Origin of the sequence: Pseudomonas sp. F9001, assembly GCF_013385435.1 — a bacterium.
In the GTDB taxonomy this organism is placed as follows: Bacteria; Pseudomonadota; Gammaproteobacteria; order Pseudomonadales; family Pseudomonadaceae; genus Aquipseudomonas.
In genome coordinates, this window is the sequence record NZ_JACAPX010000010.1 from 108,975 (window position 1) to 203,731 (window position 94,757).

The following is a 94,757-nucleotide window of genomic DNA, read 5'->3' on the forward strand; positions in this document are numbered from 1 at the left end:
CAGCATGATGACGGCGGGCACGCCGTGGTGGATTTCGTACCCGTTGTTCATGGCCGCGATGGGACTCGGGGCGGGGTTGATGGTGCTGGGGTTGAAGCGGATTGCGGGGAGTGGTGACAAGGCAGTATGACTAAAATCCTGAATATCACTGAGGTCTAAATGTGGGAGCGGGCTTGCTCGCGAAAGCGGTGGATCAGTCACTGTAGATGGCGACTGTCACACCGCTTTCGCGAGCAAGCCCGCTCCCACAGGGGATGTGCGCCATTCAGACGTCCGGCTGCAACGTCAGCACCTCAAACCCATCCCGCGTCACCGCCACGGTATGTTCCCACTGCGCCGACAAGCTGTTGTCCCGCGTCACCACCGTCCAGCCATCCTTCAAGCTGCGCACCTTGGCGCTGCCCTGGTTGAGCATCGGCTCAATGGTAAACACCATGCCTTCACGCAGTTCGAGCCCGGTACCGGGGCGGCCGAAGTGCAGGACCTGCGGGTCTTCGTGCATCTCGCGGCCAATGCCATGCCCGCAATATTCACGCACCACGCTGTAGCCGTTGCTCTGGGCATGGTTCTGGATGGCGTAGCCGATATCCCCCAGGCGTGCGCCGGGCTTGACCTGGCGGATGCCGGCCCACATCGCTTCAAAGGTCATTTCCACCAGGCGCCGGGCCTTGGGCGAGACATTGCCGATCATGTACATCTTGCTGGAGTCGGCGATATAGCCGCCTTTCTCCAGGGTGATGTCGATGTTGACGATGTCGCCGTCCTTGAGCACGGCCTTGGCGCTTGGCATGCCATGGCACACCACCTCGTTGATCGAGGTATTGATGCAGAAGGGATAGTCGTACTGGCCCAGGCTCGCCGGTCGCGATTGCAGGTTATTGCGGATGAAGGCTTCCACCGCGCTGTCGATCTCCAGGGTCGACTGGCCGGCGGCGACAAAACCGTCGAGCATGGTAAACACCTGGGCCAACAGACGGCCGGATTCGCGCATCACGGCAAGTTGTTCGGTGGTCTTGATCATTCGCTGCGCCCCCGGATCAGGTCGGGCTTGTCCAGCAACAGTTTGTTGATCAGGTCGTTATAGGCCAGGTGTGGATTGAGTTCGGCGAGCAGGCCGATCTTGATCCAGAACTCGGCCTGGGCGTTGATGGAACGGTCCATGGTGGCGCTGGCCAGACGGAGTTGTTCGTGCAATTGGTCGGTGATCTTGACGATGCCCATGAGCTTCACTGTGCAGAGTTGATATACAAAGCGTATACGTTTCGTATGCTCCACGTAAAGCCTGGCGTTTCGCCATTGACTTGCCCGGTGGCGCCGGTTAATTTTGATTCATGACATTTCAAACCTTTCGTTGCCAGCCAAGCATTATTACCGCCATTCCTCATTTGGCGGGATAGCGCTCGGCTGTACCCAAACCCGCCCTAGAGGCGGGTTTTGTTTTTCCGTCTTCAGGGCCCTGCAAACACCCAGGAGACATCCATGAGTACCCGCCCCGCGAGCCAGCCCCAGGATTCGGGATTGCTTGAGCACTATGTGAAGAAGATCCTGGCCGCCCCGGTCTACGACCTGGCGGTGCGTACGCCGTTGCAGGTGGCGCCGGCGCTGTCGGCATTGCTGGGCAATCAGATCCTGCTCAAGCGCGAAGACCTGCAACCGACCTTTTCCTTCAAGATTCGTGGCGCCTACAACAAACTGATGCAGCTCAGTGCCGAGCAAAAGGCGCGAGGCGTGATCACTGCTTCTGCGGGTAATCATGCCCAGGGCGTGGCATTGGCGGCGCGGGAGTTGGGGATCAAGGCGACGATTGTCATGCCGTGCAGCACCCCGGAGTTGAAAGTGTTGGGCGTGCGCTCCCGAGGCGGCGAGGCAGTGTTGCACGGGGTTAGCTTTCCATTTGCCCTGGCCCACGCGTTGCAACTGGCCGAGGCCACCGGCAGTACCTTTGTCTCGCCATTCGACGACCCGGACGTGATTGCCGGGCAGGGCACCGTGGGCATGGAAGTGCTGCGCCAACAGCAGGGCCCGCTGGACGCGATCTTTGTCCCCGTGGGCGGCGGCGGATTGATCGCCGGTATCGCGGCCTACGTCAAATACCTGCGCCCCGAAGTGCGCATCGTCGGCGTCGAGCCCGAAGGCTCCAGTTGCCTGCTGGCAGCCTTGCGCGCAGGGAGCCGGGTGGTGCTGCCGAGCGTCGACAGCTTTGCCGACGGGACTGCCGTGGCCCAGATAGGCGCCCATGGTTTTGAAATCTGCCGACACCACGTGGATGAGGTGATCACCGTCAGCAATGACGAACTGTGCAGCGCCATCAAGCTGATTTACGACGATACGCGATCAATTACCGAACCTTCGGGGGCGCTGGCGGTGGCGGGTATCCGCAAGCATGTCGCGAAGACCGGGATCCAGGGACAAACATGGGTGGCGATCAACTCGGGGGCCAATATTAACTTTGATAGTTTGCGACATGTTGCCGAACGAGTGGCGGCTCAAACAGATTAAACGTTTAATCTAATGAAAATTTAATGTTAGTCGCAGCCACCCGTTTGGAGGGTGTTTATTTCCGCTGGAGATAGTTTCGGGAAGGCGCTTGTTTTTACAGTCTTTCAATTTGCATGACGCCAACCGGTGCTTATTGCAGGATGCATGAGTCGGTGGCCGGTATTTCGTTCGAATATGCCGATTTTCCTGGGCCTTGGCAGGCCATGCCCGGCGGCATGTTTAATGCTTCATAAGATCCTGTTACAACTCTGAATGAGCAACAAATACCGCTGCTGATCCCCCAAACGAACGGGTTAATGGCCGTCTGCCACGTAACTTATATAAGTAACGTTGTCGCTTATGAGGAAAGGATCCAACGCAACTCTGAACGGCCTAGTAGGCTGGGTACGTGAAGCCGTCTGCCAGGGCTGGCAAGGCGCAAAAAGGTGAACGTCTCATCACGGTCGCCAGCAATAAGAATATTGATAACAATCGATTGGCAATCTCATAAAAGGAGAGGTCGGCCATGCTTTCGGATCTGGAACTACGCGGCATCATTGAAGGAAGTTTTCTGCCCAAGCGCTGTGAAGTCACCAAGGCGTCGGACGCCTCGCTGACGGTCAAGGTCTATCACGAGATCGATCATGACCGGGTCGACCTGGTGGTCACCGGCATATGCGCCAACAAGCTCGACAGCAGTCGGGCGATCTGCAACTTGATTACCGAGTTGCGTGAAGACCTCAAGCATACCCACACCCAGGCCCCGGCCCTCAAACGAGCCGGCGCGCGTCCTTTCTATTAAACGGACGGTTGAGCTTCAGTCAGTGAAGACTTGCGGGCCTGGATAAATGCCAGGCCCAACGCCGTTTCCTTGATCCTTTCGGCCGTGAAGCGGCCGGCAAGGGTAACGCCTGGCGACCGCAGGAGCGAGCTCGCTCACCCCTGCAACGGCGCTGCAATCACATCAGTTCTGGAAATCACACGCCTCGGACATTTTGCGATAACCCACGTCCTGGACTTTCCCTTGGCTGTCCACGAACTTGATATCGGCGTTGATCACTTTGCAGACATTGGTGTCGGGTTCGTGCATCGCAAGTACCTTCTGCACATCCATCTTCTCGCCGTAGTGGTAAGGCGTGATCACGGGTGCGGTGTCAGCCTGCGCCATCCCCGTTACAGCCGTCAGGGCCAGTGCAGCGCCGAGCATTAACGTACGCAGTTTCATGGTGTTTCTCCGCAAGTCGTTCGCAGGCTCAACAACGTGATGAGCCGCGGCCGCCCTGGGCAACGGCTGGAGCCGTGCGAGTGCGGTCGATTCAACTGTCGTCCCGGGGGATTAACCATCGATTAAGTGAGGCTTTACTGACAAAAGCTTCATCTTCAGCACCGTCGATATCTCGCGCGCTTTAACCGGAAAAGTCTGATACGAGCCGGTTAACCCCGCTTGCTACCGTCGCCGCCGGGTCCATCAATCGGATGGCGTTGGCATTGGGTGGAGTTGGTTTGCAAAAGAAAATCGCAGCAGAATTTCTTGGGACGTTCTGGTTGACCTTCGGCGGGTGCGGCAGCGCGATACTGGCCGCGGCGTTTCCGGAGCTTGGGATCGGCTTTGCCGGTGTCGCCCTGGCCTTTGGCTTGACGGTGCTGACCATGGCCTACGCGGTGGGCAGTATTTCCGGTGCGCACTTCAACCCGGCGGTGACTATCGGCTTGTGGGTGGGACGCCGGATGCCGGGGGGGGACGTGGTGCCGTACATCATTGCCCAGGTGGCCGGTGCGATAGTCGCCGCCGCCGTGTTGGCGCTGATCGCCAGTGGCCGCCCGGGGTTTGAAGTGGGCGCTTTCGCCGCCAACGGCTATGGCCAATTGAGCCCCGGGCAGTACAGCCTGCTGGCCGCGTTGGTGGTCGAGGCGGTGGCGACGTTCTTTTTTGTGTTCATCATCATGCGTGTCACCGGCCCGGGTGCGGCTGTCGGATTTGCGCCGATTGCCATTGGCCTGACCCTGACGCTGATTCACCTGGTGGCCATCCCCGTCACCAACACCTCGGTCAACCCGGCGCGCAGCACCGGGCCGGCATTGTTTGCCGGCGGGGAATACCTGATGCAGTTGTGGCTATTCTGGGCGGCACCGATAGCGGGTGCGGTGGTGGGCGCCATCGTTGCCCGCGCGGTTAACTGCCCCCGGGAGGCGTAAGCCTACCAGCTCATGCGTACCCCGGCGTTACCGCTGAAACCCTCCAGCGTGTTGCTGTCCAGTTGGGTGTTGTAGTCCGCCGCCAGGTACACGCTGACGGTGGACGACAACTTGGCGACAACGCCCACACCGAGGTCGGCAGTGGATGACTTGTGATCGGTTTTAATCCGGTCCACGTCGTCGTAGGTCACCGTGTCACTGCCACCGAAGGTGCGCCAGGCGTTGGCTCGTACATACGGTTCGATCGGGGTGTTCTGCACCAGGTAACGCCCCTTCAGGCGTGCACCGAGGCGGCCGGTCCAGTAGTCCTGGGAATCGAATGAAACCTTGGAGATGCCGTCATTCTGGTGGTCCATGTCAATCTGCTGGTTGATCACCTGCACCTGGGGTTCCACCACCCAGTGTTCGGAGACGGTAATCGGGTAGCCGGCTTCCGCCGAGAGGGCCAGGGCGTGGCCCTTGTTGTCGATCTTCACGTCACGGTCGGACTTGCTGTCACCGTCGAAGCGCGTGCCCATGGCCACCAGGTCAACGTACCAGCCCTTGGGATCGGTGAGGGTCCAGTAGGCGCCGAAGTTATCGCCATCCAGCTTGACCCGCCCGGAGCGGTTGTCCTGGAAGCCCATTGAAAAGCCCTTGATGTCACCTTGCAGGCGGCTTTGGCCGATGAACAGGCCGAAACGCTGGAGCTGTCCGCCGCTGGTCTCGGAGGCGTAGAGGTCATGGCCCACTTGATAGCCCTTGATGGAACCGTCGAAGCTCGGCGATACCGTACCCGACCAGCTCTTGTTGAAGTCACTGCCATAGGCACGGCCCCAGCCCGCCGGAACCGGTCCGGTCTCGCTGAGCAGGCTTTGTTCGCCCTGGCGGTCGTGGAAGGTGCCCAGGGCTTGCAGGGTCATCAACTGCGCGGCCGGGACGACCACCGAGTACACCGGCACCTCCAGGCGATACAACGGAATCGGCTCGGCCCCGGCGATGGCGGCAGGCAACACCGGGTTGCTCGCTGCCGACTCCGGCGAGGTGGCAGCCGCGACCTGGCTGGGCGGTGGAGCAGGGGGCTCGACCGGGGCGACGGGTTGCGAGGTCGGTGGCTCCACGGGTGGTTCATCCGGCGCGACCACGGGGGGCACCGGCGGGATCGGCGGCACGGGAACCGCCACCGGTGGCGTCGGCGGGACAGGTGGCACCACCGGTGGCTGCACGGCGACCACCGACGAACGCAAGTACCAGTTATTTTCCGTGCCGGCGGTGACACCCCCTTTGAACAGCAGATACTCATAAGCTCCGGCGGATACCGAGCCTTTCAGGGCAAACGCATCGGTGCTGCTGGTGGCGCCGTTGAGGGCTTGCACCACTTCGATCCCGCTGTTTTGCGTGAGACCGCCCAGGCCGCCGAGATTGCTCACGGTCATTTGTGTGTGCCCGCTGATGGTCCCGTCAGACACTACCAGTTTGTCGGTGGCCGAGTTCTCGTCGCCCAGCACGGTTTGCAACCAAAGCTGCCCATTGTTGCCGACGTAGTTGCCGTACACCGTCAACGTATCGGTGGCGCTGTTGCTGCGGCTGGTCATGTCGATGGTGCCGGCATTATTCAGGGTGGCCAGTGCGCCTGCGGTGTAGGGGCGGATACTGCCTTGCGTCACGCCCAGGGTGCTGCTGCCATCGATGTTGAAGGTGCCGGTATTGCTGGCACTGTCGCCGAGGAAAAAGTCGCCGGCCAGGTCGAAACGCGAGTTGTTGTTGAGGTTGACCGTTTCCCAGCCGATATAGCGGGCGGCTGTGCTGGAAGTGGTGTTGTCGAAGGTCAGTTGGTCGTTGCCCAGGCCGCCGTCAATCGAAGGCGTCGTGCCGAGCAGGTTTTCGTTGAGGCCGCTGAGCAGCGCGGTGTCGTCGCCATCGCCCATCAGCACCGCAGACCTGATCTGGCCGCCATTGAGCCAGTTGAGTGTGTCGTTGCCGACACTGGCGCGGATCTCGCCGTTGATCACGCCGCCACTGACGGTAATGCTGTCGTTGCCGCCACTGGTGCTGATATTGCCGCCGATGCTGCCGCCGGAGACGATGATGGTATCCGTGCCGAAACCGGTCACCAGGTTGCCGAGGATCGACCCGCCGGACATGTCGTAGATGTTGTTGTCGAGCTTCATGTCGACCCGGCCGATGGTGCCTGCGGTTTGCCGGGCCACGTCGCCATCCTCGAAAGCGCCGACGATGGTGCCGCCGGTCATCAGGAACGTGTCGCGGCCATCGCCCTGGGCCAGGGACTGGATCTGCCCGCCGCTCATCACGAAATCATCAATGCCGTTGCCCTGGGAAACCGCACCCGTCACGGTGCCGGCGCTGATCTGGAAGCGATCGGCACCGTCGCCCTGGGTGATACTCCCGACAATGCGCCCGGAGTTCATGTCGACGAAATCAGTGCCGGCGCCGAAAGTGATATTGCCGTTGATGGTGCCCGTGCCGCCTGCGGGCAGGGTCAGGGTGTTATTGCCGGCAAGGTCCGTAAGCCCAGTCGGACTGCTCCCGCTGTCGCAGGTGTAGGCATCGTTGCCAGGACCCGGGGTGAGCACGCAAGCCGCCAGGGCTTGTTGGGGGGCCAGGTAATGCAGTGAGAGGATGCCGACAGCCAACACGGCGCGAGGCTGAAAAGTCCGTTTATTGCGCATGGATCTGCCCTGTTTTTGTTATAAAAACTGCACATGTTTCTTGGGTCTAGTACAGTTTTTTACACAATGCAGAATTTTCGGACAGATAACCGCAGGGCTGTAAGCCACGTGATACGTGGCTTACATAGTGGCATATTGATTTTTTTGCCGCGTATTTGTCAGTCCAGCTGACGACGATAGGGCAGGTCCGGACCGGTCTTGCTGCAGGTGAGTGCCGCGGCGCGGATAGCGAAGGTGAGCATGCTGCTGATCTGCTCCCGGGTCAGCTGTTGCAGGCCCTCCACCGAGTCCAGTTGCTGCTCGGTCAGCCAGGCAATCAACGCGGCCTGGAAGGTATCGCCAGCCCCTACCGTGTCCGCCATGACCACCTTGACCGCTGGCGCCGACCAGCTGCCGTGCTGGCGGCTGAACACCGTCGCGCCGTCGCCGCCGCGGGTCAGGAACACCAGTTGGCAACGGTGCTGCAACCAGCCCTGCAGGACGCTTTCCGGTGTTTGGCCGGGGTAGAGCAGGTGCAGGTCTTCGTCACTGACCTTGATCAGGTCGGCATGCTTGACCAGCTCGGCCACGCGGGCGCGCCACAGCTCGATGTTCGGCTCCGGGTTCAGGCGTACGTTGGGGTCGAGGCTGATCAGGCGCTTGCCGCTTTCCCGGCGTACCAGGGCCAGCAACGTGTCGGCAATCGGCTGCACCACCAGTGAGAACGAGCCGATGTGTACGCCACGCACTTCGTCGCCCAACGCCGGTAGATGCTCAAGTTGCAACTGGCGGTCGGCGCAGCCTTCACCGCGAAAGCTGTATTGCGGTGAGCCATTGGCGCCCACTGCGACCATTGCCAGGGTGGTGGGCGCTGAGAATTCCACGAGGTAATCCTCGCCCACGCCTTCGTCCTTGAGCACCTGCAACAGGCGTCGGCCCAGGTAGTCGTCGGAGATCCCGGCGAAAAAGCCCGCGTCGATTCCCAGTCGACGCAAGCCTACCGCGACGTTGAACGGCGAGCCGCCGGCAATCGCCTTGTAATTGACCCTGGATGCCTTGCCGCTGGCATCGTCCTCGCTGAAAAAATCAAACAGCGCTTCGCCACATACCAAATACATATTCGTTCGCTCTTAAAGGGATGCCACGTGCTGTTGATAACGCTCATAAGCCTGCTGGTAGGCGCTGACGCTGCCGGCATCCGGCAGTGTGCGGCTGGCTGCGTCGACGCTCACGCAGCGCTGGCACAACTGCGCCAGGCTTTCACCGGACTGGCACCACGCGGCCTGGATTGCCGCGCCCAGGGCTGCGGCTTCGCTTTGTTCGGTGCAGACCACTTCGGTGTTCATGATATCCGCGACCATCTGCCGCCACACCGGGCTTTTCGAGCCGCCACCGATCAGGCGGATGCTCTGGCTTTGCAGGCCGGTCTGGCGCAGCAGGTCCAGGCCATAGCGCAAGCCGAAGGTAGTGCCTTCGACCACGGCGCGGCACAGGTTGGCGCGGGTCAGATTGGTCATCGTCAGGCCGTGCAGGCTGCCGGTGGCGTGGGGCAGGGCGGGCACCCGCTCGCCATTGAGGAACGGCAGCATGCTCACGCCGTCGGCGCCGATCGGTGCCTGGGCCACCAACCCGTTGAACGCCGCCAGATCCAGGTCGAACAGCTCGCGGATGACCCCGGTGGCGTTGGTCAGGTTCATGGTGCAGATCAACGGCAGCCAGCCGCCGCTGGATGAACAGAAAGTCGCCACCGACGCCTGCGGGCTGACATTGGCCTGATCGGCAAAGGCATACACGGTACCGGATGAACCCAGGCTCATGGTGATCACGCCGGGGGCGATATTGCCGGTGCCGATGGCGCCCATCATGTTGTCGCCGCCGCCGCTGGACACCCGCGCATTCGGGTTGATGCCCAGGCGCTCGGCGATGGCTGGCAGGATGGTGCCCACTGGCTGGTTGGCCTCGATCAACTCGGGCAGCGCAGCTTCCAGGCGCCCGTCGGGATCGATGTGGCGCAACAGTGCCAGGTCCCATTCACGGGTGCGCACGTTGAAATAACCGGTGCCGGAGGCATCGCCGTATTCGGCGCAGGCGCGGCCGGTGAGCCAGTAGTTGAGGTAGTCGTGGGGCAGCAGGATATGCGCGATCCGTGCGAACACCTCCGGGTGCTGTTCGCGGGTCCACAGCAGCTTGGACACGGTGTAGCCCGGCGCGATGGCCACGCCGAGGCGTTCCAGGGAGCCGCTTTCACCGCCCAGGTGTTGCAGCAGGCGATCATTTTCGGGCGCGGTTTCGGTGTCACACCACAGCTTGGCGGGGCGCAGCACCTGGCCTTGGTCATCCAGCAACACCAGGCCGTGTTGCTGGCCGGAAACGCCGATGGCGAGGATGTCCTGGCCGTCCACCCCGGCCTGTTGCAAGGCGCGGTGAGTGGCTTCGGTAAACGCGTCCAGCCACTCCTGGGTGTGCTGTTCGCGGCGGCCATTGGCACCGCTGATCAGCGTGTGGCTGGCGGCGCCCAGGCCCAGGACTTTGCCGCTGCTGGCGTCCAGCACGATGGCCTTGGTGCCCTGGGTGCCGCAGTCGATGCCGAGGTAGAGGTTTTGCTGGGTCATGGTAGGTCGCTCAGCCTATTGTTATGGAGAACTCGGTCAATGTGGGAGCGGGCTTGCTCGCGAATAGGGTGTGTCAGTTATGCAAATATTGACTGATCCACCGCTTTCGCGAGCAAGCCCGCTCCCACATTTTTGATTCGGTTCCGTCAGTTGAGATTGGCGAGCAGCCGCTCCAGCGTTTTGCTCACACCCACATCCTGCAGGCTCTCGAAACACCGCTCAAACGCTGCCACAAACTCGGGCGAGTTGGGAATAGCCGTACCAAAAATCTCTTCCACCCCCAGCAGCCGCTTGCTGATCAACGCATCTTCCGTCACCAGCCCCTGGCAAAACTCGGCGCGAGGGTCTGGAATGCGGTAGATCACCCCATTCTCATCCACGCCTTTCAAGTACAGCGCCCAGGCCGCCACCACCAGCGCAGCACGCTCGGTCTCGCGACCATCGGCAATCAGGCGGTTGATGGTGGGTACGGTGAACTTGGGAAACTTCGACGAACCATCGGAACACACGCGCTCCAGCTGGTCGGCAATCGCCTGGTTGGAAAAGCGGTCCACCAGGGTCTGCTTGTATTCGGTCAGGTCGATACCCGGAACCGGCGCCAGGTTGGGCGTGACGTCCAGGTCCATGTAGGCGCGCATGTAGGCCACGAACAACGGGTCGTTCATGGTCTCGTGGACGAAGCGATAGCCCTTCAGGAAGCCCAGGTACGTCAATGCCAGGTGGCTGCCGTTGAGCAGGCCGATCTTCATCTCTTCATACGGTGTCACGTCATCGGTGAACTGCACGCCCACCGTCTCCCACGCGGGGCGGCCGTTGACGAACTTGTCTTCCAGCACCCATTGCACAAACGGCTCGCAGACCACCGGCCAGGCGTCGTCGATGCCGTGATCGTCATGCAGTTGCAGGCGGTGCGCGGTACTGGTCATTGGCGTGATGCGGTCGACCATCGCATTCGGGAAGCTCACGTTGGCCTTGATCCACTCGTGCAGGTCAGCGTCATGCAGCGCGGCGAAGGCCAGCAACGCCTTGCGAGTCACGGCGCCGTTGTGGGGCAGGTTATCGCAGGACATCACGGTAAATGCCGGCACCCCGGCGGCCCGGCGCTGGGTCAACGCCGCGCAGATAAACCCGAACACGGTTTTCGGCGAGCCCGGGTTGGCCAGGTCATGCTGGATCTGCGGCAGGTGGGCCATGAACTCGCCGTTGCTGTCGTCGATGCAGTAGCCGCCTTCGGTGATGGTCAGCGAGACGATGCGAATCTGCGGGCTGGCCAGCTTGTCGATCAACGCCTGGGCGCCGTCTTCGGCCAGCAGCATGTCGCTGATGGAGCCGATCACGCGCACTTCGGTGTCGTCGGTGTCGCCCAGTTCATACAGGGTGAACAGGTAGTCCTGGCCGGCCAGGTCGTCCCGCGCCTTGCGGTCCTCGCTGCGCAGGCCCACACCACAAATGCTCCAGTCCAGGCCCACGCCGGTATTCATCAAGGCATCGGTGTAATACGCCTGGTGGGCGCGGTGAAACCCGCCAACGCCGATGTGCGCGATGCCCTGGCTGGTATTGGCAATCGCATAGGCCGGCAGTTGCACTTCGGGCGCCAGTTGCGTGAGGTTTTGCTTGTTCAGTTTCATCGGGAAATTCTCGCGAAATCAGGCGGCGGCGCGCAGTGGGCGGGCCACGGCAACACCCTCAGCGTCGAACAGATGGCATTGGGTCGGGTCCAGGTACAGCTGCAGGGTCTCGCCATATTGGCTGGCCATGTCGCCACGGATCCGCAGGGTCAACGGCTCCTTGCTGGCGGTAATCACGTGGCAGAAGGTGTCGCTGCCGAGGCGCTCGCCGACGTCGGCGGTGACGGTCAGGGTGGCTTGCCCCGGCGCGGCGATTTCCAGGTGCTCCGGGCGAATGCCCAGGGTCACGGCGCTGCCGACGCTCAAGGTCGCGCTGCTCAGGGGCAGGCTGATGCGGCCGCCGGCGTCCAGTTCGACTTCGCAGCTCTGTGGGTCAACGCGAGTGACCTTGCCCTTGAGGAAACCCATTTTCGGCGTGCCCAAAAAACCTGCGACAAACAGGTTGGCCGGCTGGTGATACAGCTCCAGCGGCGAGCCCACCTGTTCCACGCGGCCGCTGTTCAGTACCACCACCTTGTCGGCCAGGGTCATGGCTTCGACCTGGTCGTGGGTCACGTAGATCATCGTGGCTTGCAGCTCTTTATGCAGGCGCGACAGCTCCAGGCGCATCTGCACCCGCAGGGCGGCATCGAGGTTGGACAGGGGTTCGTCGAACAGGAAGATCTTCGGGTTACGCACAATCGCACGGCCAATGGCGACACGCTGGCGCTGGCCGCCGGACAACTGCTTTGGCTTGCGCTCAAGCAAAGGGCCCAGCTCCAGGATACGTGCTGCTTCGTTGACCTTGCTCTCGACAATCTTCTTGTCGACGCCGGCCAGGTCCAGGGCAAACGACATGTTCTTGCGCACGCTCATGTGCGGGTACAGGGCGTAGGTCTGGAACACCATCGCCAGGTCGCGCTTGGCCGGGGTGACTTCGGTGATGTCGCGACCATCCAGCTCGATGGTGCCTTCGGTGACTTCTTCCAGGCCGGCAATCAAGCGCAGCAGGGTGGATTTGCCGCAGCCCGACGGGCCGACGAACACCACGAACTCCTTGTCGTTCACTTCAAGGTCGATGCCCTTGATGATGGAGAAGCCTTCGAAGCCTTTTTGCAGATTCTTGATTTTCAGGTTGGCCATGATGGGCCTCCGCTTCTAAATATTTTTGAAGGAGCCGTTACTTCACGGCGCCGAAGGACAAACCGCGGACCAGCTGTTTCTGGCTGATCCAGCCAAAGATCAGGATCGGCGCACAGGCCAGGGTCGACACGGCAGACAATTTGGCCCAGAACAAGCCTTCGGGGCTGGAGTAGGAGGCGATCAGCGCGGTGAGCGGCGCGGCGTTGGACGAGGTCAGGTTCAGCGACCAGAACGCCTCGTTCCAGCACAGGATCAGCGACAGCAGCACCGTGGAAGCCAGGCCGCCCTTGGCGATCGGCAGCAGCACCCGGACCATTTCCTGCCACAGGGTGGCGCCGTCCAGGCGGGCGGCTTCGAGGATGTCCTTGGGGATGTCCTTGAAGTAGGTGTAAACCATCCAGACCACGATCGGCAGGTTGATCAGGGTGTAGATGATGATCAGCGCAATGCGTGTATCCAGCAGGCCGAAGCTCTTGGCCAGCAGGTAGATCGGCATCAGTACGCCCACCGGCGGCAACATCTTGGTGGAGAGCATCCACAGCAGCGTGCCCTTGGTGCGCTTGGTCTCGTAGAACGCCATGGAGTAGGCGGCCGGTACCGAGATCAGCAGGCACAGGGCGGTGGCGCTGAAGGAAATCAGCACCGAGTTCCAGGCGTAGCTGAAGTAGTTGCTGCGCTCGTTGATGTGCAGGTAGTTCTCCAGCGTCGGCGTGAAGATGAACTGCGGCGGCGTGGCGAACGCGTCGATTTCGGTCTTGAAGCTGGTCAGCACCATCCAGAAGATCGGGAAGAAAATCAGGATCGCGATGGCCCAGGCCAGGGTGCCGAGCAGTACGCTTTGCAGGCGGCGGGATTGTTGAAGCGTCATGGCGCGGCCCTCAAGGCTTGTCAGTCAGGTTTTTGCCGATCATCCGCACCAGGATGATCGCCGCGATATTGGCGATGACCACGGCAATCAAGCCGCCGGCCGAGGCCATGCCCACGTCGAACTGCACCAGCGCCTGGTTGTAGATCAGGTAGGCGAGGTTGGTCGAGGCGTAGCCGGGGCCACCGTTGGTGGTGGTGAAGATTTCGGCGAACACCGAGAGCAGGAAGATCGTTTCGATCATCACCACCACGGCAATCGGACGTGCCAGGTGCGGCAGGGTCAGGTGCCAGAAGATCGCGATGGCGCCGGCACCGTCGAGGCGGGCGGCTTCCTTCTGTTCCTGGTCGAGGGACTGCATGGCGGTCATCAGCAGCAGGATCGCGAAGGGCAGCCACTGCCAGGACACGATGATAATGATCGACAGCAACGGGTAATGGGCCAGCCAGTCCACCGGCTGGGCGCCGAACAGCTTCCACACGTAGGCGAGGATCCCCGACACCGGATGGAAAATCAGGTTCTTCCAGATCAGCGCACCGACGGTGGGCATGATGAAGAACGGTGAAATCAGCAACACCCGCACCAGGCCGCGACCGAAGAACTCGCTGGCTTCCAGCAGGGCGCTGATCAATACGCCAAACACCACGCTGATCAGCAACACGCTGCCCACCAGCAACAGGGTGTTGGTGGCGCCGGGCAGGAAGCCCGAGTCAGTGATGAAGTAGGTGAAGTTCTCCAGCCCCACGAATTGGTTTTCGCCGGGGTAGAGCAGGTTGTAGCGAATCAGCGAGAAGTACAGGGTCATGCCCAGCGGCACGATCATCCACAGCAGCAACAAGGCCACCGAGGGGCTGACGAGGAACCAGCCGGGGTTGATCAGGCGGCTTTTACGCGGCTTGTCCGGCGTAGCGGTTTGCACTTGGGCAGTGGTGGTATTCATGGTGATCAGGACCAGTCAGGTACATGCGGAATGCGGGTCGGAGTGCGGTCAAATGTGGGAGCTGGCTTGCCTGCGATGAGAGCGCCTCGGTGAAACTGACAGACCGAGTTGTCTGCATCGCGGGCAAGCCCGGCTCCTACATAAAGCGGGTTCCCACATTCAGTGTGGTGAGACCGCTTTACTTGGGATAACCGGCCCGCTTCATTTCGCGTTCGGTGAAGGTCTGTGCATCCGCCAGGGCTTTTTCGGCAGTGGAGCCACCGGTCAGTGCGCTGGAGAAGAACTTGCCGACCTGGGTACCAATCGCCTGGAATTCAGGAATGGTCACCAGCTGGATGCCCACATACGGCACCGGCTTGGCCGACGGGTCTTTCGGGTCGGCGACTTTCAGCGATTCCAGCGTGACCTTGGCAAACGGCGCGGCCTTCATGTATTCGTCGCTGTAGGTCGATTTGCGGGTACCTGGCGGTACGTTGGCAATCCCGTCGGTCTTGGCGACCAACTGGCTGTATTCCTTGGAAGTGGCCCAGGTGGTGAACACCTTGGCAGCGTCCTTGGCTTTGGAACTGGTTGGAATCCCCAGGGACCAGGAGTACAGCCACGAAGTACCTTTGTCGGTCTTCTCGTGGGGGGCAAAGGTGAAGCCGACGTGGTCAGCCACCTTGCTTTGGGTCTTGTCGGTGACGAACGATCCGGCGACGCTGGCGTCGACCCAGATCGCGCACTTGCCGCTGTTGAACAGCGCCAGGTTTTCGTTGAAACCGTTGCTGGAAGCGCCCGGCGGGCCGGATTTCTTCATGTTGTCGACGTAGAAGTTCAGTGCGTCTTTCCACTCTGGCCCGTTGAATTCCGGTTGCCACTTCTCATCGAACCAGCGTGCACCGTAGCCGTTGGCCAGGGTGGTGATCAGCGCCATGTTCTCGCCCCAACCAGCCTTGCCGCGCAGGCACAGGCCGTACTGCTCTTTGTCCTTGTTGGTGAGTTTGGCGGCGAATTCGCCGATCTGGGTCCAGGTCGGGTGCTCGGGCATGGTCAGCCCGGCGTCCTTGAACAGGTCGGTGCGGTAGTAGGTGATGGAGCTTTCGGCGTAGAACGGCAGGGCATACAGCGAGCCCTTGACGGAAAGACCGTCACGCACGGAAGGGAAAACGTCGTCCAGGTCGTAGGAAGCAGGCAGGTCCTTCATCGGTTCCAGCCAGCCTTTGGCGCCCCAGAGTGCAGCTTCGTACATGCCGATGGTCAACACGTCGAACTGTCCGCCCTGGGTGGCGATGTCGGTGGTGAGGCGTTGGCGCAGGACGTTTTCTTCGAGTACCACCCAGTTCAGCTTGATCTCCGGATGCTCGGTCTCGAAGGTTTTCGAGAGCTTTTGCATGCGGATCATGTCGCTGTTGTTGACGGTGGCAATGGTCAGGGTTTGCGCGCCAAGACTGACGGCGCTGAGGGTCATGCAGGTGCAGGCAAGCAGAGCTTTGGCTGTGAACTTCATCGCGCACTCCATTTCTGCGCCCAGGGGCTGCAGAAGGACAGTTATTGTTGTTGTGTCTTCCACGACAGCTGGAAGAGTGTGCGTTGATTACAGCCTTCAATTGACGTGCTGACAAATCCTTGGGAGCACTTTTACTGATACTTTTTTGCACTGAGGCGGAAAATTGCTGAAACGATTCGCTGGGAGCGATCGGCTTCCTGCGTGAGCGCGATGCAAATGTGGGAGCGGGCTTGCTCGCGAAGGCGGTGAATCAGCCGACATTTGCGCTGCCTGACACACTGCATTCGCGAGCAAGCCCGCTCCCACACAAGCGGGTTCCCACAGGAGCGCGCGTTTTCAGGCGAGGTTCTGCTCGGTCAGGCGCTGCACCGCCAGGCGCCGGTAGTGCGAGGGGGTCATGCCCTTGAGCTGCTGGAAGCGGCGGTTGAAATTGGAGATGTTGTTGAAGCCTGACTCGAAGCACACATCGGTCACGGCTTTGTCACCATCGGCCAGCAGCTCGCAGGACTTGCTGATGCGCAGGCGGTTGACGAATTCGATGAAGGTGCGGCCGGTGGCTTGTTTGAACACGCGGGAGAAATAGGTGGGTTTCATGCCGAGGTATTCGGCCACCTCTTCCAGGGACAGCTCCCGCGCGTAGTGGGCAAAAATGTAGTCCACCGCGCGGTTGGTGCGGTCGATGCTGTGTTCGTCCGCCAATTGCGGCGTGGTCACGCCGGAGAGCAGCTGGTAGTCCTCGCAGGCACTCAGCACTTCCATCAGGATGAAGAAGTGCCCCAGGCGCGCCATGCCCTGGGCGTCCTCGATGCGCTGCATCAGGGTCATGGCCTGGGCGATGGTCTTCTTGCAGCGAAATTCGATGCCGTATTGCGCCCGTTCCAGCAGTGGCGCCAGGGTCTTGAGCTCGGCAAAGACATGGCTGCCGCCGTCGAACAGCTCGTCGGTGAAGTTCACCAGCATGTCGCGCTTGGGCACCACTTCGTCCTCGGCCACCTGGCTGATCCAGTTGTGGGGCAGGTTGGGGCCGGTGAGGAAAAGGCTTTCCGGGTAGAAGTTGCCGATGTAGTCGCCGATAAACACCTTGCCGGAGCTGGCAACGATCAGGTGCAGCTCGTATTCCTTGTGGAAATGCCAGCGCACCAACGGGCACGGGAAGCCGTGTTGGCGATAGATGATGGACAGACCGTTGTGATCGTCCATCAGCTCGTAGGAAGGATCGGTGATTCTCGCTGCTCGGGTCATGCTGCAGTCGCTTTATTGTGGTTGCGAAAAGGATAATGCCCCCTTGCGCGCCACCTCGCCAGCGTCTGTGTCTACAGCGTACGGTTTTTCGCCTCGATCCACTGCGCCATGTACTGGGTACTTTTGTGCAGGTGGTGGCGCAGCATGCTGCCGGTGAAATTGTTCCGACGGTGCTCGGCCAACTGGCGGCGGCACTGCTCCAGGCGCTCCACCAGGGCCGGGCCGTGGAGGTCGTGGGCGTAACGGCGGGCCAGTAACTGCCGGCCATCTTCCTGGGCCTGGGTCCAGCGTGGCGGGTCTTGATACAACGCAACCGCCGCAGCCGCCAGTGCAATGGCGCTGTGTTCGACCACGCCGGGCCACGGTTCGCCCATGGCTTCGGCGCCAATCGGTGTGGTAACGCTGGGTGTGCCGCAGAGCATCGCGTCGGCCAGCTTGCCCTTGATCCCGGCACCAAAGCGCAGTGGCGCCAGGCAGATACGCGCAGCGCTCATGACCTGCAATGCATCCTCGGCCCAATTCATCACGTGGAAGCCCTGGGCCGGGTTGTGCAGCGCGGTGGCCTTGGGTGGCGTATAGGCGCCGTACACGTGGAGTTGAGCGCCGGGCAGTTGCTGGCGGATCAGCGGCCACACACTGTTCTTCATCCACAACACCGCATCCCAGTTCGGCGCATGGCGGAAATTGCCGATGCTCAGGAAGTGGGCACGGTCCTCAAAGGGGGCAAAGGCTTCGGTGGGCGGCGCCAGCATCAACGGGCACCAGTGGAGCAGGGCAGCGGGCACCTTGAAGTGTTCGGTCAGCAACTGGATTTCCACGTCGGAGATCATCAGGCTGATGTCGCAGCGGTAGATCGCGGCGATCTCGCGCTTGGCCAGGTCGGTGTCGGCCATGTCATCGAATTCGGCGGCCAGGTCCCGGCTGAACAGCGCGTCGAAGTCATCAGCTTCGGGGTGCGCCTTCAGGAAATCCTTGAGGCGCTGGTGGCGGGCGTCCCGCAGGCTTTGCAGGTCGGATGCTTCCAGCACCCGAAGAGCATTCGGGCAGGATTTTTCCACGCGCCAGCCGAACTGTTCTTCCATCATGAAGCGGTCGAACAGCACGATATCCGGAGCCAATTGCTGGATAAACGCGTCGAAACTGCTGTTATTCAACTCGATCGCGCATTCGCGAATGCCCAGGGCGGGCAGGTCGGCCTTGTGTTCGCCGGTGACCGCCGGGCTGCTGAAGGTGATGTCCCAGCCTTGGGCCAGGAAACTCTCCAGAATCTGCATCATGTGCCCGCTGGCCGCCGAGGAGCGAGGCTCTGGCCAGACGTAGCCAATGACCAGGACTTTGGTGGCGGGCTGATTCATCGACAACGGATTCCTTGAAGGGCTGGGCAAAGGCGCGCAATTAAACCACAGCCCCTCAAGTTCCGGCGCACTCAGCGGAAGATGTTGACCGGCGTCGGCAGCGTCACCAACCCTACATAACCGTCCCAGAACTGCTTCTGGTCCACCGCGAAGACCACCTTGGCCTTTTGCGTGCCGACCGGCGCGCCTTTCTTGTAGCCCAGTGCCCGGCCGTAGTCGGCGCCGAAGGTGGCATCCACGTCCACCCACAGCTCGCGGGATTCGGTGACGATCCCGGGGTTCACGAGAAACAGTGCCGGCAGGCTGTCCCAGGTGAAGCTGTGGTAAGCCGGGTCCTTGGCGAACAGTGGCCCGAACTCGTGCTTGTACAGGTCGGCAATCGGGCCTTTGTGTGCGATCACCCGCTCATACACCGACTTGTCGAAGGTGACTTTCTCACAGACATCGTTGGGAAAAATCACGTGTTCGATGGGCGAGCGCAACACGATCTTCGCCGCCTCCGGGTCGAACCACCAGTTGAACTCCGCCGCCGGCGTGGTGTTGCCCGGAATCTCCAGCGCGCCGCCCATGTACACGATGCGCTTGATCAGCGGCACGATGTCCGGCGCCGAGCGAATCGCCAGGGCAATGTTGGTCAGCGGGCCGACCGCCAGGATCGTTACCTCGTGGGGGTTGGCCCGTACGCTGTCGACGATGAACTGGGCGGCGGTTTCCTTGCGCAGCCTGGTGTGGGTCGCCAGGCCGTCCGGTGGCGCGACCAGTTGTGAGGCACTGGTTGGCCGCGGGTTCTTGAACGCACCCGGCCAGCCGGAACCGAACAGGGCTTTTTCCGCCTCATAGGTGGCGTAGTCATGCAGCAGCGGGTAGGCGGCGCCGGAATACACGCCGACTTCCTTCTCCACACCCATGCGTTCCACCGCCTTGAGGGCGTCGACCTGTTCCTGGTCGACCCAGGCGTTGCCGCTGACCAGGGTCATGCCCAGCAGGTCGATGCGTTTTTGCCCGTGCAGCTGGGCGAGCATGATAAAGGCCTGGCCGTCATCGTTGAGCACGTTGAAGTCGGTGTCGAAGATGACCTTTTCTGCGGCCTGCGCCGTACCGGCACACAGGCCCACGGCGACAAGCAGGGCACAGCGCTTGATGAAACCTTGCATGGAGACTCACCCGAAAAATTGTTGTTGTTAGCGGTTTACCAGCTTCGCCGGCAAGGCGATCACCAGGAAGCTGCTGAGAATCAGGCAGCCGGCAAAAAACCACAAGGCCCCTGCGCTGCTGCCGGTGACGTCAATCGCCACGCCCATCAACGAGTTGCTCACCAGGCCTGCGATGTTCGCCAGCGAGCAGGCCAGGGCAAAGCCGGTGGCCGCTGCGGTGCCTTTCAGGAAGGTCGCCGGCAGGCTGAAAAACACCGGCACCGCACCGATGATCGCCGCCGAGGCAATCGCAAACAGCGCCACGGTGGCGACCACGTTATGGGTGAAGAACGTGCTGGTAGCCATCGCCGCCGCGCCGATGAAGAACGGCACGATGATGTGCCAGCGGCGTTCGCGGTGTTTGTCGGAGCTGGCGCCGATCAGCAGCATGCCCAAGAGGGCCGCCACGCTGGGCAGGGCCGTGAGGATGCCGATGTGGAAAGTGTCGGTAATCCCGGCGTTGCGGATGAATGTGGGCATCCAGAACCCCATGGCATAGGCACTGAGCAGGATCGAGAAGTCGATACCGCCGAGCATCCACACCTTGAGGTTGAAGAAGCCGTCGCGGAAGCTGTGTTTGCTGCCGGCACCGTCGGCGTCGTCCTTGCGCAGCTCGCTTTCCAGCAGGGTTTTTTCTTCCGGCGACAGCCACTTGGCTTGCTGATAGGTATTGGGCAGCGCCCAGAAGGTCCACACACCGAGCAGCACGCTGGGCACCGCTTCGATCAGGAAAAGCCACTGCCAGCCGCGCAGGCCGGCCATGTTGTCGAAGTGGCCCATGATCCAGCCGGACAACGGGCCGCCGATCACGCTGGACAGCGGCAGGCCGATCATGAACAGGGCGATGATCCGCCCCCGGCGATGGGTGGGAAACCAGGTGGTCAGGTAATACAGCACGCCCGGCAGAAACCCGGCTTCGGCCGCACCCAGCAGGAACCGCAGGATGTAGAACTGGGTGGTGGAGGTGACCAGCATGGTGCAGGCCGACAGCAGGCCCCAGGTGATCATGATGCGGGCGATCCAGATCTTCGCCCCGACCTTTTCCAGGATCAGGTTGCTGGGGACTTCGAAGATGATATAGCCGACAAAGAACAGCCCGGCACCGAGGCCGAACGCGGTTTCGCTGAAGTGCAGCTGGTCGAGCATCTGCAGTTTGGCGAAGCCGATATTGATGCGGTCCAGGTAGGCCGCGAGGTAGCAGAAACACAGGAACGGAATCAGCTTCCAGGTGATCTTGTGGTAGAGCGTGTGGACCGGATCGGCGACCGTAGTCGCGGGCGCTGCATTCGCAATGGGCATTGAGGTGTCTCCTGGCGGTGACTTATGGTTTTTATACAGCCGCTTTTTCAGCACTTCGGAGTGCTGTGAAAGCGACTTCCAAAGGCAGTGACAGAAGACTGAGGTGGCCCTGTTGGAGGTGATCAAGTGTGGGAGCGGGCTTGCTCCCACATTCGACTGCACTCCAGCGTGGGCGCTCAGTTTTTTCCGGACCACGCTCTTTGTCGTGGTTCCTGTTGACGCGTTACTGCTCCTTGAACTTGCTCATCGCCTCCTGCTTGCTCACCACGTCGCCGTACTTGCTGTCGATATCGAACAAGTTGGCTTCATGGGGCGCCGGGTGGCGGTCGCCGACGCATTCGCGCACGACGATGGTACGAAACCCATGTTGCACCGCATCCACTGCGGTGGCCCGGATGCAGCCGCTGGTGGAACAGCCGGCGAGCACCACGGTGTCGATGCCCTGGGCGTGCAGCATCGGGGCCAGGCTGCTGCCGAAAAACGCGCTGGCGTATTGTTTGGTGATGACCACTTCATTGGCCAGGGGCAAGACCTCGGTGCAGAACGCGGCGAGGGGGTTGCCCTCGACCATGTCTTTCATCACCGGGGCCTTTTTTACCCAGATACCGCCGTCGGCGAAATGGCCCGGATGGTAGCGGATATTGGTGTGCACCACGCTGATCCCGTGACGTCTGGCGCAGGCCAGCAGCTCGACGCTTTCGGCCACGGCGATGCGCACTTCGGGGGCAAACAGTGGCGCGCCTTCGGTGGTATAGCCTTGCATGAAGTCGATCATCAGCAGGGCGGATTTTTTGCCGAAGCCGATTCGGTTACCCCAGACGCCCTGGTAGTTGGCGTCGGCGGATTGTTCGCTCATCTTTCAGTCCTCGGTAATGGACAGTGCACATAACCTTGTGGCGAGGGAGCTTGCTCCCGTTGGGCTGCGTAGCAGGCCTGTTTTTTTTGGGGGCGCTTCGCACCCCAGCGGGAGCAAGCTCCCTCGCCACAAAAGCGTTTTTAGTAGGCTCCCGACAGGAGGGCGCCGGCGCCGGGGACGATGGGTTCCAGGTCCAGGGCCTTGAGCATGGCGTAGGTGGTGGCGATGGCGGCGGTGAGTACCGGCAGGCCGGTCTGGGCTTCGACCTTCGCGACCACGGGCAGCGACTGCATTTGTACGCAGGCCGACAGTACGATTACGTCGACACCTTCCAGGTTCATCCCGGCAACAATCGCCGGCAGGTTGGCCGGGTCGTGGCGGGCCACTTCGAGGTTGTCGGGGATTTCCAGGGCGCGCCAGTCCACCACTTCAAAGCCTTCTTCGCGGATGTAGTTCACCACCAGTTCGGTCAGCGGTTTCATGTACGGCGCAACAATGGCGATGCGTTTGGCGCCCATGACTTTCAAGCCTTCGATCAGGGCGCCGGCGCTGGTGATCACCGGGGCGTTGGCGTGGTTGTCGGCGGTGGCCTTGCGCAGGCGTTGCTCGGACTTGCGGTGGTAACCCAGCCCCATGGCCATGATCGCTACCAGGCAGGCGTAGCCCAGCACGTCGACCTTGGCGTCGGACAGTTCGATGGCGCAACGGTCGGACTCACCGTCCATGGCCGCCAGTTCTTCCTTGCGCACTTGCTTCATGCGCATGCGGCTGGAGTGAAAGGTGAAACGTTCCGGGCGGATCGCCTGGCGCGCGTTAAGCATCGCCGGGATCTCGGTTTCCATGGTGGTGTTGGAGCTCGGCACAATCTGGCCGATGCGATAAGGCTTGAGCATGATGGTCTCCGTTATGCAGTCAGGGGCTGGCCGAGGAAGTCGCCGAAGGCAGCGAAAAAGCCTTCAAGGTCATCCCAGGGGATCATGTGTCCTGCATTTGGCACATGGGCGACCTGTAGGGTCGGCTGTAACTGTCGGACTTCCGCGACATCTTCGGCCTGAATTACACCGCCGCGTCCGGCAACAATCAGCAGGGCAGGAGCCCCCAGGTGCGGCAGGTCCTGATGAAAGTCGACGGTATGGAAGTCATTGAACGCACGCACGATCGCCGGCTCGTAGCAGGTGTGCAGCCATTCGGCGCGCAGTTGCAGTTGTTCGTCGGTCCAGGTGGCGCAGAAGGCGCGCATCGCCTCTGCATCCATGCCGACCTGGGATTGACGAATCGAATCGACGTACCACGGCAGTTTGCTTGGGTATTCGCGGCGACCCGGTCCGGACATCGGCGGGTCGATCAACACCACGCGGTTGACACCTTGTGGATGGCGCACCGCACTGCGTACGGCAAACCGCGCGCCCATGGAATGGCCGACCAGGTGATAGCTGTCGAGCTTCAGGGCGTCGGCAAACGCGCCAATGTCATCGGCGCAGGTGTCGGCGCTGTAGTCCAGCTCCGGGCCGGTGGACGACAGGCCGCGACCGCGCACGTCCAGCACGTAGGTGTCGAAGTGCAAACCCAGGCGTTCCGCGACAAAACCCCAGGTAATCGCCGGGCTGGTGATGCCGGGAATCAGGATCAGTGCCGGGCCCTTGCCGCCGTAACGCAGGTAATGCTGGCGGATACCATTGGCCTGGACGTTGCCGCCATAGAGAAAGCTGCTCACGCCGCCACCCCCGATTTCAGTTGCTGGGCGTAGAGGTCATAGCCGTAGACCCAGTCCGGATCTTCCTGGGTGCGCAGCCAGGTGTTGGCGTTGGACACGGCCTGCACCCGGGACGCGCGTTCCTTGCGGTTGGCTTCATACAGCTCGAACGCGGTGCGGTAGTCGCCGATCCCGGTTTCCTGCAGGCAGCGCGTCAGCATCGCGGCGTCTTCGATGGCCATGCCGGCGCCCTGAGCCATATGGGGTTTCATCGGGTGGCAGGCATCGCCCAGCAATACCAGGCGACCACGGCTCCACAACGGCAGCGGGTTGCGGTTGCGCAACGGCCATTTGGTCACGCTTTCGGTGGATTCGATCAGGGCCTGGACGGTCGGGTGGTAGCCCTTGAAGGCGTCGAACATCTCCTCCCGGCTGCTGTCGACGAAGGCGCCCTGGAAGTCCCATTCCGGGTGCGGCACGCCGGTGACGTAGTAGTACTCGTCGCGCTTGCCGGTGGTGTAGTAGACCATCATGTGCCGGTCCTCGGTCCACCACTTGATGCAGTCTTCGAACTTCAGGTCGTACTTGGCCAACTGGTCGCCACGGATCAGCGCACGGTGCGCGACCCAGCCGCTGTACAACGGTTTTTCGGCACCCAGCAGCTCTTCACGAATGCGCGAGTTGATGCCGTCGGCACCGATCACGATGTCGGCGTAGGTTACCTCGCCGTCGGCGAAAGTCAGGCGCACCTGGGTATCGGTTTCTTCAAGGGTTTCCAGGCGCTTGTTGAAGTGCAGGGTGCCGGGCTTGAGAGTGGACATCTGCAGCGCGTGCAGATCGCCGCGATGCACGGTGATGTAGGACGCGCCGTAGCCAGTCAGGGGAATGCGTGACAGGTAGTCGCCGGTTTCACCATCGCGGCTGAACCAGTGCTCGGGGTGCGACCCCATCAGGTCCAGCTGTTTTTCGATGCCCATGCGGCGGAAGATTTTCATGATGTTGGGGCCCATGTGGATCCCGGCACCCAGGCGGGAAAACTCCGGCGCCTGCTCGTAGATGTCCACGTCGAACCCTGCCTGTTGCAGCAGGGTGGCAGCGGCGGCACCGCCAAGGCCGGCGCCGACGATTGCGATTTTTTGTGTGCTTCCCATGGGGCGTGGTCCTCTTTTTCGAATAATGGCCGGCGGCGTCTGTCCGCAAGGTTTTTAAAGTGTATACGCTCATTTTTTCAAATGAAAAGCCCACGCCTGAAAAATTGTTTTTTTGGCCATATCGATCCCTTGTAACCGGTTATCTCCATATATAACTGGGCTTGTGTGGATTCGTAACGTTTTGGCGTGGTGCTTGCAGTCCATGATGAAATCAGTTCTTATCGTGATTAATTGGCGTATACGCTATAAAAACGCACTAGAGTGAAGCGCCCTGCAAGATCTTGGTGCAGCAGCTGAGGAGACAGGAAATGCCGGTAAGTGATTGCGAACTGACCCAGATGTTTGAGCACGTGTTGAAGCTCTCGAAGGTCGACCCGACCCAGAGCGTCGCCGTGCTCAAGAGCCATTACTCCGACCCGCGCACCGTGCGCGCCGCGATGGACGCGGCGCAGCGCCTGGGGGCCAAGGTGTATGCGGTGGAGTTGCCGTCGTTCAACCATCCCCGGGCGATGGGCAATGACATGACCGCCTACTGTGGCGACACCGCCCTGACCGGTAATATCGCGGCGCAGCGGGCGCTGGAAGCGGCAGACCTGATCGTCGACACCATGATGCTGTTGCACTCGCCGGAGCAGGAACAGATCCTAAAGACCGGCACGCGCATCCTGCTGGCGGTGGAACCCCCGGAAGTGCTGGCGCGCATGCTGCCGACCGAAGAGGACAAAGTGCGCGTGCTGGCCGCTGAAGAACTGCTGAAAAAAGCCCGCTCGATCCACGTCAAATCCCGCGCCGGCAGTGATTTCCGGGCGGCGCTGGGGCAATACCCGTCCGTCACCGAATACGGCTTTGCCGACGAACCGGGACGCTGGGACCACTGGCCGAGCGGCTTCCTGTTCTCCTGGCCCAATGAGGAAACTGCAGAGGGCGTGCTGGTGCTGGATATCGGCGACATCCTGCTGCCGTTCAAGACCTACACCCGGGAGAAAATCACCCTGGAGATCGAGAAGGGCTTCATCACCAGAATCCACGGTGGTTTCGAGGCCGAATACCTGCGCGACTACATGAAATACTTCAACGACCCCGAGGTATATGGCATCTCCCACATAGGCTGGGGCCTGCAGCCACGGGCGCAATGGACGGCCATGGGCCTGCACGACAAGAACGACGGCATGTGCATGGACGCCCGCGCGTTCTACGGCAACTTCCTGTTCTCCACCGGCCCGAACACCGAAGTCGGCGGCACCCGCAAGACGCCGTGCCACATGGACATCCCGCTGCGCAATTGCGACGTCTACCTCGATGATGAGGCCGTAGTCATCGCCGGCGACGTCGTAGCCCCCAAGGCCTCCCTGGCCCACTAAACATCCAATGTGGGAGCGGGCTTGCTCGCGAATGCGGTACGTCAGTCACACATGCGCCACCTGACACACCGCATTCGCGAGCAAGCCCGCTCCCACATTTCAACCGCGTTCCGGCAATGAGATCCTTGAGTCATTTCCACAACCCCGCCATCATGCCACCCCATCGACCACCGCCTTCCCGAGCCCGCCGTGCCTGATTCCTACGTTTTCTCCGAACAAGTCGGCCACCTGCTGCGCAAGGCCTACCAGCGTCACCTGGCGATCTTCCAGCAGAACGTCGGCGACTCGCAGCTCACCGCCGTGCAGTTCGTCACTCTGTGCGCCCTGCGCGATCACGGTGCAAGTTCGCTCACCGAACTGGTCAAGGCCACCGCCGTCGACCAGGCGACCATCCGTGGCATCGTCGAACGCCTCAAGGCCCGCGAACTGATCACCCTCGAACCCGACCCGCAGGACAAACGCAAAGTCGTGGTCAACCTATCCGACTCCGGCGCCGCCCTGGTGCAGCAAACCGTGCCCTGCGCCGCCACCATCACCGAACTGACCCTGAGCAACCTAAACCCCGCCGAACGCGTCGCCGTACTCTTCCTGCTCCGCAAAATGATCGAAGACCCCCAAACCTGACCCCGATCCCCTGTGGTGAGGAAGCTTGCTCCCGCCGGACTGCGCAGCAGGCCCATCTTTTGGGGTCGCTTCGCAACCCAGCGGGAGCAAGCTCCCTCGCCACAGCTATTCATCAATCTTCTGGCACCGTTTTTGCTCTACGTTGATGTAGTAACCACTTCACCCGTCAAGTGTGTCGCGAGACCCCAGGTACGCGACGCTTTTTTTTGACTGTTTGATGTAGTGGACACTTCACCAAATCCAACGGGCGAAGCGAATGACCAGCCAGAACATCACGGTAACGCTTGAGGTCAACGGCCACACCAGCGAAGTCAGCGCAATGGCCGACACCCCGCTGTTGTTGATTCTGCGCAATGACCTGCAACTCAACGGCCCCAAATACGGCTGCGGCCTGGGGGAGTGCGGCGCCTGCACGGTGATCATCGACGGCGTGGCTGCACGCTCCTGCGTCTTCCCCCTGTCGGGTGCCGTGGGCCGCAACATCGTCACCCTCGAAGGCCTCGGCACCCGCCAGACCCCGCACCCGGTGCAGCAGGCCTTCATCGATGAACAGGCCGCCCAGTGCGGCTACTGCCTCAACGGCATGATCATGACCGCCAAGGCCTTGCTCGACCGCAATCCCAACCCCAGCGAAGCCGAGGTGCGCAGCGAACTGTCTGGCAACCTCTGCCGCTGTGGCACCCATATCGAAATCCTCCGCGCGGTGCTGCGTGCCGCCCGCCAAATGCCTTGAACGTGGATCGATGACCATGACTGACGCAATCCCTTCCCGTGACCAATGGCTGGCCAAGGCCGGCGTCCTGCTGATCGTCGACGATGTGCTGCCACCTTCGGGGCCGGTAGCCAAAGGCGGCACACCGACGGTCAAGCCCAAGGAACTGGGGCTGTTTATCGCAGTGAACGATGACGGGCTGGTGTACGCCTTCAACGGGCACGTGGACCTGGGCACCGGCATTCGCACCTCCCTGGCGCAGATCGTCGCTGAAGAACTGGACCTGACCATGGACCAGGTGCGCATGGTGCTGGGCGACACCGAGCGTGCGCCGAACCAGGGCGCGACCATTGCCAGCGCAACCTTGCAGATCTCCGCGATTCCGCTGCGCAATGCCGCCGCCGAAGCCCGGCGTTTCCTGCTGGCGCGGGCGGCGCAACGCTGGTCCGTAAATGCTCAAAGTCTCAAGGTCGACGCAGGCGTTATCCGCGGCGAAGACGGGCGCACCATCACTTATGGCGAACTGGTGACGGGCGAGCATGACCAACTGCGCATCAGCGGCGATGCACCGCTCAAGGCCACCGCCGATTACCGCCTGGTGGGCAAGGGCGCAGCCCGGGTGGATATCCCGGGCAAGGCCACCGGCGAACTGACGTACGTGCACGACATGCGCGTGCCGGACATGCTCCACGGTCGGGTGATCCGCCCACCGTATGCGGGCCTGGATTGCGGTGACTTTGTCGGCAACAGCCTGCTGAAGGTCGACGAGTCTTCCATCGCCCATATCCCGGGCATTGTTGCGGTGGTGGTGATCCGTGATTTTGTCGGCGTGGTGGCCTTGCGCGAAGAGCAGGCAATCAAGGCCGCCCAGGAACTGCAGGTGCACTGGAAACCCTGGAACCACCCACTGCCGGACATGAGCGATGTGGAGCAGGCAATCCGCGACAACCCGCGGGTACGCCGCACCGTGCTCGACCAGGGCAACGTCGACGCAGCCCTGGCCGCCGCCAGCCAGCGCATGCCGCGCACCTACCTGTGGCCATACCAGATGCACGGCTCCATCGGCCCGTCCTGCGGCGTGGCGGATTATCAGCCCGGGGGCAGCCGGGTGTGGTCGGGCAGCCAGAACCCGCACCTGCTGCGGGCCGACCTGGCCTGGTTGCTGGAATGCCCGGAAGCGTCCATCGACGTGATTCGCATGGAGGCCGCCGGCTGCTACGGCCGCAACTGCGCCGATGATGTATGCGCCGACGCCTTGCTGCTGTCGCGTGCGGTGGGCAAGCCGGTGCGGGTGCAACTGACCCGCGAACAGGAGCACCTGTGGGAGCCCAAGGGCACCGCGCAATTGATGGATGTCGACGGCGGCCTGAACGCCGACGGCAGCATCGCCGCCTATGACTTTGAAACCAGCTACCCGTCCAACGGCGCGCCCACCCTGGCGCTGCTGTTGACCGGCCGGGTCGAGCCGGTGGCGGCGATGTTCGAGATGGGCGACCGCACCTCGATCCCGCCCTACGACATCGCGAACATGCGCGTCACCATCAACGACATGGCGCCGATCGTTCGCGCCTCGTGGATGCGCGGTGTGTCGGCGTTGCCCAACACCTTCGCCCATGAATCCTATATCGACGAACTGGCGTTTGCCGCCGGGGTCGACCCGGTGGAGTACCGCCTGCGTTACCTGAAGGACGAGCGCGCCATCGACCTGGTGAAATCCACCGCCGAACGCGCCAACTGGGCACCGCGTACCGCGCCGATGCAAACCGCGAATGAGGACCACCTGCTGCGTGGTCGGGGCTTTGCCTACGCGCGCTACATCCACAGCAAGTTTCCCGGCTTCGGCGCGGCGTGGGCGGCGTGGGTCGCGGACGTGGCCATCGACAAGCAGACCGGCGATGTCTCGGTGACGCGGGTGGTGATCGGGCATGACTCGGGGATGATGATCAACCCCGCAGGGGTGCAGCATCAGATCCACGGCAATGTGATCCAGTCCACCAGCCGTGTGCTCAAGGAACGCGTGACCTTTGAAGAGTCGACCGTGGCGAGCAAGGAGTGGGGCGGTTATCCGATCCTGACCTTCCCGGAAGTGCCGCAGATCGACGTACTGATGATGCCGCGCCAGGACCAGCCCCCGATGGGCGCCGGTGAGTCGGCCTCGGTGCCCAGCGCGGCGGCGATTGCCAATGCGATCTATGACGCCACCGGCATCCGTTTTCGCGAGCTGCCGATTACCCCCGAGCGGGTATTGGCGGCGCTGAATGCAGGCACCCTGGGCGAGCCGGCGAAGTCCCCGGAAAAGCGCCGCAAATGGTTGTTCGGCTCATTGTTCGCCGCCTTTGGCGCGGTGCTGGGCATGGCTGCTACCGCGTGGCCGTTTCACAGCGAAATTGCCCCGATTGCACCGCCCAGTGCAGGCACCTGGTCCAAGGCCACCCTGGAGCGCGGGCGCTTGCTGGCCGCCGTGGGGGATTGCGCGGTGTGCCACACGGCACCGGGCGGTGCCCCCAATGCCGGCGGGCTGGCGATGCATACGCCGTTCGGCACCCTTTACAGCAGCAACATCACCCCGGATGAGAAAACCGGGATTGGCAACTGGTCCTACCCGGCGTTCGAGCGAGCGATGCGCGACGGCATTGGCCGCGACGGGCGCAACCTGTACCCGGCGTTTCCCTATACGGCGTTTCGCAATATCAACGATGCCGACATGCAGGCACTGTATGCCTACCTGATGTCCCAGGCGGCGGTGAGCCAGGCACCGGTGCCGAATGCGATGAAGTTTCCGTTCAATATCCGGCCGTTGATGGCCGGCTGGAATGCGCTGTTCCTGCGCCGTGGGGAAATCAGCGTGCAGCCCCAGCGCAGCGAGCAATGGAATCGTGGCGCTTACCTGGTCAACGGTTTGGGGCACTGCGCGGCGTGCCATTCGCCGCGCAACCTGATGGGGGCGGAGAAGGGCGGCAAGGCGTTCCTCGCGGGCGGCAGGGTGGACGGTTGGGAAGCGCCGGCCTTGAATGGCTTGTCCAAGGCGCCGACGCCGTGGACCGAAGACCAATTGTTCAGCTACCTGAGCACTGGTTATTCCGATGCCCATGGCGTGGCAACGGGGCCGATGGGACCGGTCGTGACTGAACTGGCGAAACTGCCCAAGACCGACATCCGCGCGATGGCGGTGTACCTGGCTTCGCTGAACGACAGCGGCGCCGCCGAAGCGCAGGTGGTGGCAGCTGCGACGGTGCCCAATGCCAATGGGCGACGGGTATTCGAAGGTTCATGCAAGGCCTGCCATGCCGACGGACAGGGCCCGAAGCTGTTCGGCGTCAGCCCATCACTGGCGACCAATACCAATGTGCACAGCGATCAACCGGACAACCTGATCAAGGTGATTTTGCAAGGGATCAGCACTCCGGCGACCAAGGATCTGGGTTACATGCCGGCGTTCAAGGACAGTTTGTCGAACACCCAAGTGGCGGAGTTGGCCGCCTACCTGCGCGGGCGCTTCGCACCCCATGCACCGCAGTGGGAAGGCCTGGAGCAAACCGTGGCACACCTGCGAGCCAATCCCGGTACCCATTGATTCACACGGTCAAAAAATGTGGGAGCGGGCTTGCTCGCGAAAGCGGTTCGTCAGTCGCCAAATATATTGACTGATACATCGCATTCGCGAGCAAGCCCGCTCCCACATTTAGATCCAGGTTCTACCGTTGGATGGGCGGTGTCACGCATACCCCGCGCAACACCAGATCACTGATAAACCCCAGCCAATCCCGCTGCTGGGTCTTATCCGCCAAATCCTCCCCCAAAAACGAACTCAGCGTGTGCTGGTTGGAGTTATAGAAGTAGCACAACGAAGCAATCATCAAGTACACATGCTTGATGTCCACATCTTCACGAAACAGCCCTTGGGCCTGGCCCGCCTCAATGATCGGCCGCAACACCCCAACCGCCTCCCCGGACAACCGCCGCAGTTCACCCGACTGCTTCGCATGCTTGCCCTGGTGCAGGTTCTCGATGCTCAGGATCGCCACAAACTCGGGATGCTTGACGTAGTAATTCCAGATAAACCCCACCAGCGCCTGCAACGCTTGCACCGGTGCAGTCAGGTCGAGCTTGAGCTTGCTTTCGGCCTTGTTGAACTGTTCATAGGTGTGCTCCAGCACACACACAAACAGGTGCTCCTTGCTGCCGAAGTAGTAATACAGCATGCGGTCGTTGGAGTCGGCCTCGCGGGAAATGCTTTCCACACGCCCGCCGGAATAGCCGTCGCGGGTGAAGACCTTGACCGCCGCCTGGAGAATCCGCGCGCGGGTCTGGTCGGCTTGCTGGGCGCGGATACCGGTCTTCTTGATCACCATCGAAAAGCCTCTGCTGCGCGGCGTAAAGGCCCGGAATATAGCATGGGCATTATTCCGTTACCGACAGGCTCTGTCACAAACGCGGCATAACGCTGGGGCTTGGATCGGAAACGTATTACTTTCTAGTTCTTCTAATAAACAGAGTATGCAGGGATGAAATACCAACCGTTTACCCGAACTTTGATTGCCACCGCGCTGGTGCTGACTGTCAGCGGCGTGCAGGCGGCCTCCCAGGCCCCGGTGGCTGGCGAAAATGGCATGGTGGTCACCGCCCAGCATCTGGCGACCCATGTGGGCGTGGATGTGCTCAAGGCCGGCGGCAACGCCGTGGATGCGGCGGTGGCGGTGGGCTACGCCCTGGCCGTGGTGTACCCGGCAGCCGGCAACCTGGGCGGCGGTGGGTTCATGACCGTGCAACTGGCCGACGGCCGCAAGACCTTCCTCGATTTCCGCGAAAAAGCTCCGCTGGCCGCGACTGCCGACATGTACCTGGACAAGGACGGCAACGTGGTCCCGGACCTCAGCTCCAAGGGCCACCTGGCGGTCGGCGTTCCCGGCACTGTGTCGGGCATGGAACTGGCGCTGAGCAAATACGGCACCCTCAAGCGCGCCCAGGTCATCGCCCCGGCGATCAAGCTGGCCGAAGACGGTTTTGCCCTGGAGCAGGGCGATGTCGACCTGCTGCACACCGCTACTGACGAATTCAAGAAAGACAAAGACCTGCGCGGCATCTTCCTGCACGGCGGCGAGCCGATGCTGGTGGGCCAGAAGCTGGTGCAGAAAGACCTGGCGAAAACCCTGCGGGAAATCTCCGCCAAGGGCACCGATGGCTTTTACAAAGGCTGGGTAGCCAAGGCGATTGTGGATTCCAGCCAATCGGGCAAAGGCATCATCACCCAAGCCGACCTGGACAAATACAAGACCCGCGAACTGGCGCCCATCGAGTGTGACTACCGTGGCTACCACGTGGTGTCCGCGCCACCACCGAGCTCGGGCGGGGTGGTCATCTGCGAAATCATGAACATCCTCGAAGGCTACCCGATGGCCGACCTCGGCTATCACTCGGCCCAGGGCCTGCACTACCAGATCGAAGCGATGCGCCACGCGTACGTCGACCGCAACAGCTACCTCGGCGACCCGGACTTCGTGCAGAACCCGGTCGAGCACCTGCTGGACAAGGATTACGCCGCCAAACTGCGCGCTGCCATCGACCCGCAGAAAGCCGGGATCTCCCAGGACATCAAGCCGGGCGTTTCGCCCCACGAAGGCAATAACACCACCCACTACTCCATCGTCGACAAGTGGGGCAACGCGGTGTCGGTGACCTACACCCTCAACGACTGGTTCGGCGCGGGCGTGATGGCGAGCAAGACCGGGGTGATCCTCAACGACGAAATGGACGACTTCACCTCCAAGATCGGCGTGCCGAACATGTACGGCCTGGTGCAGGGCGAAGCCAACGCCATTGCTCCGGGCAAGACGCCGCTGTCGTCCATGAGCCCGACCATCGTCACCAAGGATGGCAAGGCGGTGATGGTGGTGGGTACGCCGGGTGGCAGCCGTATCATCACGGCCACCTTGCTGACTATCCTCAATGTGATCGACTACAAGATGAACATCCAGGAAGCCGTGGACGCCCCGCGTTTCCACCAGCAATGGCTGCCTGAGGCGACCAATATCGAGCGCTTTGCCCTGAGCCCCGACACCCAGAAAATCCTCGAAGGCTGGGGCCACAAGTTTGCCGGCCCGCAGGACGCCAACCACCTGGCGGCGATCCTGGTAGGCGCGCCGTCCCTGGACGGCAAGCCGGTCGGCAATAACCGTTTCTATGGGGCCAACGACCCTCGGCGCAATACCGGGTTGTCGCTGGGCTACTAAAGCCCGCGGATCAGCTCCAGCACCTCGGCCTTCTTCAGCGGGTGCTTCAGGCGTTGCGAGAGCAGCGCCATGGCCCGCTGATGTTCACAGGCAACTACCGCTTCCACTTCGTCGCCCTGGCAGAGCAGGGCGATGAAGTCGTGGCGCTGCAGGTCGCCTTCCACGTGGAGCTGATTCCAGTGGCGGGGGTGGCCCAGCAGTTCAAAGGTCTTGCCGAAGTGATACGTCCAGAAGAACGGCACATCGGCAAACACCTGTTGTGCGCCCAGCATATTGCGCGCCGCCAGCACCCCGAGTTGCTGCGCCACACGCCAGTGTTCGATGCGCACGGGTTGGCCGTTCCATGGAAAGGTCACCATATCGCCCGCCGCCCATAGTCCGGGCGCGAGGGACAAACCGGCATCGGCTTTCAGCGACTGGTCCTCGGCTTTTTCCAGCCCCTCGACAAACCCCGTGGCAGGCGTGACGCCGACGCCTATCAGTACCAGGTCTGCGGCCAATCTGTGGCCGTTTTTCAGCACCACCGTCGTCACGTCCATGTGGCCTTCCAGGCGTGCAGGCTCGCTGGCGGTGTGGAATATCACGCCGTTGGCTTCATGCAATTGGCGCAGTGAGGCACCGATGCGCTTGCCCAGTTGGGCCGCCAGCGGAATCTCGTGACGGCCCACCACCTGCACCGTCAACCCGCGCTTGCGTAAGGCGGACGCGGCTTCCAGGCCGATAAAACTGTCGCCGATGATCACTGCGCACGAGCCCGGTTGAGCCGCCTTGACGATACGCGCCGCATCGTCCCGGGAGCGCAACACGAACACGTTGTTGAGTACGGTGCCCGGAATATCCAGCGGCCTGGCTTCGCCGCCGGTGGCCAGCAGTGCGGCGTCGTAGTCGAAATGGCGACCGTCCGCAAGCTCGAGGCGCTTGGCTTGAGGGTCGAGGTGGCGCACTTCGCCGTGGATCCGCGACGCGTGGCAGGTGGCCTCGTCCAGCAAGGGCGGTGTTTCCTGCGGTGGCATCTCGCCGCAGATGACGAATTTGCTCAGGGCGGTGCGGTCGTAGGCGGGGTCCTGTTCCTGGTCGATCCACAACAACCGGCCGCTGAAACCCTTGCGGCGCAGCGTGGCCACGGCCGCCGAACCGGCTGCACCGGCGCCAATCACGATAAAGCAGCGCGAATCGTTGGTGTGCGGGGCAACGGGCGAGGGCAGTGCCTCGTCGCCCACACTGACCACGCCGTCGTGAATCTCCACCGGGTACTGCTTGAGCTGCACCATCGCGGGCGGCTCGCAGACCTGGCCGTCATCCACCCGGAAGGCCGCCTTGTGCCACGGGCAAATGATCCTCCCGTCACAGACCACGCCTTGCTCCAGGGGCGCCCCGGCGTGGGGGCAATCCGCCTGATAGGCACGGACCTCGCTACCCGAACGCACCAGCAGGATGTGATGGGCGGCGGTTTCAACACGAACGCCACGGTCTTCGGGCAAGTTGATCAAGCGGGCAACGATGCGCATGTTCATAGGCCAATCTCCTTTTAAGGATTGACCGGTGCCCCGGGTAGAGGACTGCGTTGACCCGATAACCGGTCTTCAGCCCTGCGCGCCAGAACGTTGAAAGTGGGCCATGCGTAACGAGCGGTGCATGAAAATCGTCCCCGCCGGTCAATCCAGCAGTTGTTCCACAGCTGAAAAGGCCTGGTCCTGGCGTGCTTGCCAATCCCCACGGATGACCCGTAGCGGTAGATGATGTTGCTCCAGCCAGTCACGACTGGCCTGGAAAAACGCCAGGCGATCGGCAAACTCCGGCTGGCAGCGCTGGCCATCGGCGGTCCACTCCACGTCTTCCGGAGACAGCAGCAGGTGCAGGTCGTAGTGGCGGGCGAGCAGTTCGCTGTCGAGCCACGCCGGGTAGTCGCCAAACAGGGTCTGGCTCCACAGCTTGTTGGTCAGCAGGTTGGTGTCGAGGATCAGCAACGCCGGCTGCGCGGCGCGGGCGGTATCTTCCCAGGCCAACTGGCCCCGGGCGATCTCCGGGATATCCGCCAGGGTGGTATCGCGCTGGTGGTGGTCGATGAAATGACGCACGTATTCGCCCACCATTACCCCGCCAAAATGTGCCTGCAACTGGGCGACCAGCCAGCTTTTACCGCTGGATTCCGGGCCGGCCAGTACCACCACCTTCATGCGTGCAACGCCGGGTCGGCGCGCCATTCACGCCAGCCCTGCACGGCGATCACGGTGAACAAGGCGTAGAGCGCGGCGGTGAGGTACAGGCCTTTGTAGAGGAACAGCCCGACGAAGATCACATCCACGGTGATCCACAACGGCCAGCACTGCACGCGTTTTTGCGCCATCCACATCTGCGCCACCAGGCTGAAGCCGGTCAGGGCCGCGTCCAGCCAGGGTTGGGCGGCGTCGGTCCAGTGGGCCATGGCTGCGCCCAGCAACAGGCTGCCCACAGCACCCACAGCCAGGCCTTGCAGGATCGGTTGCAGGCCCAGGCTGGTGACTTGCCGGCCCTGCTTGACCTCACCGGCGCGGGTCCACTGCCACCAGCCGTAGAGTTGCAGGGCGGCGTAGATCACTTGCAGGAGCATGTCGGAGTAGAGCTTCACATCGAAGAAGATCCAGGTGTACAGCAGCACCATCACCAGGCCGATGGGCCAGCACCACGGGTTCTGTTTAACCGTCAACCAGACAGCGATCACCCCCAGGGCGGCGGCAAACAGTTCAAGCCCGGACATGGCGGTTCCTTGGGGGAGTCGAAGAGGGCGCTGATTGTAACCAATGTGGGAGCGGCGGTGCGACGATAGATCGTTCCCACGCTCTGCGTGGGAATGCAGTTCCGGACGCTCCGCGTCCCGGCTCTGCGCAACGGTGACGCAGAGCGTCACAGGATGCGTTCCCACGCAGAGCGTGGGAACGATCATCGGCGTCAGACCTTGAACTGGCGCAGAAGGCTGTCGAGTTGTTCGCTCAGGCCTTTCAAGTGCGCACTCGCGACGCTGGACTGCTGCGCCGCCAGCGCGGTGCTGTGGGACAAGCCGGCTGCCTGGGTGACGTTCTGGTTGATGTCTTCCACCACATGCGCCTGCTGCAACGTGGCGCTGGCAATCGAGGCGTTCAGCCCGTTGAGATTACGCAGCGCCTGGCCGATGGCAGTCAGGCTCGCGCCCGCCTGGCCTGCTTGTTCGATAGTCAGTTGCGAGGCCTGGTGGCTGTCGCTGATGACCTTGACCGCTGCCTCCGAATGGCCTTGCAGGCGCTCGATCATCGCCTGGATCTCTGCCGTGGATTTTTGCGTGCGCTGGGCCAGCAGCCGTACTTCGTCGGCCACCACCGCAAAACCACGGCCTTGCTCCCCGGCGCGGGCCGCTTCGATGGCGGCGTTGAGGGCCAGCAAGTTGGTCTGGTCGGCAATCGAGCGGATCACTTCCAGCACGCCGCCAATCTGCGTGCTTTCAGTCGACAGCGTCCGGATCACCTCCACGGCCTGGCTGATGGTGCCGGAGAGCTGGTCGATCCGTTGCAGGCTGCCATCGATATTGAGCTGGCCCTGTTCGGCCTGCACCTGGGCATCGCGCATTTCGCTGGCGGCATGCTCGGCATTTTTGGCCACGTCCTGTACGCCATAGGTGACTTCATTGATCGCCGTCGCCACCAGTTCCATCTGCTGCGATTGCTGTTGGCTGCGGTCATGGGCATCGCTGGCGTTGCTGCCCAGCTCGGTGGACGAATGGCCCAAGGCGTTGGCGCAGGTCTGCAACTGGCCCACCACCTGCCGCAGCTTGGCGGTAAAGCTGTTGAAGTGCCGCGACAATTGAGTGACTTCATCCTGGCCATGGGTGTCGAGGGTGCGGGTCAGGTCGCTTTCGCCACTGGCGATATTGGCCATCGCATTCACTGCCTGCTGCAACGGGCGCACGATGCTGCGGGCGATCAGCACCACCAGCAGGGCCATGATCAGCGCGATCACCAGGCCAACCACCGAGGCTTTCCACACCTGGCCGCGGAACTCGCCTTGCACGTCATCGACATACACGCCGGAACCGATGATCCAGCCCCAGGGTTCGAACAGCTGTATATAGGAGGTCTTGGCCACCGGCGCATCGGCGCCGGGTTTGGGCCAGCGGTAATTCACCATCCCGGCGCCCTTGGCCTTGGCCAGGATCACGAACTCGTTGAACACTGCAAAGCCGTCCGGGTCACGGATGGCCGACAGGTTCTGGCCGTCGAGCTTGGGGTTGGCCGCGTGCATGATCATCACGGGCGTGAGGTCGTTGATCCAGAAGTAGTCGTCCTTTCCGTAGCGCAAGCCACGTACTGCGCTCAAGGCTTGCTTCTGCGCCGCTTCACGGGTCAGGACGCCGCTGGTTTCGAGGCTGTGATAATAAGTCAGGATCCCGCTGGCGGTTTGCACCACGCGCTGGGTCTGCTCACTCTTGGCCTGGTACAGGTCGTCATGAATCTGCTTGAGCATAAGCAGGCCGAGGGTTAGCAGCATCAGCACGGCGACGATCAGGATCAGCCAGAGGCGCCGGCTGATAGACATATTGCGCAAACTGTTCATGGTCCTGTCACTCCGTGTTCTTATAATTTTGGGTGCTGCATCGACATTTCCGGCTTGTCTGATAGGCTTTCGGCCCAGAATCAAAAAACCTGAGTCCTGCCTGATTTTTCACGGAATTTTCGCAGTTCGGCCTTGATTATTTGCGCTGTGCTTGCAGCGCACTCTTCGTTAGTGAACGTCTAAAAAATATCAACGAGGCATGCCGTGGGCATGACCTTTGGGGGAATCGATGGATCTTTGGACCGCCGTACAGGCACTGATACTCGGCGTTGTAGAGGGGCTGACGGAGTTTTTGCCGATCTCCAGTACCGGGCACCAGATTATCGTGGCCGACTTGATCAACTTCGGTGGCGAACGCTTTGAAGCGTTCAATATCATCATCCAGCTGGGCGCGATCCTGGCGGTGGTGTGGGAGTTTCGACGCAAGATCCTCGACGTGGTCATTGGCTTGCCGACCCAGCGCAATGCCCAGCGTTTCACCGTCAACCTGATCATTGCCGTATTGCCGGCGGTGGTACTGGGGGTGATTTTCGCCGACCTGATCAAACACTACCTGTTCAACCCGATCACCGTTGCGGCGGCGTTGGTGGTGGGCGGCGTCATCATGTTGTGGGCCGAGCGCCGCCAGCATGAAGTGCACGCCGAAACCGTCGACGACATCACCTGGAAGGACGCGATCAAAGTCGGCTTTGCCCAGTGCCTGGCCATGATCCCGGGCACCTCGCGCTCGGGCGCTACCATCATTGGCGGCCTGTTGTTCGGCCTGTCACGCAAGACCGCCACCGAGTTCTCGTTTTTCCTGGCGATGCCGACCATGGTCGGCGCAGCGGTGTATTCGGGCTACAAGTACCGTCACCTGTTCCAGCCGGATGACCTGCCGGTGTTTGCCATCGGCTTTGTCACCTCGTTCATCTTCGCGATGATCGCGGTCAAGGCGCTGCTCAAGTTCATCGCCAGCCACAGCTACGCGGCGTTCGCCTGGTACCGGATCGCCTTCGGCCTGGTGATCCTGGCCACCTGGCAGTTCGGCTGGATCGACTGGTCGGCCGTCAAGCCATGATCATCCAGCATCCGCGCTTCAAGGCGTTGGTGTTTGCACTGTTGTGCGCCGCGCCGCTGTTTGGTGCGGCGCTGCTGGGGTACCGAGGGGTTTCGCTGATCCCTCTGGTGGCCTATGGCGTGGTCAGCGTGGTGGCGTTCCTGCTGTACTGGAGCGACAAGCGCAAGGCTCGCGAAGACAGCTGGCGCACCCCGGAAAACGTCCTGCACGCGGTGGAGCTGGCAGGCGGTTGGCCGGGGGCGTTGATTGCCCAGCAGGTGTTCCGCCACAAGACGCGCAAGGTGTCTTATCAGGTGGTGTTCTGGCTGATCGTGTTGCTGCACCAGGTGTTCTGGATTGATCAGCTGTTCCTGGGTGGCACGCTACTCTCGATCTTCTAGCAACAAGCCGACCTGCGTGCGCTTGGGCAGCTTGCTCACCACCAACTGGTGGGAACGCTGCAACAGGCCACGCAGTTCCTCGGCGCCCAGCGGGTAGGGCGTTTCCATGATGATCCACTGCGCCCGCGCCAGGTACGGCGCCGGGTGGATGCCGGGGCGATCCACATGGCCCAGGAACAGCTCCTTGTCGACCTTGAACGCCAGCGAGTCACCCCGCAGGTTCTGCAAGGCAAACATCTTGTTGCCGGCAATCGAAAACACCCGCACGCCGCCCCATTTGTAATCTTCCCGCGCGCCGGGCAAGCCCAGGCAAAACGTGGCGACTTGTTCTTCGGTCATTCTCATAGCAAACGGTCTCCGCAACCTTTGAAGGCGTTATCCAGGTGGTCGATCCAGGCCCGCACGGCCGGCAACACACCGCGCCGATGTGGGTACACCGCCTGCAACCAGCCACCCGGCAATGACCATTGCGGCAAGAGCTGCACCAATTGGCCGTTGGCCAATTCCTCCTCGCAATACATCATCGGCAGCACGGTAAACCCCAGGCCGGCGAGGGCGCAGGCCTTGCGTACCAGGAAATCATCGATCCCCAGCCGCGCTTCCATCACCAGGTCGTGGCTGCTGCCTTCCGGGCTGAGCATGCGGAAGTGCACCATGCGGTCTGCTTCCAGGGCGCCCAGCACCGGCAGTTGCTTGAGGTCTTCCAGGGTGTCGATCTGCCGCTCATGCACAAAGTCGGGGCTGGCGACAATCGCGGTCTGGGCCTGGCGCAGGCGCTTGGTCACCAGCAGCGGGTCTTCATCCCCAAGCTCGCGCACGCGCAAGGCCACATCAATGCCTTCGGCCACCAGGTCGACGCGGCGGTTGACCAGGTTCATCTCCAACTGCACCAGCGGGTTGGCGGTGAGAAACTCCGCCACCACGGTCTGCAGGAATTGGTGAGCCAGGCCCACGGGGCTGCTGACCCGCAGCCGACCGCGGGGTTCGCTGGACATGCTGGCCACTGCCTCGTCGGCCATTTCCGCCTCCAGCAGCATTGCCTGGCAGTGGCGCAGGTAGCGTTCACCCACGGCAGTGAGGGTCAGTTGGCGGGTGGTACGTTGCAGCAAGCGGGCGCCGAGGCGTTCTTCCAGCTCGGCAATGCGCCGCGACAGCCGCGACTTGGGAATCCCCAGCAGCCGCCCGGCAGCGGCGAAACCGCCGGCTTCCACCACCTTGGCGAAGTAGTAGAGGTCATTCAGATCTTGCATGGTCGGCCTATTGTCCTGTCAGTGGGACGAATAATCGCATATTGCCTGACTAATCGCTGATTGGTTTCATCTGTAGGCTTATTTCCATTCCGTCGCCCTTGGCGATGCTTACTTGGAGATTAACCATGAAACTGTTGCATATCGATTCCAGCATCCTCGGCGACAACTCGGTTTCCCGTCAGTTGAGCGCAGGTGTCGTCAAGACTTGGCAGGCGGCCGAGCCAGGCGTTGAAGTGACCTACCGTGACCTGGCCAGCGAAGGCATCAACCACTTTACCGGCGTGACCCTGGGTGCACTGGGCACCGCTGCCGAGCTGCGTGATGCCGTACAGAAACATGAAGCCGAGCTGAGCGCCAACACCCTCGCCGAATTCCTCGCGGCCGACGCCATCGTCCTGGCTGCGCCGATGTACAACTTCACCATCCCGACCCAACTCAAGGCCTGGATCGACCGTATCGCCGTCGCCGGCCAGACATTCCGCTACACCGAAAACGGTCCTGAAGGCCTGGCCGGTGGCAAGAAAGTCATCATCGTGTCGACCTCCGGCGGCCTGCACGTTGGCCAGCCGACCGGTGTGGCTCACGAAGACTACCTGAAAGTGCTGCTGGGCTTCCTCGGCATCACCGACATCGAAATCGTCCGCGCCCACGGCCTGGGCTATGGCGATGAAGTGCGCAGCAAGGCGATCAGCGACGCCAACGCAGTGATCAACGAACAATTGTTCGCCGCAGCGTAAGACTTGTGTAAATTTTGCTGTTCCTCGATATCAATCTGATTCGAGGCGCCTAAACTCTGTATTCTGCTCGCCTGAAAAGCGATCGGAGTACGGAGTTTTTTCGTTTACCCGCTGTCACTACTTTGGCCCAGGTTATGCACGCATGGGTAAACCCTGCCAGTCCGAGCGCCTGAACCATGGATACTTCAACAGCTACGCGGGCTTACGCAACAAAGGTGGACATCCCCATGATGCGTCTTTGTGCAGTCTTGGTTCTCTCCCTGCTCGGCGGCCTGATTTCAGTGCAAGCCGCGCCCGCGCCGCACCCCCATTGGAGTGTGGGCTTCCACCGCATGACTTTTCTCGACCCGCTGGATCTGCAGCCGATGAAAGCCGTCGCGTTCTACCCGTCCACCGGCCTGGAACACACCACCCAGGTGGGCGCTTATCACATCGCCGCCACTGAAGACTCGAAAATCGCCATCGGCCGCTTTCCAATGCTGATGCTGTCCCACGGCAATACCGGCACGCCCCTGGCCCTGCACGACCTCGCCACCTCCCTGGCGCGCAAGGGGTTTGTGGTGGTGGCGGTGCTGCACCCTGGCGACAACTACAAGGATCACAGCCGGCTGGGCACCTTGAGCAACCTGTACGGGCGCCCGATCCAGATTTCCGAAGCGATCACCGCCACCCTCGGCGACCCGATGCTGTCGCCATTCGTCAACGTCGACCAGGTAGGCGTCATCGGTTATTCGGCCGGTGGCGAAACCGCGCTGATCCTCGCCGGCGCCAAGCCGGACCTCGACCGCCTGCGCCGCTACTGCCAGCAGCGCCCGGAAGATCGCGACGCCTGCACCACCAAGGGCGAGTTGATCGTCGACCGCGACGACCTGCAACCGCAGGCCGACCCGCGTATCCATGCCTTGATGTTGATGGCGCCGTTGAGCCTGATGTTTGGCCGCCACACCCTGGCGGACGTGCATGTACCGGTGCTGCTCTACAGCGGCGACGGCGACAAGCTGGTGGCCGTGGACAAGAACGCCGAGGCCCTGGCGCGCAAACTGCCGGAGCCGCCGGACTTCAAGCTGCTGGCCGGGGCAGGGCACTTTGTGTTCATGGCGCCTTGCGACGAGAGCCAACTGGCCGCGATGCCCGCCATGTGCACCGATGCCGACGGAGTTGACCGTGAAAGCATCCACCGCGACCTGATTTCCGAGGCCGGGCGGTTCTTTAATCACACCCTCGGGCAATCCACCCGGGCGGGCTTGCAGACGGCTGATCAGTAAGCGCGGCGCTTGAGCAGCAACGTCAGGCCCAGGCCGGTGACCGAGAGCAGGGCGGCGCAGAAGAAGATCCACGAGTAGCCCAGGTTCAGCGCCACCGCACCCATCACCGGCCCGGCAATGGCCAGCGCCAGGTCAAAAAACACCGCATATGCACTCAACCCGGCGCCCCGGCTGCTGTTGGGCACCTGCTTGATCGCCTCCACGCCCAGCGCCGGGTACACCAGCGACAGACCAAAGCCCGTCAGCCCGGCGCCGATCAAGGCCACGCCGGTGGACGGTGCCAGCCACAGCAGCGTCAGGCCCAGGGTTTCGATGGTCATGCAGGCAATCGCCGCGGTGAAGCCGCCGAAGCGGTTGATGGCGGAGATAAACACCAGCCGTGACAGGATGAAACACACGCCAAATACCGTCAGGCACCAGGCTGCGCCCGTCCAGCCACGGCTCAAGTAGTAGAGGGTGATAAACGTGGTGAGGGTGCCGTAGCCAATCGATGCCAGACACAGGCTGGCGCCGAACGGCGCGATACGCCCGAATACCGCCCAGAAGGGCAGCCGCTCGCCGCGCACCACGGGCACCGAAGGTTTGTTGCGAATCAGCAGCAGGCCCAGGGCGGAAAGTGCCGTGAGGGCGATTCCGAGGCTGGTGTAGCCGTAGTCGGCAACCATCACCACCCCAAGCGGTGCACCAATGGCAATCGCGCCGTAGGAGGCGATGCCGTTCCACGAGATCGATCGTGCCGTATGTTCGGCACCGACCGCGCCCATGCACCAACTGATGGTGCCGACGCCGATCAGGCCCTGCGCGACGCCGAGTAACAGCCGGCCGACAATCAATATGCCGAGGCTCAGCAACGGCAGGCTTTGCACCAGCGTCGCGATGAACGTCAGCACCCCGCTCAGCAGAATCCCGCTCAGGCCCAGCACGATAGCGCGCTTGGTGCCCACGTTGTCCGACATGCGCCCCGCCATGGGGCGGCTGAGCAGCGTGGCCAGGTATTGCGAGCCGATGGTTATCCCGGCGACCACCGCGCTGAAACCCAGCTCACCGTGGACATAGCCGGGGATGACGGCAATCGGCAGGCCGATACAGATAAACGCGATAAACGTGTAGAAAACGATGGAAACGATCTGCAGGGTGATCGACAAGGAGCTGGGGGTGGCAGGCTGTGTGGCAGGCATGGGGACTCGTTCGCGGGCGGGCGGTGAGGGCATCATGGCAAGGGCTTGGGGTAAAAGGAAGCAGGCTAACTATATTTGATGATATTGCGGCCCGTGCCTATCCGGCTTTGGATCCATGGGGCCTCCCTGGCCCGGGACGACTAAAGCGGACGCGGTAAAGTGTGGGAGCTGTCGAGCTTTAGCGAGGCTGCGAAGGCGGCGGCATGGTCAATAAAGATGTTGCCTGGCACACCGCTATCGCGGCCTCGCTAAAGCTCGACGGCTCCCACAGAAAAGCAGAGCCATATCCCAAAAAAAAGCCCCATCACACTGGACGGGGCTTTCGCATTTCAAACTACCGGCGGCTCTTAAAAAACCACACCCTGACTACGCAGGTAATCGTCATAAGTCCCGCTGAAGTCGATCACCCCACTCGGGCTCAGCTCGATGATGCGGGTGGCCAGGGACGACACAAACTCCCGGTCATGGCTGACAAAGATCAGCGTACCCGGGTAGTTCTCCAACGCCAGGTTCAGCGCCTCGATGGACTCCATGTCCAAGTGGTTGGTCGGCTCGTCCATGATCAGCACGTTCGGCTTTTGCAGGATCAGCTTGCCGAACAGCATGCGACCTTGCTCGCCACCGGAAATCACCTTCACCGACTTCAGGATCTCGTCGTTGGAGAACAGCATGCGGCCCAGGGTACCGCGAACCACTTGCTCGCCTTCCTTGGTCCAGCGGCCCATCCAGTCGAACAGGTTGGACTCGTCTTCGAAGTCCGAAGCATGGTCCTGGGCGTAATAGCCCAGTTCAGCCGCGTCGGTCCACTTGACCGTACCGGCATCCGGGGTCAGTTCGTTGACCAGGGTACGCAGCAGGGTGGTCTTGCCGATACCGTTCGGGCCAATGATCGCCACGCGCTCGCCGGCTTCAACCTGGAAGCTGAAGTCCTTGAACAGCGTCTTGCCGTCGAAGCCCTTGGCCATGCGATCGACGATGACCGCCTGGCGGTGCAGCTTCTTGGTCTGGTCGAAGCGGATGAACGGGCTGACGCGGCTCGATGGCTTGACTTCGGCCAGCTGGATCTTGTCGATCGCCTTGGCACGGGAAGTGGCCTGCTTGGCTTTCGAGGCGTTGGCCGAGAAGCGGCTGACGAAGGATTGCAGCTCGGAGATCTGCGCTTTCTTCTTGGCGTTGTCCGATAGCAACTGCTCGCGGGACTGGGTCGCCACGGTCATGTATTCGTCGTAGTTGCCCGGGAACAGGCGCAGCTCGCCGTAGTCCAGGTCGGCCATGTGGGTGCAGACGCTGTTCAGGAAGTGACGGTCGTGAGAGATGATGATCATCAGGCTGTTACGCTGGGTCAGGATGTTTTCCAGCCAGCGGATGGTGTTGATGTCCAGGTGGTTGGTTGGCTCGTCGAGCAGCAACACTTCCGGATCGGAAAACAGCGCCTGGGCCAGCAATACACGCAGCTTCCAGCCTGGTGACACTTCACTCATCGGGCCGTTGTGCTGCTCGATGCCGATACCCAGGCCCAGCAGCAACTCACCGGCGCGGGATTCGGCGGTGTAGCCGTCCATCTCGGCGAAGTCGGTTTCCAGCTCGGCCACGGCCATGCCGTCGTCTTCGGTCATTTCCGGCAGCGAGTAGATGCGGTCGCGCTCGGCCTTGACCTTCCACAGCTCTTCGTGACCCATGATCACGGTGTCGAGTACGGTGAATTCTTCGTAGGCGAACTGGTCCTGGCGCAGTTTACCCAGGCGCACGTTCGGCTCCAGCATGACCTGGCCGCCCGACGGGTCGAGGTCGCCACCGAGGATTTTCATGAAAGTCGACTTGCCGCAACCGTTGGCACCGATCAGGCCATAACGGTTGCCTGCGCCGAACTTGACCGAAACGTTCTCAAATAGCGGCTTGGCGCCGAACTGCATGGTGATGTTAGCTGTGGAGATCAATTACTTTACCTATCAATAGCTTGGAGTGCGCTAATTTGAGCCGGGCCCATTTTGTGGCCCAGGCCAACGGGCATACGTCGGCAGCGACATCAAGGCTTGGGGCCCAGTCGCTGAGCAGAAAAATGGGTGCATGTTGGAATTTGGCGCGCATTGTCGCATATGTCAGGCGGGAGTTGTATGGCGCTGCACGGATGGATTCGCCCGAGTCTCCGGCATTGCCACCCACACCAGCCCCAATGCGACGGCCGCCACGCCGGCCAGGGTCAGGAACGCGGCGTTGTAACCCGCCCACTGCACGACAAAACCTGCCAGGCTGCTGCTCAAGGCCGCGCCGAGGCCGAATGCCGTGGACAGCGCGCCCAGGCTGACATTGAAGCGTCCGGTGCCCTGGGTGAGGTCTTTGACGATCACCGGAAACAGCGCGCCGAACACCCCGGCGCCGACCCCGTCAAGCATCTGCACCGCCACCAGCCAATAAGGATCACTGGACAGCGTATACAACACGCCCCGCAGAGGCAGGATCATGAAACCGGCGAGCAGCAACGGCTTGCGCCCCCACACGTCGGCCTTCACGCCCACCAGCCAGGCCACCGGCACCATCACCAACTGGGCCGCGACGATGCAGGCCGAGGTCAGCGGCGTGGCCATCTGCAGGTTGATCTGCGACAGCTTCTGGCTGACCAGCGGCAGCATGGCCGCATTGGCCAGGTGAAACAGCGCGCAGCAGATGGCAAACAGCATCAAGGGCCTGTTCGCCAGAAGCACGGCCAATCCCGACGGTTGTTCATGGCCGGTGCCATGCGCAGGGTCGAAACCCCGTGCGACTTCGTGGTCGATTGCCTGGGCTGACACGCAGCTGACCGCGATGACACTCGCCGCAGCCATGACTGCCATCAGATAGAACACCGCCACCGGGCCGAACAGGTAGGCGAACCCACCAGCGAGCAGGGCCGCCACCGCGTTGCCGGCGTGGTTGAAGGTTTCATTGCGGCCGGTGCGCCGGGTAAAAGCGCGCGGCCCGGTGATCCCGAGGGAAATCGCCGAGATGGCCGGCGCAAACACCGAGGCCGCCGCTGCACTGGCCGCCTGGGTCAGCGCCACCAGGCTGAAGGAGCTGACGAAGGGCAGGAGCAGGCAACTGGCAGTCACCAGCAGCGCGGCGATCACGATCACTGCCCGTTTGCTGCGGGTTCGGTCAATCAATGCGCCGGCCGGCGTCTGGGTCAGAAGGGCCGCGATGCCGGCCAGGGTCATGACTACGCCGATGCTGGCGGGGTCCCAGTGGTGCACGGCCAGCAGATAAATCGCCAGGTACGGCCCCAGTCCGTCACGCACGTCCGCCAGGAAGAAGTTCAGGCTGTCCAGGGACAGGGTGTTGCGCAGGTCAGAGCGAGTGGCCATGGCACGGTCTTCAGGCAAGAGGTCGGTAGCAGTAGTGACCCATGGCGTGAAGGTATAGTTTCTGAAGGCGGCGTTGCACTCGTATGGCAATACAAGCAAAAACATTTACAGAGTGGAGCCATTTGCATCGAAAAATAGCGCTGATCGAGGCTTTTTCAGGGCTTTTTATTGTTAACAGTTGAACATCCAATAAGCCTGGCTTATTTTCCGTCCGTTCGCCCTACAGTGAAGGCTCTTTACCGGTTCAAGGATGGCGAGGCTTTCGGTGTAGGGCGGACTTCTTTTGTCGCAATGACCGGAACATATTGGAGATGCAATGGACATGCTGTCAGCCCAGGTAAAACCAGCCCGCTCAGCTGCCCCGTGCTACACCCTCACCGCCATCAAGCGCCCGTGCTGAATGGCTGCCGTGCAGGCAAAAAAAGGCCCGTGGGGTAGACGGGCCAAGGTGTTCACTGGAGTAGGTAGCCTTCACCCTATAGGTCAACACGTGAAGGCCATGTGAAAACCATGTCGCAGGAACGGATGTATCTCCGTGTCAGGGTTTGCGCACGAACGTGCGCATGGTTTGCCCTGGGCCGGTACTGAAGCGGGTAGGGCGGGGCATGCCTTCATCTGCCGCAATAAACACGAAGTGATCACCTTCCAGCCGGTAACTCGCGGGTAACTGCTTGCCGGCATCCGCTCCCATCGAGTCAACCCAGGTAATGCTTTTGGGTGCCGTGCTGGCATCGAGCGTGAAGCTGCCTGCCAGTAAAACCTCGCCGTCGACCGTCACCACCTGGAATTGATCGCCCGAGATTGTCGTGATCGCGCCTGGCGCGCTGTGTTCATCCGTGGGATTGAGCACACCATTGTCTTCCAGCGCCGTTTGTTCCCATGCCCCCTGGAGCGCATGGAAATCCGCATTTGAAGCACGTGTCATACAAATTCCTTTTTGGTTAAAAAACGAGCAGTCAATACCTTGGTGCGTAGATGCCTGACGGATAAGCTGAATCGATTTTGTGAGAATTGTCTGGTTTCTCTTTGTTGCGTACGAATTTTCCCAGTATTCACGGGTATTTAGCGCCATTTTGTGCGTTGATTCGGAAACGGTTCTTTACAAGTTCGTCTACGCTCAGCACCAGGGTAGGGGCTCCTGCGTAATCTGAACGAAAACAATCTACGGTGATGTGGGATTTTTCCATGATCGAGGTGGTCCGATGACCATCGGTAGACCGTTCGTGTCTTGTGTACAGGGCGTTGTCCCTGATTTTCAAGCGGCCATTCAGTATTTGATGAATATGTGTGACCGCTGACTGTCGACTTTTTAAGGTGCATCAGTTTTGAATAAAACTCCTCGGCTCCACGCTCATGCGGCATCGGACGAAATTGATCTGTTTGAACTGTGTCATGGTATCTGGCGGCAAAAGAAGTTGGTGCTGGGGTGTACGATTCTGGCAGGGGTGCTGGGGGCGGGCTACGCTTTTCTGGCCCCGCGGGAGTATCAGGTCAGCAGTGTGCTGCGCCCGGCTGCCATCAATGAGCTGGATGCTCTGAACCGCTCCGAAGTCTATAAGTTGCCGCCGGCCGACGCCCTGAACAAAGTGGGGGCGCAACTGGACTCATACGAAGCGCGCCTGGGGTTTTTCAAGTCCCATGAGGACCTGTTCAAGGCGTTCCAGAAAACCGGGCAAAGCCTCGAGCAGAGTTTCGAAGAATTCAATCGAAACTCCATCAACCTGAGCCTGCCCGATCCCAAGAAGTCCGACTCCCTGAGCAGCTATATCAAGCTTGAGCTGGAATACCCGGCAGACATCGACGGGGTAGCGATTCTCAACGGCTTTGTAGACTACGCAATTGATTCGGAACGTGCCCAAGTCGGTGCTGACCTTAAAGTGATCGTCAATAACCGCTTGAACGAACTCAAGGGCAAAATCGACGCGGCGCGCTCCAATTACGAAACCGACAAGGAATCGAAGATTGCCAAGCTGCTTGAAGCCGACAGGCTCAAACGGGCCAAGCTGGAGGACGAACTGGGTGCCCTGCGCTTACAGATGAAAATGGAGCGCACGGACCGGCTGGCAGAGCTGGCGGAGGCCATTTCCATCGCCAAGTCGATGGGCATCAAGACCCCGACCACTCCTTCGTCCATGGCAGATGCCTCGCGTAGCGGCTCGAATCAAGTAATGCGCACCGAGGTCAACAACCAGAAAATCCCGCTGTACTTCCTCGGTACAGAGGCGCTTGAGGCGGAACGTGCCGCGTTGCAGGCGCGTACCAGCGACGACTTTACCAACAGCCGCATTGCACAGATTGGCAAAGAGTTGCAGATGCTGGAGGTCAACCGTGAAGTGGAGGTGCTGAAAAATCGCGGGAATGAAGACATTTTCTTGCAGGATGTTGAACCGTTACGAGCGGAAGTCGCGCGTTTGCGAGGCCTGAATATCGACATGAGTGGCCTCAAGCTGGTAACCATTGACCGTCGTGCCCAAGAGCCGCTGAGCCCGATCAAGCCCAAGAAAGCCCTGGTTATGATACTGAGCCTGCTGGCAGGGTTGACCGTGGGGGTACTGATTGCGCTGGGCCGCCATCTGCTGGCACGACGCGAAGCCGTACCCTACTCGGAGTTGGATGAATATCGGCTTTCTCTGCGTACACGCAAGGATGATGAACCGAAAAGCTGACGCCTTCAGCAGCGGGCAGGCCGCCCGGCAAGCCCGCTGCTGCTGTTCCTGGCACACTCACTGGACACCTTTTCACAAATCTTGATTAACCTTTGGTTACAAAGTGTGGCTAAAATAGCTGCCAATGGCCACGACCGGATTGTCACCCAGCCGTTCGTGTTGCCGGTTTTGTGAATTGTGATTTCAGGTGCTGCATCTTCAATCCTCGGCCGTTGTGGGCACGCGGGAGCAGCCTGTTCTCTTCTGACTTGTGACGAATACCTTGAAACTCATCATTGTTGCTCTCTACGTTGCCTCTATTGCGTATGTCCACCTGCGTGGCCGGGTGCGCCACAAGCTGGGGCGCCAGCTCAGCGATCACTCGACCTTCCTGGCTCCGGTGAACTGCTTTCTCTACCTCTTTTCCAAACTGCCCAGCCGACCGTACCTGTCCCCCAGCGACTTTCCCGACCTGAGCCCGCTTCAGGAGCATTGGCAAGAGATCCGCGAGGAAGGCCAGAACCTGCTGCGCGCAGGCGAGATCAAGCGCTCCGACCAGTACAATGACGTGGGTTTCAATTCGTTCTTCAAGTCGGGCTGGAAGCGTTTCTATTTGAAGTGGTACGGCGACAGCCATCCTTCGGCGATGAAGCTGTGCCCGCGCACCACCGAGCTGGTGCAAAGCATCGGCTCGATCAAGGCCGCGATGTTTGCCGAGCTGCCACCGGGCTCAAAGCTGGTACGCCATCGTGACCCGTATGCCGGTTCCTACCGTTACCACCTGGGCCTGGACACGCCCAACTCCCCGGGCTGCTACATCAACGTGGACGGTGAAAACTACTACTGGCGCGACGGTGAACCGGTGATGTTTGACGAGACCTTCATCCACTACGCCGAAAACACCACCGAGCAGAACCGGATCATTCTATTCTGCGATATCGAACGCCCGATGAAGTACCGCTGGGCGGCCGCGTTCAACCGTTGGTTCAGCCGCAACGTGATGGCTGCGGCCGGTTCGCCCAACGATGCCGGTGACAAGACCGGCGGCCTGAACCGTGCGTTTACCCGCCTGTACAAGATTCGCCTGCGGGGCAAGGAGTTGAAGAAACGCAACCGCACCCGTTACTACCTGGAAAAGTGGGCGATCTTTGCCGGCCTGGCCGCGATCTTCATCCTCATCTGAACCGGGCAGCGGAGCGCATCAGCCTGGCGGATGCGCCCCCAGCTTCTCCCACATCTTCTTGCTGATCTTCTGCCGATTGGCGTAACCCGCCCACGGGTCCTTCTTCAAACCCTGCAAACGCTCGTGCAGGTTAGCCACCGTCCATTGTTGGGCGCTGTGCAAACTCTTCAACTCATCACGACTCACCGGTACCGATACCGGCAGGCCGGGCCGCGCCCGCACCGAGTAGGCGGCTACCGTGCTGGCGCCCCGGGCGTTGCGCAGGTAGTCGATGAAGATCTTGCCCACGCGATTCTTCGGGCCCGAAGTCGCGGTAAAGCGTTCAGGCAACTGCAGCGTCATGAACTGGGCGATGGCCTTGGCGAAGGCTTTTACCGAGTCCCAGCCATCGCGGCGCGCCAGCGGCACCACCAGGTGCAGGCCTTTGCCGCCGCTGGTCTTGACGAACGCTTCAAGCCCCAGTTCATCGAGTACCGACAAGGTCAGTTGCGCCGCTTCAAGCATGCTTTTCCACGGCAGTGCCGGGTCTGGGTCGAGGTCGAGCACAAAGAGGTCCGGGGTTTCAATCTTTTCAGCGGTAGCGCCCCAGGTATGCAACTCGACGGTACCCATCTGCACGGCACCGATGAGCGCGGCCGGGCTGTCGATTTCCATCAGCCGCGCATGGCCCGGGTCCAGGGCCTGGTCCAGTTGCTTGATATTCGGGATCGCCAGGCGCTCGGAGTGCTTCTGGAAAAACTGTTCGCCGGCAATGCCTTCCGGTGCCCTGAGCAAGGACACCGGCCGGTTGCGCAGAAAGGGCAGGAGCCATTCGCTGATGCCCTCATAGAACTGTGCCAGTTGCAGTTTCTGTGTAGCGCTCTGGGCATCGATGACTCGGTCCGGATGGGTAATCCTGACCCCAGCCACGGCGCCGGTGCCCGCCGTCTTTTTGCGGGGTTTTTCCTTCAGCGATTTGGCCGTCCGCGGCTGCTCATGCACAATCTGCTCCGCCGGCTTGTCGGTGCGCAGCCCGACAAACGCCGCCTGGCGCACCACACCTTCGCGGGTCCATTCGGCAAATTGCACTTCGCCCACCAGCTGCGGCTCGACCCAGTGCACGCCGCGTGCCTGGGCACTGGTCAGGGGCTTGGCCAGCGGTGAAGTCTGGCGTTCCAGCGCCTTCAACTGTGCACTGATCTTTTTCAGCGCGGCCTGATCGAATCCGGTACCTACGCGCCCGGCATACACCAGGTCGCTGTCATCATTGACCGCCAGCAACAGCGCGCCAAACCCGCTGCGCGAACCTTGCGGGCGGGTGAACCCTACGATCACGAATTCCTGGCGCAGCCGGCACTTGAGCTTGATCCAGTCCGGGCTGCGCCTGGAAACGTAGGGGCTGCCGGCACGTTTGCCGATCACGCCCTCCAGCGCCAGGTCGCAGGCACTTTCGAAGATATCCCGCTGGTTGGCAGCAAAGGACTCGGAGAAGCGCAGCAGCTTGCTCTTGCTGCGGCTAACCGCGTCCTTCAGTGCGGTGCGGCGCTCTTCGACAGCGGCTTCGCGCTGGTCGCGGCCGTCCAGGAACGGCGCATCGAACAGGTAATAGACAATGTCCAGGCTGCGGCCGATATCAAAGGCGTTTTGCAGCGCCTGGAAATCCGGCAGCCCGTCGGCGTTCAGGCTGACCACCTCACCGTCAAGCCAACTGTCCTTGAGCTTCAGGGCTTCCAGGGCCTTGGCCTGGCGTGGCAGGCGATCGGTCCAGTCATGGCCATTGCGGGTGAACAGCCGAACTTCGCCATCGCGAATCCGCGCGAGGATGCGATAGCCGTCGAATTTGATCTCGTACACCCAATCGCCTTCCGGTGCACGGTCCACCAGTGTCGCCAGCTGTGGCGCGAGTTGATCGGGCAGGTCGGTTGAGGGCTTGCGCCTGGCTTTCTTCGGCGCTGCGGGCTTTTTCGCAGCCCCCACCGTTGCGTCGCTCAGCACGCTTTTCGGTTCAGCCTGGACCACATCGTAGTCAGCCACCGGGCGTGCCTGCTGATCGTTCTCCTTGATCAACAACCACTGCTCCTTGTCGCCGCTGCCCTTGAGTCGGGTGCGCACCAGCGTCCAGTCGCCTGCCAGTTTTTCGCCGATCAGGCTGAACTTCAGCTTGCCGGCCGCGTAGGCCTTGTGCGGGTCATCGTGGGGCTGCCATACACCGCGATCCCACACGATCACATCGCCAGCGCCGTATTGGCCTGCCGGAATGCTGCCCTCGAAACTGCCGTAGCCCAATGGATGATCTTCCACATGCACCGCGAGGCGCTTCTGGCTCGGGTCGAGGCTTGGGCCCTTGGGCACCGCCCAGCTTTTGAGGACGCCGTCGAGCTCCAGGCGAAAGTCATAATGCAGGTTGCGCGCATCGTGCTTTTGAATCACGAACGACAGGGCATGCGCCCGGTTCCTGGCGCGAGGCGCACTGCCGGCGGGTTCGGCGGTCACGTCGAAGTCGCGCTTGGCGTTGTATTCACTCAGGGGCTTGGCCATGGCTGTCTACCTCATGAAGCCTTGCTGGTCTTTTTCGCGGCAGGTTTCTTGGCTGCAGCCTTGGTCGCGGGCTTGCCGGCCAGGCTGCGCTTGAGCAACTCCGTCAGGTCTATCACGTCCGCAGATTTGCGCTCGTCGACACCTTCGCTGGATTCCACGTCTTCGATCTTGCCGGCCTTGGCCTTCTTCGCCACCAACGCCATGATCTTTTCCTGGAAGCTGTCGCGGTATTCGTCCGGCTGCCAGTCGGCGCTCATGTCTTCCACCAGACGCTTGGCCATGTCGAGTTCGCCCTTGGCCAATGTCGGTTTGGTCACGTCGCTGCCCAATTCCAATTCGTCCAGGCCACGCACTTCGGCAGGCCAGCGCAGCATCACCAGCACCAGCGCCGACTCCAGCGGCATCAGTGCCGCCAGGTGCTGCTTGGTGTGCAGCACCACGTTGGCCAGGGCGACCTTGCGGGTTTTCTTCAGGGTTTCGCGCAGCAGGGCATACACCTTGCCGCCGCGCTTGTCGGGGGCCAGGAAGTAGGGCGTGTCGATGTTCTGCAACGGGATCTGGTCGCTGGCCACAAACGCGATGATTTCGATGGTCTGGGTGGACTTGGGGTGGGCCGAGCGGATTTCGTCTTCGCTGAGGATCACGTAGCGACCTTTCTCGTAGGCCACGCCCTTGACGATATTCTCCTTGGTGACTTCCTTGCCGGTGGTCTTGTTGATGCGCTTGTAACCCACCGGGTCCATGCTGCGTTTGTCCAGCCAGTCGAAGTCGACGCCCTGGGAGGACGTGGCCGAGACCAGTGACACGGGGATGTGCACCAAGCCAAAACTGATTGCGCCTTTCCAGATAGCCCGTGGCATGTCGGTATTCCTGAAGTGTGTGGTCTTCAGGTGACAGGGCGGATTCGGCAAAAGTTTCCCTGGCCAGCCGGCTGGCACCAGGGTTTCAGACAGATCGTGTTACACCTGATGAGAAACTATTTAGTTACCAAAGCCGAACCCAAGGCGTAGCGTGTTATCGAAAGCACGTATTACTTGCGCCCAGAGAGGCTTTGTCATGAACACCCGTTTGCGCAACCTTGCCGTATTGGCGTTGGGCCTGGCCTTGAGTTCGTTGGCACAGGCGCAAAACCTGCCCGGCAGCAGCAACAACCCCTACAACGGCCCCATCCACCAGGCCAACCCCAACAGCATGCAGGGCACCCAGCCCAACGCGCCGGCAGCGCGAGGCAGCTATATTCCGCCGGCACAGCGGCCGCCGACCCTGCAAAACGGCGGTATCGGCAACAGCGTCCAGCGCCGTGACGGCGCGCAGACCCCGCCGGCTATCCAGCCCAAGACTCCCACCCGTGACGCCAATGGCAATCGCGGCGATTGAGTGTGTAAAGACGACAAGGAAACCCACCGTATGCTGTTACGCAAAACCCTTCTAGCGACCTTCTGCGCCGCTGCCTTGCTGCCCCTGGCGCTGCCTGTCTCGGCGGCCGCCACCCAACAGTTTCCCAGCGAGCAAGGGAGTATCACCGTCACCCCGATTGCCAAGGGCCTCGATCACCCGTGGGCGGTGGCGTTCCTGCCGGACAAGCAAGGCTTCCTGGTCACCGAACGTCCCGGCAACCTGCGGTTTGTCAGCCCGGACGGCAAACTGTCCGCGCCCCTGAGTGGCGTGCCGAAGGTGTTTGCCAAAGGGCAGGGCGGCCTGCTGGACGTGGTGCTGTCGCCGGACTTCAAGGAGGACCGCCTGGTGTACCTGTCCTACGCCGAGGGCGGCGGCACGAATGGCACTGCAGGCACCGCAGTCGGGCGTGGGCGCTTGAGCGATGACCTGAGCGGCCTGCAAGACTTCAAGGTGATCCTGCGTCAGGAGCCCAAGCTGTCCACGGGCAACCACTTCGGCTCGCGGCTGGTGTTTGACCGCGATGGTTACCTGTTTGTGACCCTCGGGGAAAACAACGACCGGCCCACCGCCCAGGACCTCGACAAGCTGCAAGGCAAAGTGGTGCGGATCTTCCCGGATGGTCGTATACCGGAAGACAACCCCTTTGTCGGCCAGGAAGGCGTGAGGCCGGAAATCTGGTCCTACGGCCAGCGTAACCCCCAGGGTGCGGCACTCAACCCGTGGAGCGGCACACTCTGGGAAAACGAACATGGCCCGCGCGGCGGGGATGAGATCAATATCATTGAACGAGGGAAAAACTACGGCTGGCCGCTGGCGACCCATGGCATCAACTATTCCCTGACGCCGATTCCCGAGGCCAAGGGCAAGACAGTCGAAGGCACCGTTGCACCGCACCACGTCTGGGAAAAATCCCCGGGTGTGAGCGGCATGGCGTTCTACGACGCTGACCGGTTCAAGGCCTGGCAGCACAACGTGTTTATCGGGGCATTGGTCAGCCAGGAGTTGATTCGCTTGCAGTTCGATGGGGACAAGGTCATCCACGAAGAGCGACTGCTGGGTGGCCTGAAAGCGCGAATCCGCGATGTGCGCCAGGGCCCGGATGGTTACCTGTATGTGCTCACGGATGAAGATAACGGCGTGTTGTATCGGGTGGGTTTGAACCAGGACTGACGGATACGGCAAATACCAATGTGGGAGCGGGCTTGCTCGCGAAAGCGGTGGGTCAGTCGCTGGAGATGTTGGCTGAGCCATTGCCTTCGCGAGCAAGCCCGCTCCCACAGTTGTGTAGCGTCGAGCCTACAACCCAAGCTCCGACAACCCCGGATGCTCATCCGGACGCCGCCCCAGCGGCCAGTGGAACTTGCGCTCGCTTTCCTTGATCGGCATGTCGTTGATGCAGGCAAACCGGTTCGCCATCAAGCCGTTCTCGTCAAACTCCCAGTTCTCGTTGCCGTAGGAGCGGAACCAGTTGCCGGAGTCGTCATGCCATTCATAGGCATAGCGCACCGCAATGCGGTTGCCGGTAAACGCCCACAACTCCTTGATCAACCGATAATCCAGCTCTTTGGCCCATTTGCGGGTCAGGAAGGCCTTGGCCTCTTCGCGGTTGTGGGCGAACTCGGCGCGGTTGCGCCATTGGGTATCCAGGGTATAGGCCAAGGACACCCGTTGCGGGTCCCGGGAGTTCCAGCCGTCTTCGGCCAGGCGAACTTTCTCAATCGCCGACTCACGGGTAAACGGCGGCAACGGCGGGCGTATTTCTGCGTTGGATGACATGGGACGGCTCCTTAACAGGTTTAAAAGTCAGGTCAAAGTTGCAATAGGGTTCGCGCCATGGATTGCGCATTATCGGCAGCGGTGGTGTCGCCCATCACCAGGGCAACGGTAATGGCGCCATCAATCAGGATCAGCAGGTGCGCGGCCTGGCGTTCCGGGTCGGGGGTGCCATGTGCTTGACACAGTTCGAGGGCGTACTCGAACAGTTTCTGTTTATGGGCCTTGGCCAGTTGGCGCACCGGGTTGTGCGGGTCGCCGGTCTCGCCGCTGGTGTTGATGAAGGCGCAGCCGCGAAAGTCATCGGAGCCGAACCAGGTTTTCAACGCGCTGAACACACCCAGCAGGCGCTCGCCCGTGGTGGAGTGGTGTTCAACTTCGCTGCGCAGCCACTGCATCCAGCGCTCGTCGCGGCGTTGCAGGGCGGCAATCACCAGTTCGTCCTTGTTGGCGAAGTAGCGGTAGACGCTCTTTCTGGAGACGCCGGCGGTTTTCACCAGAAGATCCATGCCGGTGGCAGCGATGCCATTTCGGTAGATCAACTTTTCGGTAACGTCGAGGATAATGTCGCGAGTGATATCGTTCATGGAGATTACAGTAGAACGATCGTTCTCCTTGGTCAATTAATTATTTTTAACCCTGGGCGGGAAGACCTGAGCCAGCCCATGGTGTAAGCTCTGGAGTCCTTCGGATTCGACCCATTGCGAGCCCTATGCCGTCGTTATTCAAACGCTCCCTGTTGCCCAAGCTGCGCGGTTTTCCCCTCACGCCCGACGCGATCGAGGTGCTGTCCGGCGCCGCCGAGTACCGCCGTTGCCTGCTGGAGAAAATTTCCCAGGCCACCCAGCGCATCTACATCGTGGCGTTATACCTGCAGCAGGATGAGGCGGGGCAAGAGATCTACGACGCGTTGCACGCTGCCAAGGCCGCCCGGCCCGGGCTGGATATCGTGGTGGTGGTCGACTCGCTGCGGGCCCAGCGTGGTTTGATCGGCGCCGGCAAGCAGCCGGGCAACAGCGCCTGGTACCAGGCCATGACCGAGTCCCACAGCACCGAAGTGCCGGTGTATGGGGTGCCGGTGCAAACCCGCGAACTGTTCGGCGTGCTGCACCTCAAGGGCTTCGTGATCGATGACAGCGTGCTGTACAGCGGCGCCAGCCTGAATAACGTGTACCTGCACAAGTTCGACAAGTACCGCTATGACCGTTATCACCTGATCCACAACAAGGCGCTGGCCGACTCGATGCAGCACCTGGTGGAGCACGGCCTGGTGGCCGCCAAGGCGGTGCATCGCCTGGACCTGCCCAACCCGCCGACCACTCGCAGCCTGCGCAACGACATCGGCGACCTGCGCAGCCGCCTGAAACACGCGGTGTATGACACCTCGGCGGGGCAGTTGCCCAACGGCAACCTGACGGTCAGTCCGTTGTTGGGCGTGTGCAAGAACAACCCCCTGAGCCGGGTGATCTGCGAGCTGATTGCCAGCGCCCAGCACCAGCTGACTATCTGTACGCCGTACTTCAACCTGCCGCTGCCGGTGACCCGGGAAATCAACCGCGCCCTGGCCCGCGGGGTGAAGATTGACATCATTGTTGGCGACAAGACTGCCAACGACTTCTACATCCCGCCGAGCGAACCGTTCAAGGTCATCGCCGCGCTGCCGTATCTCTACGAAATCAGCCTGCGTCGCTTCGCCAAGCGTCACCAGCGCATGATCGACAGCGGCCAGCTGAACCTGCACCTGTGGCGCGACGGCGACAACACCTACCACCTCAAGGGCATGTGGGTCGACCAGCGCTACACCTTGTTGACCGGCAACAACATCAACCCGCGAGCGTTTCGCCTCGACCTGGAAAACGCCTTGCTGATCGATGATCCGAAGGGGGAGTGGGTAGGGCCACGGCGCACCGAGCTTGCCGAGATTTTCCAGCACACCTCGCGTATTGAGCGCTACCAGCAGCTGGAAACCCTCGTGGAGTACCCGGCGGCCGTCGGCAAGTTCTTGCGCCGGGTCAGCCGGGTGCGGATCGAGCGTTTGCTGTATCGGATTTTGTAGGGCCCGTGACCTTGCAGGTTAATCCGGAATCGACCTGACAAGAATGTTGTCCAAGTCGTAGCGATGGGGTTCGCTGCCTGCACTTCTTGACCAGAGTCTGATTGAGATTGGGTGAGTGCCTCCGTCCTCTTTCACGTACGGAAGAGGGACAGTCAGGCGCGTCCAGCCGGGAGACGGTGGATGTGGCCCGTATGCTTGCTCCAAGCCTCCCGCCAACACGATGATGTCCGTTTCCGATAGGGTCCGGTATTCAAAGATCACTGTGTATTCAGTGCCCTTTATGAATGAGTAGGACTTGGAGATACCCATCTCATGAACCGCATCGGATGCATTGGTGAGGTAGAACTCGTGATCGTTCCCAGGCGTCCGTGGCTCAAGCTTTGCGGTGTCTGGGCGGTCCGGGTGCCAGCCATTCCAATTTCTGTCAGTAAATGTCGTCAAGTCATTCAGGTCGTCGCTCATGGTGCTTGTCTCCAGAAAAGGTAGGTGGCCTCAGCTAATGCTGTGGCCACGCGCTTTATCAGAGGCTTTTCAGGGATGGACGTCTACTGTCAGAAATAACAGGTAGCTCAACCTGGGGTGTTACCTGGTTGCCGTGCCGCCGGCCAGCACGCGATCAATAGCAGCAGCGCCGCCGCCACCAAGTAGGGCAGGCGAGGTTCGATCGCGTAGATCAAGGTCCCGGCCAACGGCCCGACCACCACGCCCAGGCCTTGGGCCGCACCCACCGAACCTGCCGTGGCGCCTTGCTCCGACGCATCCACCGCATTCGCCGCCAGCGCCGCGAAAGACGGGAAGATCCAGCCCATGCCGGCCGCGGACACAAAAAAGCACAGCCACAGGATCCAGGCCGTATCAGCGAACATGCTGCCGGCAAATCCCAGGGCTGACACCACCGCACCGATGCGAATCATCCGCAGCGGCGGCCACTCCAGTTTGCGCACTACCAGTTGCGAACAGATCAACGCCAGCCCGACCATGGTCAGGGCGATACCGGCAGTTTGTGCCGCATCGGCCGGGTTCATCTTCAAGCGATCCAACGCGAAAAAACCCACGGTTATCTGCGCGATCGACACACACAGCATCGCGACAAACGCCACCACCAACGGTCGACGCAGGCGTGGGTCCGAGAGGTTGACCGGCTTGGGCGGCTGCTTGAGGTGCAGCTCCTGGCGCGGCAATTTGGCCAGCAGCAACAAGAATCCCAACAGCGGTAACACCGCCATCGCATAAAACGGCAGGCTCAGGCTGTGACGCGCCAACAGCGCAGCAATCGCCGGGCCCAGCACCAGGCCGCAGGCGTTGGCGGCGCCCAGGGAAGCCATGGCCTTGGCGCGGTGCTCAGGCTCAATGTTGTCGGCCACCAGCGCATAGCCGCCCACCGGTATCGCAGCGTAGAACACGCCGATCAGGCCACGACCCAGAATCAGCCCGATAAACGCCAACATGGCCGATGGCAGCAGTTGCAGGGACGCATCGATAAACACGCACAGCGCCCAGTAGGCCAGGGTGAAACCACCGGTGCCCAGCAGCAGCACACGGCGCCGGCCCAGTCGGTCACTGGCCTGGCCCCATGGACGAGCCAGAAGCATCCAGATCACCCCGGACACGGTGACCGCCGCACCTGCCTGCCAGGTGGCCAGGCCAAGCACCCGAGCGATCGGGCCAATCAGCGAGACAAATGCCATCATCGCCATGGTGCAGGCCATGTTGGCCAACAGCAGCGGCCTCAGGTTGAATGGGCGGTCAGTGTGCAAAGTCGCGAGTGCAGCGTCTTGGGAGCTGTTCATCGGTTATCCAAGGGCAGGAGAAAAGGGCAGTCGTGCATCCACCATCACCAGCGGGCGGCCATGCACCTGTTCCAGGCGGCCACTCACACCATAGACGTTTTTCAGCAACGCCTGATTGATCACCACTTGCGGTGGCCCGGCAGCGGCCAACTGACCGTTGTGCAACACCACCACCTGATCACTGAAGCCCAGGGCGAGGTTGATGTCGTGCACCACCACCAGGGTGATCAGGTTGCGTTCGCGGGTGGCCTGGGTGATGGCTTCCACCACCTGGCACTGGTGATACAGGTCCAGGGCGCTGGTGGGTTCGTCCAGCAGCAACACCCGAGGCTGGCGCACCAGGGCCTGGGCCAGGCCCACCAGTTGGCGCTGGCCACCGGAAAGTGCATCGATCGGGCGGTCGGCGAGGGCGGTCAGGTCGAGGTCGGCGAGGATTTTTTCCACGCCCTTGAGCACCGTCGGGCTCGGCCGCCCAGGCGCAAAACCCGCGCCGCGATGGCCGGCCATGGCCGCACTCAGTACCGCTTCGAAGGCGCACAGGCGCGTACGCTCCGGCAGGCTCTGAGGCAGGTACACCACTTGTTGCGCGCGCTCGACTTGCGGCAGGCGATTGAGATCGACACCCTCCAGCCAGATCTGGCCGTGCGCCTTGTGCAGTCCGGCGATGCCACGCAACAAGGTCGACTTGCCGGCAGCGTTGGGGCCGATCAGCGCGGTGATGGTGCCGGGCAGCAACGCCGGCAGATGAATGTCCTGCAGCACGCTGCGACTGCCGTAGTGCATGCTCAATGCTTGTGTGCTTAATCCGGTCACAGAGCACCTCGGCGGTTACGCATCACAATCGCCATGAAAAACGGAATTCCCACCAGTGCGGTAACAATCCCCACCGGAATCAACACGCCGGGCATCAATGCCTTGCTGGCAATCGACGCCATCGACAGGATCAAGCCACCGCTGAGCACGCTCGCTGGCAGGAACAAGCGGTGATCTTCACCCACCAACAGCCGCGCGATATGCGGAGCAATCAGCCCGATAAAACCGATAGTGCCGACAAACGAAACCGCCAGCGCCGACAGCAGGCTGATGCGCAGCAACGACAGCACCCGCAGGCGGCCGACATCAATCCCGAAACTGCGGGCGCGTTCCTCGCCCAGGGTCAGGGCAGTCAACGCCCAACTCTGACGCAGGGAAAACGGCAGGCACAGCAGCAACGCCGCAGCGAGGATCGCGAGCTTTTCCCAGGACGCCCGGGCCAGGCTGCCCAGGGTCCAGAACACCAGTTGCTGAAGGCTGTCCTGGCTCGCCACAAACTGCAGCAGTGCCACCAGCGCATTGAACGCAAACACCAGGGCAATCCCGAACAGCACCAGGCTCTCCACACCAAACCCACGCCAGCGTGCCAACAGATACAGCAATGCCACCGATGCCAGTGCGAACAGAAAGGCGTTGGCCGAAATCAGGTACTGCGCCGGCACGCCAGGAATGCCCATCCCGAGCACAATGGCCAGGGCTGCACCGAAGGCGGCGGCGGCGGAAACGCCGAGGGTGAACGGGCTGGCCAGCGGGTTATCCAGCACCGTCTGCATTTCGGCGCCGGCCAGGGCCAGTGCCGCGCCCACCAGTACCGCCATCAACGCGTAAGGCAGGCGCACATTCCATACGATCACCGCCTCCACCCGCGGCATCGAAGCCGGGTCCCACAGCACTTGCAACAGGCGCGTCAGGCTCATGCCGGAAGGCCCGGTGGTGATGTCCACCGCCAGGGAAACCACCAATGCCAACGCCAGCGCCGACAACAGCAATACCCGTCGTCCATGGCGGTGGCGATAGCGCTCACCTGCGCCATCGGCGCTCGCACAGGCTTGCACCTGCGTCACGGCACAAGGCTCGTGGTGAATACGCCGCTGGCCGGAATTGGCATAAAGCGCCGGTACAATTCGGCTCGGGTCTGTTCCGGATCCAGGTCGGCGAACAACTCAGGATGCAGCCACTTGGCCAGGGCCTGCACTGCGATCAAGTGTTCCGGCGAGTCATAGAAAATATGCCAGAGGCCATGCACGTTGCCTTCACGTACCGCCCGCAGTTCATTCAGCGGCGCGCGCTGGGACACTTGCTTGAGGCTGTCGTTGGCCTGCTGCGGCGTGGCCGAATAGCCGAGGGTCACACCGCCCTGGCCGTGGCCGAATACGCCGGTGGCGACGTACACATCCGGATCGCTGGACAGAATGTATTCGACGTTCAATGTGCCGATCGGGCCGGGAATGCGCCCGTCGGCGATGTTCCGGCCACCCGCGAGCTTGATCATTTCCCCGAAGTTGCCGGTGCCCGGCGAACCACAGCAATCCTGCAGGCCGGCGAGCATGTCGATGAAGATCTTCGGCCGTTTTACCGTCCCGGCCTTGGCCAGGGTATCGGTGACCTTGGCCAGCGAGGCCTGGTAAAACGCGATGTAGTCCTCGGCTTGTTGATTACGGTCCAGAGCCTTGCCCAGCAGGCGCATGCTCGGCACCGTGTTGCTCAGCGGATGGTCGCTGAAGTCGACGAAAATCACCGCCACGCCGGCCGCTTCCAGCTGCTTGACCGCCTCGCTGTCGGGGCTCGGGCCATGGCCGCCGCTCAAGGCCATGATCGCCAGGTCCGGGTGTACCGCCAGGGCCTTTTCCACACTGAAGGTTTCGGCGGAGGTGCCGCCTACCAACGGTACGTTGTCGGCTTCGGGAAAGTGCTTCTGGAACGCGGCGTAACCCTGCACGTCCAGGCCGCGAAAATCCCCTTGCCAGCCGGCGATGCGGGTAAACGGGTTCTTGCCTTCAAGGAGCGACAGCGAGTAGATCATCCGGCCTTCACCCAGCAGGATATGCGAGACCTTGTCCGGTACGTCGACCTTGCGCCCCGCCAGGTCGGTGACGGTGTGGGCGCAGGCCAGGCCGCTCATTAACAGGCCAAGACCGAGCAGCAGGCCGCGTTGCAACAACAGAGGGTGTTTCATGAACAATTTCCTTGAACAGTTGGGCGCACGTGGCGGACGCGTTTGCGCCACCACAACAACAGCCCGGTGAGATAGAGCAGCGGCAATGCCAGGCCGCAAAGAAAGGCCAGGGCCGCGCCGGGCAACCCGAGCAACAGGTGGCCGTGGGCGGCGGAGAACAGCGGTTTGATCGCGGCGGGGTTGGCGAAGAACCAGTCGGGCCGGGCCAGCCAGGCGCCGCTGCCGGCAATCACCGCCAACGGCAGGCACAGCCAGGCGGCTGCGACGTTGTGCCATTCCCGCAGGCGGCGCAGGCCCTGGCTGCCCGGGCGCAAGCTGGCGGCTTTCCACCAGCTGCGCCGCCCCGGCCACCACAGGTACAGGCCGCTGCCCACCGAGCCCAGCAGCACCAGGCCACAGGCAAACAGGGCGACGGCGCCAATGGGCGGCGGCAACAGCAGTGCCCGGTGCAGCGCCACCAGCTTCGCCAGCCACAGGTCATCGAACACAAAAAATGCCCGTGGCTCGGCACTGTAGGGATCGATCATCGCAATGCCGATGCCGGGCCGATCCTCCAGGGCTCCGAAGACGATCGCGTTGTCCGATTCCAGGAAACCCTGGCGCGGTTTTGCGGCGCCAAAGACTTTCTGAAATTGCGGGTAGGCACCCAGTGCCGCGCTGATCCACTGCGCGTCATCCAGCAGTGCGCCGTGTTCAACCGGAGCCAGGTCCAAGGCCTGGCTGCCGACCTCCCAGCGCAGGATCGGCCCCTTGAGTTCCAGCAGCGCACCGCTCAAGCCAATCAGCGCCAGCAGCAGGCCGACGCTCAGCGCCAGCCATCGATGCACACGAAGCCACCACCCACGCATGGCAGTTACCAGCGATAGCGCAGGCTGGCGATGACACTGCGGTCATACCCGGCACTGCAGCTGGAGAGGGAGCAGCCTTCGTAATAGTGCTTGTCGGTCAGGTTGGTGGCATTCACCGCCAGGCGCAGGCCCTTGGCCGCCGGGATCAGCTTGTCGAAATCGTAGTGCACCGCCGCGTCGAGCAAGGTGTAGGAGGGCACGCTCACAGTGTTGGCAGCATCGGCCTCGGTGGAACCGATATAGCGTACGCCGACGCCAAATCCGAGCCCGGTGAGCGGGCCAAAGGGCAGGGTGTAGTCAGCCCACAACGACGCCATTTTTTCCGGGGTGTCGGTGGGGCGGTTGCCTTTTTCCAGCGGGTTGTTGCTCTTGCTGACTTCGGCGTCGTTGTAGGTCAGGGTTGCCAGCAGGTCCAGGCCCTTGGCGAGGCTGGCCTTGCCTTCCAGCTCCACGCCGCGCACGTTGACCTCACCGGTCTGCACGCTGTTCAGCGGGTTGCTCGGGTCGGTGGTCTTGACGTTCTGCTGGGTCAGGTCGAACAGCGACAGGGTGATGTAGCTGTCGATCCCGGGCGGCTGGTACTTGATGCCGACTTCCGACTGCTTGGCGGTGCTCGGTTTGAAGCTGGTGCCGTAGAAATCAGTGCCGAGCACCGGGTCGAACGAGGTGGCGTAGCTGATGTACGGCGACAGGCCGTTGTCGGCCAGGTAAACGAGGCCTGCACGGTAGGTGAACTTGTTGTCGTCCTGCTTCTGCCCGGTGTCGGTCAGGCGGTTGTCGGTGCGCGCACTCGAATGATCCTGGCGACCGCCGACGGTCAGTACCCAACGGTCGTTGAACGTCATCTGCTGCTGGGCGTAGAGCCCGGTCTGGTCGGCGCGCTGCAAGGTGCTGGCGAACGGGGTGTTCGGCGCGAACACACCCCCGTGCACCGGGTTGTAGATGTCGATCGACGATGCCGCGCCGCCGTTGAGGTAATAGTCTTCACGGGTGCGCCGGTAATCGACCCCCAGCAGCGACACCATCTGCACCTCGCCAAGGTTCCAGCGGGCCTGGGCATTGTTGTCCAGGGAGTACACGTCGCCGACGATGCGGAAGCGGTAGGCCGACCGGTTCAAGGTGCGCAGGTCCGGCGCCAGGGACATGCCGCTGGCGGTGTTGGTCAGCAGGTTGACGTGGCCATAACGTGCGCTGGAATTCAGGCTCCACACATCGTTGATCCGGTGCTCCAACAGGTAGCCCAGCGAGTATTGCGTGCGGCCGTTGTCCAGGCCGGGTTCGTCGAGAAAGACGTTGTGTTTGACCTTGCCATTCGGGTTCGGCTTGAGCGTGCCCACCGTCGGCAGGAACACCCGGGGCGCGCCGAATTCATCCTCCGAGTAATCGGCCAGTACGGTCAGGCTGGTGTCGTCGTTCGGCCGCCAGGTAAACGACGGCGCGATGAAGGTTTTGTCGTCCTTGATGTGATCGAACTGGGTGCCGCTGCTGCGCTCCAGGCCCACCAGCCGATAGAGGAATTGCCTCTGGTCATCCAGTGGCCCGCTGAAGTCGAACTGGCCCTGGGCGCGGTCGAAACTGCCGCCCTGGAGCTGCACTTCATGGAACGACTGGTCCAGTGGCCGCTTGCTGATCTGGTTGACCACACCGCCCGGTGCGTTCTGGCCGAACAACACCGAGGCCGGGCCCTTGAGCACGTCGATGCGTTCCAGGCCATAGGCTTCGGCTTTTGGCCAGGCCTGGGTGGTGGTGCCACGTAAGCCGTCGCGCAACATGCCGGTGCTGGTCACGTCGAAGCCGCGAATCGAGAGGTTGTCGAAGCGCTGGCTGGCGGCGGTAGTGTTGGCCTGCACGCCGGCCGTGTAGCGCAACGCTTCGCTCACCGATTGCACTTGCTGCGCGTCCATCTGGTCGCGGGTCACTACGGAGATCGACTGGGGGATTTCATTGAGCGCGGTGTCGGTCTTGGTCCCGCTGAGGCTACGCTTGGCCACGTAGCCGGCCTGTTGTCCGGTGGGGCTGTCGGCTTGGGTCCCGGTGACCACGCTGCTGTCGAGCACCAGGGCGTGATCGGTGTCCGCCTCGGCGGCCTGCACAAGGTTCATCTGGGTCAGCGACAGGCCCAGGGCAACGCCATGGATCAGGGTTGCCAAGGGCTTGCGACTGGTTTTCAAGTGCGGGACTGCGGTATCGATTGGCAAACCTGGGGTGTCTCGGTACAGAACGCGGGTGCCCATGCTTCACTCCATGATGAGGTGTTCAATGCGAATGCAAACGTATCTCATCCAGGCGTTGTGACGCAGGGCTATTGCTTTGGGTCGAGCGATCATTTCTTTCGTTTGCGGGGCAGGGCGGAACTTTCACAACCCGTCAGCGCAACGCCTTGGGCGAAACCCCGAAACGCTTGCGAAACGCCGTGGAGAAATGCGCCGGGCTGTAACCCACGCGGTACGCGGCGCTGGACACATTGGTCTCACCGCTGGCGAGCAGGCGATAGGCTTCGGCCAGGCGCTGTTCCTGCAAGTACACATAGACACTGGTGCCGAATACCTGACGAAAGCCCGCGGTCAATTTGCGCGGGTTGAGGCCGACTGCGCGAGACAGCTCGGCCAATGACGGCGAAGCCTGCAACGAACCGAGCAACAGGTCGCGGGCGGCATGAATGCGTTCGATGTCCGCTGAGTTGCAATGGGCGTCCTGCACCGGGCGCGACTCGGTTTGCGCGAGAATTCCCTCCACCCCCAGCGCTGTCAGCTCCAGGGCCTTGCCGCCCAGATAGAAGGAGCGGGCAGGGCCCTGCAACGGGCAGGTGAAAATCTGTTGGGCAAGGGCGAGCAACGGTTTGCTCGCGGGCTGGCAGAACATCATCGGCCCGCCGCCGCGTTTATCCAGCAGGCGCTCAGGCTCAAGGCCGACGCTGCGGATCGACGGGAAATCCAGCTGCACGGTGGTGTAGCGCACCGGCACACCACTGGCGAACAGGTGATCGCCACAATGTTCACCCTGGTTGGCCACGGCGCACAGGGTCGGCCCGCGAATCTCCACTTCCTGCTGGCCTTCGACCCGGCAATTGAGCTGGCCGCTGAGCACCAGGATGATCTTCAAACCTTGCCACAGCGGCTCTTGCATCCACATCTGGCTGTCCATCAACACAGTCCCGGCGGACAGGGTGATTTCCGGCACGACGGTGGCGGCACCCGTGTTCAAAGTGTTGGGAAAATTGAGGGTGAAATCCCTTTGGGTCGGTAGCGGCGCAGCGTGTGGGCTGAGCATGGCGGACTCCCTGTGAACCGGAAAAGAGGGGCATACGCTAGCAGGAAATTTCTTACCTGTAATTAAGAATGATTATCCTTTAGCCGAAAGCCCGGACCACGCCTCATCGCTGCAGGCCGCAGAAACTCACGCTGTAGCGCAATCAAAAGAAAAAGCCGCGCAAACGAATGTCCTGCCGGTTGCCGTGCTGCGGCTTTTGCCTATTAATAATCACTCTCATTTCCGCAGCCCTTGGCGACTCATGGATGAACCGCTCAATGACCCATTCTCCCTAGCCCTTTTCACCCTTGCCCCGCAGGCCTTTTGTTCACGGCATCGGCCCCTTATTGCCGAAAAAAACTCTGGAGACCCCATGACTATCATTGACGACTGCCCCGATTGGCCCGAAGCGTTTGCCCAACGCTATCGCGACGCAGGCTATTGGCGCGACGAGACCTTTGGCGACCTGCTGCGCAACGCCGCCCGCACCTTTGGCGAGCGTGAAGCGATCACCGATGGAACGCTGCGGGTGAGCTATCGCCAACTGGATCAACGGGTCGATCAACTGGCCGGCGGGTTCTCCCGGCTGGGGTTGGTGGCAGGGGACAACGTGGTGGTGCAACTGCCGAACTGCGTGGGTTTTGTCGAAGTGTGCTTCGCCCTGTATCGCCTCGGCGTACGGCCAATCTTTGCGTTACCGGCCCATCGTCATCTGGAAATCGGCCGCTTCTGCGAGTTTGCCCAGGCCAGGGCATACCTCTGCGCTGACGTCACGGCAGGTTTTGATTATCGGGGCATGGCCCGTGGCTTGAAGGCGGCCCATGGCGACCTTGCGTGGGTGATCGTGGCCGGTGAGGCTGAAGAATTCATCGCGCTCGAAGACCTTTATCTGGACGACCCGCAGCCAACCTTTTCTGCGCCGCCCGCGGATGCCGTCGCGTGTTTCCAGTTGTCCGGTGGCTCCACCGGCGTGCCGAAACTGATCCCGCGTCGCCACAATGAATACCTCTACAACGTGCGGACCAGCGCCGAACGTTGCGGCCTGACCGACGCCACGGTGTACCTCGCCGCGCTGCCCATGGCCCATAACTTTCCCATGTGCTGCCCGGGGTTCATGGGCACCTTGCTGATGGGCGGCCGTGTGGTGCTGAGCGGCTCGCCAAGCGCCGAAACCTGCTTCGCCCTGATCGAGCATGAACGCGTGACCCATACCGCGCTGGTGCCGCCACTGGTGCTGGTCTGGCTGGATGCCGCCCAGGCGCGCGGGCAGGGCCTGCCAGGATTGCAACTGCTGCAAGTCGGCGGCGCCAAACTGAGCTTCGAGGCTGCCCGCCGCGTGGAACCCACCCTCGGCTGCCGCTTGCAGCAAGTGTTCGGCATGGCCGAGGGGCTGATTTGCTATACCGACCCCAACGACCCACCGCAACGAGTCCTGCACACCCAGGGCAAACCCATGTCCCCGGGCGACGAAATCCGGGTGGTGGACGACAACGAACAGGACGTGATACAGGGCCAGGTCGGCCAATTGCTGACCCGTGGTCCGTACACGATTCGCGGTTACTACCGCCACCCTGCGCACAACGCCCAGGCGTTTACCACTGACGGTTTCTACCGCACCGGCGACCGGGTAATGCTCACCGACGACGGCTACCTGATGGTCGAAGGTCGCGACAAGGACGTGATCAACCGTGGCGGCGAAAAGATCGCCGCCGAAGAAGTCGAAAACCTCCTGCTCAGCCATCCTGCCGTCGCCGATGTGGCCTTGGTGGCGATGCCGGACGCCTACCTCGGCGAACGCACCTGCGCCTTCGTGATTCCCCGTGGCACGGCACCGCGCCCGCCGGAACTGCTGCGCCATCTGCGTGAGCAAGGGTTGGCGGCCTTCAAGCTGCCGGACCGCTTCGAATTTATCCCCGGTTTCCCGCAAACCGGCGTGGGCAAGGTCAGCCGCAAGCACCTGCGGGAGGCTATCCAGCAGCTGTATTTCGGGGCAAAACAACCTGAGGGAAGCGCCGCCCGTGGCTGATCAAGACTCGCTGCGTGAACTGCTCGCGCCTGTACGTGGCCGGTTGATCTGCGCCATGCTGCTGCAAGCCCTGGCGACCCTGATCGGCCTGCTGCCGTTGATCGCGGTGGCGGAGTTGGCGCCGTCGTTGCTGGACGGAAAACTCGATCTGCACGATGGGTTCTGGTGGTTGTTGGCCGGTGCGGGCGCTTTGCTGTTGCGCATGCTCGGGCTGGCTGCCGCCTTGCAGATGACCCACCTGGCCGACAGCGACCTGCAACGCCAGGTTCGCCAACGGCTGGCCGCGCATTTGGCGCGGGTTCCGCTGGCTTGGTTCAGCGCCCGTGGTGGGCAAAAAGTCGACCGTGTTTTGCTCGACGACGTAGGTGCGCTGCATCAACTGGTGGCGCACTTGCCAAACAACCTCGCCGCCGCATTGGTGGCGCCCCTGGCGTGCCTGTTGTACCTGCTGACGGTAAGTGTGCCGATGACCGTTGTGGTGCTGCTGCCTCCAGCGCTGGCGCTGTGGCGACTGCGAGCCTTGCGCTCCCAGGCTTATCGGGATGACCAGAAGGCACTGGGCGCCGCGCTGGGCAACCTGTCCCTGGCCACCCAGCAGTTTGTGCAGAGCATCGCCATGGTCAAGTCATTCGGCCGGGCCGATCGGGTGCAGTCAAAGTTCTTCGGTGCGGTGGAACGTTTCGCCAGTTTCTTTTCCTGCTGGGCCCAACGCTGGGCCGGGCTTGGGGCGAGTGTCGAGGTGCTGCTTTCGCCGTTGCTGGTGCTGGCCCTGGTGCTGTTGGGCGGTGCGTCGCTGGTGGCTGGCGGTTGGCTGATGCCGGTGCAACTGCTGCCGTTCCTGCTGCTGGGGCCGGCCCTGGCAGCGCCGGTCGCGGCCGTCGGGCATGGTGCGGATGCACTGGTGCAGGGCCGCATGGCCGCCAGCCGTATCGCCACCGTGCTCAACAGCGCGACGTTGACGCAACCTCGCGAATCCCGCGAGCCCAAGGGCCGCCAGGTGAGCTTTGAAGGCGTGGACTTTCGCTACCCCGACGGCACGCAGGTGCTGCATGACATTGACCTGGATCTACCGCCCGGCACGCTGACCGCATTGGTGGGCGACTCGGGCGCCGGCAAATCCACCCTGGCCACTTTGCTTGCGCGCTTTGCCGATGTGAGTGCCGGGGCGATCCGCATCGGCGACGTCGACCTGCGGGACATGCACAGCGCCACCTTGTATCGCCAGGTCGCCTTTGTGTTCCAGGATGTGCGCCTGCTGCGCACCAGCGTCCTCGACAACCTGCGCCTGGCGCGCCCCGACGCCACGCAAATCGAGGTGGAAGCCGCCGCCCGGGCCGCGCAGATTCACCAGCGCATCCTCGCGCTGCCCCAGGGGTATCACACCGTCCTCGGAGCCGGCGTGCAACTGTCCGGCGGTGAAGTGCAACGCCTGGGCATTGCCCGGGCGATGCTCAGTGAAGCGCCGATCCTGATTCTCGATGAAGCCACCGCCGCCAGTGATCCTGAATCCGAAGCCGCGATCCAGCAGGCGCTGTCTCGCCTGGCCCGTGCCCGCACGGTGCTGGTAATCGCCCACCGCTTGAGCAGCATCCAGGACGCCGACCAGATCGTCGTGCTGCAAGGCGGGCGGATTGTCGAGCGCGGTACGCATCACGGCTTGCTGGACCAGCAGGGCACTTACGCCGGGCTGTGGGCCGCTGAGCAGTTTTCGGCGGCCGCACTGAAGAGGGCACGGGCATGATTCGCGCGCTGTTACGCAGCCTGCAACCCCGTGAAGCCGGCTTGTTGCGGCGTGCGCTGATGGCGATGGCGTTGAGTGCGTTGGCCCAGGGCGCAGCGTTGGCGTTGTTGCCGATGGCCTTTGCCCAGTGGTTCGGCAACACCACGCCTTGGGCCTGGGCCATCGGTTTCACCGGCATGGCCTTGTTGTGCCTCTGGCTGCGCCGGTATGCCCAGCTGGCGGGCTATCGCGCCGGTGCCGAAGCAGCCCAGGCGTTGAACCGACGCATTGGTGACAAGCTGGTGCAACTGCCGCTGGAATGGTTTGTGGAGCGGCGCAGCGCTGAACTGAATCGCCTGGTGACTCACACCGTGCTGCAAATCATGAGCACCCCGGCGCACCTTTTGCAGCCAATGGCCAATGCGCTGTTGACGCCTTTGGCACTCCTGCTGGCGCTGTTTTTCTACGACCGCTCCATGGCGTTGGCGGCACTGGCCGCGTTGCCGTTGCTGGTGCTGGTGTACCACTGGGGCGTGCGCTGGGGCGGGCAAGCTGAAGCACTGAGCGAAGCCGCAGCCAATGAAGCGGCGGCCCGGGTGATGGAGTTTCTGCGCCAGCAACCGTTGCTGCGCTCCAGCGGGCGCACCGAGCAAGGTTTCGACCTGCTCACCGAGGCCCTGGCCCAGCAGCAACAGGCACAGCGTCACGCCCACTGGCGCACTTTTCCCGCCGCGCTGGGTTTGGCGGTGGTGTTGCAGGCCGGCTACAGCGCCATCCTGTTATGCGGCCTGTATGCCGTGTTGGGTGGCACCCTCGATGCGGCGAAGTTCCTGGCGCTGGCGATTCTCGCCACCTGCCTGGTGGAGCCAATGGGCGCGCTGGTCAACCTCGGTATCACGTTGCGCCAGACCCGCCACGGCTTGAATCGCCTGCGCCACCTGCTGCAGATGCCGGGGTTGCCTGAGCCTCTCGAACCCCAACCTGCCCTGGGTTACGACGTGCAAGTGCGGGACGTAGGACTGGTCCGCCAGGGCCAGGCGATCTTGCAAGGCATCGACTTCACGTTGCAGGAGCGTTCGCTGAACCTGGTGGTGGGGGCGTCCGGCTCCGGCAAGTCCAGCCTGTTGCGCCTGATGGCGCGCTTCAGCGATGTAAGCAGTGGCGCGATTCACCTCGGCGGTGTCGACCTGCGGCAACTGTCGGCCCTGGCCCGAGATACCCAGGTCGCCTTGATGTTCCAGGACAGCCCGCTGTTGCCGGGCAGCCTGCTGGACAACCTGCTGCTGGGCCGCCCCGACGCCAGCGAAGAGCAATGGCAGCACGCCGCCCGCGCCACCGGCCTCGACCGCCTCGCCGAGCGCCTGCCCCAGGGCTGGCACACCGTGCTGGGCGAGCAGGGCGTCAGCCTGTCCGGCGGCGAGCGCCAATGCCTGGCGTTGTCGCGGGTGTTGCTCAAGGACGCGTCGCTGATCCTGCTGGACGAGCCGACCGCCGCCCTCGATGCCATCAGCGAGGCGCGGGTCAATCGGACCCTGTTGCAACTGGCCCGCCGGCACACGGTGGTGCTGGTCACCCACAAACCGACCTTGGCGCCCCATGCCGACCAGATTCTGCTGCTCGACCACGGCCAGTTGGCCCAGGTCGGCCGCCATGACGCGTTGATGGCCACGCCCGGCCGTTACCGCGAGTTGTTCCACGAGCGCGAAGCGATCAATCGCTGGCGCTTGCGCCCAGACCCTACCGTTCCCCAAAGGACCGTCCCCCATGACCGATAACCCATCACTGGCATGCGTTCATCCTGCACCCGGCGGCCTCGCACACAGCCCCGAGGCGCTGTGCGCCGGTGTCGCGCAGTTGCTCGACTATGCCCCCCAGGACCTGGAGCCCGATGCCTCGCTGATCGAGCAGGGCCTGGACTCGGTGAGCATGATGCGCCTGCCGGCCTTGCTCGCCCGCGAAGGTGTGCAGGTGAGCTTTGCCGAACTGATTGAGCAGCCGACCCTTGAGGCCTGGTGGTTGCTGATCGACCGCCGTCGCGGGCAGGCGACGCACCTCAAGCCCGTCGCCGCCGACAACGATTTCGCCCTCACACCGTTGCAGCAGGCTTATTGGTTTGGTCGCGACCCGGCCATGCCGCTGGGGGGCGTTGGCTGTCACCTGTATCAGGAGCTGGACGGGTATCAGGTCGACGCTCAACGCCTGGAAAGCGCGGTGATGCGCCTGACTCACCGCCATCCCATGCTGCGCGCCTGTTTCCCGAACGCCACTTGCCAGCGCGTGCTGCCGACCAGCCCGTGGCCTGGGTTGACCGTGCATGAACGGCCGGATGAGTTGGCCTTGCGTGAGCGCCTGGCCCACCGCTGCCTGGATGTGCGCCAGGGCGAGGTGTTTGATGTGCAACTCAGCCGCTTGCCCGACGGCCGCAGCCGGGTGCACCTGAACATCGATTTGCTGGTGGCGGACGTCCTGAGTATCAGCGTACTGCTGCGGGATCTGGCGCTGATCTACAGCGGGCAAGAGGCGCAGCTGCCACGTCTGGAATGGGATTTTGCCCACTACCTGGGCGCCACCCGAACCAGCGATGCCGGCGCGCGGGACTACTGGCTGCAACGTCTGGATGACCTGCCCGACGGCCCGCAACTCCCCTTGGCACACGAGCCGCAATCCCTCGGCCCGCCGCGTTTTCGTCGCCTGGCGATGCGCCTCGGCCGCGCGCAGTTGCGAGCCCTGGAAGACCAGGCCCGCCAACACGGCCTGACCCTGGCCAGCGTGCTGTGCTGCGCCTATACCCAAGTGCTGGGCCGCTGGAGCGCCAGCCAGCATTTCCTGTTGAACGTGCCGCTGTTCAACCGCCAGGAGCTGCACCCCTGCGTCCCGCATCTGCTGGCGGATTTTTCCAACCTGGTGCTGCTGGAGATCGACCAGCGCCAGGCGGGTTCTTTCGCGCAGCAGGCGCAAGCCCTGCAACGCCAACTGCACCGCGACATCGCCCACAGCGCCTGGCCTGGTGTGGAAGTGCTGCGTGAGTTGTCCCGCACCCGGCAAGGCGGCGCCCCCGTAGTGTTTGCCTGCAACCTTGGCGAAGCGTTTGTCGACGCCACTTGCCGGCAGCACCTGGGCGAACCGGGCTGGGCCTTGTCGCAAACGCCCCAAGTGTGGCTTGACCACCAGAGCTATCCGCTGCCCGATGGCCTGTTGCTCAACTGGGACGGGGTAGATGCGCTGTTCCCCGAAGGCCTGCTGGACGAAATGTTCACCGCCTATGGCGACCTGCTGGCGTGGCTGTGTACCGGTGACTGGCGCCAACCCGCGCCGCTGCCGTTGCCCCAAGGCCAGCAAGAGGTCCGTGCAGCGGTCAACCACACGCCCTGGGCCTATGACAAAGGCTTGCTGCACGATGGCTTTTTCCAACAGGCGCAGGTGCACCCGCAGCGGGTGGCATTGATCACCGAGGACGCTGAGTTGAGTTACGCCGAGCTGGCGGCCCAGGCCCTGCAAGTGGCAGGTGCCCTGCGCCAGTGGGGGATTGAACCGGGTGATACGGTGGCGATCACCTTGCCCAAAGGCCAGGCGCAAATCGTTGCGGTGCTCGGCATATTGGCGGCGGGCGCGGTGTATGTGCCGGTGGGTATCGAACAGCCGGCAGCCCGTCGCGACATGATCTATCAACGCGCCGGAGCCAAGGTGGTGATCACCGATACGGCCCACCGTGATCGCGGTGTATGGCTGGCGGACTTGCAAGTGGTGGACCTGGCCCAGGCGCGTTCGGCCAGGGCCCTGAAACAACCGATCGAGGTGGCGCCGGACGCACTGGCCTATGTGATTTTTACCTCTGGCACTACCGGCGAACCCAAGGGCGTCGAGGTTTCCCACCAGGCGGCGCTGAACACCGTCGCCGCGATCAACCGGCGTTATCAGGTGGGCGCGGATGACCGTGTGCTCGGGGTTTCCGCCCTCGATTTCGACCTGTCGGTGTACGACCTGTTTGGCCTGCTGAGTGTCGGTGGCGCCGTGGTGCTGCCAGCGGATGCGCGGCGCAAGGAGCCGTCCGAATGGTTGCGGCTGATCCGCCAGCAGCGCGTGACCCTGTGGAACTCGGTACCGGCGTTGCTCGACATGCTGACCCTCAAGGCCCGCGAGCCGAATGCCCTGAGCGGATTACGCCTGGCGATGGTCTCGGGTGACTGGGTCGGGCTGGACCTGCCACGCCGCCTGCGATTGGCAGCCGGCGAAAGCGCCCGGTTCGCCGCTCTCGGCGGCGCCACTGAAGCGGCCATCTGGTCCAACGTCCAGGACGTCGACGAAGTGCCGGCTCACTGGCTCTCGATTCCCTACGGCAAACCCCTGGATAACCAAAGCTTTCGAGTCGTCGACAGCCAGGGCCGCGATTGCCCGGACTGGGTGGCGGGGGAGTTGTGGATCGGCGGCGCCGGGGTTGCCCAGGGCTATCGTGGCCTGCCGCATCTCAGCGCCCAACGCTTCGTCGAGCACGCCGGGCAACGCTGGTACCGCACCGGCGATCAGGGCCGTTATTGGCCCGACGGCAGCCTCGAATTTCTCGGGCGTATGGACCAGCAGGTCAAGGTCCGTGGCTTCCGCATCGAACTCAGTGAGATCGACGTGGCCCTGGAACGCCATCCGGCCGTCAGTCGTGCCGTCACCCTGGTGTTGCCCGGGGCCAACCCGCAGTTGGCAGCAACCCTGATGGGCGACGCGCTGCCGGATGCCGAAGCCATGCGCCAGTGGCTCTGCCAATGGTTGCCGGAACACATGTTGCCGGACCACTGGCTGAACCTCACCGAACTGCCCCTGAGCGCCAACGGCAAGGTCGACCGCGCCGCACTGCTGTGGCTGGTGCAGGAGCAACGCCAGGGCGCCAGACCCGAGCATGAAGACGCGCCTCAAGGCGAAGCCGAACAACTGTTGGCCGGGCTCTGGCGCGAATTGCTCGACATTCCCCTGGTGGGACGCAACCAGGGCTTTTTCGCCCTCGGCGGCAACAGTCTGTTGGCCGCTCGCCTGATCGAACGTATCGCCCGACAGTTCGACGTCGAACTGTCGCTGAAGGACTTTTTCAACGCGGCCACCGTCGCCCGCCAGGCCCAATGGCTTGTCGCCCGACGAGAACAGGACCACGTCAACCGGAACGCAATGGTGGAGGGTGCGCTATGACACTGCAGCAACTGCAACAGGACCTCGAAGCACTGGGTGTGGAACTCTGGGAAGAGCAGGGCCGCCTGCGCTACCGGGCGCCCGCCGGGGTGATGGATGAAGGCCGCCTGCAACAATTGCGCGAACACAAGGACGCGTTGTTGCAGCAATTGATGGAACCGGTGATGCCCACCGTCTCGGCCGACCTGGCTGCCCGCAGCGAACCGTTTCCGCTGACCGACGTGCAGGCCGCTTACCTGATGGGCCGCACCCAGGCATTCAGCTACGGCGGGGTGGCGTGCCACGGTTACCTGGAATTTGAACTCAGGGAACTGGACCCGGCGCGCCTGGAGCAGGCATGGAACCATCTGATTGCGCGTCACGACATGCTGCGGGCGGTGGTGCTGGAAGACGGCTACCAACAAATCCTGCCCCAGGTGCCGCATTACCTGATCGCCCGGCATGACCTGCGCGAAGACGACGGCCGTGCACTGGCCGCTCTGCGCGAACGCATGGAAATTCGCCTGGCGTCGCCCCAGCAGTGGCCGCTGATCGAGTTGTGCGTCAGCCAGGGCCGTGAACATGCGCGCCTGCATCTCTCAGTGGATCTGCTGGTGTGCGACTACCAGAGCGTGCGCATGCTGTTGGCCGAGTTGCAGCAGGTCTATCGTGGCGAAGCCTTGCCGCCGGCGGCGCCCATCAGTTTTCGCGACTACGTACTGGGCGAGCGCCGGTTGCGGGAACAGCCGCGTTACCAGCGTGACCGCCAGTACTGGTGGGCGCGGGTCGACAGCCTGCCCGGTGCTCCGGAATTGCCCATGCAGGGCGCTCCCAGCGGACCGCGTTTCGAGCGCCGCGCCCTGAACCTGGAGGCCCGGGATTTCAACGCCCTGCGCCTGAATGCAGCGGCGGCCGGCGTGGGTGCGTCGGCGGCGATTCTTTCCTGCTATGCCGAAACCCTGGGGCGCTGGAGCCGCAAGGGGCATTTCTGCTTGAGCCTGACCTTGCTCAATCGCCTGTCGCTGCACCCGCAGGTCGATCGGCTGGTGGGGGATTTCAGCTCGGTGGAATTGCTGGAAGTCCAGACCCTGCAAGGCGGCAGCTTTGGTGAACGCAGCCAGCAGTTGCAGGAGCGACTGTGGCAAGACATGGACCACCGCCTGTGTTCCGGCATTGAAGTACTGCGCGAACTGGCGCGGCGCAAAGGCCGTGATGCGGCCTTGATGCCCTATGCCTTCACCAGCACCCTGGGCGCCGGTGGCGAAAGTGGCGGCGGGGCATTTATGCCCGGCGCAGAACTGGTGCACGGCATCAGCCAGACCCCGCAAGTGTTGATTGATTGCCAGGTCAGCGAGCGCGACAACGGCCTGTTCATCAATTGGGACATTCGCCAGGGCGTGTTCAATGAGGCCATGCTGGAAGCGATGTTCGACACCTTCGAACGTCTGCTCAAGCGCTTGGCGCGGGAGCCTTCGGCCTGGACCCTGGACGATTGCCTTGAACTGCCGGCACCCCAGCGACTGGTGCGGGAGTTGATCAACCAGACGGCGCAGCCGATTCCCCCAGGCTTGCTGCATGAACCGTTCTTTCGCCAGGTCCGGGCGCAACCCCAACGTGTCGCCCTGATCCAGGGCGCGCGACAGCTCACTTACGCGCAACTCGCCGCCCGTGCCGAGGCGATTGCCGAGCAGTTACTGGATGGCGGTTGCCAGCCCGGCGAGCGGGTCGCGGTATGCATGGAAAAAGGCATCGACCAGGTGGTCGGTGTACTCGGGATCTTGCGGGCCGGCGCGGCGTACCTGCCGCTGGACACTAATCAGCCGATGGCGCGGCGCGCGTTGATTCTTGAGAACGCCGAGGTCAGCCGGGTGCTCAGCCAGTCGTGGTTGAGCGAGGACGTGGCCTGGCCCGCCCAGGTGACCCAGTGCATACCCGTTGATCAGGCCGCAGCCAGTGCCGGACGTGAACTGCCGGCGCCGCAGGTGACACCGCAACAACTTGCCTACGTGATCTACACCTCCGGCTCCACCGGGATTCCGAAGGGTGTGATGATCAGTCACCAGGCGGCCCTCAACACGGTGGTGGATATCAATCAGCGCTTCGCCATCGGCGCCGAAGACCGGGTACTCGCCTTGGCCAGCCTGGGCTTCGACCTCTCGGTGTACGACATCTTCGGCCTGCTGGCCGTAGGTGGCGCCCTGGTGTTGCCCGACGCCGGACGCCGCGCCGACCCGTCCCACTGGGCCGAATGCGCCCGCGAGCACGGTGTGACCCTGTGGAACTCGGTGCCCGCGCAGTTGCAGATGCTTGCCCATTACCTGCAAGCCGTGCCGGCCGCGGCACCTCAGAGCCTGCGCCTGGCCTTGCTGTCCGGCGACTGGATCCCGCTGAACCTGCCCGCCGAAATCGCTGCGTTGTTGCCTGAGCTCCAACTGATCAGCCTGGGCGGCGCCACAGAAGCGGCGATCTGGTCGATTGCCTATCCAATCACCGAGGTGGACGCACAATGGCGCAGCATTCCCTACGGCGCGCCGCTGGCCAATCAACGCTTCATGGTGCTCGACGAACAAGGCCGCGATCGCCCGCAAGGCGTTGCCGGTGAGCTGTTCATCGCCGGCACGGGGTTGGCGATGGGGTACCTGGGGGACGCGGAGAAAACCGCCGAGCGTTTTATCGAGCATGCCCACAGCGGCGAGCGGCTGTACCGCACCGGCGACCTGGGGCGCTACCTTGAAAGCGGGTTGATTGAGTTCCTTGGCCGTGAGGATTTCCAGGTCAAGGTTCGCGGGCATCGCATCGAGTTGGCGGAAGTCGAAAGTGCCTTGCTCAGTCATCCTCATGTCGAATCGGCCGTGGTGGTCGCTGCGGGCGAGGGCGCGTTCGAGCGGCGTTTGCAGGCCTGCGTGCGCGGGACTTTGCGTGATACTCCATTGCCTTGGCCGACCCGGTTGGCACCCAACGCCTTGGCGGCGGCCAACGGCGTGAAAGGCCAACTGACGGAAGCGCTGATTACGCAGATGTCCGATTGCGTCGAGCGTGCCGCGTTGCTCTCCATGGGCCTGGCCCTGCAACGCCCGGGGCTGTTTGATCAACCGGGCGTCGAGCACGACCTGGCCCAGATCATGAGCCTGTGCGAAGTGGCGCCACGCAACGAACGGCTGATCCGCCGCTGGCTGCAAGCGCTGCATCGCGAACAACTGGTAGACCGCAACCCAGGCACCGGCGCCTATTCGTCACTGCGGGTCTCGGGTGCTGAATACCGTCAGCTGTGGCAGCGCATCGAGGCGCTGGAACCGAGTGTGGGCTGGGGCGGTGAAGTGCTGCGCTACCTGCGGGAAAGCCAGGAGCAATTGCCTGCCCTGATGAGCGACCGGCTCGACCCGTTGCACTTGCTGTTTCCCGAAGGCCGTACCGACACCGCCGAAGGCGCCTATCGCAAGAACCTGATCAGCCAGTACCTGAACCAGGCGGTGTGTGCGGCGGTGCAGGAAATCGCCGCACTGCAACCGGCGGGCCGGCGTCTGCAGTTGCTGGAAATCGGCGCAGGCGTGGGCGGCACCAGTGCCGACCTGATTCCGGCCCTGGACGGCTTGGCGGTGGACTACCAGTTCACCGACCTGTCGCAGTTTTTCCTCAACGAAGCGCGGGAGCATTTCGTCGAGTTTCCGTGGGTCAGCTACGGGCTGTTTGACCTGAACCTCGACCACTGGGCCCAAGGCATCGCCGCCAACTCCCTGGATGTGATTCTGTGTGCCAACGTGCTGCACAACTCGCGGCATGCCAGCCAGGTACTCGCCCGGCTGCGGGAAATGCTCGCCCCCGGCGGCTGGCTGATCTTTATCGAAGCCACCCGCGACACCTACCAGATCATGGCGTCCATGGAGTTCAAGGAGGGCCTGACCGCGTTCGAGGATTTCCGCGCCGAGCAGGACACCACGTTCATCCGCCGCGAGCAGTGGCAGCAACTGTTGCAGGAAGCCGGCGCGCAGACGCCGCTGTGCATGCCGGCAGCTGACGATGCGATGTCACAGATCGGCCAGCACCTGTTCATCACGCGCTTCAAGACCGAGCGCCAGACCCTTGAGCCGGAGGCGTTGCGCGCGCATCTGGGCCAGCGCCTGCCGGATTACATGGTACCCACCGAGTGGCGGGTACTGGATGAAATGCCGCTGACGGTCAACGGCAAAGTCGACCGCCAGGCGTTGGCCAACCTCGGCATGGCCCAGGCCACGCAACAGGCCAACAGCGGGGCTGCACCGCTGGATGCGCTGGAGCGCAGTATCGCAGAGGTCTGGCAAACCCTGTTGCGGGTGCCCAGTGTGGGCCGTGAACAGGGCTTCTTTGAGTTGGGCGGTGATTCATTGCTGGTGGCGCAGGTGGTTGGTCGCCTGCGGGAAAGCCTGCCCCAGGCCCGTAACGTGCCCTGGGGGGATTTGCTGCGCCAGTTGATCAACCAGCCCACCGTTGCGGCCCTGGCGGATTACCTGCGGGGGCAGGGCAGCGAGAGCCTGTCGCCGCTGGTGCGGATTCGTGAGGAGGCGCAAGGCCCGGCGCGGATCTTTGTCCATGATGGCAGCGGCACCCTGGCACCGTATCGCGCGCTGTTTGCTGCACTAGGGGAAGAAGCGCCACTGGAGGGGCTGGTGCTCAATGATGTACCGGGTTACCTGGCTCTGGCACCGGCTACGGCGATTCGTGAACTGGCCGAGCGTTATGCCGACACCTTGCACGCCGAAGGCCGGCGCCAGGTGAGCATCGTCGGTTATTGCCTCGGCGGGTTGCTGGCGACGGAGCTGGCGTCATGCCTCGCGGCGAGGGACATCGAGGTGCTGCAACTGACAGTGATCAGCAGCTACCGCGTGCCGTTCATGATCGAGGATGACCTGCTGGCGGAGTACGTGTTCGCCCGCGTGATGCAGGCCGACCCGCACACCCTGGGTTACCCGGTGGATGAACAGGCGATGGAGCGGGCGATTGCCAAGGTGCTGCGCCAAACTCCGGGCCGCGTGCCCCAAGGTGCGTTGCTGGCGCTGCAGGATGAGCCCGACTGTGCCACGGCCCTGGCCTGCCTGCGGGCCCTGGCATCCAAGTCGGCAGATGAGCGCTTGCAGGCAATTGCAGACGCGATGCGCCACGCCGGCTCGCAACTGAGCGACCTGGACTGGCTGCGCGAGCAACTGCAGGTGCTGCGCCACAGCCTGGCCGCCGTCGCCTTGCATCAGGCCACGCCTTACGACGGTGACATGGTGTTTATCCGCCAGTGCGGTGAAGTCCAGGTACTGCCCGGCATGCACCGCGACATGAGCCAATACTGGCAGGCCCTGTGCCTTGGCGAATTGCAGGTGGTGGACGTGCCGGGCGACCACTTCAGCTGCATGCAGAGCCCCCAGGTCGAAGCCGTGGCCCGCGCGTTCGAACGGCTGGCGCAGGTGGCGGCGTGAGAGTCGGGATTGTAGGCGGCTATGGGCATGTCGGTCGGCAGGTTGCGCGGGTGCTGGTCGGTCATTGCCGCTTGCGCCTGGGCGGTCGCGACCCTGGGCAAGGGCAGCGTTTTAACGACGGCGAGTTGAACGGGCAGGCCGAGATCCGTGAAGTGGACCTGTGGGACGCCCAAAGCCTGGCGGCGTTTTGCAGCGGCTGCGACCTGCTGATCAATTGCGCGGGCCCCAGCTACCAGGTGCTCGACCGGGTGGCGCTGGCCGCTTTGGCCAGTGGCGCCGATTACATCGATGTCGGCGGCGATGATCCGCTGCATCAGCTGCTGCCCGCTCAGTTGCCGCCGGGTCGTCGTGTGGTGTTATCAGCCGGCATGTTGCCCGGGCTGTCGGGGTTGTTTCCCAAGGTGCTTGCGGCGTCGTTCGAGCGCGTCGATGCCGTGCATTGCTATGCCGTCGGACTTGGGCGGTTGTCGACAACGGCGGCCGAGGACTTTCTATTGAGCCTCGGCAACGGCTATGGCCAGGCCTCGATGGGCTGGTGCGATGGCCGTGCAATCAAGTCCGCCGTACTCGTCGATGAACACTTCGAGCGGCCCTGGCTGGTGGGCGGTCCCGTAACGGCCCACCCGTATCTAACCACTGAGCAACAGCGCTTGTTTACTGACTTGCGGGTGCGCGAAGCCCAGGCCTACAACCTGTTCGACGGCGGCCACCTGCGGGCCGCACTCGGGCGCATTCAGGGCTCGCCACCGGCTCTGCGACACACGGCAGAGAACATTGCCGCCCTGGTACAGGCCAGTGCGCTGGACCTGGCAGGGCGCACGCCTTACCAGTTGCTCGCAGTCGAAATGGCAGGCCTGCAACACGGCGAACCGCAGCAGGCCACCGCCTGGTTGCGTGCCGCCGACGGCTCGGCGTTGACCGGCACAGTGGCGGCAATCTGCGCCCTGCAACTGGCCAAACTGCCCGAAGGCACGCACTACGCTGCCCAGGTGATGGACGCCGATGACTGCTTGCGCCAGGTGCTGCGCTGGTTGCCGCAGACCCGGATCCACGTCACCACTGAACTGGAGGAGGGCGTGTTATGAAGAAAATCCCCAGCCCATGGCTGCGACGTTACCCGCAGCATCAAACGCCGCGTTGCCGATTGGTCTGCCTGCCCCACGCCGGCGGCAGCGCGGGATTTTTCAGCGGTTGGCAGGCACTGTTGCCGGCTGACATCGAACTGGTCAGCGTGCAATACCCCGGCCGCGAAGATCGCCTGAGTGAAACCTGGCCCGGCAGCCTGGAATGGATGGCGGGCACTATTACCCGGGCGCTGTGGGACCTGTCCGACCGGCCGCTGGTGCTGTTCGGCCACAGCATGGGTGCGGCGCTGGCCTATGAGGTGACGCGGCGCCTGAACCGCCAGGGCAAGGACCTGCAACGGCTGATCGTCTCCGCCCATCCGGCCCCTCACCGGCAACGTCACAGCCAATTGCACCAGGGCCCGGATGCCGGTCTGCTGGCGGATGTGCGGCGCCTGTCGGGTGGTGCGCCATCACCCCTGGACGAACCCGGGATGCAGGCACTTTACCTGCCCGCATTGCGCAATGATTACCGCCTGATCGAAAACTACTGCGGCGATATCAGCGAGCTGCTGGACGTGCCCGTGAGCGTATGCCTGGGCAGCACCGACCGCGAAGTCGATCGGGAGGAAGCCCATGCCTGGTCGGAAGTGACGCGCCAGGTCACCGACTTTCGAACCTTCAACGGCGGGCATTTTTACCTGCGCGACAGCCAGGCCGACCTGATCGAGCACCTGGAACTGTTGCTGGGCAGCCCCGCCGAACCGGCGTGGCAGTGCTGGCCGTCGACCCCATGACCGGAGAATCCTATGAAAACACCTGAGCAGTGCAGCGGGCTGGAAGACGTCCGCCTGGGTATCGACACGTTGGACGAACAGATCATCCGCGCTCTCGGCCAGCGGTTGGCCTATGTGAAAGCTGCGGCGCAGTTCAAGCCTGACGAAGCCAGCATCGCCGCCCCCGAGCGGGTGGCCGCCATGCTGCCCCATCGCCGCCGCTGGGCCGAGCGCGAAGGGTTGGACCCGATGTTCGTGGTCCCGCTGTTTGCGCAGATCATCCAATGGAATATCGACCAGCAAGTGCGCCACTGGCGCCAGCAGCATCAAGGAGCGGAGCATGAGTGAACGTCTGCCGGGATTGCTTCAGGCGCTGACCGAGGGCGAACGCCTGGCGCGCGAGAAGGGCGGCGCAGTGCTGGTGGTGTTCAGCCTGGCCTCGGAGCGCCTGGACCCGCTGCGGTTATTTGCCGCCAACCGCCAGGTACTCGGGCAAAGCCTGTTCTGGTCAAGTGACCGGGGCGCACTGGCCATGGCCGGCTTTGGTTGTACCGAGGAAATCAGCCCCGGGGCCGATGACCGCTTCAACGCCAGTGCCCTGGCGTGGCAGGCGTTGCTCAGCCAGGCCCATCAGGTGGGGCCGCGCCAGCCGTTGCTGTGTGGCGGCTTTGCGTTTGACCCGAAGGGCCCACGCTCGCTCAAATGGCAGTCATTCGCCGCCACCTCCCTGGTGCTGCCGCGCATCCTGCTGCTGCGGGAAGCCGAGCAACATCATGTGATCTTCAGCCAGTGGCTGGAGCCCGGGGCGGACGCGGTGCGTTGCGCCCAGAGCCTGGAAACCCAGTGGACGTTGCTTCTGTCCCGCTACGCCAGTGCGCCACGCCAGGAGATTCCCCTCGGCACACCGAGCGACGAAAACACCATCAGCGCGCAGCAATGGCAAGACACCGTGGCGACGGCCGTGCAGCGCATCAACGCCGGCGACCTGCGCAAGGTGGTGCTGGCCCGCGAAGTGCGGTTGACCACCTCACGGACGATCCCCTGTGGCCCGCTGCTGGAAAACCTCAAGGCGGCCTATCCCCAGGCGTACCTGTTTGCGTTCAGCCGTGGTGACAGCTGCTTTCTCGGCGCAACGCCGGAGCGGCTGGTGCGGGTGACTCGTGGCACGCTGAACACGGTGGCGTTGGCCGGTACTTGCCCGCGTGGTCGTCACGAGCAGCACGATGCCGAACTTGGCCAGGCCTTGATGGACAGCCCCAAGGACCGCCACGAACACACCCTGGTGGTTCAAACCCTGCGCGAAGCATTGCAGCCCTATTGCGCGATGCTCGACATTGCCAGCCAGCCGCAGTTGCACCGGCTGGCCAACGTGCAGCACCTGTTGACGCCGGTGATGGGCCGCTTGCATCCCCAGGTGCAATTGCTGCAACTGGTGCAGGCCCTGCACCCGACGCCGGCGGTGGGTGGCTTGCCGCGACGTGAGGCGATGGCCTATATCCGAGAGCACGAGCAGCTCGACCGTGGCTGGTACGCAGCGCCAGTGGGCTGGATGAATGCGCAGGGTGATGGTGAATTTGCCGTGGCGTTGCGCTCGGCGTTGATCAGAGGCTGTGAGGCGCACCTGTTCGCCGGCTGCGGCATTGTCGCCGAGTCGGATCCCGGGAGTGAGTACGAGGAAACGTGCTTGAAGCTGCGGACTATCCGCGATGCCTTGCGGCCTTCGGACGGAGTGCAGGTGGCGTCAGCCTGAGGAAGGCTCTCGCCCGGCAGGCCGGGCGAGAGCATGCAGCGTCTGGATCAGTTCAAGCCAAGCTTGCCACGCAGTGTGGACAGGTCTTCCGCCAGGGTATTGACCGGGCCAACCAGGGCTTTGCGGTCGGCTTCCTTGACCTTGTCGTAGGTCTCGAAACCGCCATCCTTGGTTTTGTACTTGGCCAGGATCTTGTCCACGGTGGCGAAGTTCTTGTCGACTTTGGCAACGAAGGCCTTGTCTTGCTTCTCGATCTGCGGACGGAACAGGTCGACGATTTTCTTCGCGCCGTCGATGTTGCCCTGGAAGTCATACAGGTCGGTGTGGCTGTAGCGGTCTTCTTCACCGGAGATCTTGGTCGCGGCGACTTCTTCCAGCAGAGCAGCAGCACCACCCACGACTTTTTCCGGCGGGAAGGTCAGGCCGTCCACGCGGGTTTTCAGGTCCAGTACGTCGCTGTTGAGCTTGTCCGCCAGGGCGTCGAGGCCTTTGGTGGTGTTCTCGGAGAACAGGCTGTACTCGATGCGGTGGAAGCCGGTGAAGTCTTCGGCTTTCACGCCTTTCTCGTGGTCGTCCACGCGGGAGTCGATGGAGGCGTCGAGGTCGCTGAACAGTTCGGCGATCGGCTCGATCGACTCATAGTGCACGCGGGTTGGCGCGTACAGCTTCTTGGCGGTCGCCAGGTCGCCTTTTTTCACGGCGTCGGTGAACGCCTGGGTCTGGGTGACCAGCTCGCCGATTTCTTCGGTGACATAGATCTTGTAGTCCGACACCGGCCCTACCAGGTCCAGCGGCGCGGTGGCGGCGAAGGCGGCCAGCGGCGAAAGGCTCATTAACAACGACAATGCGAGAGACGACTTCTTCATGGGACGATTTCCGCTCTGGGGTTTGTTTTAGGTTTTGGCAGTGGTTTGTGGATGTGTCGCATCAAGCAGCGTGCGCCCGATGAAATCCTGGGCCCCGGTGACGCCTGGCAAGGTGAAGAAGTAACCGCCGCCAACCGGCTTCAGGTATTCCTCCAGAGGCTCGCCGTTGAGCCGGGTTTGCACGCTGATAAAGCCTTTCTCCAGGTCAGCCTGGTAGCAGATGAACAACAGCCCCATGTCCAGCTGACCGTTTTTGTTGACGCCGTTGGAGTAGTTGAACGGCCGGCGCAGGATCAGGTTGGCCTGGGTCTGTGCAGTACGCGGGTTGGCCAGGCGGATGTGGGCATCGAGCTTGGTCAACTTGCCTTCCGGGTCCTTGCTGTAGTCCGGGACCTGGGTTTCTTTCTGGCCATCCATGGGCGCGCCACTGGTCTTGATCCGGCCAATGATGCTTTCTTGCTCTTGCAGCGGGGTGCGGTCCCAGCGTTCGACGAAGTTGCGGATGATCCGCACCGCCTGGTAGCTGCCGTTGGCGGCCCAGGCCGGTTCGTCGCTGCCTGGCTGGACCCACACAATCTGATCCATCGCCTTGTTGTCGTTGGAGTTCGGGTTGGCCGAACCGTCGCGAAAACCGAGGAAGTTGCGCGCGCTTTGTGCCGGCTCGCCGGGGCGGGCTGGGGCCTGGGGCGGCACGCTGCCTTCCTGCTTCCAGCGCACCAGCAGCAGGTCCGGCAGGTTTTTCACGATATCGCGCAGGGCGTGGATATTGGTGTCCGGGGTGTTGGAGCTGAACTGCAGGCTCAGGTCGCCGTGGCACTGCGCCGGTTCCAGTGCATCGTTGGGGAAACCGACCATGCGGATCAGGCGCTTGGGCTTGGCCGCGGCCAGGCCGAAGCGTTCGTCGAACAGCGACTCGCCCACCGATACGGTGATGGTCAGGTTGTCCGGTGTCACCACCGGGCCGAGGATGCCGGAGTCGGTGGGGGGCAGTTTCGGGTCGACTTGCACCACGGTGCCGCCGGTCATCAGGAACGCGATACGCTCGTTCAGGGTGCGGAACAGCCGCTCCAGGTCCTCGCGGTCGCTGGCCAACACGTCGAATGCCACCAACATGCCGCAGGCCGGGCGCGGAGTGACGATGCCGGTCTGGTGCTTGCCATGGAAATCGTGGTGGTCCTGGGTCTTTTCACTGCTTGGCGCGGTGGTCACCTGTGCCGCCGCGTTGGCAGCCATTGCCGGGCAGCTCAGGCTGCTGCCGGCAATGGCCGCGCCAGTGGCGGCCATACCCAGCAATACACGACGACGCTGGGCGGAAAATTGTTCTGAATCACTCATGTCTACGGTCGTCTTCACTTCAGGCCGGAAAGGCCAAGGGCGGGGTCGATTCCATCGAGTGCAACGGCCAGAGCCTTGGCCTTGTCGGCGATCTGCTTGCGCTGATCGGCGGTAACGCTGTCATACGAGGCGTAGCGGCCATCGACTTTCAAACCGTTGAGTTCGGCATCGAGGGCGGTGATCGCGCTGTCGATCCCCGGCAGTAATTGCGCGGCAGATTTGGTCAGCAGCGGGCGCATCAGGTCGACCACTTTGCGGGCGGCGTCCAGGTTGGCGGCGAAGCCGTTGAGGTCGGTATGGCTGTAGCGTTCTTCCTCACCGCTGGCGGCACGTACGTCGGCCAGGCTGTTGAGGTTGCGCACCACGATGCTCACCAGTTGCTCCGGCGGCAGCGACTGGGCCAGCAGCTGTTGCTTGAGGCTGGTGACGTCGGTGACCAGGCGCTGGGCAATCGGCGCCAGGCCGTCGAGATTGCGTTGCTGGAACAGGCCGTATTCGAGACGGTGGAAGCCGCTGAAGGCCGGGTCCTGCTCGCGCTTTTCAAAGTAGTCGGCGCGGGCGTTGATCGCGTTGTCCAGTTCCGCCAGGCGTTGCGAGGCCGGGGCCAGGCGCTGGTAAGCCTCGCGGGCCGGTACGTAAAGCGCCTGGGCCTGGGCGAGGTCGCCGGCTTCGATGGCTTGGTCCAGCGCGGTAACGGCCTTGACCAGGGCGCTACCCTGGCTGCTCAGGTACACGCGGAACTCCGACAGCGGGCCGATAAACGCGACCATCGACGGCTTGGCCTTGGCTTGGGCGTCAGACTCGGCAGTCGGTGTCACCTTCAAGGTGCCACGCGGGTTGCTCAGCAGGCCGCAGGTGATCTGGTAGTCGCCGGGCAGCAGGTTGGCGTTGATCACCTGGCTCAGGCCCGGGGCGATGTTCTCGCGCTCTTCGACCACCAGCACGCCGTCGAGGATTTCCCATTCCACGGCACGGTCCGAGCGGTTGATGATGCGGAAGCTGGCGCGTCCGGCCGGTACCGTCAGCGCATTCGGCTCGCAGCTGTGGGCGTGGATGGTGACGGCGATTTCATTGTGGTTGGCCTGGCGCTTGGAGGCGGCCAGTTGCGAGGCGTAGTAGAACAGGCCACCGGCGGCGATCATCACGACCACCGAGCCGCCCACCGCCCAGCGCAAGGCGCGGGAGGGCGGAGCCGGTTGAGGGGTTTGGTTGGACAAGAGGCGGTCCTTACTGGCTGGAAACGGAAGAGGTTGTGCGGGTAGCCGGCTTGCTCGGCGGCGCCGGCAGGAAGAACATCACCAGGGCCACCACCAGGTAAATCAGGTAGGCACCGAGGGTGCTGATGGTCGGGGCGTCCTGATAGCCGAACATGCCGGCCAGCACCGAGCCCAGCGGGCCATCCATCGGCAGCGTCGCGCTGAAATCGAACAGTACGGTTTGCAGGTGGTTCCATACCCCGGCTTCGTGCAGGGCTTGTACCGAGTTGGCGAGGATGCCGGCGGCCACCACCAGGATGAACAGGCCGGTCCAGCGGAAGAACGCACCGAGGTTCAGGCGCATGCTGCCGGTGTAGATCAGGAAGCCGACGATGATCGCCAGGATCAGGCCGAGCAGGGCGCCAATCGGCGCGCCCGGACCTTCGCTTTGCTGGAACACGGCCAGCAGGAAGAACACGGTTTCCAGGCCTTCACGGGCCACGGCGAAAAACACCATGGCAATCAGTGCGGTGACCTGGTGTTTGGAGCCGGCCAGGGCATGATCGAGGGATTCATGCAGGGAATGCTTGATGGAGCGCGCGACCTTGCGCATCCAGAACACCATGGAGCTGAGAATGCCCACGGCCACCAGGCCGACGATGCCTTCGAACAGTTCCTGTTGTTTCTGCGGGAATTCGGCACTCACCAGTTCCAGGCCACCGCCGACCAGCAGCGCGAGGGCCGCTGCCAGAAATACGCCGATCCACACTGCGGGCATGTACTGGCCACGGCCAGTTTGCTTGAGATAGCTGGCAATAATGCCAACGATCAAGGCGGCTTCTATGCCTTCGCGCAGCATGATTAAAAAGGGAACAAGCATTCGGCACCGAATCGTCACTAGATAGGATGCTAAGTTGTAACATAATGATACTCATTACTAAACAGGGAATATTGACCTTTACTGAACCTTGACTGAACGGTGGTGGCAAACCGCATCCGACACTAGAATGCGCGGCATCGTCCCAGCCACCGGATTGCGCCATTCCCCATGTCGGAAAAAGACACGATTTCCATCCAACTGGTCCGCGAAGCCCTGTTGCAGAGCTGTGCGCCGGGTGCGGCGAGCGATGAAGTGTTGACCAAGGTCGGGATTGATCCAGCACTGCTGGGCCAGCCAACCGCACGCGTCCCGGCAACCGCTTACGCACGCTTATGGCGCTTGCTGACACGGCGAATGGACGATGAATTCTTTGGCATGGACCCGCGCAAGCTCAAATCCGGCAGCCTGGAGTTCCTCTGCCGGGCCTCCATGGCACAACCGAGCCTGGCCACTGCGCTGGAAACCGGCCTGGGGTTCCTGTCACTGATGCTCGAGCGCATGCCGGCGCAACTGGTGCGCCAGCAGAGCCTGGCGGAAATCGTCCTGTTGGAGCCGGAGCCCGCACCCAGGCGTGCCTTCACCTATTTCGCCTACTGGATGATCGTCCACGGCGTCGCCTGCTGGCTGGCTGGGCGCCGGATCCCGATCCTGGCGATTGAACTGCGTTGCCCGCAGCCGGACTTCTGCGACGACTACCAGGTGATGTTTTCCGACAACCTGCGCTTTGACCGGCCGCGTACCCGGATGATCTTTTCCGCCGACTGCCTCGACCTGCCGATCAAGCGCAGCCCGGAGGAGCTCAAGCGCTTCCTGGCCCATGCGCCGGCCAACATCCTGGTCAAATACCGCGACCCGGACAGCCTTGCCACCCGCATCAAGACCGACCTGCGGCACATGCCTGCCGACACCTGGCCGGAAACCGAAGGCCTGGCCGCATCCCTGTGCATCTCGGCCTCGACCCTGCGCCGGCGCCTGGCGGAAGAAGGGCAGACCTACCAGGGCCTCAAGGACAGCGTGCGCAAGGAGTTGGCGATCGTCTGGCTGGCCGATTCCGACATCAGCTTTGCCGAGATCGCCACCCGCCTGGGGTTTGCCGATGCCAGCTCGTTCTACAAGGCGTTTCGCAAGTGGTCGGGCTCCAACCCCGGGCACTATCGCAGCCTGATATTGAACGAAGCACTGAGCCAGTAGGTCACTGCCAGGCACCCCCGGCACGTTTGCCTGCTTATCCACGCCTTTAATGATCTGGGTCACTTTCCTGCGCCGCCGTGCGTGTGATATTCGGCGCCACCGCTCCATCGTTCGTTTCCTGACGCAGCCTGATCGGCATTTGTCGCGATCAACGTCTACGCCATTTCCCTCATTCAAGAGCAGGATTTCATGGCACTTCACAGAACCGTAGAGACCCAGGACCAAGCCATCGAAGACGTCTATTCGAGTGGCTCCGCCCAGCACAAACTGCCCAAGTACCGCCTCCCGGACCACTCGACCACGCCGTCGGCCGCCTACAACCTGGTGCGTGACGAACTGCTGCTGGATGGCAATTCCCGGCAAAACCTGGCGACCTTCTGCACCACCTGGGTCGAGCCCGAAGTGCAGCAGTTGATGGCCGATGCCCTCGACAAAAACATGATCGACAAGGATGAGTACCCGCAGACGGCCGAGATCGAAAACCGTTGCGTGCATATCATTGCCGACCTGTGGCACGCGCCGAAATCGTGGCAAACCGTGGGTTGCTCCACCACCGGTTCCAGCGAAGCGGCGATGCTTGGCGGCCTGGCACTGAAGTGGAGCTGGAAGAAACGCCGGGAAGCGGCGGGGCTGCCCACCGACAAACCGAATTTCGTGTGCGGCCCGGTGCAGATCTGCTGGAAGAAATTCGCCCGTTATTTCGATGTGGAAATTCGCGAAGTGCCGTTGCGCGGTGACGCATTGGGCCTGCGCCCGGCCGACCTGCGGGAATATTGCGACGAAAACACCATCGGTGTCGTCGCGACCCTGGGCGTGACCTTCACCGGGATCTACGAACCGGTCGCAGCCCTGGCGGCCGAGCTGGACTCGATGCAACGTGACCTCGGCCTGGATATCCCGATCCATGTCGACGCGGCGAGCGGCGGGTTTATCGCCCCGTTCATCCAGCAAGAGCTGCAATGGGATTTTGGGATCGAGCGCGTCAAGTCCATCAACGCTTCCGGCCACAAGTACGGCCTGGCGCCGCTGGGCGTCGGCTGGGTTATCTGGCGCTCCACCGAAGACCTGCCGGAAGAGTTGATCTTCTACGTCGACTACCTGGGCGGCAACATGGCGACCTTTGCCCTGAACTTCAGCCGGCCCGGCGGTGAAATCATTGCCCAGTACTACAACTTCCTGCGGCTGGGGCGCGATGGCTACACGCGGATTCAACAAGCGTGCTCCGACACGGCGCAATGGCTGGCCTCGGAAATCACCAAGTTTGCCCCGCTGGAACTGGTGTACGACGGCAAGGATGGGCTGCCGGCGGTCTGCTACAAGCTCAAGGACGGCGTCGATCACGGCTTCAGCCTCTACGACCTGTCGGAGCGCGTGCGCATGCGCGGCTGGCAGATCGCGTCATACCCGTTGCCGTCCGATCGGCAGAACGTCGTGGTACAGCGCATCCTGGTGCGGCATGGCGTGAGCCGTGACCTGGTGGCGTTGCTGCTGGAAGACCTGCGCAAGGCCGTTGCCCACCTGCAGAAAAACCCGGTGGAGCATTCCGACGCGGGCCCCAGCTTCAGCCATGGCGCCATCGCCGACCCGGTCATCCCGGCCGACACCCCGAACCTCGACTGAACGCACTGAACACTCACCGGGCCTCGAGGCCCGGTGCCTTTAGCGTTGCATCGCCAGGTACGAATCATCGTGACTGCCTTCTTTACTTTCCTGCACGACAACCCCTACATCCTGCTGTTCCTGGTGGTTGGCCTGTCCGTCTGGGTCGGGCGCGGCACCATCAAGGGTTATGGCCTGGGCGCGGTGGCCGGGGCCATCGTGATCGGCTGCGCGATTGCGACGTGGGCGTCTTACTACGGCGTGCATTTCGAACTCGATAACTTTACCAAGAGCCTGTTTTATTACCTGTTCATGTACGGCGTCGGGCTGCGGGTCGGGCCTTCGTTCATCAACAGTCTCAAGGGTGATGGCCTGAAATTCACCTTCCTGGCGATCCTGTCCTCGTTCCTCGGGCTGGGTATCGTGGTGCTCGGCGTGCGGCTGTTATCCCTGCCGGTGGGCGCGGCGGGCGGGATTCTTGCCGGTTCGCAAACCATGTCGGCGGCGATTGGCTCCGCCGAACAGGCGATTACCTCGGGCGTAGTGCCGCTGCCACCGGGCACCACTGCGGCGGCGGCCACCGCGATGATCGCCCTGTCTTACGGCATCACCTATATCTGGGGCACGGTCGGCATCATCCTGATCTGCAAATACCTGCCGCGCTGGTGGGGTGTGGATGCGCGCAAGGCGGCCAAGGAATTCGAGGTGGAGCACGGTGTGCCGAACGTCGACGATGCCGGGCTCAGTGGGTATCGGCCGTTTGACCTGCGGGCCTATCGCCTGGTGAACCCGGAGCTGGTGGGGCAGAGCATCGCGCAGTTTCGCCAGCGCTTTGCGTTGTACCAGATCGAGAACGTCGAGCGTGGTGAAGAGTTGCTGGGGGCTGATCCGACGCTGGTGTTGCAACTCGGCGATGTGATCGCCCTGGGCGGCAGCCTGGATGCGCTGACCGATCACATGGGCCTGATCGGGCCGGAAGTACCTGATGCCCGAGCGTTGAATATACCGCTGGATGAGGCGGTGATTCTGGTGACTCACAAGGATGCCGTGGGCAGGGCGCTCAAGGAATTCAGCCAGTCGCCGATTGCCGGTCAGGTGCAGTTGGTGGGGATTGAGCGAGGTGGAGCGCCGATTCCGGTGGGGCTGGAAACGCGGTTGCAGCGCCTGGATGTGATGCACTTGATTGGCTTGCGCAGTGCCATCGACAAGGCCACGGCGTTGCTGGGCAAGGCGGGGCGGGCGAGTACGGCGACGGATTTGCTGACGCTGTCGCTGGGTATGGTGCTGGGGTTGTTGATCGGGCTGATTCAGGTGCCGGCGTTCGGTGCGGCGGTGGGGCTGGGCAATGCGGGCGGGTTGCTGGTGTCGGGGATTATCGTCTCGTCGCTGGTGTCGCGGGTGCGGTTTTTCGGCAATACCCCGAATGCGGCGCGCAACATTCTCGAGGACATGGGGTTGATATTCTTTGTCGCGATTGTGGGGGTGAATGCGGGGGCTAACTTGGTTTCGCAGATTAGCGCGATCATTGCGTTGAAGATCTTTTTGCTTGGGTTCGTGGCTTGTACGATTCCACCGTTTATTGTTTGGGCTGTGGGTTTTCATGTGTTCAAGATCAACCCGGCGATTCTCATGGGCGGTGTTGCGGGGGCGCGGAGTCACTCGGGGCCGGCGCGGGAGGCGGCCAAGGAAATTGATAGTACGGTGCCGTGGATCGGGTTTCCGGTGGCGTATGCGGTGTCGGGGATTTTGCTCACGGTGTTTGGGTATTTTGCCATGGTGCTGGCGCGGTAGCTGTATTGGGTACATATCCGTTGCTGCGGTAACGGCCACTTATGGTTCCGCTCTTACA

General features: G+C 62.5%; 76 protein-coding genes (1 of these 76 only partly in view). 30 read left to right on the forward strand and 46 right to left on the reverse strand.

What is annotated here, in order from left to right; genetic code table 11:
- Positions 1-130, forward strand: partial view of a magnesium transporter CorA family protein gene (locus tag HX818_RS08440; protein WP_008430799.1) — the final stretch only. The gene continues 812 nt to the left of window position 1, outside the view; only the last 130 of its 942 coding nucleotides appear in the window; its start codon lies beyond the left edge, outside the window; it ends in the stop codon at positions 128-130.
- A gap of 135 nt (positions 131-265) precedes the next feature.
- On the opposite strand, the gene map is transcribed toward HX818_RS08440, so the two are convergent.
- Both map and HX818_RS08450 read right to left on the reverse strand, forming a co-directional pair.
- The gene (gene map, locus HX818_RS08445) at positions 266-1,021 is read right to left on the reverse strand and encodes a type I methionyl aminopeptidase (protein WP_177019825.1); all 756 of its coding nucleotides are present in this window, start codon (positions 1,019-1,021) and stop codon (positions 266-268) included.
- On the reverse strand, positions 1,018-1,221 hold the full coding sequence (locus tag HX818_RS08450) for a ParD-like family protein (protein ID WP_003215288.1): 204 nt from the start codon (positions 1,219-1,221) through the stop codon (positions 1,018-1,020). The genes map and HX818_RS08450 overlap by 4 nt, the downstream gene beginning before the upstream one ends.
- Positions 1,222-1,479: 258 nt before the next feature.
- Here HX818_RS08450 and ilvA point away from each other — a divergent pair, with 258 nt between their 5' ends.
- On the forward strand, positions 1,480-2,499 hold the full coding sequence (gene ilvA / locus HX818_RS08455) for a threonine ammonia-lyase, biosynthetic (RefSeq protein ID WP_177019826.1): 1,020 nt from the start codon (positions 1,480-1,482) through the stop codon (positions 2,497-2,499).
- Between the two features lie 505 nt (positions 2,500-3,004).
- On the forward strand, positions 3,005-3,280 hold the full coding sequence (locus HX818_RS08460) for a DUF1652 domain-containing protein (RefSeq protein ID WP_003215295.1): 276 nt from the start codon (positions 3,005-3,007) through the stop codon (positions 3,278-3,280).
- Positions 3,281-3,442: 162 nt separating this feature from the next.
- Here the strand turns inward: HX818_RS08460 and HX818_RS08465 are convergent, their stop codons facing one another.
- Entirely contained in the window at positions 3,443-3,703 is a 261-nt protein-coding gene (locus tag HX818_RS08465; RefSeq protein WP_003215297.1) for a DUF2790 domain-containing protein, read from the reverse strand.
- Between the two features lie 278 nt (positions 3,704-3,981).
- On the opposite strand from HX818_RS08465, the gene aqpZ reads away from it, so the two are divergent.
- Positions 3,982-4,674 (forward strand): aquaporin Z, encoded by a 693-nt coding sequence (aqpZ, locus tag HX818_RS08470; RefSeq protein WP_177019827.1) that lies wholly within the window; start codon positions 3,982-3,984, stop codon positions 4,672-4,674.
- Between the two features lie 2 nt (positions 4,675-4,676).
- Here the strand turns inward: aqpZ and HX818_RS08475 are convergent, their stop codons facing one another.
- From HX818_RS08475 to HX818_RS08550, 16 genes are all read right to left on the reverse strand, one after another.
- Positions 4,677-7,343 (reverse strand): autotransporter outer membrane beta-barrel domain-containing protein, encoded by a 2,667-nt coding sequence (locus HX818_RS08475; protein ID WP_177019828.1) that lies wholly within the window; start codon positions 7,341-7,343, stop codon positions 4,677-4,679.
- A gap of 158 nt (positions 7,344-7,501) precedes the next feature.
- Positions 7,502-8,440 carry a carbohydrate kinase gene (locus tag HX818_RS08480; RefSeq protein WP_177019829.1) on the reverse strand — a complete coding sequence of 313 codons (939 nt, stop codon included), beginning with the start codon at positions 8,438-8,440 and terminating at the stop codon, positions 7,502-7,504.
- A gap of 12 nt (positions 8,441-8,452) precedes the next feature.
- Positions 8,453-9,934 (reverse strand): xylulokinase, encoded by a 1,482-nt coding sequence (gene xylB, locus HX818_RS08485; RefSeq protein WP_003215305.1) that lies wholly within the window; start codon positions 9,932-9,934, stop codon positions 8,453-8,455.
- A gap of 146 nt (positions 9,935-10,080) precedes the next feature.
- Positions 10,081-11,562, reverse strand: coding sequence for a mannitol dehydrogenase family protein (locus HX818_RS08490; protein ID WP_177019830.1), 1,482 nt, complete (start codon positions 11,560-11,562; stop codon positions 10,081-10,083).
- Positions 11,563-11,580: 18 nt separating this feature from the next.
- Positions 11,581-12,684 carry an ABC transporter ATP-binding protein gene (locus HX818_RS08495; protein WP_003215310.1) on the reverse strand — a complete coding sequence of 368 codons (1,104 nt, stop codon included), beginning with the start codon at positions 12,682-12,684 and terminating at the stop codon, positions 11,581-11,583.
- A 37-nt stretch (positions 12,685-12,721) separates the two neighbouring features.
- A complete protein-coding gene (locus tag HX818_RS08500) occupies positions 12,722-13,552 on the reverse strand; it encodes a carbohydrate ABC transporter permease (protein WP_003215312.1) in 831 nt (276 codons plus the stop codon).
- Between the two features lie 10 nt (positions 13,553-13,562).
- A complete protein-coding gene (locus HX818_RS08505; protein ID WP_003215314.1) occupies positions 13,563-14,489 on the reverse strand; it encodes a carbohydrate ABC transporter permease in 927 nt (308 codons plus the stop codon).
- A gap of 178 nt (positions 14,490-14,667) precedes the next feature.
- Positions 14,668-15,978 carry a sugar ABC transporter substrate-binding protein gene (locus HX818_RS08510; RefSeq protein WP_003215317.1) on the reverse strand — a complete coding sequence of 437 codons (1,311 nt, stop codon included), beginning with the start codon at positions 15,976-15,978 and terminating at the stop codon, positions 14,668-14,670.
- A gap of 336 nt (positions 15,979-16,314) precedes the next feature.
- Positions 16,315-17,220: an AraC family transcriptional regulator gene (locus tag HX818_RS08515; RefSeq protein ID WP_003215319.1), complete on the reverse strand. Its 906-nt coding sequence runs from the start codon at positions 17,218-17,220 to the stop codon at positions 16,315-16,317.
- Positions 17,221-17,291: 71 nt separating this feature from the next.
- Complete coding sequence (locus HX818_RS08520; RefSeq protein WP_177019831.1) at positions 17,292-18,575, reverse strand: glycosyltransferase; 1,284 nt, start codon at positions 18,573-18,575, stop codon at positions 17,292-17,294.
- A 71-nt stretch (positions 18,576-18,646) separates the two neighbouring features.
- A complete protein-coding gene (locus HX818_RS08525) occupies positions 18,647-19,729 on the reverse strand; it encodes a nucleoside hydrolase (protein WP_008436139.1) in 1,083 nt (360 codons plus the stop codon).
- A 27-nt stretch (positions 19,730-19,756) separates the two neighbouring features.
- Complete coding sequence (locus tag HX818_RS08530) at positions 19,757-21,067, reverse strand: MFS transporter (RefSeq protein WP_010169608.1); 1,311 nt, start codon at positions 21,065-21,067, stop codon at positions 19,757-19,759.
- A 223-nt stretch (positions 21,068-21,290) separates the two neighbouring features.
- On the reverse strand, positions 21,291-21,923 hold the full coding sequence (locus HX818_RS08535) for an N-carbamoylsarcosine amidohydrolase (protein ID WP_003215327.1): 633 nt from the start codon (positions 21,921-21,923) through the stop codon (positions 21,291-21,293).
- A 140-nt stretch (positions 21,924-22,063) separates the two neighbouring features.
- Entirely contained in the window at positions 22,064-22,816 is a 753-nt protein-coding gene (locus HX818_RS08540) for an Asp/Glu racemase (RefSeq protein ID WP_177019832.1), read from the reverse strand.
- Positions 22,817-22,827: 11 nt separating this feature from the next.
- On the reverse strand, positions 22,828-23,637 hold the full coding sequence (locus tag HX818_RS08545) for an alpha/beta fold hydrolase (protein ID WP_177019833.1): 810 nt from the start codon (positions 23,635-23,637) through the stop codon (positions 22,828-22,830).
- Positions 23,634-24,767 carry an FAD-dependent monooxygenase gene (locus tag HX818_RS08550; protein WP_003215332.1) on the reverse strand — a complete coding sequence of 378 codons (1,134 nt, stop codon included), beginning with the start codon at positions 24,765-24,767 and terminating at the stop codon, positions 23,634-23,636. Before HX818_RS08550 ends, HX818_RS08545 begins: the two co-directional genes overlap by 4 nt.
- A gap of 308 nt (positions 24,768-25,075) precedes the next feature.
- On the opposite strand from HX818_RS08550, the gene HX818_RS08555 reads away from it, so the two are divergent.
- The 4 genes from HX818_RS08555 to HX818_RS08570 all read left to right on the forward strand — a co-directional run bounded on the left by HX818_RS08555 (position 25,076) and on the right by HX818_RS08570 (position 31,038).
- A complete protein-coding gene (locus HX818_RS08555) occupies positions 25,076-26,128 on the forward strand; it encodes a 2,5-dihydroxypyridine 5,6-dioxygenase (RefSeq protein WP_003215335.1) in 1,053 nt (350 codons plus the stop codon).
- 189 nt (positions 26,129-26,317) lie between these two features.
- Entirely contained in the window at positions 26,318-26,752 is a 435-nt protein-coding gene (locus tag HX818_RS08560; protein ID WP_003215338.1) for a MarR family winged helix-turn-helix transcriptional regulator, read from the forward strand.
- 256 nt (positions 26,753-27,008) lie between these two features.
- A complete protein-coding gene (locus HX818_RS08565) occupies positions 27,009-27,485 on the forward strand; it encodes a (2Fe-2S)-binding protein (protein ID WP_087692683.1) in 477 nt (158 codons plus the stop codon).
- Positions 27,486-27,501: 16 nt separating this feature from the next.
- Positions 27,502-31,038, forward strand: coding sequence for a molybdopterin cofactor-binding domain-containing protein (locus HX818_RS08570; RefSeq protein WP_177019834.1), 3,537 nt, complete (start codon positions 27,502-27,504; stop codon positions 31,036-31,038).
- 121 nt (positions 31,039-31,159) lie between these two features.
- Here the strand turns inward: HX818_RS08570 and HX818_RS08575 are convergent, their stop codons facing one another.
- Positions 31,160-31,816 (reverse strand): TetR/AcrR family transcriptional regulator, encoded by a 657-nt coding sequence (locus tag HX818_RS08575; protein WP_003215344.1) that lies wholly within the window; start codon positions 31,814-31,816, stop codon positions 31,160-31,162.
- 153 nt (positions 31,817-31,969) lie between these two features.
- Here HX818_RS08575 and ggt point away from each other — a divergent pair, with 153 nt between their 5' ends.
- Positions 31,970-33,694 carry a gamma-glutamyltransferase gene (ggt, locus tag HX818_RS08580; RefSeq protein ID WP_003215346.1) on the forward strand — a complete coding sequence of 575 codons (1,725 nt, stop codon included), beginning with the start codon at positions 31,970-31,972 and terminating at the stop codon, positions 33,692-33,694.
- Here ggt and HX818_RS08585 read toward each other — a convergent pair.
- The 4 genes from HX818_RS08585 to HX818_RS08600 all read right to left on the reverse strand — a co-directional run bounded on the left by HX818_RS08585 (position 33,691) and on the right by HX818_RS08600 (position 38,257).
- On the reverse strand, positions 33,691-35,208 hold the full coding sequence (locus HX818_RS08585; RefSeq protein WP_177019835.1) for an FAD-dependent oxidoreductase: 1,518 nt from the start codon (positions 35,206-35,208) through the stop codon (positions 33,691-33,693). The two genes, ggt and HX818_RS08585, sit on opposite strands and share 4 nt — an antisense overlap.
- A 141-nt stretch (positions 35,209-35,349) precedes the next feature.
- On the reverse strand, positions 35,350-35,871 hold the full coding sequence (locus HX818_RS08590) for an AAA family ATPase (RefSeq protein WP_102369158.1): 522 nt from the start codon (positions 35,869-35,871) through the stop codon (positions 35,350-35,352).
- Entirely contained in the window at positions 35,868-36,431 is a 564-nt protein-coding gene (pnuC, locus tag HX818_RS08595) for a nicotinamide riboside transporter PnuC (protein WP_003215352.1), read from the reverse strand. Before pnuC ends, HX818_RS08590 begins: the two co-directional genes overlap by 4 nt.
- A gap of 191 nt (positions 36,432-36,622) precedes the next feature.
- Positions 36,623-38,257, reverse strand: coding sequence for a methyl-accepting chemotaxis protein (locus tag HX818_RS08600; RefSeq protein WP_177019836.1), 1,635 nt, complete (start codon positions 38,255-38,257; stop codon positions 36,623-36,625).
- A gap of 229 nt (positions 38,258-38,486) precedes the next feature.
- Here HX818_RS08600 and HX818_RS08605 point away from each other — a divergent pair, with 229 nt between their 5' ends.
- Both HX818_RS08605 and HX818_RS08610 read left to right on the forward strand, forming a co-directional pair.
- Positions 38,487-39,317, forward strand: a complete 831-nt coding sequence (locus HX818_RS08605) for an undecaprenyl-diphosphate phosphatase (RefSeq protein WP_003215357.1) — start codon at positions 38,487-38,489, stop codon at positions 39,315-39,317.
- Positions 39,314-39,697, forward strand: coding sequence for a DUF1294 domain-containing protein (locus HX818_RS08610; protein ID WP_003215359.1), 384 nt, complete (start codon positions 39,314-39,316; stop codon positions 39,695-39,697). Before HX818_RS08605 ends, HX818_RS08610 begins: the two co-directional genes overlap by 4 nt.
- On the opposite strand, the gene HX818_RS08615 is transcribed toward HX818_RS08610, so the two are convergent.
- Together HX818_RS08615 and HX818_RS08620 are read right to left on the reverse strand one after the other, a co-directional pair.
- On the reverse strand, positions 39,680-40,042 hold the full coding sequence (locus tag HX818_RS08615) for an MmcQ/YjbR family DNA-binding protein (protein WP_032899493.1): 363 nt from the start codon (positions 40,040-40,042) through the stop codon (positions 39,680-39,682). The genes HX818_RS08610 and HX818_RS08615 overlap by 18 nt on opposite strands.
- Positions 40,039-40,947, reverse strand: coding sequence for a LysR substrate-binding domain-containing protein (locus HX818_RS08620; protein WP_102604998.1), 909 nt, complete (start codon positions 40,945-40,947; stop codon positions 40,039-40,041). The genes HX818_RS08615 and HX818_RS08620 overlap by 4 nt, the downstream gene beginning before the upstream one ends.
- A 125-nt stretch (positions 40,948-41,072) precedes the next feature.
- Between HX818_RS08620 and HX818_RS08625 the strand changes: the two genes are divergently transcribed.
- Both HX818_RS08625 and HX818_RS08630 read left to right on the forward strand, forming a co-directional pair.
- On the forward strand, positions 41,073-41,684 hold the full coding sequence (locus tag HX818_RS08625; protein ID WP_177019837.1) for an FMN-dependent NADH-azoreductase: 612 nt from the start codon (positions 41,073-41,075) through the stop codon (positions 41,682-41,684).
- Positions 41,685-41,911: 227 nt separating this feature from the next.
- Positions 41,912-42,949 (forward strand): dienelactone hydrolase, encoded by a 1,038-nt coding sequence (locus tag HX818_RS08630; RefSeq protein WP_008436172.1) that lies wholly within the window; start codon positions 41,912-41,914, stop codon positions 42,947-42,949.
- On the opposite strand, the gene HX818_RS08635 is transcribed toward HX818_RS08630, so the two are convergent.
- The 4 genes from HX818_RS08635 to HX818_RS08650 all read right to left on the reverse strand — a co-directional run bounded on the left by HX818_RS08635 (position 42,943) and on the right by HX818_RS08650 (position 48,390).
- Positions 42,943-44,127 (reverse strand): MFS transporter, encoded by a 1,185-nt coding sequence (locus HX818_RS08635; protein ID WP_008436173.1) that lies wholly within the window; start codon positions 44,125-44,127, stop codon positions 42,943-42,945. The two genes, HX818_RS08630 and HX818_RS08635, sit on opposite strands and share 7 nt — an antisense overlap.
- 347 nt (positions 44,128-44,474) lie before the next feature.
- Entirely contained in the window at positions 44,475-46,064 is a 1,590-nt protein-coding gene (locus tag HX818_RS08640) for an ABC-F family ATPase (RefSeq protein ID WP_008436174.1), read from the reverse strand.
- Between the two features lie 162 nt (positions 46,065-46,226).
- A complete protein-coding gene (locus HX818_RS08645; RefSeq protein ID WP_087692676.1) occupies positions 46,227-47,465 on the reverse strand; it encodes an MFS transporter in 1,239 nt (412 codons plus the stop codon).
- A gap of 538 nt (positions 47,466-48,003) precedes the next feature.
- Positions 48,004-48,390 carry a TIGR03067 domain-containing protein gene (locus tag HX818_RS08650; RefSeq protein ID WP_177019838.1) on the reverse strand — a complete coding sequence of 129 codons (387 nt, stop codon included), beginning with the start codon at positions 48,388-48,390 and terminating at the stop codon, positions 48,004-48,006.
- A gap of 400 nt (positions 48,391-48,790) precedes the next feature.
- Between HX818_RS08650 and HX818_RS08655 the strand changes: the two genes are divergently transcribed.
- Together HX818_RS08655 and lpxO are read left to right on the forward strand one after the other, a co-directional pair.
- Positions 48,791-50,131 (forward strand): LPS O-antigen chain length determinant protein WzzB, encoded by a 1,341-nt coding sequence (locus tag HX818_RS08655; protein ID WP_087692674.1) that lies wholly within the window; start codon positions 48,791-48,793, stop codon positions 50,129-50,131.
- Between the two features lie 262 nt (positions 50,132-50,393).
- The gene (lpxO, locus tag HX818_RS08660; protein WP_008436177.1) at positions 50,394-51,293 is read left to right on the forward strand and encodes a lipid A hydroxylase LpxO; all 900 of its coding nucleotides are present in this window, start codon (positions 50,394-50,396) and stop codon (positions 51,291-51,293) included.
- Positions 51,294-51,311: 18 nt separating this feature from the next.
- Here the strand turns inward: lpxO and ligD are convergent, their stop codons facing one another.
- A complete protein-coding gene (gene ligD / locus HX818_RS08665) occupies positions 51,312-53,810 on the reverse strand; it encodes a DNA ligase D (protein WP_177019839.1) in 2,499 nt (832 codons plus the stop codon).
- Between the two features lie 11 nt (positions 53,811-53,821).
- On the reverse strand, positions 53,822-54,670 hold the full coding sequence (locus HX818_RS08670) for a Ku protein (RefSeq protein WP_003218456.1): 849 nt from the start codon (positions 54,668-54,670) through the stop codon (positions 53,822-53,824).
- A gap of 196 nt (positions 54,671-54,866) precedes the next feature.
- Here HX818_RS08670 and HX818_RS08675 point away from each other — a divergent pair, with 196 nt between their 5' ends.
- Together HX818_RS08675 and HX818_RS08680 are read left to right on the forward strand one after the other, a co-directional pair.
- The gene (locus tag HX818_RS08675; protein ID WP_177019840.1) at positions 54,867-55,187 is read left to right on the forward strand and encodes a hypothetical protein; all 321 of its coding nucleotides are present in this window, start codon (positions 54,867-54,869) and stop codon (positions 55,185-55,187) included.
- Between the two features lie 30 nt (positions 55,188-55,217).
- Positions 55,218-56,378 carry a PQQ-dependent sugar dehydrogenase gene (locus tag HX818_RS08680; RefSeq protein WP_003218452.1) on the forward strand — a complete coding sequence of 387 codons (1,161 nt, stop codon included), beginning with the start codon at positions 55,218-55,220 and terminating at the stop codon, positions 56,376-56,378.
- Positions 56,379-56,504: 126 nt separating this feature from the next.
- Here the strand turns inward: HX818_RS08680 and HX818_RS08685 are convergent, their stop codons facing one another.
- Together HX818_RS08685 and HX818_RS08690 are read right to left on the reverse strand one after the other, a co-directional pair.
- Positions 56,505-56,984 carry a nuclear transport factor 2 family protein gene (locus HX818_RS08685; protein WP_008436190.1) on the reverse strand — a complete coding sequence of 160 codons (480 nt, stop codon included), beginning with the start codon at positions 56,982-56,984 and terminating at the stop codon, positions 56,505-56,507.
- A gap of 32 nt (positions 56,985-57,016) precedes the next feature.
- On the reverse strand, positions 57,017-57,568 hold the full coding sequence (locus HX818_RS08690) for a TetR/AcrR family transcriptional regulator (RefSeq protein WP_003218448.1): 552 nt from the start codon (positions 57,566-57,568) through the stop codon (positions 57,017-57,019).
- Positions 57,569-57,693: 125 nt separating this feature from the next.
- On the opposite strand from HX818_RS08690, the gene pssA reads away from it, so the two are divergent.
- Positions 57,694-59,037 carry a CDP-diacylglycerol--serine O-phosphatidyltransferase gene (gene pssA / locus HX818_RS08695; RefSeq protein ID WP_102369150.1) on the forward strand — a complete coding sequence of 448 codons (1,344 nt, stop codon included), beginning with the start codon at positions 57,694-57,696 and terminating at the stop codon, positions 59,035-59,037.
- 18 nt (positions 59,038-59,055) lie between these two features.
- Here the strand turns inward: pssA and HX818_RS08700 are convergent, their stop codons facing one another.
- The 8 genes from HX818_RS08700 to HX818_RS08735 all read right to left on the reverse strand — a co-directional run bounded on the left by HX818_RS08700 (position 59,056) and on the right by HX818_RS08735 (position 67,934).
- A complete protein-coding gene (locus HX818_RS08700) occupies positions 59,056-59,499 on the reverse strand; it encodes a hypothetical protein (protein WP_008436193.1) in 444 nt (147 codons plus the stop codon).
- Positions 59,500-59,606: 107 nt separating this feature from the next.
- Positions 59,607-60,827 (reverse strand): MFS transporter, encoded by a 1,221-nt coding sequence (locus tag HX818_RS08705; RefSeq protein WP_003218442.1) that lies wholly within the window; start codon positions 60,825-60,827, stop codon positions 59,607-59,609.
- Positions 60,828-60,830: 3 nt separating this feature from the next.
- Positions 60,831-61,610: an ABC transporter ATP-binding protein gene (locus tag HX818_RS08710; RefSeq protein WP_003218440.1), complete on the reverse strand. Its 780-nt coding sequence runs from the start codon at positions 61,608-61,610 to the stop codon at positions 60,831-60,833.
- A gap of 26 nt (positions 61,611-61,636) precedes the next feature.
- On the reverse strand, positions 61,637-62,704 hold the full coding sequence (locus HX818_RS08715; RefSeq protein WP_023658859.1) for an iron ABC transporter permease: 1,068 nt from the start codon (positions 62,702-62,704) through the stop codon (positions 61,637-61,639).
- On the reverse strand, positions 62,701-63,816 hold the full coding sequence (locus HX818_RS08720) for an ABC transporter substrate-binding protein (RefSeq protein WP_003218435.1): 1,116 nt from the start codon (positions 63,814-63,816) through the stop codon (positions 62,701-62,703). The genes HX818_RS08715 and HX818_RS08720 overlap by 4 nt, the downstream gene beginning before the upstream one ends.
- Positions 63,813-64,664, reverse strand: a complete 852-nt coding sequence (locus tag HX818_RS08725) for a PepSY domain-containing protein (RefSeq protein WP_003218433.1) — start codon at positions 64,662-64,664, stop codon at positions 63,813-63,815. The genes HX818_RS08720 and HX818_RS08725 overlap by 4 nt, the downstream gene beginning before the upstream one ends.
- A gap of 5 nt (positions 64,665-64,669) precedes the next feature.
- Positions 64,670-66,898, reverse strand: coding sequence for a TonB-dependent siderophore receptor (locus HX818_RS08730; RefSeq protein WP_003218431.1), 2,229 nt, complete (start codon positions 66,896-66,898; stop codon positions 64,670-64,672).
- Positions 66,899-67,031: 133 nt separating this feature from the next.
- A complete protein-coding gene (locus HX818_RS08735; RefSeq protein ID WP_003218429.1) occupies positions 67,032-67,934 on the reverse strand; it encodes an AraC family transcriptional regulator in 903 nt (300 codons plus the stop codon).
- 352 nt (positions 67,935-68,286) lie between these two features.
- Here HX818_RS08735 and HX818_RS08740 point away from each other — a divergent pair, with 352 nt between their 5' ends.
- From HX818_RS08740 to HX818_RS08780, 9 genes are read left to right on the forward strand one after another with little or no spacing between them, the layout of a single operon-like run.
- Positions 68,287-69,939, forward strand: coding sequence for a (2,3-dihydroxybenzoyl)adenylate synthase (locus HX818_RS08740; protein ID WP_003218428.1), 1,653 nt, complete (start codon positions 68,287-68,289; stop codon positions 69,937-69,939).
- Positions 69,932-71,680: an ABC transporter ATP-binding protein gene (locus HX818_RS08745; RefSeq protein WP_003218426.1), complete on the forward strand. Its 1,749-nt coding sequence runs from the start codon at positions 69,932-69,934 to the stop codon at positions 71,678-71,680. Before HX818_RS08740 ends, HX818_RS08745 begins: the two co-directional genes overlap by 8 nt.
- On the forward strand, positions 71,677-73,434 hold the full coding sequence (locus HX818_RS08750; protein WP_177019841.1) for an ABC transporter ATP-binding protein: 1,758 nt from the start codon (positions 71,677-71,679) through the stop codon (positions 73,432-73,434). The genes HX818_RS08745 and HX818_RS08750 overlap by 4 nt, the downstream gene beginning before the upstream one ends.
- Entirely contained in the window at positions 73,424-76,831 is a 3,408-nt protein-coding gene (locus tag HX818_RS08755) for a non-ribosomal peptide synthetase (RefSeq protein ID WP_008436209.1), read from the forward strand. The genes HX818_RS08750 and HX818_RS08755 overlap by 11 nt, the downstream gene beginning before the upstream one ends.
- Positions 76,828-82,251, forward strand: a complete 5,424-nt coding sequence (locus tag HX818_RS08760; RefSeq protein ID WP_177019842.1) for a non-ribosomal peptide synthetase — start codon at positions 76,828-76,830, stop codon at positions 82,249-82,251. The genes HX818_RS08755 and HX818_RS08760 overlap by 4 nt, the downstream gene beginning before the upstream one ends.
- Entirely contained in the window at positions 82,248-83,336 is a 1,089-nt protein-coding gene (locus HX818_RS08765) for a saccharopine dehydrogenase NADP-binding domain-containing protein (protein ID WP_023658858.1), read from the forward strand. Before HX818_RS08760 ends, HX818_RS08765 begins: the two co-directional genes overlap by 4 nt.
- Positions 83,333-84,112: a thioesterase II family protein gene (locus HX818_RS08770; RefSeq protein ID WP_177019843.1), complete on the forward strand. Its 780-nt coding sequence runs from the start codon at positions 83,333-83,335 to the stop codon at positions 84,110-84,112. Before HX818_RS08765 ends, HX818_RS08770 begins: the two co-directional genes overlap by 4 nt.
- 12 nt (positions 84,113-84,124) lie before the next feature.
- Complete coding sequence (locus HX818_RS08775; protein WP_003218417.1) at positions 84,125-84,439, forward strand: isochorismate lyase; 315 nt, start codon at positions 84,125-84,127, stop codon at positions 84,437-84,439.
- A complete protein-coding gene (locus HX818_RS08780) occupies positions 84,432-85,841 on the forward strand; it encodes an isochorismate synthase (RefSeq protein ID WP_003218416.1) in 1,410 nt (469 codons plus the stop codon). Before HX818_RS08775 ends, HX818_RS08780 begins: the two co-directional genes overlap by 8 nt.
- 47 nt (positions 85,842-85,888) lie before the next feature.
- On the opposite strand, the gene efeO (HX818_RS08785) is transcribed toward HX818_RS08780, so the two are convergent.
- The 4 genes from efeO (HX818_RS08785) to efeU are packed head-to-tail and all read right to left on the reverse strand — an operon-like array spanning position 85,889 to position 90,118.
- Complete coding sequence (gene efeO / locus HX818_RS08785) at positions 85,889-86,707, reverse strand: iron uptake system protein EfeO (RefSeq protein WP_003218415.1); 819 nt, start codon at positions 86,705-86,707, stop codon at positions 85,889-85,891.
- Positions 86,708-86,734: 27 nt separating this feature from the next.
- Entirely contained in the window at positions 86,735-88,042 is a 1,308-nt protein-coding gene (gene efeB, locus HX818_RS08790; RefSeq protein ID WP_008436218.1) for an iron uptake transporter deferrochelatase/peroxidase subunit, read from the reverse strand.
- Between the two features lie 14 nt (positions 88,043-88,056).
- Positions 88,057-89,259, reverse strand: coding sequence for an iron uptake system protein EfeO (gene efeO, locus HX818_RS08795; RefSeq protein ID WP_008436219.1), 1,203 nt, complete (start codon positions 89,257-89,259; stop codon positions 88,057-88,059).
- Positions 89,260-89,269: 10 nt separating this feature from the next.
- The gene (gene efeU, locus HX818_RS08800) at positions 89,270-90,118 is read right to left on the reverse strand and encodes an iron uptake transporter permease EfeU (protein ID WP_003218412.1); all 849 of its coding nucleotides are present in this window, start codon (positions 90,116-90,118) and stop codon (positions 89,270-89,272) included.
- 168 nt (positions 90,119-90,286) lie between these two features.
- Here efeU and HX818_RS08805 point away from each other — a divergent pair, with 168 nt between their 5' ends.
- From HX818_RS08805 to HX818_RS08815, 3 genes are all read left to right on the forward strand, one after another.
- Positions 90,287-91,309: an AraC family transcriptional regulator gene (locus tag HX818_RS08805; protein ID WP_003218411.1), complete on the forward strand. Its 1,023-nt coding sequence runs from the start codon at positions 90,287-90,289 to the stop codon at positions 91,307-91,309.
- A gap of 189 nt (positions 91,310-91,498) precedes the next feature.
- Complete coding sequence (locus HX818_RS08810; RefSeq protein WP_177019844.1) at positions 91,499-92,929, forward strand: glutamate decarboxylase; 1,431 nt, start codon at positions 91,499-91,501, stop codon at positions 92,927-92,929.
- Between the two features lie 69 nt (positions 92,930-92,998).
- Positions 92,999-94,699, forward strand: a complete 1,701-nt coding sequence (locus HX818_RS08815) for an aspartate:alanine exchanger family transporter (RefSeq protein WP_177019845.1) — start codon at positions 92,999-93,001, stop codon at positions 94,697-94,699.
- Positions 94,700-94,757: the final 58 nt, after the last annotated feature.

What these genes read in the sequence shown, in the direction of transcription:
- HX818_RS08690 (WP_003218448.1), bottom strand. Translation starts at nt 57,568, where the DNA reads ATGAACGATATCACTCGCGACATTATCCTCGACGTTACCGAAAAGTTG.
- HX818_RS08610 (WP_003215359.1), top strand. Translation starts at nt 39,314, where the DNA reads ATGATCATCCAGCATCCGCGCTTCAAGGCGTTGGTGTTTGCACTGTTG.
- HX818_RS08575 (WP_003215344.1), bottom strand. Translation starts at nt 31,816, where the DNA reads ATGGTGATCAAGAAGACCGGTATCCGCGCCCAGCAAGCCGACCAGACC.
- HX818_RS08685 (WP_008436190.1), bottom strand. Translation starts at nt 56,984, where the DNA reads ATGTCATCCAACGCAGAAATACGCCCGCCGTTGCCGCCGTTTACCCGT.
- ilvA (WP_177019826.1), top strand. Translation starts at nt 1,480, where the DNA reads ATGAGTACCCGCCCCGCGAGCCAGCCCCAGGATTCGGGATTGCTTGAG.
- HX818_RS08705 (WP_003218442.1), bottom strand. Translation starts at nt 60,827, where the DNA reads ATGAACAGCTCCCAAGACGCTGCACTCGCGACTTTGCACACTGACCGC.
- efeU (WP_003218412.1), bottom strand. Translation starts at nt 90,118, where the DNA reads ATGCTTGTTCCCTTTTTAATCATGCTGCGCGAAGGCATAGAAGCCGCC.
- HX818_RS08475 (WP_177019828.1), bottom strand. Translation starts at nt 7,343, where the DNA reads ATGCGCAATAAACGGACTTTTCAGCCTCGCGCCGTGTTGGCTGTCGGC.
- HX818_RS08500 (WP_003215312.1), bottom strand. Translation starts at nt 13,552, where the DNA reads ATGACGCTTCAACAATCCCGCCGCCTGCAAAGCGTACTGCTCGGCACC.
- HX818_RS08670 (WP_003218456.1), bottom strand. Translation starts at nt 54,670, where the DNA reads ATGCCACGGGCTATCTGGAAAGGCGCAATCAGTTTTGGCTTGGTGCAC.
- HX818_RS08620 (WP_102604998.1), bottom strand. Translation starts at nt 40,947, where the DNA reads ATGCAAGATCTGAATGACCTCTACTACTTCGCCAAGGTGGTGGAAGCC.
- HX818_RS08700 (WP_008436193.1), bottom strand. Translation starts at nt 59,499, where the DNA reads ATGAGCGACGACCTGAATGACTTGACGACATTTACTGACAGAAATTGG.
- HX818_RS08465 (WP_003215297.1), bottom strand. Translation starts at nt 3,703, where the DNA reads ATGAAACTGCGTACGTTAATGCTCGGCGCTGCACTGGCCCTGACGGCT.
- HX818_RS08540 (WP_177019832.1), bottom strand. Translation starts at nt 22,816, where the DNA reads ATGCTCAAGCCTTATCGCATCGGCCAGATTGTGCCGAGCTCCAACACC.
- HX818_RS08755 (WP_008436209.1), top strand. Translation starts at nt 73,424, where the DNA reads ATGACCGATAACCCATCACTGGCATGCGTTCATCCTGCACCCGGCGGC.
- HX818_RS08510 (WP_003215317.1), bottom strand. Translation starts at nt 15,978, where the DNA reads ATGAAGTTCACAGCCAAAGCTCTGCTTGCCTGCACCTGCATGACCCTC.
- HX818_RS08735 (WP_003218429.1), bottom strand. Translation starts at nt 67,934, where the DNA reads ATGCTCAGCCCACACGCTGCGCCGCTACCGACCCAAAGGGATTTCACC.
- HX818_RS08645 (WP_087692676.1), bottom strand. Translation starts at nt 47,465, where the DNA reads ATGGCCACTCGCTCTGACCTGCGCAACACCCTGTCCCTGGACAGCCTG.
- HX818_RS08530 (WP_010169608.1), bottom strand. Translation starts at nt 21,067, where the DNA reads ATGCCCATTGCGAATGCAGCGCCCGCGACTACGGTCGCCGATCCGGTC.
- efeB (WP_008436218.1), bottom strand. Translation starts at nt 88,042, where the DNA reads ATGAGTGATTCAGAACAATTTTCCGCCCAGCGTCGTCGTGTATTGCTG.
- HX818_RS08480 (WP_177019829.1), bottom strand. Translation starts at nt 8,440, where the DNA reads ATGTATTTGGTATGTGGCGAAGCGCTGTTTGATTTTTTCAGCGAGGAC.
- pnuC (WP_003215352.1), bottom strand. Translation starts at nt 36,431, where the DNA reads ATGTCCGGGCTTGAACTGTTTGCCGCCGCCCTGGGGGTGATCGCTGTC.
- xylB (WP_003215305.1), bottom strand. Translation starts at nt 9,934, where the DNA reads ATGACCCAGCAAAACCTCTACCTCGGCATCGACTGCGGCACCCAGGGC.
- HX818_RS08490 (WP_177019830.1), bottom strand. Translation starts at nt 11,562, where the DNA reads ATGAAACTGAACAAGCAAAACCTCACGCAACTGGCGCCCGAAGTGCAA.
- HX818_RS08565 (WP_087692683.1), top strand. Translation starts at nt 27,009, where the DNA reads ATGACCAGCCAGAACATCACGGTAACGCTTGAGGTCAACGGCCACACC.
- HX818_RS08805 (WP_003218411.1), top strand. Translation starts at nt 90,287, where the DNA reads ATGTCGGAAAAAGACACGATTTCCATCCAACTGGTCCGCGAAGCCCTG.
- HX818_RS08770 (WP_177019843.1), top strand. Translation starts at nt 83,333, where the DNA reads ATGAAGAAAATCCCCAGCCCATGGCTGCGACGTTACCCGCAGCATCAA.
- HX818_RS08590 (WP_102369158.1), bottom strand. Translation starts at nt 35,871, where the DNA reads ATGAAGGTGGTGGTACTGGCCGGCCCGGAATCCAGCGGTAAAAGCTGG.
- HX818_RS08585 (WP_177019835.1), bottom strand. Translation starts at nt 35,208, where the DNA reads ATGAACATGCGCATCGTTGCCCGCTTGATCAACTTGCCCGAAGACCGT.
- map (WP_177019825.1), bottom strand. Translation starts at nt 1,021, where the DNA reads ATGATCAAGACCACCGAACAACTTGCCGTGATGCGCGAATCCGGCCGT.
- HX818_RS08555 (WP_003215335.1), top strand. Translation starts at nt 25,076, where the DNA reads ATGCCGGTAAGTGATTGCGAACTGACCCAGATGTTTGAGCACGTGTTG.
- HX818_RS08760 (WP_177019842.1), top strand. Translation starts at nt 76,828, where the DNA reads ATGACACTGCAGCAACTGCAACAGGACCTCGAAGCACTGGGTGTGGAA.
- HX818_RS08775 (WP_003218417.1), top strand. Translation starts at nt 84,125, where the DNA reads ATGAAAACACCTGAGCAGTGCAGCGGGCTGGAAGACGTCCGCCTGGGT.
- HX818_RS08495 (WP_003215310.1), bottom strand. Translation starts at nt 12,684, where the DNA reads ATGGCCAACCTGAAAATCAAGAATCTGCAAAAAGGCTTCGAAGGCTTC.
- HX818_RS08725 (WP_003218433.1), bottom strand. Translation starts at nt 64,664, where the DNA reads ATGCGTGGGTGGTGGCTTCGTGTGCATCGATGGCTGGCGCTGAGCGTC.
- HX818_RS08505 (WP_003215314.1), bottom strand. Translation starts at nt 14,489, where the DNA reads ATGAATACCACCACTGCCCAAGTGCAAACCGCTACGCCGGACAAGCCG.
- HX818_RS08635 (WP_008436173.1), bottom strand. Translation starts at nt 44,127, where the DNA reads ATGCCTGCCACACAGCCTGCCACCCCCAGCTCCTTGTCGATCACCCTG.
- ggt (WP_003215346.1), top strand. Translation starts at nt 31,970, where the DNA reads ATGAAATACCAACCGTTTACCCGAACTTTGATTGCCACCGCGCTGGTG.
- HX818_RS08515 (WP_003215319.1), bottom strand. Translation starts at nt 17,220, where the DNA reads ATGACCCGAGCAGCGAGAATCACCGATCCTTCCTACGAGCTGATGGAC.
- HX818_RS08630 (WP_008436172.1), top strand. Translation starts at nt 41,912, where the DNA reads ATGATGCGTCTTTGTGCAGTCTTGGTTCTCTCCCTGCTCGGCGGCCTG.
- HX818_RS08675 (WP_177019840.1), top strand. Translation starts at nt 54,867, where the DNA reads ATGAACACCCGTTTGCGCAACCTTGCCGTATTGGCGTTGGGCCTGGCC.
- HX818_RS08780 (WP_003218416.1), top strand. Translation starts at nt 84,432, where the DNA reads ATGAGTGAACGTCTGCCGGGATTGCTTCAGGCGCTGACCGAGGGCGAA.
- HX818_RS08730 (WP_003218431.1), bottom strand. Translation starts at nt 66,898, where the DNA reads ATGGGCACCCGCGTTCTGTACCGAGACACCCCAGGTTTGCCAATCGAT.
- HX818_RS08600 (WP_177019836.1), bottom strand. Translation starts at nt 38,257, where the DNA reads ATGAACAGTTTGCGCAATATGTCTATCAGCCGGCGCCTCTGGCTGATC.
- HX818_RS08615 (WP_032899493.1), bottom strand. Translation starts at nt 40,042, where the DNA reads ATGAGAATGACCGAAGAACAAGTCGCCACGTTTTGCCTGGGCTTGCCC.
- efeO (WP_003218415.1), bottom strand. Translation starts at nt 86,707, where the DNA reads ATGAAGAAGTCGTCTCTCGCATTGTCGTTGTTAATGAGCCTTTCGCCG.
- HX818_RS08680 (WP_003218452.1), top strand. Translation starts at nt 55,218, where the DNA reads ATGCTGTTACGCAAAACCCTTCTAGCGACCTTCTGCGCCGCTGCCTTG.
- HX818_RS08710 (WP_003218440.1), bottom strand. Translation starts at nt 61,610, where the DNA reads ATGCACTACGGCAGTCGCAGCGTGCTGCAGGACATTCATCTGCCGGCG.
- HX818_RS08740 (WP_003218428.1), top strand. Translation starts at nt 68,287, where the DNA reads ATGACTATCATTGACGACTGCCCCGATTGGCCCGAAGCGTTTGCCCAA.
- HX818_RS08570 (WP_177019834.1), top strand. Translation starts at nt 27,502, where the DNA reads ATGACTGACGCAATCCCTTCCCGTGACCAATGGCTGGCCAAGGCCGGC.
- pssA (WP_102369150.1), top strand. Translation starts at nt 57,694, where the DNA reads ATGCCGTCGTTATTCAAACGCTCCCTGTTGCCCAAGCTGCGCGGTTTT.
- HX818_RS08550 (WP_003215332.1), bottom strand. Translation starts at nt 24,767, where the DNA reads ATGGGAAGCACACAAAAAATCGCAATCGTCGGCGCCGGCCTTGGCGGT.
- HX818_RS08605 (WP_003215357.1), top strand. Translation starts at nt 38,487, where the DNA reads ATGGATCTTTGGACCGCCGTACAGGCACTGATACTCGGCGTTGTAGAG.
- HX818_RS08750 (WP_177019841.1), top strand. Translation starts at nt 71,677, where the DNA reads ATGATTCGCGCGCTGTTACGCAGCCTGCAACCCCGTGAAGCCGGCTTG.
- HX818_RS08520 (WP_177019831.1), bottom strand. Translation starts at nt 18,575, where the DNA reads ATGAATCAGCCCGCCACCAAAGTCCTGGTCATTGGCTACGTCTGGCCA.
- HX818_RS08720 (WP_003218435.1), bottom strand. Translation starts at nt 63,816, where the DNA reads ATGAAACACCCTCTGTTGTTGCAACGCGGCCTGCTGCTCGGTCTTGGC.
- HX818_RS08650 (WP_177019838.1), bottom strand. Translation starts at nt 48,390, where the DNA reads ATGACACGTGCTTCAAATGCGGATTTCCATGCGCTCCAGGGGGCATGG.
- HX818_RS08450 (WP_003215288.1), bottom strand. Translation starts at nt 1,221, where the DNA reads ATGGGCATCGTCAAGATCACCGACCAATTGCACGAACAACTCCGTCTG.
- HX818_RS08535 (WP_003215327.1), bottom strand. Translation starts at nt 21,923, where the DNA reads ATGAGCGAACAATCCGCCGACGCCAACTACCAGGGCGTCTGGGGTAAC.
- HX818_RS08810 (WP_177019844.1), top strand. Translation starts at nt 91,499, where the DNA reads ATGGCACTTCACAGAACCGTAGAGACCCAGGACCAAGCCATCGAAGAC.
- HX818_RS08625 (WP_177019837.1), top strand. Translation starts at nt 41,073, where the DNA reads ATGAAACTGTTGCATATCGATTCCAGCATCCTCGGCGACAACTCGGTT.
- HX818_RS08525 (WP_008436139.1), bottom strand. Translation starts at nt 19,729, where the DNA reads ATGCAAGGTTTCATCAAGCGCTGTGCCCTGCTTGTCGCCGTGGGCCTG.
- ligD (WP_177019839.1), bottom strand. Translation starts at nt 53,810, where the DNA reads ATGGCCAAGCCCCTGAGTGAATACAACGCCAAGCGCGACTTCGACGTG.
- HX818_RS08460 (WP_003215295.1), top strand. Translation starts at nt 3,005, where the DNA reads ATGCTTTCGGATCTGGAACTACGCGGCATCATTGAAGGAAGTTTTCTG.